General features: G+C 64.4%; 114 protein-coding genes and 2 pseudogenes (2 of these 116 running past the window's edge). 42 read left to right on the top strand and 74 right to left on the bottom strand.

What is annotated here, in order from left to right; genetic code table 11:
* From purF to AB7008_RS23380, 4 genes are all read left to right on the top strand, one after another.
* Nucleotides 1-695 carry the end of an amidophosphoribosyltransferase gene (gene purF, locus AB7008_RS23395; protein ID WP_014495832.1) on the top strand. Its footprint begins 811 nt before the window's first position, so 695 of the gene's 1,506 nt are visible here — the last part of the coding sequence; its start codon lies beyond the left edge, outside the window; its stop codon occupies nt 693-695.
* 138 nt (nt 696-833) lie between these two features.
* Nucleotides 834-1,574 (top strand): SDR family NAD(P)-dependent oxidoreductase, encoded by a 741-nt coding sequence (locus AB7008_RS23390; RefSeq protein ID WP_304494001.1) that lies wholly within the window; start codon nt 834-836, stop codon nt 1,572-1,574.
* A 78-nt stretch (nt 1,575-1,652) separates the two neighbouring features.
* Nucleotides 1,653-2,831: a hypothetical protein gene (locus AB7008_RS23385; RefSeq protein WP_441259590.1), complete on the top strand. Its 1,179-nt coding sequence runs from the start codon at nt 1,653-1,655 to the stop codon at nt 2,829-2,831.
* Nucleotides 2,832-2,997: 166 nt separating this feature from the next.
* Nucleotides 2,998-4,224 (top strand): ABC transporter substrate-binding protein, encoded by a 1,227-nt coding sequence (locus tag AB7008_RS23380; RefSeq protein WP_041957795.1) that lies wholly within the window; start codon nt 2,998-3,000, stop codon nt 4,222-4,224.
* Between the two features lie 105 nt (nt 4,225-4,329).
* Here the strand turns inward: AB7008_RS23380 and AB7008_RS23375 are convergent, their stop codons facing one another.
* The 8 genes from AB7008_RS23375 to AB7008_RS23340 all read right to left on the bottom strand — a co-directional run bounded on the left by AB7008_RS23375 (nt 4,330) and on the right by AB7008_RS23340 (nt 13,270).
* Entirely contained in the window at nt 4,330-5,586 is a 1,257-nt protein-coding gene (locus tag AB7008_RS23375; RefSeq protein WP_304493998.1) for a TCR/Tet family MFS transporter, read from the bottom strand.
* Nucleotides 5,583-6,968 carry a ribosome biogenesis GTPase Der gene (gene der / locus AB7008_RS23370; protein WP_028157592.1) on the bottom strand — a complete coding sequence of 462 codons (1,386 nt, stop codon included), beginning with the start codon at nt 6,966-6,968 and terminating at the stop codon, nt 5,583-5,585. The genes AB7008_RS23375 and der overlap by 4 nt, the downstream gene beginning before the upstream one ends.
* Nucleotides 6,969-7,017: 49 nt before the next feature.
* Nucleotides 7,018-7,566 carry a hypothetical protein gene (locus AB7008_RS23365; protein WP_304493997.1) on the bottom strand — a complete coding sequence of 183 codons (549 nt, stop codon included), beginning with the start codon at nt 7,564-7,566 and terminating at the stop codon, nt 7,018-7,020.
* Nucleotides 7,567-7,597: 31 nt separating this feature from the next.
* A complete protein-coding gene (locus tag AB7008_RS23360; protein WP_304493996.1) occupies nt 7,598-8,251 on the bottom strand; it encodes a tetratricopeptide repeat protein in 654 nt (217 codons plus the stop codon).
* Nucleotides 8,252-8,417: 166 nt separating this feature from the next.
* Nucleotides 8,418-10,010, bottom strand: a complete 1,593-nt coding sequence (locus AB7008_RS23355) for a class I adenylate-forming enzyme family protein (RefSeq protein WP_441261238.1) — start codon at nt 10,008-10,010, stop codon at nt 8,418-8,420.
* Between the two features lie 77 nt (nt 10,011-10,087).
* Complete coding sequence (locus tag AB7008_RS23350) at nt 10,088-10,672, bottom strand: NnrU family protein (RefSeq protein ID WP_441259589.1); 585 nt, start codon at nt 10,670-10,672, stop codon at nt 10,088-10,090.
* A gap of 167 nt (nt 10,673-10,839) precedes the next feature.
* Entirely contained in the window at nt 10,840-11,418 is a 579-nt protein-coding gene (locus AB7008_RS23345) for a hypothetical protein (RefSeq protein ID WP_028157597.1), read from the bottom strand.
* 232 nt (nt 11,419-11,650) lie between these two features.
* Nucleotides 11,651-13,270 (bottom strand): peptide chain release factor 3, encoded by a 1,620-nt coding sequence (locus AB7008_RS23340; RefSeq protein ID WP_212453508.1) that lies wholly within the window; start codon nt 13,268-13,270, stop codon nt 11,651-11,653.
* Nucleotides 13,271-13,428: 158 nt separating this feature from the next.
* On the opposite strand from AB7008_RS23340, the gene sugE reads away from it, so the two are divergent.
* On the top strand, nt 13,429-13,743 hold the full coding sequence (gene sugE, locus AB7008_RS23335) for a quaternary ammonium compound efflux SMR transporter SugE (protein WP_441259588.1): 315 nt from the start codon (nt 13,429-13,431) through the stop codon (nt 13,741-13,743).
* On the opposite strand, the gene AB7008_RS23330 is transcribed toward sugE, so the two are convergent.
* The 7 genes from AB7008_RS23330 to AB7008_RS23300 all read right to left on the bottom strand — a co-directional run bounded on the left by AB7008_RS23330 (nt 13,736) and on the right by AB7008_RS23300 (nt 20,288).
* Nucleotides 13,736-14,743 carry an inorganic phosphate transporter gene (locus AB7008_RS23330; RefSeq protein WP_008143644.1) on the bottom strand — a complete coding sequence of 336 codons (1,008 nt, stop codon included), beginning with the start codon at nt 14,741-14,743 and terminating at the stop codon, nt 13,736-13,738. The two genes, sugE and AB7008_RS23330, sit on opposite strands and share 8 nt — an antisense overlap.
* A 72-nt stretch (nt 14,744-14,815) precedes the next feature.
* Nucleotides 14,816-15,460: a DUF47 domain-containing protein gene (locus AB7008_RS23325; RefSeq protein ID WP_014495845.1), complete on the bottom strand. Its 645-nt coding sequence runs from the start codon at nt 15,458-15,460 to the stop codon at nt 14,816-14,818.
* A gap of 155 nt (nt 15,461-15,615) precedes the next feature.
* On the bottom strand, nt 15,616-16,584 hold the full coding sequence (locus AB7008_RS23320; RefSeq protein WP_014495846.1) for a branched-chain amino acid ABC transporter permease: 969 nt from the start codon (nt 16,582-16,584) through the stop codon (nt 15,616-15,618).
* Between the two features lies 1 nt (nt 16,585).
* Nucleotides 16,586-17,449, bottom strand: a complete 864-nt coding sequence (locus tag AB7008_RS23315) for a branched-chain amino acid ABC transporter permease (RefSeq protein WP_028149745.1) — start codon at nt 17,447-17,449, stop codon at nt 16,586-16,588.
* 72 nt (nt 17,450-17,521) lie between these two features.
* The gene (locus AB7008_RS23310; protein WP_028157601.1) at nt 17,522-18,745 is read right to left on the bottom strand and encodes an ABC transporter substrate-binding protein; all 1,224 of its coding nucleotides are present in this window, start codon (nt 18,743-18,745) and stop codon (nt 17,522-17,524) included.
* 48 nt (nt 18,746-18,793) lie between these two features.
* Nucleotides 18,794-19,540, bottom strand: coding sequence for an ABC transporter ATP-binding protein (locus AB7008_RS23305; RefSeq protein ID WP_014495849.1), 747 nt, complete (start codon nt 19,538-19,540; stop codon nt 18,794-18,796).
* Nucleotides 19,533-20,288, bottom strand: coding sequence for an ABC transporter ATP-binding protein (locus AB7008_RS23300; protein WP_014495850.1), 756 nt, complete (start codon nt 20,286-20,288; stop codon nt 19,533-19,535). The genes AB7008_RS23305 and AB7008_RS23300 overlap by 8 nt, the downstream gene beginning before the upstream one ends.
* A gap of 301 nt (nt 20,289-20,589) precedes the next feature.
* Between AB7008_RS23300 and AB7008_RS23295 the strand changes: the two genes are divergently transcribed.
* Complete coding sequence (locus AB7008_RS23295) at nt 20,590-21,282, top strand: PAS domain-containing protein (RefSeq protein WP_041957783.1); 693 nt, start codon at nt 20,590-20,592, stop codon at nt 21,280-21,282.
* Nucleotides 21,283-21,321: 39 nt separating this feature from the next.
* On the opposite strand, the gene AB7008_RS23290 is transcribed toward AB7008_RS23295, so the two are convergent.
* Nucleotides 21,322-21,675 carry an ArsC family reductase gene (locus AB7008_RS23290; RefSeq protein WP_212453482.1) on the bottom strand — a complete coding sequence of 118 codons (354 nt, stop codon included), beginning with the start codon at nt 21,673-21,675 and terminating at the stop codon, nt 21,322-21,324.
* A 104-nt stretch (nt 21,676-21,779) separates the two neighbouring features.
* Here AB7008_RS23290 and AB7008_RS23285 point away from each other — a divergent pair, with 104 nt between their 5' ends.
* From AB7008_RS23285 to AB7008_RS23275, 3 genes are all read left to right on the top strand, one after another.
* Nucleotides 21,780-22,151, top strand: a complete 372-nt coding sequence (locus AB7008_RS23285; RefSeq protein ID WP_441259587.1) for a tRNA-binding protein — start codon at nt 21,780-21,782, stop codon at nt 22,149-22,151.
* 213 nt (nt 22,152-22,364) lie between these two features.
* Complete coding sequence (locus tag AB7008_RS23280; protein WP_304493990.1) at nt 22,365-22,997, top strand: TetR/AcrR family transcriptional regulator; 633 nt, start codon at nt 22,365-22,367, stop codon at nt 22,995-22,997.
* Between the two features lie 3 nt (nt 22,998-23,000).
* Nucleotides 23,001-23,783 carry a sulfite exporter TauE/SafE family protein gene (locus AB7008_RS23275; protein WP_304493989.1) on the top strand — a complete coding sequence of 261 codons (783 nt, stop codon included), beginning with the start codon at nt 23,001-23,003 and terminating at the stop codon, nt 23,781-23,783.
* A gap of 2 nt (nt 23,784-23,785) precedes the next feature.
* Here the strand turns inward: AB7008_RS23275 and AB7008_RS23270 are convergent, their stop codons facing one another.
* From AB7008_RS23270 to AB7008_RS23220, 11 genes are all read right to left on the bottom strand, one after another.
* Nucleotides 23,786-24,490 (bottom strand): glutathione S-transferase family protein, encoded by a 705-nt coding sequence (locus AB7008_RS23270; protein WP_248882975.1) that lies wholly within the window; start codon nt 24,488-24,490, stop codon nt 23,786-23,788.
* 92 nt (nt 24,491-24,582) lie between these two features.
* The gene (locus AB7008_RS23265) at nt 24,583-24,726 is read right to left on the bottom strand and encodes a hypothetical protein (RefSeq protein WP_167541705.1); all 144 of its coding nucleotides are present in this window, start codon (nt 24,724-24,726) and stop codon (nt 24,583-24,585) included.
* Between the two features lie 118 nt (nt 24,727-24,844).
* Complete coding sequence (locus tag AB7008_RS23260; RefSeq protein ID WP_304493988.1) at nt 24,845-25,510, bottom strand: DUF429 domain-containing protein; 666 nt, start codon at nt 25,508-25,510, stop codon at nt 24,845-24,847.
* A 28-nt stretch (nt 25,511-25,538) separates the two neighbouring features.
* Nucleotides 25,539-25,886, bottom strand: a complete 348-nt coding sequence (locus AB7008_RS23255) for a carboxymuconolactone decarboxylase family protein (protein ID WP_304493987.1) — start codon at nt 25,884-25,886, stop codon at nt 25,539-25,541.
* A 3-nt stretch (nt 25,887-25,889) separates the two neighbouring features.
* Nucleotides 25,890-26,411 (bottom strand): RNA polymerase sigma factor, encoded by a 522-nt coding sequence (locus tag AB7008_RS23250; protein WP_304493986.1) that lies wholly within the window; start codon nt 26,409-26,411, stop codon nt 25,890-25,892.
* Entirely contained in the window at nt 26,408-26,617 is a 210-nt protein-coding gene (locus AB7008_RS23245; protein ID WP_304493985.1) for a YgaP family membrane protein, read from the bottom strand. The genes AB7008_RS23250 and AB7008_RS23245 overlap by 4 nt, the downstream gene beginning before the upstream one ends.
* A 95-nt stretch (nt 26,618-26,712) precedes the next feature.
* The gene (locus AB7008_RS23240) at nt 26,713-27,897 is read right to left on the bottom strand and encodes a serine hydrolase domain-containing protein (protein ID WP_304493984.1); all 1,185 of its coding nucleotides are present in this window, start codon (nt 27,895-27,897) and stop codon (nt 26,713-26,715) included.
* A gap of 73 nt (nt 27,898-27,970) precedes the next feature.
* Nucleotides 27,971-28,660, bottom strand: coding sequence for a GNAT family N-acetyltransferase (locus AB7008_RS23235; protein WP_304493983.1), 690 nt, complete (start codon nt 28,658-28,660; stop codon nt 27,971-27,973).
* Between the two features lie 4 nt (nt 28,661-28,664).
* Nucleotides 28,665-29,012 (bottom strand): Lin0512 family protein, encoded by a 348-nt coding sequence (locus AB7008_RS23230; RefSeq protein WP_014495864.1) that lies wholly within the window; start codon nt 29,010-29,012, stop codon nt 28,665-28,667.
* A 145-nt stretch (nt 29,013-29,157) separates the two neighbouring features.
* Nucleotides 29,158-30,825: an acetolactate synthase large subunit gene (locus tag AB7008_RS23225; protein WP_304493982.1), complete on the bottom strand. Its 1,668-nt coding sequence runs from the start codon at nt 30,823-30,825 to the stop codon at nt 29,158-29,160.
* Nucleotides 30,826-31,076: 251 nt separating this feature from the next.
* The gene (locus AB7008_RS23220; protein ID WP_304493981.1) at nt 31,077-31,970 is read right to left on the bottom strand and encodes a LysR family transcriptional regulator; all 894 of its coding nucleotides are present in this window, start codon (nt 31,968-31,970) and stop codon (nt 31,077-31,079) included.
* Between the two features lie 117 nt (nt 31,971-32,087).
* Here AB7008_RS23220 and AB7008_RS23215 point away from each other — a divergent pair, with 117 nt between their 5' ends.
* Complete coding sequence (locus AB7008_RS23215) at nt 32,088-32,315, top strand: tautomerase family protein (protein WP_014495867.1); 228 nt, start codon at nt 32,088-32,090, stop codon at nt 32,313-32,315.
* Here AB7008_RS23215 and AB7008_RS23210 read toward each other — a convergent pair.
* The 3 genes from AB7008_RS23210 to AB7008_RS23200 all read right to left on the bottom strand — a co-directional run bounded on the left by AB7008_RS23210 (nt 32,302) and on the right by AB7008_RS23200 (nt 34,267).
* The gene (locus tag AB7008_RS23210) at nt 32,302-32,946 is read right to left on the bottom strand and encodes an O-methyltransferase (protein ID WP_304493980.1); all 645 of its coding nucleotides are present in this window, start codon (nt 32,944-32,946) and stop codon (nt 32,302-32,304) included. The genes AB7008_RS23215 and AB7008_RS23210 overlap by 14 nt on opposite strands.
* A gap of 18 nt (nt 32,947-32,964) precedes the next feature.
* Nucleotides 32,965-33,591: a PadR family transcriptional regulator gene (locus AB7008_RS23205; protein ID WP_441259586.1), complete on the bottom strand. Its 627-nt coding sequence runs from the start codon at nt 33,589-33,591 to the stop codon at nt 32,965-32,967.
* Nucleotides 33,592-33,715: 124 nt separating this feature from the next.
* Nucleotides 33,716-34,267, bottom strand: a complete 552-nt coding sequence (locus tag AB7008_RS23200; RefSeq protein ID WP_304493978.1) for a carboxymuconolactone decarboxylase family protein — start codon at nt 34,265-34,267, stop codon at nt 33,716-33,718.
* A 69-nt stretch (nt 34,268-34,336) separates the two neighbouring features.
* On the opposite strand from AB7008_RS23200, the pseudogene AB7008_RS23195 reads away from it, so the two are divergent.
* Both AB7008_RS23195 and AB7008_RS23190 read left to right on the top strand, forming a co-directional pair.
* Nucleotides 34,337-34,707 (top strand): annotated as a pseudogene (locus tag AB7008_RS23195) (MmcQ/YjbR family DNA-binding protein).
* A gap of 82 nt (nt 34,708-34,789) precedes the next feature.
* Nucleotides 34,790-34,945, top strand: coding sequence for a hypothetical protein (locus tag AB7008_RS23190; protein WP_148312026.1), 156 nt, complete (start codon nt 34,790-34,792; stop codon nt 34,943-34,945).
* Between the two features lie 78 nt (nt 34,946-35,023).
* Here AB7008_RS23190 and AB7008_RS23185 read toward each other — a convergent pair whose 3' ends face one another.
* Nucleotides 35,024-35,494, bottom strand: coding sequence for a MarR family winged helix-turn-helix transcriptional regulator (locus AB7008_RS23185; RefSeq protein WP_248882956.1), 471 nt, complete (start codon nt 35,492-35,494; stop codon nt 35,024-35,026).
* Between the two features lie 147 nt (nt 35,495-35,641).
* Between AB7008_RS23185 and AB7008_RS23180 the strand changes: the two genes are divergently transcribed.
* From AB7008_RS23180 to AB7008_RS23170, 3 genes are read left to right on the top strand one after another with little or no spacing between them, the layout of a single operon-like run.
* A complete protein-coding gene (locus tag AB7008_RS23180; RefSeq protein WP_304493976.1) occupies nt 35,642-36,043 on the top strand; it encodes an Ohr family peroxiredoxin in 402 nt (133 codons plus the stop codon).
* A 31-nt stretch (nt 36,044-36,074) separates the two neighbouring features.
* On the top strand, nt 36,075-36,488 hold the full coding sequence (locus AB7008_RS23175) for a cupin domain-containing protein (protein ID WP_248882953.1): 414 nt from the start codon (nt 36,075-36,077) through the stop codon (nt 36,486-36,488).
* Nucleotides 36,489-36,540: 52 nt separating this feature from the next.
* Entirely contained in the window at nt 36,541-37,419 is an 879-nt protein-coding gene (locus tag AB7008_RS23170; RefSeq protein ID WP_304493975.1) for a bifunctional helix-turn-helix transcriptional regulator/GNAT family N-acetyltransferase, read from the top strand.
* 6 nt (nt 37,420-37,425) lie between these two features.
* Here the strand turns inward: AB7008_RS23170 and AB7008_RS23165 are convergent, their stop codons facing one another.
* Nucleotides 37,426-38,646, bottom strand: a complete 1,221-nt coding sequence (locus AB7008_RS23165; RefSeq protein ID WP_028157624.1) for an MFS transporter — start codon at nt 38,644-38,646, stop codon at nt 37,426-37,428.
* A 345-nt stretch (nt 38,647-38,991) separates the two neighbouring features.
* On the opposite strand from AB7008_RS23165, the gene AB7008_RS23160 reads away from it, so the two are divergent.
* A complete protein-coding gene (locus tag AB7008_RS23160; protein WP_441259585.1) occupies nt 38,992-39,453 on the top strand; it encodes a cupin domain-containing protein in 462 nt (153 codons plus the stop codon).
* Nucleotides 39,454-39,470: 17 nt separating this feature from the next.
* On the opposite strand, the gene AB7008_RS23155 is transcribed toward AB7008_RS23160, so the two are convergent.
* Together AB7008_RS23155 and AB7008_RS23150 are read right to left on the bottom strand one after the other, a co-directional pair.
* Nucleotides 39,471-40,049 (bottom strand): DUF308 domain-containing protein, encoded by a 579-nt coding sequence (locus tag AB7008_RS23155; RefSeq protein WP_441259584.1) that lies wholly within the window; start codon nt 40,047-40,049, stop codon nt 39,471-39,473.
* A 103-nt stretch (nt 40,050-40,152) separates the two neighbouring features.
* Entirely contained in the window at nt 40,153-40,737 is a 585-nt protein-coding gene (locus AB7008_RS23150) for a TetR/AcrR family transcriptional regulator (RefSeq protein WP_441259583.1), read from the bottom strand.
* A gap of 77 nt (nt 40,738-40,814) precedes the next feature.
* Between AB7008_RS23150 and AB7008_RS23145 the strand changes: the two genes are divergently transcribed.
* The 3 genes from AB7008_RS23145 (at nt 40,815) to clcA (ending at nt 43,312) form a co-directional block, all read left to right on the top strand.
* The gene (locus tag AB7008_RS23145; RefSeq protein ID WP_441259582.1) at nt 40,815-41,312 is read left to right on the top strand and encodes a peptide deformylase; all 498 of its coding nucleotides are present in this window, start codon (nt 40,815-40,817) and stop codon (nt 41,310-41,312) included.
* Between the two features lie 200 nt (nt 41,313-41,512).
* On the top strand, nt 41,513-41,761 hold the full coding sequence (locus AB7008_RS23140; RefSeq protein WP_374762682.1) for a hypothetical protein: 249 nt from the start codon (nt 41,513-41,515) through the stop codon (nt 41,759-41,761).
* Nucleotides 41,762-41,983: 222 nt separating this feature from the next.
* On the top strand, nt 41,984-43,312 hold the full coding sequence (gene clcA / locus AB7008_RS23135; RefSeq protein ID WP_441259581.1) for a H(+)/Cl(-) exchange transporter ClcA: 1,329 nt from the start codon (nt 41,984-41,986) through the stop codon (nt 43,310-43,312).
* A gap of 48 nt (nt 43,313-43,360) precedes the next feature.
* On the opposite strand, the gene AB7008_RS23130 is transcribed toward clcA, so the two are convergent.
* Genes AB7008_RS23130 through AB7008_RS23120 form a run of 3 tightly spaced genes read right to left on the bottom strand, consistent with a single transcriptional unit; the run spans nt 43,361 to nt 44,467 of the window.
* A complete protein-coding gene (locus AB7008_RS23130; protein ID WP_248882942.1) occupies nt 43,361-43,879 on the bottom strand; it encodes a hypothetical protein in 519 nt (172 codons plus the stop codon).
* A 12-nt stretch (nt 43,880-43,891) separates the two neighbouring features.
* Nucleotides 43,892-44,014: a hypothetical protein gene (locus tag AB7008_RS23125; protein WP_441259580.1), complete on the bottom strand. Its 123-nt coding sequence runs from the start codon at nt 44,012-44,014 to the stop codon at nt 43,892-43,894.
* Between the two features lie 27 nt (nt 44,015-44,041).
* A complete protein-coding gene (locus tag AB7008_RS23120; RefSeq protein ID WP_248882941.1) occupies nt 44,042-44,467 on the bottom strand; it encodes a hypothetical protein in 426 nt (141 codons plus the stop codon).
* 149 nt (nt 44,468-44,616) lie between these two features.
* On the opposite strand from AB7008_RS23120, the gene AB7008_RS23115 reads away from it, so the two are divergent.
* A complete protein-coding gene (locus tag AB7008_RS23115; protein WP_441259579.1) occupies nt 44,617-45,588 on the top strand; it encodes a LysR family transcriptional regulator in 972 nt (323 codons plus the stop codon).
* Nucleotides 45,589-45,700: 112 nt separating this feature from the next.
* On the opposite strand, the gene AB7008_RS23110 is transcribed toward AB7008_RS23115, so the two are convergent.
* The 8 genes from AB7008_RS23110 to AB7008_RS23075 all read right to left on the bottom strand — a co-directional run bounded on the left by AB7008_RS23110 (nt 45,701) and on the right by AB7008_RS23075 (nt 55,384).
* Nucleotides 45,701-46,063: an ArsR/SmtB family transcription factor gene (locus tag AB7008_RS23110; RefSeq protein ID WP_039149669.1), complete on the bottom strand. Its 363-nt coding sequence runs from the start codon at nt 46,061-46,063 to the stop codon at nt 45,701-45,703.
* Nucleotides 46,063-46,725 (bottom strand): SRPBCC family protein, encoded by a 663-nt coding sequence (locus AB7008_RS23105; RefSeq protein WP_264621044.1) that lies wholly within the window; start codon nt 46,723-46,725, stop codon nt 46,063-46,065. Before AB7008_RS23105 ends, AB7008_RS23110 begins: the two co-directional genes overlap by 1 nt.
* Nucleotides 46,726-46,865: 140 nt before the next feature.
* Nucleotides 46,866-47,744 (bottom strand): AraC family transcriptional regulator, encoded by an 879-nt coding sequence (locus tag AB7008_RS23100; protein WP_248882937.1) that lies wholly within the window; start codon nt 47,742-47,744, stop codon nt 46,866-46,868.
* A 125-nt stretch (nt 47,745-47,869) separates the two neighbouring features.
* Nucleotides 47,870-49,129, bottom strand: a complete 1,260-nt coding sequence (locus tag AB7008_RS23095) for a serine hydrolase domain-containing protein (RefSeq protein ID WP_441259578.1) — start codon at nt 49,127-49,129, stop codon at nt 47,870-47,872.
* Between the two features lie 104 nt (nt 49,130-49,233).
* A complete protein-coding gene (locus tag AB7008_RS23090) occupies nt 49,234-51,153 on the bottom strand; it encodes a Vps62-related protein (protein WP_441259577.1) in 1,920 nt (639 codons plus the stop codon).
* A gap of 310 nt (nt 51,154-51,463) precedes the next feature.
* Entirely contained in the window at nt 51,464-53,749 is a 2,286-nt protein-coding gene (locus AB7008_RS23085; RefSeq protein WP_441259576.1) for a hypothetical protein, read from the bottom strand.
* A gap of 102 nt (nt 53,750-53,851) precedes the next feature.
* On the bottom strand, nt 53,852-54,148 hold the full coding sequence (locus AB7008_RS23080) for a hypothetical protein (RefSeq protein WP_248882930.1): 297 nt from the start codon (nt 54,146-54,148) through the stop codon (nt 53,852-53,854).
* Between the two features lie 258 nt (nt 54,149-54,406).
* Entirely contained in the window at nt 54,407-55,384 is a 978-nt protein-coding gene (locus tag AB7008_RS23075) for an AraC family transcriptional regulator (protein ID WP_248882929.1), read from the bottom strand.
* A 216-nt stretch (nt 55,385-55,600) separates the two neighbouring features.
* Here AB7008_RS23075 and AB7008_RS23070 point away from each other — a divergent pair, with 216 nt between their 5' ends.
* On the top strand, nt 55,601-56,371 hold the full coding sequence (locus AB7008_RS23070; RefSeq protein WP_441259575.1) for an alpha/beta hydrolase: 771 nt from the start codon (nt 55,601-55,603) through the stop codon (nt 56,369-56,371).
* Nucleotides 56,372-56,442: 71 nt separating this feature from the next.
* Here the strand turns inward: AB7008_RS23070 and AB7008_RS23065 are convergent.
* From AB7008_RS23065 to guaA, 4 genes and pseudogenes are all read right to left on the bottom strand, one after another.
* Nucleotides 56,443-57,081: pseudogene (locus AB7008_RS23065) on the bottom strand (LysR substrate-binding domain-containing protein); the annotation flags it as partial.
* A 234-nt stretch (nt 57,082-57,315) separates the two neighbouring features.
* Entirely contained in the window at nt 57,316-57,816 is a 501-nt protein-coding gene (locus AB7008_RS23060; protein WP_441261237.1) for a DUF2290 domain-containing protein, read from the bottom strand.
* Nucleotides 57,817-58,004: 188 nt separating this feature from the next.
* Nucleotides 58,005-60,134, bottom strand: coding sequence for a DEAD/DEAH box helicase (locus AB7008_RS23055; RefSeq protein WP_441259574.1), 2,130 nt, complete (start codon nt 60,132-60,134; stop codon nt 58,005-58,007).
* Nucleotides 60,135-60,303: 169 nt separating this feature from the next.
* Nucleotides 60,304-61,902, bottom strand: a complete 1,599-nt coding sequence (gene guaA, locus AB7008_RS23050) for a glutamine-hydrolyzing GMP synthase (RefSeq protein ID WP_441259573.1) — start codon at nt 61,900-61,902, stop codon at nt 60,304-60,306.
* Between the two features lie 151 nt (nt 61,903-62,053).
* Between guaA and AB7008_RS23045 the strand changes: the two genes are divergently transcribed.
* Nucleotides 62,054-62,425: a nuclear transport factor 2 family protein gene (locus AB7008_RS23045; RefSeq protein WP_441259572.1), complete on the top strand. Its 372-nt coding sequence runs from the start codon at nt 62,054-62,056 to the stop codon at nt 62,423-62,425.
* Nucleotides 62,426-62,661: 236 nt separating this feature from the next.
* Here the strand turns inward: AB7008_RS23045 and AB7008_RS23040 are convergent, their stop codons facing one another.
* Entirely contained in the window at nt 62,662-63,114 is a 453-nt protein-coding gene (locus AB7008_RS23040; protein ID WP_441259571.1) for a winged helix-turn-helix transcriptional regulator, read from the bottom strand.
* 92 nt (nt 63,115-63,206) lie between these two features.
* On the opposite strand from AB7008_RS23040, the gene AB7008_RS23035 reads away from it, so the two are divergent.
* From AB7008_RS23035 to AB7008_RS23025, 3 genes are all read left to right on the top strand, one after another.
* A complete protein-coding gene (locus AB7008_RS23035; RefSeq protein ID WP_441259570.1) occupies nt 63,207-64,481 on the top strand; it encodes an MFS transporter in 1,275 nt (424 codons plus the stop codon).
* An 84-nt stretch (nt 64,482-64,565) separates the two neighbouring features.
* Nucleotides 64,566-64,898, top strand: a complete 333-nt coding sequence (locus tag AB7008_RS23030) for a DHCW motif cupin fold protein (protein ID WP_028157647.1) — start codon at nt 64,566-64,568, stop codon at nt 64,896-64,898.
* Nucleotides 64,899-65,164: 266 nt separating this feature from the next.
* A complete protein-coding gene (locus AB7008_RS23025; protein ID WP_008141931.1) occupies nt 65,165-65,374 on the top strand; it encodes a cold-shock protein in 210 nt (69 codons plus the stop codon).
* A 208-nt stretch (nt 65,375-65,582) separates the two neighbouring features.
* On the opposite strand, the gene AB7008_RS23020 is transcribed toward AB7008_RS23025, so the two are convergent.
* Together AB7008_RS23020 and AB7008_RS23015 are read right to left on the bottom strand one after the other, a co-directional pair.
* On the bottom strand, nt 65,583-66,884 hold the full coding sequence (locus AB7008_RS23020) for an RsmB/NOP family class I SAM-dependent RNA methyltransferase (RefSeq protein ID WP_028157648.1): 1,302 nt from the start codon (nt 66,882-66,884) through the stop codon (nt 65,583-65,585).
* 112 nt (nt 66,885-66,996) lie between these two features.
* The gene (locus tag AB7008_RS23015; RefSeq protein ID WP_304493954.1) at nt 66,997-67,371 is read right to left on the bottom strand and encodes an MAPEG family protein; all 375 of its coding nucleotides are present in this window, start codon (nt 67,369-67,371) and stop codon (nt 66,997-66,999) included.
* 171 nt (nt 67,372-67,542) lie between these two features.
* Here AB7008_RS23015 and AB7008_RS23010 point away from each other — a divergent pair, with 171 nt between their 5' ends.
* From AB7008_RS23010 to AB7008_RS23000, 3 genes are all read left to right on the top strand, one after another.
* Nucleotides 67,543-68,157: an acriflavin resistance protein gene (locus tag AB7008_RS23010; protein ID WP_304493953.1), complete on the top strand. Its 615-nt coding sequence runs from the start codon at nt 67,543-67,545 to the stop codon at nt 68,155-68,157.
* Between the two features lie 70 nt (nt 68,158-68,227).
* Nucleotides 68,228-69,070, top strand: a complete 843-nt coding sequence (locus tag AB7008_RS23005) for a metallophosphoesterase family protein (protein ID WP_304493952.1) — start codon at nt 68,228-68,230, stop codon at nt 69,068-69,070.
* 271 nt (nt 69,071-69,341) lie between these two features.
* Entirely contained in the window at nt 69,342-69,449 is a 108-nt protein-coding gene (locus AB7008_RS23000) for a hypothetical protein (protein ID WP_304493951.1), read from the top strand.
* A 9-nt stretch (nt 69,450-69,458) separates the two neighbouring features.
* On the opposite strand, the gene AB7008_RS22995 is transcribed toward AB7008_RS23000, so the two are convergent.
* From AB7008_RS22995 to guaB, 3 genes are all read right to left on the bottom strand, one after another.
* On the bottom strand, nt 69,459-69,755 hold the full coding sequence (locus AB7008_RS22995) for a hypothetical protein (protein ID WP_304493950.1): 297 nt from the start codon (nt 69,753-69,755) through the stop codon (nt 69,459-69,461).
* 160 nt (nt 69,756-69,915) lie between these two features.
* Complete coding sequence (locus AB7008_RS22990; protein WP_304493949.1) at nt 69,916-70,938, bottom strand: NADP-dependent oxidoreductase; 1,023 nt, start codon at nt 70,936-70,938, stop codon at nt 69,916-69,918.
* 266 nt (nt 70,939-71,204) lie between these two features.
* Nucleotides 71,205-72,698 carry an IMP dehydrogenase gene (guaB, locus tag AB7008_RS22985; RefSeq protein WP_028150953.1) on the bottom strand — a complete coding sequence of 498 codons (1,494 nt, stop codon included), beginning with the start codon at nt 72,696-72,698 and terminating at the stop codon, nt 71,205-71,207.
* Nucleotides 72,699-73,168: 470 nt separating this feature from the next.
* Here guaB and AB7008_RS22980 point away from each other — a divergent pair, with 470 nt between their 5' ends.
* From AB7008_RS22980 to AB7008_RS22970, 3 genes are all read left to right on the top strand, one after another.
* On the top strand, nt 73,169-74,659 hold the full coding sequence (locus AB7008_RS22980; RefSeq protein ID WP_028157663.1) for an MFS transporter: 1,491 nt from the start codon (nt 73,169-73,171) through the stop codon (nt 74,657-74,659).
* A gap of 91 nt (nt 74,660-74,750) precedes the next feature.
* Entirely contained in the window at nt 74,751-75,542 is a 792-nt protein-coding gene (locus AB7008_RS22975) for a VIT1/CCC1 transporter family protein (RefSeq protein ID WP_304493948.1), read from the top strand.
* Nucleotides 75,543-75,625: 83 nt separating this feature from the next.
* Nucleotides 75,626-76,480 (top strand): TorF family putative porin, encoded by an 855-nt coding sequence (locus AB7008_RS22970; protein WP_304493947.1) that lies wholly within the window; start codon nt 75,626-75,628, stop codon nt 76,478-76,480.
* A gap of 1 nt (nt 76,481) precedes the next feature.
* Here AB7008_RS22970 and AB7008_RS22965 read toward each other — a convergent pair whose 3' ends face one another.
* The 3 genes from AB7008_RS22965 to AB7008_RS22955 all read right to left on the bottom strand — a co-directional run bounded on the left by AB7008_RS22965 (nt 76,482) and on the right by AB7008_RS22955 (nt 80,222).
* Complete coding sequence (locus tag AB7008_RS22965; protein WP_441259569.1) at nt 76,482-78,296, bottom strand: hypothetical protein; 1,815 nt, start codon at nt 78,294-78,296, stop codon at nt 76,482-76,484.
* Between the two features lie 158 nt (nt 78,297-78,454).
* Nucleotides 78,455-79,147: an RlmE family RNA methyltransferase gene (locus tag AB7008_RS22960; RefSeq protein ID WP_441259568.1), complete on the bottom strand. Its 693-nt coding sequence runs from the start codon at nt 79,145-79,147 to the stop codon at nt 78,455-78,457.
* A 1-nt stretch (nt 79,148) separates the two neighbouring features.
* Nucleotides 79,149-80,222 (bottom strand): Ppx/GppA phosphatase family protein, encoded by a 1,074-nt coding sequence (locus tag AB7008_RS22955; RefSeq protein WP_304493943.1) that lies wholly within the window; start codon nt 80,220-80,222, stop codon nt 79,149-79,151.
* Nucleotides 80,223-80,435: 213 nt separating this feature from the next.
* Here AB7008_RS22955 and AB7008_RS22950 point away from each other — a divergent pair, with 213 nt between their 5' ends.
* Nucleotides 80,436-82,808 (top strand): xanthine dehydrogenase family protein molybdopterin-binding subunit, encoded by a 2,373-nt coding sequence (locus tag AB7008_RS22950; RefSeq protein ID WP_441259567.1) that lies wholly within the window; start codon nt 80,436-80,438, stop codon nt 82,806-82,808.
* Nucleotides 82,809-82,865: 57 nt separating this feature from the next.
* On the opposite strand, the gene AB7008_RS22945 is transcribed toward AB7008_RS22950, so the two are convergent.
* A complete protein-coding gene (locus AB7008_RS22945; RefSeq protein ID WP_304493941.1) occupies nt 82,866-84,305 on the bottom strand; it encodes a DUF5107 domain-containing protein in 1,440 nt (479 codons plus the stop codon).
* On the bottom strand, nt 84,306-85,106 hold the full coding sequence (locus AB7008_RS22940) for a hypothetical protein (protein ID WP_304493940.1): 801 nt from the start codon (nt 85,104-85,106) through the stop codon (nt 84,306-84,308).
* Between the two features lie 107 nt (nt 85,107-85,213).
* Here AB7008_RS22940 and AB7008_RS22935 point away from each other — a divergent pair, with 107 nt between their 5' ends.
* From AB7008_RS22935 to AB7008_RS22925, 3 genes are read left to right on the top strand one after another with little or no spacing between them, the layout of a single operon-like run.
* Nucleotides 85,214-85,717 (top strand): YaiI/YqxD family protein, encoded by a 504-nt coding sequence (locus AB7008_RS22935; protein WP_304493939.1) that lies wholly within the window; start codon nt 85,214-85,216, stop codon nt 85,715-85,717.
* 2 nt (nt 85,718-85,719) lie between these two features.
* The gene (locus AB7008_RS22930; protein ID WP_028157671.1) at nt 85,720-87,531 is read left to right on the top strand and encodes an ABC-F family ATP-binding cassette domain-containing protein; all 1,812 of its coding nucleotides are present in this window, start codon (nt 85,720-85,722) and stop codon (nt 87,529-87,531) included.
* Nucleotides 87,532-87,534: 3 nt separating this feature from the next.
* Complete coding sequence (locus AB7008_RS22925) at nt 87,535-88,614, top strand: D-TA family PLP-dependent enzyme (protein WP_304493937.1); 1,080 nt, start codon at nt 87,535-87,537, stop codon at nt 88,612-88,614.
* A gap of 137 nt (nt 88,615-88,751) precedes the next feature.
* On the opposite strand, the gene AB7008_RS22920 is transcribed toward AB7008_RS22925, so the two are convergent.
* From AB7008_RS22920 to AB7008_RS22885, 8 genes are all read right to left on the bottom strand, one after another.
* Complete coding sequence (locus AB7008_RS22920; RefSeq protein WP_441261236.1) at nt 88,752-89,972, bottom strand: NAD(P)/FAD-dependent oxidoreductase; 1,221 nt, start codon at nt 89,970-89,972, stop codon at nt 88,752-88,754.
* Nucleotides 89,969-90,886, bottom strand: a complete 918-nt coding sequence (locus AB7008_RS22915; protein WP_304493935.1) for an SDR family NAD(P)-dependent oxidoreductase — start codon at nt 90,884-90,886, stop codon at nt 89,969-89,971. The genes AB7008_RS22920 and AB7008_RS22915 overlap by 4 nt, the downstream gene beginning before the upstream one ends.
* Before the next feature lie 280 nt (nt 90,887-91,166).
* The gene (locus AB7008_RS22910; RefSeq protein WP_014495943.1) at nt 91,167-91,646 is read right to left on the bottom strand and encodes a MaoC family dehydratase; all 480 of its coding nucleotides are present in this window, start codon (nt 91,644-91,646) and stop codon (nt 91,167-91,169) included.
* Entirely contained in the window at nt 91,647-93,362 is a 1,716-nt protein-coding gene (locus tag AB7008_RS22905) for an AMP-binding protein (protein WP_304494629.1), read from the bottom strand. It lies immediately after the preceding gene.
* Nucleotides 93,362-94,258, bottom strand: a complete 897-nt coding sequence (gene mmsB, locus AB7008_RS22900) for a 3-hydroxyisobutyrate dehydrogenase (RefSeq protein ID WP_441261235.1) — start codon at nt 94,256-94,258, stop codon at nt 93,362-93,364. The genes AB7008_RS22905 and mmsB overlap by 1 nt, the downstream gene beginning before the upstream one ends.
* A 24-nt stretch (nt 94,259-94,282) precedes the next feature.
* Nucleotides 94,283-95,350, bottom strand: a complete 1,068-nt coding sequence (locus AB7008_RS22895) for an enoyl-CoA hydratase/isomerase family protein (RefSeq protein ID WP_441259566.1) — start codon at nt 95,348-95,350, stop codon at nt 94,283-94,285.
* Complete coding sequence (locus AB7008_RS22890; protein ID WP_304493931.1) at nt 95,347-96,492, bottom strand: isobutyryl-CoA dehydrogenase; 1,146 nt, start codon at nt 96,490-96,492, stop codon at nt 95,347-95,349. The genes AB7008_RS22895 and AB7008_RS22890 overlap by 4 nt, the downstream gene beginning before the upstream one ends.
* Nucleotides 96,493-96,610: 118 nt before the next feature.
* Nucleotides 96,611-98,107 carry a CoA-acylating methylmalonate-semialdehyde dehydrogenase gene (locus tag AB7008_RS22885; RefSeq protein WP_028153395.1) on the bottom strand — a complete coding sequence of 499 codons (1,497 nt, stop codon included), beginning with the start codon at nt 98,105-98,107 and terminating at the stop codon, nt 96,611-96,613.
* A gap of 101 nt (nt 98,108-98,208) precedes the next feature.
* Here AB7008_RS22885 and AB7008_RS22880 point away from each other — a divergent pair, with 101 nt between their 5' ends.
* Nucleotides 98,209-99,117, top strand: a complete 909-nt coding sequence (locus tag AB7008_RS22880) for a LysR family transcriptional regulator (protein ID WP_028157678.1) — start codon at nt 98,209-98,211, stop codon at nt 99,115-99,117.
* Nucleotides 99,118-99,226: 109 nt separating this feature from the next.
* Here the strand turns inward: AB7008_RS22880 and AB7008_RS22875 are convergent, their stop codons facing one another.
* Both AB7008_RS22875 and AB7008_RS22870 read right to left on the bottom strand, forming a co-directional pair.
* Nucleotides 99,227-99,847, bottom strand: coding sequence for a TetR/AcrR family transcriptional regulator (locus AB7008_RS22875; RefSeq protein WP_028153393.1), 621 nt, complete (start codon nt 99,845-99,847; stop codon nt 99,227-99,229).
* Between the two features lie 69 nt (nt 99,848-99,916).
* Complete coding sequence (locus tag AB7008_RS22870) at nt 99,917-100,447, bottom strand: PaaI family thioesterase (protein ID WP_304493929.1); 531 nt, start codon at nt 100,445-100,447, stop codon at nt 99,917-99,919.
* A 153-nt stretch (nt 100,448-100,600) separates the two neighbouring features.
* Between AB7008_RS22870 and AB7008_RS22865 the strand changes: the two genes are divergently transcribed.
* The 3 genes from AB7008_RS22865 to AB7008_RS22855 all read left to right on the top strand — a co-directional run bounded on the left by AB7008_RS22865 (nt 100,601) and on the right by AB7008_RS22855 (nt 104,230).
* Complete coding sequence (locus AB7008_RS22865; protein WP_441259565.1) at nt 100,601-101,371, top strand: enoyl-CoA hydratase; 771 nt, start codon at nt 100,601-100,603, stop codon at nt 101,369-101,371.
* A 253-nt stretch (nt 101,372-101,624) separates the two neighbouring features.
* Nucleotides 101,625-102,821 carry an acetyl-CoA C-acyltransferase gene (locus AB7008_RS22860; protein WP_304493927.1) on the top strand — a complete coding sequence of 399 codons (1,197 nt, stop codon included), beginning with the start codon at nt 101,625-101,627 and terminating at the stop codon, nt 102,819-102,821.
* Nucleotides 102,822-102,934: 113 nt separating this feature from the next.
* Entirely contained in the window at nt 102,935-104,230 is a 1,296-nt protein-coding gene (locus tag AB7008_RS22855) for an MFS transporter (protein ID WP_028157682.1), read from the top strand.
* Here AB7008_RS22855 and AB7008_RS22850 read toward each other — a convergent pair.
* The 3 genes from AB7008_RS22850 to AB7008_RS22840 form a co-directional block, all read right to left on the bottom strand.
* Nucleotides 104,227-105,630, bottom strand: a complete 1,404-nt coding sequence (locus AB7008_RS22850) for a carbohydrate porin (RefSeq protein ID WP_304493926.1) — start codon at nt 105,628-105,630, stop codon at nt 104,227-104,229. The genes AB7008_RS22855 and AB7008_RS22850 overlap by 4 nt on opposite strands.
* Before the next feature lie 21 nt (nt 105,631-105,651).
* Nucleotides 105,652-106,668: a transporter gene (locus AB7008_RS22845; RefSeq protein WP_028157684.1), complete on the bottom strand. Its 1,017-nt coding sequence runs from the start codon at nt 106,666-106,668 to the stop codon at nt 105,652-105,654.
* A gap of 115 nt (nt 106,669-106,783) precedes the next feature.
* Nucleotides 106,784-107,566, bottom strand: a complete 783-nt coding sequence (locus AB7008_RS22840; RefSeq protein ID WP_304493925.1) for an acetoacetate decarboxylase — start codon at nt 107,564-107,566, stop codon at nt 106,784-106,786.
* A gap of 222 nt (nt 107,567-107,788) precedes the next feature.
* Between AB7008_RS22840 and AB7008_RS22835 the strand changes: the two genes are divergently transcribed.
* From AB7008_RS22835 to AB7008_RS22825, 3 genes are all read left to right on the top strand, one after another.
* Entirely contained in the window at nt 107,789-108,964 is a 1,176-nt protein-coding gene (locus tag AB7008_RS22835) for a patatin-like phospholipase family protein (protein WP_304494630.1), read from the top strand.
* A gap of 325 nt (nt 108,965-109,289) precedes the next feature.
* Nucleotides 109,290-110,663 carry an aldehyde dehydrogenase family protein gene (locus AB7008_RS22830; RefSeq protein ID WP_304493923.1) on the top strand — a complete coding sequence of 458 codons (1,374 nt, stop codon included), beginning with the start codon at nt 109,290-109,292 and terminating at the stop codon, nt 110,661-110,663.
* A gap of 112 nt (nt 110,664-110,775) precedes the next feature.
* A complete protein-coding gene (locus AB7008_RS22825; RefSeq protein WP_212504632.1) occupies nt 110,776-111,576 on the top strand; it encodes a type 1 glutamine amidotransferase domain-containing protein in 801 nt (266 codons plus the stop codon).
* Between the two features lie 117 nt (nt 111,577-111,693).
* Here AB7008_RS22825 and AB7008_RS22820 read toward each other — a convergent pair whose 3' ends face one another.
* Nucleotides 111,694-112,194: the 3' portion of a TadE/TadG family type IV pilus assembly protein gene (locus tag AB7008_RS22820; RefSeq protein ID WP_028157690.1), read on the bottom strand. The gene runs 153 nt beyond the window's last position; 501 of the gene's 654 nt are visible here — the last part of the coding sequence; the start codon falls outside the window, past its right edge — the gene reads right to left on this strand; its stop codon occupies nt 111,694-111,696.

The raw sequence follows: 112,194 nt of genomic DNA, 5'->3' as shown, positions 1-112,194 counted from the left end.
ACATCTATTTCTCCCGTCCGGACTCCATCGTTCACGGCCGCTCGGTCTACGAAGTGCGCAAGGCCTTTGGTGCGCAGCTCGCGCGCGAGAGCCATGTGCCGATCGACGTCGTCGTCCCGGTGCCGGATTCCGGCGTGCCCGCCGCGGTCGGCTACAGCCAGCATTCCGGCGTGCCGTTCGAGCTCGGCATCATCCGCAACCACTATGTCGGCCGCACCTTCATCCAGCCGACCCAGGCGATCCGCGAGTCCGGCGTGCGCATGAAGCATTCGGCCAACCGCGCCGCGATCGAAGGCAAGCGCATCATCCTCATCGACGACTCGCTAGTGCGCGGCACCACCTCGAAGAAGATCGTGCGCATGATGCGCGATGCGGGTGCCAAGGAAGTGCATTTCCGCCTCGCCTCGCCGCCGATCCTCTATCCCGATTATTACGGCATCGACCTGCCGGATCGCGGCGGCCTCCTGGCCGCGACGCATTCGCTGGAGGAGATGCGCGAGATCATCGGCGCCGACTCGCTCGCCTTCCTGTCGATCGACGGCATGTATCGCGCCATGGGCGAGCCCGGCCGCGACCCCGCCAATCCGAAATTCTCGGATCATTGCTTCACCGGGGCGTATCCGACCCACCTCACCGACCAGACCCAGACCGAGCAGCAGCCGCGTCAATTGTCTCTCCTGGCGGAAGCGAGCTGACGGCACAGCCGTCATCCCGGGACGATGCGAAGCATCGAACCCGGGATCTCGAGATGCCGGGTTCGGTCCTGCGGACCGCCCCGGAATGACGGGGTGATGGGGGCTTGTCCCGGCCATCCACGCCTGTAAAACCCCGCCATGACAAATCCCCTCGCCAACCGCATCGCTCTCGTCACCGGCGCCTCGCGCGGCATCGGTTTTGCTACCGCCAAGGCGCTGGCCAAAGCCGGCGCGCATATCGTGGCGACCGCGCGCACGCAGGGCGGGCTGGAAGAGCTCGATGACGAGATCCGGAAAGACGGCGGCAGCGCCACGCTGGTGCCGCTCAATCTCACCGATTCCGACGGCATCGCGCGGCTTGGCGCCGGCCTGCACGAACGCTATGGCAAGCTCGACATCCTCGTCGGCAATGCCGGCGTGCTCGGCCCCTCCTCGCCGGTCGGCCACATCGAGCTGAAAGCCTTCACCGACGTGATGGCGGTCAACGTCTCCGCGAACTTCCAGCTGATCCGCTGCATGGAGCCGCTGCTGCGGCAGTCCGATGCCGGCCGCGCCGTGTTCATCACCTCGGGCGCCGCCAACAAGGCGACCGCCTATGTCAGCCCCTACGCCGCCTCCAAGGCCGCGCTGGAAACGCTGGTGCGCGCCTGGGCGCAGGAAACCGCGAACACGCCGCTCCGTGTCAACCTGTTCAACCCGGGCCCGATCCGCACCCGCATGCGCGCCACGTTGATGCCGGGCGAGGATCCGGCGACGCTGGAGACACCCGAGCAGGTCGCCGAATTCATCGTGCCGATGTGCGCGCCCGGCTGGACCGAAACCGGCAAGTTCTACGACTACAAGACCCGCACCCTGATGAGCTTCCGCTCGCCGGCCTGATTGACTCGCGTGCCTCCCCGCGATTGACTGCCCGCGCTCAAGCGGCAGCAAGCCGCAAGCCAAAAAAGGGAGGTTGCCATGGCGCCGTGGCATGATCGCGCAGGTCTTGGTCGTACAAGGCTTGGTCGTACAAGGCTCGGCCGTGCGCTCGTACGAGTCTCTCACGCCTTCTCCATCCTGATTGCAGCCACCGCGTTCGTGCTTCCAGGCACGGCGACTGCGGGCGACGTCCCGACCTTCGCGGTCGATGCCTCCTGGCCAAAACAGCTGCCGAACAACTGGATCCTCGGCCAGGTCGGCGGCATCACCGTCGACTGGCAGGGCCATATCTGGGTGATCCATCGCCCGCGCTCGCTCACCGATGACGAGAAAGGCGCGAGCCTCAGCCCGCCCCGCTCGAAGTGCTGCGTGTCGGCGCCTCCCGTCCTCGAATTCGACAGCGACGGCAATCTGCTGCGGTCGTGGGGCGGTCCTGGCGAAGGCTATGAATGGGTCGGCCGCGAGCACGGCATCGAGGTCGACGAGCGCGGCTTCGTCTGGGTCGGCGGCAACGCCGACAACGACAACGCCATCTTGAAGTTCACGCTCGACGGCAAGTTCGTCGCCCAGATCGGCAAGATCGCGCCGAGCCTCGGCAGCAACGACATCACGCAGCTCGGCAAGCCCGCCGAAACCGCGATCGACAAGGAGGCGAACGAAATCTACGTCGCCGACGGCTACGGCAACCGCCGCGTCATCGTGTTCGATGCGACGACGCTCGCCTACAAGCGGCACTGGGGTGCCTATGGCAACAAGCCCGATGACAACAAGCAGGCGGCGTATGATCCCAAGGCGCCCGTTTCCCAGCAATTCGGAAATCCCGTCCACTGCGTGAAGCTCGCCAATGACGGTCTCGTCTACGTCTGCGACCGCATCAACAACCGCATCCAGGTGTTCAGGAAGGACGGCACCTTCGCGAAGGAGTTCTTCTTCGAGAAGAACACACTTGGCAACGGTGCGGTGTGGGACGTCGCGATCTGGCCCGATCCGAAGCAGACCTATTTGCTCAGCGCCGATGGCGAGAACAACGAGATCAGGGTGATCAAGCGCGACGACGGCAGCGTGGTCGGCAGCTTCGGGCACAACGGCCGCAATGCCGGGCAATTCCACTGGGTGCATGCGATGGCGGTCGACGCCAAGGGTAACGTCTATACCGCCGAGGTCGATACCGGAAAGCGCATCCAGAAATTCAGGCTGACGTCGGACGCGCTCAAATAGCGTCTCAACACACTTTGCCCAAAAGTTAACCGACGGATGACGCTACGCCGCAGCGTCATCCGGCTTTAGGCGCATTGCCGCCGGCCGTGGGACACGGTAGAGCGATCAGCCGGAACAAGGCTCCGCAAGAGAGCCGTCCGCATATTGAAAATGGAGGAGACCTTTTATGACGACGACGCTCGCGCGCCGCTACGCGGCCCTTCTGGCCTGTGCCGCCTTCGGTTTTGCAACATCCGCTTACGCGCAGGACAAGACCGTCAAGATCGGCGTCTTGAATGACATGTCGAGCCTTTATGCCGATATCGGCGGCCCGAACTCAGTGGTCGCGATCAAGATGGCCGTCGAGGATTCCGGCCTGCTCAAGAAGGGCTGGAAGATCGACGTGCTGAGCGGCGATCACCAGAACAAGCCGGACGTCGGCGTCAATATCGCTCGGCAGTGGATCGATAACGAGAAGGTCGATGCGATCGCCGATACGCCGAACTCCGGCGTCGCGCTTGCGGTCAGCAACCTCGTCAAGGAAAAGAATTCGGTGCTGCTGAATTCCGGCGCCGCCTCTGCCGACTTGACCGGCAAGGCCTGCACGCCGAACACGATCTCCTATACGTACGACACCTACATGCTCGCCAACGGCACCGGCAAGGCGCTGACCAAGGCCGGCGGCGACACCTGGTTCTTTCTTACCGCGGATTATGCCTTCGGCCACGCGCTGGAACGCGACACCACGGCCGTCGTAACGGCGAACGGCGGCAAGGTGCTGGGCAGCGTCAAGCACCCGATCAACAGCTCGGACTTCTCGTCCTTCCTGCTGCAGGCGCAATCGTCCAAGGCCAAGGTGGTCGGCCTCGCCAATGCCGGCGGCGATACCACGAACTCGATCAAGCAGGCGGCCGAATTCGGCATCGTATCGGGCGGCCAGAAGCTCGCGGCGCTGCTGCTGTTCATCAACGACGTGCATTCGCTGGGGCTAAAGACCGCGCACGGCCTGACCTTCACCGAGTCCTTCTACTGGGACATGAACGAGCAGACCCGCGCCTGGTCGAAGCGCTTCGCCGCCCAGGCCAGCAAGAACGCGATGCCGTCGATGACCCAGGCCGGCAACTACGCGATGGTGCTGCACTATCTCAAGGCGATGGAAGCGCTCGGCGGCAACCCGCATGACGGCGCCAAGGTCGTCGCCAAGATGAAGGAGCTGCCGACCGACGATCCGCTGTTCGGCAATGGCCCGCTGCGCCAGGACGGACGCCGTCTCATCCCGGCCTATCTGTTCGAGGTGAAGAAGCCCGAGGAGTCGAAGGGTCCGTGGGACTACTACAAGCAGATCGCCACGATCGCGGCGGAAGACGCGGCCAAGCCGCTCAAGGACAGCGACTGTCCGCTGGTGAAGAAGTAAGACGGTCGACGCTGCCGTAGGGTGGGCAAAGGCGCGTAAGCGCCGTGCCCACCTTCTCTCCGCAAGTTGACGAAGCAGCGGTGGGCACGCTTCGCTTTGCCCACCCTACGAAACCGTCTTCGTGGCAGATCGCGTCCGCATCGCGATCGCGACACATGCGACCATCAAGACCGCCGCAAGCAGGAACGGCGCGCCGGGCAGATGCAACGGCGCGCTGGCGCCGATGAAATAGGAAAACGTCAGCGTGAACAGGAACGGTCCGACGAGCTGCGACACGCTCTGCACGCTCGCGGTCGCGCCCTGCAACTGGCCCTGCTGATCGGGCGCGACCAATCGCGTCATCAGCGATTGCATGGCCGCACTCGAGATGCCCCACAGCGACATCACGGGAATGCCGATCCAGAACAGCGGGCCGGTCGGCGCCGCGCCGAAGATCACGAAGCCGATCGCGCCACAGCACAGACCGAGCACCAGCGCATTCCGCTCGCCGAGCACGCGTACGATCGGGCCGATCGCGAGCCCCTGTACCACCATGGCGCAGATGCCGACCATCGCGAGCGTCAGACCCACGGTCTTGGAATCCCAGCCGTAGCGATAGGTCGCATAGAGCACGAAGGTCGAGGGCAGCACGACATGCGCGACTTGTGCGATGAAGTTGACGATGGATAACGCGGCCAGCGCCGCGTTGGACCGCAGCAAGTGCAGCGCTCCGACCGGATTGGCACTGGTCCAGCGGAACGGCGCTCGCCGCTCCGGCGCCAGCGATTCCGGCAGGACGAAGAGCCCATAGAGTGCATTGGCAAAGCTCAAAGCCGCCGACGCCCAGAACGGCAGCCGCGGATCGATATCGCCGAGCAGGCCGCCGAGCGCCGGGCCCAGGATGAAGCCGGCGCCGAAGGCAGCTCCAATCCTGCCGAAGACGGCCGCGCGCCGCTCCGGCGGCGTGATGTCGGCGATATAGGCAAAGGCGGTCGAAATGCTCGCCGAGGTGATGCCCGAGATCACGCGGCCGATGAACAACCAGAGCAGCGACGGCGCGAGCGCCATCAGCACATAGTCGGCGGCGAGCCCGAAATTCGACAGCAGCACCACCGGCCGCCGTCCGAAGCGATCCGACAGCGCGCCGAGCACGGGCGAGAACACGAACTGCATCAGCGCCCAGGCGGTGCCGAACAGGCCGAAGATGCGGGCCGCATGCGCGGTGTCGTTGTCGACGAAGCTCTCGATCAGCTTCGGCAGGATCGGCATGATTACGCCGAGCGCGAGCATGTCGAGCAGGATGGTGACGAAGATGAAGGCGACCGCGCCGCGCCGGACCGGCGCAGCGCCCTGCGCCGTCGCCTCGCCGGCATCGTTGCTCACGACGGCCGCTTGCGCTTGTGGGCGAAGGGGTTGGCCTTTTCGCGCAAGGTGATGCGCACCGGCGTACCCGGCAGCTCAAAGGTCTCGCGCATGGAATTGGTCAGATAGCGCAAATAGGACTGCGGCACCGCGTCCGCGCGCGAGCAGAACAGCACGAAGCTCGGCGGACGCGCCTTGTTCTGCGTGATGTAATTGAGCTTGAGCCGTCGGCCGGACACCGCCGGCGGCGGATTGGCCTGCACGGCCTGCTCGAACCAGCGATTGAGCGCGGAGGTCGGCACGCGCCTGTTCCAGACGGCGTAGGCGTCCTGGATCGCCTGCATCAGCCGATCGATGCCCTCGCCCATCAGACCTGATACGGCGACGATCGGAACGCCCTTGATCTGCGGCAGCCAATGGTCGGCATCGCGGCGCAGGCCCGAGATGGCGCCGCCGCCCTTGGTCTCCATCAAATCCCATTTGTTGACGGCGAGCACGACCGCGCGGCCCTCACGCTCGATCAGATCGGCGATGCGCAGGTCCTGCTCCTCGAAGCGGTTCTGCGTATCCATCATCATCACGACGACTTCGGCAAAGCGCACGGCGCGCAACGCGTCGGCGACCGAGAGCTTCTCCAGCTTTTCCTCGATGCGCGAGCGACGGCGCAGGCCCGCGGTATCGAACACGCGAAAATCGCGGCCGTTCCAGTTGATCTCGACCGCGATGGAATCGCGCGTGGTGCCGGCCTCCGGGCTCGTCAGCAGGCGCTCCTCGCCGAGCAGATGATTGATCAGCGTCGACTTGCCGGCATTGGGCCGACCGACGATGGCGACGCGGATCGGACGCGTCGCGGCCTCCTCCTCGGTCAGCGGCGGCTCGTCGTCCTCGGCTTCATCTTCGTCGACAGGCTCCGGCATCAACTCGCGGAGGGCGTCATACAGCTCGCCCATACCCTCGCCGTGCTCGGCCGAGATCTGGATGGGGTCGCCGAGGCCGAGCGCAAAGGCCTCCATCGCGCCGGCATCGCCGTGCTTGCCTTCGCTCTTGTTGGCGACCAGCAGCACCGGCTTGTCGGCCTTGCGGGCGAAATCGGCGAAGGCGCGATCGGTGGGCGTCAGGCCGATGCGGGCATCGATGACGAAGAACAGCGCGTCGGCCTGTGCGATCGCGGCCTCGGTCTGTTCCTGCATGCGCGCGGTCAGCGAGCCCTTGGCGCCCTCGTCAAGGCCGGCGGTGTCGATGATGGTGAATTCGAGGTCGCCAAGCCTGGCCTCGCCTTCGCGGCGATCGCGGGTGACGCCCGGCAGGTCATCGACGAGCGCGAGCTTCTGCCCAACCAGGCGGTTGAACAGCGTCGATTTGCCGACATTTGGCCGGCCGATAATGGCAATCGTGAAGGACATCGGTCATTCGTGCGCTGCGAAGGCCGCGCCTGTCAATGTAATGAAGTGATCAGCGCGAGAAGCTGCCGCTCGGCATCGGTGCCGGGAAAGCTCCCTGCGATTGCTGCTGGGTGGTCTGGGTCGGTTGCACCTGCTGGACGGGTTGATCCGGCGGCGGGGCGGTGGTGCGCTTGCGCACGATCTTCTGCTTGGGCGGCGGAGCGGCCGTGGGCGGCGCGGCCTCCGGCTGGGCCTCGCCGTCCACCTCGCCCGCCGGCGCCTCAGCGGGCGCGGCCGCGGCGCTGGCAGGCTGTTTGGTCTTCTTCGCCTTGGCACCCTTCGCCGGCTTGGCCTCGGGCGGCGGCTCGGCAGGCAGAGCCGCGACGGCCGGTGCGTTCGGATCCGGCTGCTGTGCCGCGCCCTTGTACATCTCCCGCGGCACGCCCTGCTCGAGACCTGGAACGCCCTCCGGGAAGACCGGCTTGCGGTCGCCCGGCAGCTTCTTCTTGGTGTCGAGGAAGTCGAGCATGTCGCTTGGATCGAAGCTGGAGCAGCCGCCCAGGATGCCCGTGAAGGCGATCAGGACGGCGGCTGCGATCAAGCGTGGCGTGCGGCGCATCTTGTGTCTCGTCTACGTCAAGGAGCCGTCGTCAGCTTTTGGCGACGGGCGGCAGCAGAGCCTGGAGCGCCTCGGCGCGTGAGCGCAAACCGGGCGGCGTTTCGCCGTCCTCGGCAATCGCGTCGAGCCATTTGCGGGCCGCGGTCATGTCGTTGTTGCGCCAGGCCGACAGCGCCAGCAACTCGCGGGCGCTATGGCGGAACGTGGATTTGGGCGCGGCGGAGGGCTCCAGCCGCTGCTGCATGTCGGCATAGGACGCGCTGTCGACCAGCAAGCCGGCGGCGCGGATCTTCGCCAGATCCTGCCACTCACCGCCGATGCTGCGATCGGCGGCAATGTCGTCAAACATCTTGGCGGCCGCCTTGGGATCGCGTGCCGCTGCTTCGGCCGCGGCACGCAGCCGCGCCAGGGTGCGATAACCCGAGGGAGCCTTGGCGGCGAGCGCGGTGAAGGCGGCCTCGGCCTCCGCGTGCTTGTCCTGGTCGGACAGCTCAGCGGCCTTCTCGAAGGCGGCGCCGGCCTCGGCGGCCTTCTTGCCCTCCAGATACTGGTAGCCGCGCCAGCCGCCGACGGCGGCCACGATCAGCACCATCAGGGCAATGAAGACAATCGAATACTTGTCCCACAGCTTCTTGAGCTGTTCGCGACGTACTTCCTCGTCGACTTCGTCAAATAATTCAGACACTTATGATAATCCCATGCCCGTCCGGGTGCGCGCGCCAATGCGTTCGCGTCAGGAATCCCGTCCCCACGTGGCGGCGGGGTACCCTAACGATATGGCGGTGGCAAGGCAAAGCGAGCCCAATCAAGGCGTTAACCACCCGGGATAGCCCGGTTACCGCCTACCCGGCTCAGGTTCCCAGGAGCTCCCGCAGCTGCCGCTTCAGAACCTTGCCGTTGGCATTGCGCGGCAGCGCCTCGGAGGTGATCGCCATGGTTTCGGGGACCTTGTAGTCGGACAACCTCTCCGCGCACCAGGCACGCAAGGCCTCGCTCGCCACCGGCGCGCGCGTCACCACCACGGCGTGGACGCGCTCACCCAGCACCGGGCAAGCCTTGGCAATGATCGCGCTCTCGACCACGGCGGGGTGGCCGGCCAGCACAGATTCGACCTCGGCCGAATAGATCTTCAGGCCGCCGCGATTGATCATGTCCTTCTGCCGGTCGAACACGCGGACAAACCCCTCCGCATCGACCGAGCCGAGATCGCCGGAATGCCAGAACCCGCCCGTGAAGCTTTCGGCCGTCGCCTTCGGGTTATTCCAGTAACCCTTGATGACGGAGGCGCTCTGGATCCAGAGCTCACCGATCTCGCCATGGGGCAGCTCGCGGCCATCAGCTCCCATCGCGACGATGTGGGCACCGGGACACGGCAGGCCGACACTGTCGATGTGGCTCGCGGTCAGCTCGCCCGGCATGATCGTCGAGGGCGACGTCGTCTCGGTCGAGCCGTAGCAGTTCGCGAGCTTCAGGCCGGGAATCGTCGCCTTGAGCTTCTCGATGGTCGCGACCGGCATCGGTGCGCCACCAAAGCCGCCGATGCGCCAGCTCGAGAGATCGTAGCTGTCGAAATCAGGCTGGAGCAGGCAGAGATTGTACATCGCCGGCACCATCACCGTGTAGGTGACGCGCTCGCGCGCGGCGAGCTTGAGATAATCGGCAGCCTTGAACTCCGGCATGATGATCAGCGCGCCGCCGCAGCGGATCATGGTCGTGATGTTGGCGACGACGCCGGTGACGTGGCCGAGCGGCACCGCCGCGATCGAGCGGTCCGCTTCCGTCAATTGCAGGCAGGAGACGAACACCATCGAGGAATGGACGATGTTGCAATGGGCGAGCATCGCCCCCTTCGGCTTGCCCGTCGTGCCCGAGGTGTAGAGGATCATCGCGGTATCCTCCTCGCCGATCTCGACCGGCGCCGGTGCCGGGACGTTGTCGGCGAGCACGGCGAAACGCGACAGGGCCTGATCGCTGTCGACGGCGATGCGGTGAATGACATCGGGGACATCAAGCGCATCGGGCAGCCGCCCGGCGAGCCCTGCTTCATGGATCAGGATCCTGGCGCCGCAATCGGCGAGGACATAGGCGATCTCGGGCTTCTGCTGGCGGGTGCCGAGCAGCACCGTCACCAGCCCCTCATGCGCGGCGGCAAACAGCAACAGCGGAAATTCGATGCGATTGCCGAGCAGGATCGCGACGCGATCGCCGCGCTGCAGGCCGAGCTTGCGAAAGCCCGCCGCGATCCGCGCGGCCTGCTCCACCGCCTGCCGCCAGCTCAACCGGACCTCGCCCGCGATCAGCGCTTCGCCGTCCGGATTGCGGGCGCAAGCGTCCGCGATCATCGCCCACAGGCTCGCCGGCCGGTCGCTGAAGGCCGGCACCGCCCGATCGCCAAAGCGCGCCTCGAAACGCATCGGAGGGATCTGAGATTGCGACCAGTCCATCGGAATGCCCTCGGCTCGTTGCTTTGTCACGTTCCGCGCATGACTGCGCGGAACAGTCTTGCGCTGATCGGCTGTCGTCAGACTCCCATGACGGGAACGCCGATCACAACCGGGTGGAATGCGAAAGCCAGCGCGAGATAGGCGACGACACCGACTGCAACGGCGATCAGATCATTGGCGACCCCACCCACCGGAATAGGCGGGGCGCCGCCATCGGTGCGATGCTTCAGCGAGATGCGGTCGTACACGGCCCAGCCCAGGAACGAGCCAAACAGGATGATGGAGCCGAGATCGCCATTGGCGAGCAGATGCGCGGCCGCCCACAATTTGATGCCCGCCAGCATCGGATGCTTCAGCGTCGCATAGATGCGCCCGCGCAAGTAGGACGCCACCACCAGAATGACCGCGGGCAGCATCAGCGCGACTGTAATGTGCTTGAATGCGACCGGCGGCTCCCAAACCGGGATCATTCCGGCCGTGCGATAATGGGCAAAACCCCAGATGATGAGCGCCAGTCCCGCAAGCGAGACCGCCGCATAAAGGATCTTGTAGGTCCCCTCGCCCAGCCTCGCGATCGCCTGCGCGCGCGCCTTGCGTTTCGTTGTGAAAACATGGGCCGCAAAAAACAGCATCAGCCCCAGGATCATGACCAGCAGACCCACGACATCCTCCCCTCAACCAGCGCCCCCGCCCATGGCGTATCATCGATTGGGCGCGGGTCGCAACTCTCGCGCCTCATGATCAGGCGTGAAGGCCCGGCTGCCGCAACAGCGCGGCCTTCATCCTGCGCGACGCGCGCAAGCGCGGTCCTCAGGATGCGGGGATAGAGCTATTTTCCAAGCTCGCGATTGTCGACATAGCGGATCGCGATCGGCCGTCCGGCCAGAGCGCCGCCGAGGCCGCTGGTGAATTTGAGCGGCAGGCAGGCTTTCAGCGATGAATTGATCGCGTTGAGATAGGTCGTTCGGGTATCGGCCGGAACGCCCGCGGTCGCATAAGTCAGCTGCGGCGGACCGATCATGCCGCCCGCCTTGTTGAAGCTGAAGCGCACCGCCATCTGCATGCCCGCGCGCGCATTGTCCGGTGGTGGCGACCAGCAGGTGCGCAGCTCGGCGAAGAGATCGCCGATCGTATCGAGATCGTGATCCGGCTTCCGGTATTTGGCGCGATCAGCCTCCGCCGGCACGCTTTCGATCGTGAGCTGGAGATTCTGGCCGTAGGGGTAATCGATCTCGGGAATGCAGGGGCCATGCTCGAGCGGGCTGCAATAGTACGGAGTGCAGGGCCGATGGTCGAGCACGCTGCACGGCTCATGCGAAAACGGGATCGGATTGATCTGACGGCGCTGCGCATCGGCGGCAACCGTCGATATCGCCAGCAGGAGGAAAACGAGGATGCCGCGCCACATGATGCGAGCTCACAATGCCACACGGACAAACGTGGCATTGCCAACGAATGCGTCAAGCCTGCGGCTGTTCACATGCTCGCGTTTGGCTCCGGTGTCGTCGCCCGGCTCGACCGGGCGACCCAGTACTCCGAGACGGCGGTGATGGAATCGAGAGGCTGCGGCGTACTGGATTCCCCGCCTTCGCGGGGAATGACAGCCGAGTGTGGCCACGCAGCAGCGCGCGGAGCGCCCCCTACCCCTTCTTCTTGACGTCCTTGACGTTCGTGAACTCGATGCCCTCAGCGCGCTCCCTGGCGTAACCGAGATAGAACTCGTTTCTTGCAAGATACACGGGATCGCCGTCGACATCGTCGGCGATGCTCGAGGTGTTGGCGGCGATGAAGGCGTCGAGCTTCTTGCGGTCCTCCGACGAGACCCAGCGCGCGAGCTGGAACTCGCTGACCTCGAACTCGACCGGCAGCGAATATTCAGCCTCAAGCCGTGCCTTCAGCACGTCGAGCTGCAGCGCGCCGACCACGCCGACCAGCGCCGGTGCGCCGTCGCGCGGGCGGAACACCTGCACCACGCCCTCTTCCGACATCTGCTGAAGCGCTTCCTTCAGCTTCTTCGCCTTCATCGCGTCGGTGAGACGCACGCGGCGGACGATTTCCGGCGCGAAGCTCGGCACGCCGACGAAGGTGAAATCCTCACCCTCGGTCAGGGTGTCGCCGATGCGCAGCGTGCCGTGATTGGGAATGCCGACGACGTCGCCGGCGAAGGCTTCGTCGGCGACCGAACGGTCCTGCGCGAAGAAGAATTGCGGGCTCGACAACGGCATGCTCTTGCCGGTGCGCACCAGCTTGGCCTTCATGCCGCGGCTGAGCTTGCCGGAGCACAGGCGCGCAAAGGCGATGCGGTCGCGGTGGTTCGGATCCATGTTCGCCTGGATCTTGAACACGAAGGCGCTCATGCGCGGATCGGTCGCCTCGACCTTGCGCTGGTCGCTCTCCTGCGCGCGCGGCTCGGGCGCGAACTTGCCGAGACCTTCCAGGAGGTCGCCGACGCCGAAATTGCGCAGCGCGCTGCCGAAATAGACCGGCGTCAGATGGCCCTCGCGAAAGGCGCCGAGCTCGAACGGTTTTGAAGCCTCGGTGACGAGCTCGAGCTCGTCCTTCACCGCTCCGACGTCGAGATTGGCGTTGAGCTTGGCGAGCTCCGCGATCTCGATCTGCTGGGCCGCGCCGGTCTTGGCGCCGCCGCCTTCGAGCAGGCGCACGCCGCCATTGGCGACGTCATAGGTGCCGAGGAAATCGCGGCCGCGGCCGACCGGCCAGGTCATCGGCGTGGTGTCGAGCGCCAGCGTCTTCTCGATCTCGTCGAGCAGCTCGAAGACGTCGCGGCTCTCGCGGTCCATCTTGTTGATGAAGGTGATGATCGGAATGTCGCGCAGGCGGCAGACCTCGAACAGCTTTCGGGTGCGCGCCTCGATGCCCTTGGCGGCGTCGATCACCATGACAGCGGAGTCGACCGCCGTGAGCGTACGGTAGGTGTCCTCCGAAAAGTCCTCATGGCCCGGCGTGTCCAGCAGATTGAACACAAGCCCCTCGAACTCGAAGGTCATGACCGAGGTCACGACCGAGATGCCGCGCTCGCGCTCGATCTTCATCCAGTCCGAACGGGTGTTGCGCCGCTCGCCCTTGGCCTTGACCTGGCCGGCGAGATTGATGGCGCCGCCGAACAGCAGCAGCTTCTCGGTCAGCGTGGTCTTGCCCGCGTCCGGGTGGGAGATGATCGCGAAGGTGCGCCGCCGCGCCACCTCGGTGGCAAGCGGGGAACGGGCCGGCGAGTCGGCTGATATGGCGATGTCGGACATGGCGGGAGCGTTTGGCAGGGAAAATGGGCCTGATCAAGCCTCATTTGGTAATTGCGGAGCCCCTCGGCCAGCCCCATATGCGTTCCCGGGGAGGACGGCCTCCCCCCTCATCAGCATATCCGCCGCGGGGACGACCCTGCCTTGAATGGAGGGTCGTCATGGCCTGGAGCATCCTGTTCGTCGCCGGTCTTCTCGAGATTACCTGGGCGATCGGCCTGAAATACACCGAGGGTTTTACCAGGCTTGTTCCGTCTGTCATCACGCTCGCGGCGATGGCCGGCAGCGTCATCCTGCTCGGACTTGCTCTCAAGACACTGCCCGTCGGAACCGCCTATGCGGTCTGGACCGGCATCGGCGCGGTCGGCACCGCCGCGCTTGGCATCTTCCTGTTCGGCGAGCCGGCCACCGCTTTCCGCCTCGCCAGCATCGGGCTGATCGTTGCCGGCATCGCCGGGCTGAAATTCGTCACCTGACGAAAATCTGGACCGCCCACCAGGTCAGCGCCGCGACAATGGCCGAGGCCGGGATCGTGATCACCCAGGCATAGACGATCGAGCTCGCGACGTTCCAGCGCACCGCCGAGACGCGGCGGGCCGCGCCGACGCCGACGATCGCGCCGGTGATGGTGTGGGTTGTCGAGACGGGAACGCCGAGGAAGGTCGCCATGAACAGGGTCGCGGCGCCGCCGGTCTCGGCGCAAAAGCCCTGCATCGGCGTCAGCTTGGTGATGCGCAGGCCCATGGTGCGGACGATGCGCCAGCCGCCCATCAGCGTGCCCAGCGCCATCGCGGCCTGGCAGGACAGCACCACCCAGAACGGCACCGAGAATTCACCGCCGAGATGTCCTTGCGAATAGAGCAGCACGGCGATGATGCCCATGGTCTTCTGGGCGTCATTGCCGCCATGGCCGAGCGAATAGAGCGAGGCGGAGGCGAACTGCAGGATCCGGAAGGCACGATCGACCGCGAACGGCGTCGAGCGCACCGAGAGCCAGGACACGATCGCGACCAGCATCATCGCGAGCAGGAAGCCGACCAGTGGCGACAGCACGATCGCCAGCACCGCCTTGGACAGACCGCTCCACACCGCCGCCGAGATCCCCGCCTTGGCCATGCCGCCGCCGACGAGACCGCCGATCAGAGCATGCGAGGAGGAGGATGGGATGCCGAGCCCCCAGGTCACCAGGTTCCAGACGATCGCACCGACGAGCGCCGCGAAGATCACCTGGGCGTCGACGACCGCGGGATCGATGATGCCGGTGCCGATGGTCTGGGCGACATGCAGCCCGAACACCATGAAGGCGATGAAATTGAAGAACGCGGCCCACAACACCGCGAATTGCGGCCGCAGCACGCGGGTCGAAACGATGGTCGCGATCGAATTGGCGGCGTCGTGCAGACCGTTCAGGAAGTCGAACAGCAGCGCGACGGCGATCAAGCCGACGAGGACAGGAAGTCCGAGCGCAGCATCCACGGCGCGACCCCTGCCCTAAGCTTTGCGCATGATCTGAGCGGAAAACCGCTGCACACTTTTCCGGATCATGCGCTAAACCTGCTCGATGACGATGCTGTTGATCTCGTTCGCGACGTCGTCGAAACGGTCGGCCACCTTTTCGAGATGGTCATAGATCTCGACGCCGACGATGAAATCCATCGCGCTGCCATCACGGTGCTTGAGAAACAGCTCCTTCAGCCCGATGTCATGGAGATCGTCGACCCGGCCCTCCAGCTTGCCCAGTTCTTCCGTGATCGCGGTCAGCATCGCGACGTTCGGGCCGATCGACTGCATCAGCGGCAACGCGCGCCCCACGAGATTGGCGCATTCGATCAGGAGCCCGCCAATCTCCCGCATCGGCGGCTCGAAGGTGCGGACCTCGAACAGCATCACGGCCTTGGCCGTCTGCTGCATCTGGTCGATGGCGTCGTCCATCGAGGTGATCAGGTTCTTGATGTCGCCGCGGTCGAACGGCGTGATGAAGGTGCGGCGCACCGCCGTCAGCACCTCACGGGTGATGTTGTCGGCGTCGTTCTCGAACTGGTTGACGCGCTGGCAGTAGACCGGCGTCTCCTCGCCCCCGTTGAGCATGCCCTGGAGCGCGATCGAGCCCTGGATCACGGTCTGTGCATGGCGGTCGAACAGGTCGAAGAACCGTTCTTCCTTGGGCAGGAAAGCGCGAAACCATCGCATCATGGGATAGGCTACCGGTTGGAAATGACCCGGCCCGAACTGGCCGTCACAAAACTGTCATAGACCATTTCCGCTCCACGCGCGTGTCATCTGACGCCCGCGGAGCCGGATCATCCACCGGTTTCGCGCACCAATGAAATTGGTGCGATATCAATGATTTAGAGCGATCGCCGCAAGTAATGGGCGATTTCGCCGATGACGCCGCGACGGAAGGTGAGCACGCAGATCACGAAGATCGAGCCCTGGATCACCGTCACCCACTGGCCGAAGCCGGCCAGATATTGCTGCATGGCGATGATCGCGAAGGCGCCGACCACGGGACCGAAAATGGTGCCGAGACCGCCGACCAGCGTCATCAGCACGACCTCGCCCGACATCGACCAGTGCACATCGGTGAGCGAGGCGTTCTGCGCCACGAAGACTTTCAGCGAACCGGCAAAGCCAGCCAGCGTGCCCGACAAGACGAACGCCAGGAACTTGTACTGGTCGGTCCGGTAGCCGAGCGAAATCGCGCGCGGCTCGTTCTCGCGGATCGCCTTCAGCACCTCGCCGAACGGCGAGTTGATGATGCGGTAGATCAGCAGGAAACCGGCGAGGAAGCCGACCAGCACGACATAATAAAGCACCGTCGGCTTCGAGAGATCGAACACGCCGAACATGCGCCCCTGCGGAATGCCCTGGATGCCGTCCTCACCATGGGTGAATGGCGCCTGGAGGTAGATGAAGTAAAGCAGCTGCGACAGCGCCAGCGTGATCATCGAGAAGTAGATGCCCTGGCGGCGGATCGAGATGTAGCCGGTGATGAGCGAGAGCCCGAAAGCCGCGACGATTCCGACGAGGATGCCGAGCTCCGGCGGCAGCGCCCACACTTTCAGCGCATGCGCGCTGCAGTAGCCCGCCGTGCCGAGGAACATCGCGTGGCCGAACGACAGCAAGCCGCCGTAGCCGATCAGGAGGTTGAACGCACAGGCGAGCAGCGCGAAGCACAGCGCCTGCATCACGAAGAACGGGTAGATGCCGCTGAATGGCACTGCGGCCAGCAGCAGTGCCATCACGACGAATACGATCATCTCGTCTCGAATGGCGCGCGGGGTCACCGGCAGCGTGTCGTCTGTCAAGGCTGTCATATCAGGCCGCCCTTCCCGTCAATCCCGTTGGCTTCACCAAGAGCACCAGCACCATCAGCACGAACACGACGGTGTTGGAGGCCTCGGGGTAGAAATACTTGGTCAGGCCCTCGATCACACCGAGCGCAAAGCCGGTGATGATGGAGCCCATGATCGATCCCATGCCGCCGATCACGACCACCGCGAACACGACGATGATGAGGTCGGCGCCCATCAACGGCCGCACCTGATTGATCGGTGCCGAAAGCACGCCGGCGAGCGCCGCAAGGCCGACGCCGAGACCGTAGGTCAGCGTGATCATGCGCGGCACGTTGATGCCGAAGGCGCGGACCAGTGTCGGATTCTCAGTGGCGGCGCGCAGGTAAGCACCGAGCCGCGTCTTCTCGATCAGGAACCAGGTGGCGATACATACCACCAGCGAGAAGATGACGACCCAGCCGCGATAGATCGGCAGGAACATGAAGCCGAGATTCATGCCGCCCTTGAGCTGGTCCGGAATGGCGTAAGGCAGACCGGAAGAGCCGAAATAGTTCTGGAACACGCCCTGCACGATCAGCGCGATGCCGAAGGTCAGGAGCAGACCGTAGAGGTGGTCGAGCCCCGTCAGCCATTGCAGCATGGTCCGTTCCAGGATCATGCCGAAGATGCCGACGATGATCGGCGCCAACAGTAGCGCCCACCAGTAATTGATGCCGCCGAGGTTCAACAGGAAATAGGCGACGAACGCGCCCATCATGTAGAGCGCGCCGTGGGCGAAATTGATGATGTTGAGCATGCCGAAGATCACGGCAAGCCCGAGACTGAGCAGCGCGTAGAACGAGCCGTTGATCAATCCCACCAGTAGCTGAGCGTAAAGAGCCTGCATCGATCCCGCACCCGGTCCCTTCGGCGTTGCCTGAGAGTCGCCCGCAGGCCTGATGGCCCGCGGGCGGTTATCTTACTTCTTCAAGAGCGCGCACTTGCTTTCGGACAGCGGCGTGAAAGCCTGGTCACCCGACACGGTGCCGACCAGCTTGTAGAAGTCCCACGGTCCCTTGGACTCCGAGGGCTTCTTCACCTCGAACAGGTAGGCATTGTGAATGGTGCGGCCGTTCGGCTGGATCTCGCCCTTGCCGAACAGGTCGTCCTCGGTCGGAATCGACTTCATCTTCTCGACGACCTTGACGCCGTCATGGGGATTGCCGCCGAGCGTTTCAAGCGTCTTGAGATAGTGACGTACGCCCGCATAGACGCCGGCCTGCACCATGGTGGGCGGCGCATTGTTCTTCATCTTCGCGGCGAAGCGCTTGGAGAACGCCCGGGTCTGGTCGTTCATGTCCCAGTAGAAGGTCTCCGTGAAGTTGAGGCCCTGCGCGGTCTCAAGCCCGATCGCCTTGACGTCGGTGAGGAACAGCAGCAGCGCCGCGAGCTTCTGGCCGCCCTTGACGATGCCGAACTCGGCCGCCTGCTTGATCGAATTGGTGGTGTCGCCGCCGGCATTGGCAAGGCCGATGATCTTGGCCTTGGAAGCCTGCGCCTGAAGCAGGAAGGACGAGAAATCCGGCGTGTTGAGCGGATGCTTGACGCCGCCGACGACCTTGCCGCCGTTGGCGGTGACCACGGCCGTGGTATCGCGCTCGAGCGCCGCGCCGAAGGCGTAGTCCGCGGTCAGGAAGAACCAGCTGTCGCCGCCGGCCTTCACCAGAGCCTGGCCCGTGGTGTGGGCCAGCATGTAGGTGTCGTAGGTCCAGTGCACGGTGTTGGGCGAGCACTGCGCGTTGGTGAGGTCCGAAGTCGCCGCGCCCGAGTTGATGTAGACGCCGTTCTTCTCCTTGATGACGTTGTTGACGGCAAGCGCCACGCCGGAATTCGGCACGTCGACGATGACGTCGACCTTGTCGACGTCGAACCACTGACGCGCGATCGCGGTGCCGATGTCGGGCTTGTTCTGGTGATCGCCGGAGATGATGTCGATCTTCCAGCCCTTCGCGGCAAGGCCGGAATCTTCAACGGCCATCTGGGCGGCGAGCGTCGAGCCGGGACCGCCGAGGTCGGCGTAGAGGCCGGACTGATCGGACAGCGCCCCGATCTTGACGGTCTTGTCCTGCGCGAAGGCTACGCCGGCGGTGGTCACGGCCAACGCCGTGCCGAGCAGAAACGATGCAATCGACTTTGTCTTCATGCTACTTCCCTTGTGAATTTTCTGTTGGCCGTTTGACGCTTGGCCGTTCTAGACGCCGAGATAGGTGTGGAGCTTGTCCATGTTGGCGGCAAGCTCCGAATTGGAAAATCCGTCAATGATCTTGCCGTGCTCGACCACGTAATAGCGGTCAGCGACGGTGGATGCGAACCGGAAGTTCTGCTCGACCAGGAGAATGGTAAAACCCTCCTTCTTGAGCCGCGCAATAGTGTGGCCGATCTGCTGGATGATGACAGGCGCAAGACCTTCGGTCGGCTCGTCCAGCATCAGGAAGCTCGCGCCGGTGCGCAGGATGCGCGCGATCGCGAGCATCTGCTGCTCACCGCCGGACAGCTTGGTGCCCTGGCTGTTGAGACGTTCCTTCAGATTCGGAAACAGATCGAAGATCTGCTCGAGCGGCAATCCGCCCGGGCGAACCACCGGCGGCAGCAACAAATTCTCCCGCACATCGAGACTGGAGAAAATGCCGCGTTCCTCCGGGCAGAACGCGATGCCCATCCGCGCGATCTTGTCGGAGGTCGCGCGGATGATGTCCTGATTGTTGAACTTCACCGAGCCGGTCCGCTTGCCGATGATGCCCATGATCGACTTCAGCGTGGTCGTCTTGCCGGCGCCGTTGCGGCCGAGCAGCGTGACGACCTCGCCCGCGTTCACGTCGAAATTGATCCCGTGCAGGATGTGGGACTCGCCGTACCATGCTTCCAGGTTGCGGACCTGGAGGATGTTGCCGCCGGTTGCGGCTTTTGCGGGAGCGTCCGCGGTTGCAGTCTCAGGCATGACCGGCTCCCAGATAGGCTTCCTTGACGCGCTCGTCCTTGGTGAGTTCGCTGTAGTGGCCTTGCGCCAGCACCTGCCCACGGGTCAGCACGGTGATGATGTCGGAGAGATTGGCGACGACGCTCAGATTATGCTCGACCATCAGGATTGTATATTTCGCCGAGATGCGCTTGATCAGCGCCGCGATCTTGTCGATGTCCTCGTGGCCCATGCCCGCCATCGGCTCGTCCAGCAGCATCATCTCCGGGTCGAGCGCGAGCGTGGTTGCGATCTCCAGTGCGCGCTTGCGTCCATAGGGCATCTCGACCGCGGGCGTATTGGCAAACTCGCTGAGGCCGACATCGTTCAACAGTTCACGCGCGCGATCGTTGAAGCGGTTGAGCACGGACTTGGAGCGCCAGAAATCGAAGGAACTGCCGTGCTGGCGTTGAAGCGCGACACGAACGTTCTCAAGCGCGGTGAGATGCGGAAATACCGCCGAGATCTGGAATGATCGCACCAGTCCCAGGCGCGCCACATCGGCCGGCGCCATCGCGGTGATGTCCTGGCCCTTGTACAGAATCTTGCCGGCGGACGGTTTGAGGAACTTGGTCAAAAGATTGAAGCACGTCGTCTTGCCCGCCCCGTTCGGGCCGATCAACGCGTGAATGCTCCCACGGCGAACCTTGAGCGCAACGTCGCGGACGGCGAAGAAGCCCGCGAACTCCTTGGTCAAGCCTTCCGTTTCGAGAATGAACTCATCGGCCAAACAGATTTCCCCCTGCCCGCACAATACGCGTGGCTGTCCTTGGTTACTTCGGCTTTCCGGGGGCCTTGGAGCCTGTCCCGGAACGTCGCCTCCGGGCGCGGAATATGCCGGAGGTGACGGGGGTTAGGCAAGGTGGAAAGCTGAGCAGATCAGGTCTCCGGCCGGGAGACTTATGCTCCCTTAGTCGGACGCGTTTGATGTCGCCTGCCCGGCCTCCCGGTTCGCACGGCACCGGTCATCAAGCCGTCGTTAACGGTCTTTCATCCCGCGCGCCAGCCTTCATAGAAAATTTTCCCGCCGCATGGATCATGCGCGGGTTTTATGCGTCGGGAATATTGTCTTGGAAATTGCCTTGGATTTTGCAAGCGCCGCTCCTTCTGTCGTCAAGTCGATCAGGCAGCGTGATCTTCTGAACACGTGGCTGCGACTTTATGCGCGCGGGCAGACGGTGCCGGCGATCTGGGAGTATCAGCCCGCGCGGCTCGAGGAAGAGCTGTCCGATCTCATCTATTATACGGTGGACATTTCCGCGCCGGCGCCGCGCCTCACCATCCAGAGCGAAGGCACGCGCGTCTCGCGCGCTTATGGACATACCGGCAAGGGTGTTCTGCTCGACGACTATATCGGGCCGCGCCTCGCACCCTTCGTGATGCCGATCTATCATGAATGCGTGGCACGCGGCCTTCCGGTCTACAGCGTGGCCGACGTCGACGACATCTACGGCCGCGTGGTTGCCTATGAACGGCTGCTGCTGCCGTTCCAGACCGACGGCAAGGTCTGTCACGTCATCGCCTCGCTCAAGACATTCTGCGAGGACGGCAGCTTCGAGATCAAGAATTTGATGCGCGGAAATGACGCGCTGCCGCGCCCGAAACTGCGCGCGGTGATCGACCGCGATCTCTTCCATCGCGCTCCCGGCCGGATCGCTGCGGCCGACGTCGTCGAGTTCGCCGATCAGCCCGGCGTCACCACCGAGATCGTCGAGCTGAATTAGAGGCCAGCGCGATCTGGCGCCGACCTACTTGACCTTGACCTACTTGGCCTTGACTTCCTTGGCATAGATATCAGGCTTGAAGCCGACCAGAAGCTTGCCGCCGACTTCGAGCACCGGCCGCTTGATCATCGATGGTTGCGCTAGCATCAGCGCCAGCGCCTTCTTCTCGGTGAGGCCTTCCTTGTCGGAATCCGGCAGCTTCTTGAAGGTCGTGCCGGCGCGATTGAGCAGCGTCTCCCAGCCGGCCTTGTCGCTCCACTGCTTCAGCTTGTCCTTCTCGACGCCCACGGCCTTGTAGTCGTGGAACTCGTAGGCGACGCCATGGGTGTCGAGCCAGGCGCGCGCCTTCTTCATGGTGTCGCAGTTCTTGATGCCGTAGATGATGTTGGGCAAGACCTTCCTCGCGCATGCGTCGTTGGGTGACTGCAGCGTTGTACGAAACTCCGGTTCGCGCGACAACATTGCGAACGAACCTCGCTCTCCGAACGGATGCATCAATGCACGTCACGCACGATCCCGCCGCGACCGCGTCGCCAACCATCGACTTCAACACCTTCCTGGCGGTCGACATCCGCGTCGGCACCATCGTCGATGCAAAACCGTTCCCGGAGGCGCGCAAGCCGGCCTGGCGGCTGTGGATCGACTTCGGTCCCGCGATCGGCGTGCGCAAGAGCTCGGCCCAGATCACCGAAAATCATCCGCTCGAGACGCTGGTGGGGCAGCAGGTCGCGGCCGTCGTCAACTTCCCGCCGCGCCAGATCGGCCCGGTCGTCTCGGAGGTGTTGACGCTCGGCTTCCCCGATGCCGAGGGTAAGGTCGTGCTGATGCAGCCGAGCAAGCCTGTGCCGAACGGCGGACGGCTGTTCTAGCCGCGCGATTGCCGGCCGGGCCGCCGTCACCTCCACCATACCCCCGCGGCGGCTTGATCCTCCTGTTTCCGGACCGTCTGGACTTGACCAAGATCGCCTTTGATAATAAAAAAGACTGATCGATCGTTTTTTTATTAATGCCCGGCTTTGTAGGAGCCGTATCAGGCAAGCGATCAAAACGACCGATCTGTCAGTTATTTATGGACGGCCGAAATGCCCAAGATCAGCGACAAGCAACGCGAAGGAAGGCGGCAGCAGATCCTCGAAGCGGCGCTCGCCTGCTTCGCCGAGCAAGGCTTTCACCAGACCGGCATGGCCGACATCGTCAAACGGTCGGGCTTGAGCCACGGTGCGGTCTATCTCTACTTCCAGAGCAAGGACGATTTGATCGAGGCGCTCGCCGACGACCGGCATCGTCGCGAGGCCGTGCTCAACTCGGTTGCGCAGGGATCGGGCGATCCGATCGAAGGACTCCACGCGCTGATCCGCGTCTACGCGCAATGGCTCACCGATCCCGCCGGCGAAGCGCGGCGTCGCGTCGGCATCCATGGCTGGGCGGAGGCCCTGCGCAACCGCCGCGTCCGCACCAGCGTCGTCGAAGGCATCGACATGCCGCGTGCGCTGATCGTGGCGCTGGTCGAGCGCGGCCAGCATGACGGCCTGATCAAGCGCGACCTCGGCGCCGATGCGATCGCGCGCGTGCTCATCGCGATCTTTCAGGGCTTCGTGCTGCAGAAATGCTGGGGCGAGGATTTTGACATCGAGGCCTGCATGAAGGCCGCCGGCGGCGTGATCGAGGGATTTCGCACGACCAGGCCTGACATCAAGCGACGGACCAGGACGTAAGCGATGTCCTGGATTCACGATCTCCTCGCAGGCATCGGCGTCGGTCTCGTCGGCGGGCTGACATCGGGCTTCATGGGAACGAGCCCGGGCGGCGGGCTTGTCATCTTCACCGTGCTGCTGCTCGGCGCGGAGCAGCATGTCGCCCAGGGGACGTCGCTGATCACGCAGGTCCCGCCCACTGGCCTCGCCGGCGTACGCCGCTACTGGCAGAGCGGCAATCGCAGCCCGCTGCAATGGATCGCCTGGATCGGCCTCGGATTTCTCGTCGGCGGTGCGAGCGGCGGTTACGCCGCGGCGGCGGTCTCCGACTCGGTGCTGCAATGGACCTACGTCGTCTATCTCGTCGCGCTGATCGCCCTTCTGATCCTGCGCCGCGACCGCAAGGACGGCAGCCACGCGGCCGCTGACCGAGACGAACTGCCTTGGCTCCCCCTGCTCCTCATCGGCGCGCTTGCCGGGTTCTCCTCCGGCTTCATGGGCATCGGCGGCGGGCTCGCGATCACCGTCGGCCTCGCCGCGGGCCTACGCGTCCCGCAGCATCAGGCGCAACTCGTCAGCCTCATCTTCTCGGTCATCCCGACCAACATTCCGGCGGCCTGGATCTACTGGAGCAAGGGGCTCATGGTCGGCTGGCCGGCCGTCGTCGGGATTCTCGCCGGCCTCTGGATCGGCACCGATCTCGGCGCACGCGCGGCCAATGGCGTCAGCAAAGCGGTGCTGCACCGGGTCATGATCGCCCTCATCTCGGTGATGGCGCTCTACATGACGCATAAGGCGCTGACCTGATTCTACGGCCGCTTCGGAATGTTCAGGCCGCGCTGCACGGCAGGACGCGCCAGCCCCCGTTCGAGCCAGGCACCGACCGACTTGAACTGGCTGAATTCGACGAGATCGCCGGCACCGTAGAAGCCGATGAGATTGCGCACCCAGCCGAGCATGGAGATGTCGGCGATGGTGTAGTCGTCATCCATGAACCACTGCCGGCCGGAAAGATGCGTCTCCATCACGCCGAGCAGACGCTTGGACTCGCCCACGTAACGTTCGAGCGGCCGCTTGTCCTCGAAATCCTTGCCGGCGAATTTGTGGAAGAAGCCGACCTGGCCGAACATCGGCCCGATGCCGCCCATCTGGAAATGCAACCACTGGATGGCCTGGTAGCGGCGCGCGGCATCCTCCGGCAGAAGCTTGCCGGTCTTCTCGGCGAGGTATTGCAGGATCGCGCCGGACTCGAACAGCGGCAGCGGCCGGCCGCCCGGACCGTTGGGATCGAGGATCGCCGGGATCTTGCCGTTCGGATTGAGCGAGAGGAATTCCGGCGTCTTCTGGTCGTCCTTGCCGAAGTCGACGAGATGGACCTCGTAAGGCAGACCGATCTCTTCCAGCATGATCGACACCTTGACGCCGTTCGGCGTCGGTAGCGAATAGAGCTGAAGCAAATCCGGATGCCTGGCAGGCCAGCGCTTGGTGATGGGAAAGGCGGACAGATCAGGCATCGGAACCCCGGCTTTGTTCGTGAGATGCCGCCTAATCTAGGCGAGCCATCGAACGGCGCAAGGCCGAGCAGTGATCATGCATCGAAGCCGGACTACAAGGGCCGTAGCAGATGCCTCGCTGCGTACGCGATATCGCGCTGAGCGCGTTGCTCGATGAAGAGCTGCCCGGTGACGAGCAGCGCTCCGGTGAAAACGAGCGCGAGCACCGCGGTCGCGAACTGACTGGCATCCTTCATCGCACGAGCTTCTCCGTCATCGGTTCGAACGGGGAACGCGAGCCCACCATCGACAGTTCCTGCACGCCTCAAATAAATTGCCACTTTATCCCGAATCGAGACGCACCTCGCCGCAACCTCAATAATTAATCTCCATCCGCAGTCCGCGCGGATCGACCTCTTCGCCGCCGACACGCTGTGTGCTGTCGCGAGCTGCGACCGCGCAGGCACAGGCATCGATGAGATCGTCGCGGCCGATGCCGGTGCCATGACGCTGCGTCAGCCATGTCTCCAGGCGCGTGAAGCCGCGTTGCGCCAGCAGCGCGATGCGCCGCTCACGACCTTGCGCCGACGTCTTGTTCGGGAGACGGACTCGCCCTGCCAGATTCCAGAAAATCAATTCCGGATGCGCTTCGCCAATCGTCGCCTGCCGCGCCGGCGTCATGATCTCGTCGACGTCCCTGATCTTGTCCCTGATGTTCCAGAGCTGCGCCGACACGCCCCTGCCCTTGCCTTCCTGCTCCCAATAGTGGCGATTCGCCGCCGCCATGTCGGGAAATGTCCAGAGGTCACGGCGCGCACCGAGAAACACGGCAGGGCCGACCAGCTCGCGTGCGCGCAAGTCGCAGGCTCGATAGCCGCTTGGCTTCAATCCGATCGGCATGTCGATCATCGCGCGCGCATGCGGCATCGCAAGCAAGCGCGTCAGGCCCGGCGAATAATCAAAGCCATGATCGCCGCCCTCGTCGATCCAGGCGGCGACCCAGCCGAAGCGGAATCCATCGAGACCGAGATAGTTTGGCAAATCATGCGTCCCGACGTCGACAAGACATCTATGTTTCTTCCTTGTCTCGATGCCGTTCAAACAAGCGCTGGGCCAGCAGCGCATGGCCGAGCGTACCACCGGCGCGCACGGCCGCGGCAATCAATGCCGCTTCGGCGACTTCCTCTCGCGTCGCGCCGGCCTTCGCTGCCTGCGCCGTATGCACGTCCAGGCAATAGGCGCATTGCGTGGTGAGTGCCACCGCGAGCGAGATCAGCTCGCGGTATTTCGGCGGGATCAAACCGTCCTTGCGCTCGACCGCGTGGTTGAACGCAAGGAATGCATTGGCCTCGACCGGCGCGAGCGCCACGAACGCCGGGACAGACTTCAGATCGTCAGGCGTTTGATAATCGGTCATGTCTCACCTCGTCAGATATTCGCGCATCAGGGCGCGGGCGCGATGCAGGCGCGCCTTCACGGTCTGCCTGGACGCACCGAGGGCGGCGGCGATTTCGTCGATGGTCATCTCCTTGACGTCCCGCATCAACGCGACATCGCGATAATGCGCGGGCAACGCTTCCAACGCAGCCGCCACATCAAGCCGCAGATCGGCTTCGGACCGCGACAGCAGCAGTGCCTCCGCTTCGCCGTCGTCGATCGATGGGACGAGGCCCGCCTTGCGCGCGAGCCGCAGACATTCGCGGCGGACCACGCTGAACAGCCACGCGGAAAAAGCGACCAGCGAGCGGATCGTGCCGACACGGCGGAACAGGATCCACAGCGCTTCCTGGGTTGCATCCTCGGCATCCGCCGAGTTGCGGCAGGTGGCCCGTGCGTAGCGGCGGATATCCGGCTGCGCCGTCTCGAGCAGAGACGCGATCGCCTGGGGATCGCCGAGCCGGGCCGCCTCGAACAGGTCTAGCGAGATCGCCGCCGCACTCACGACACGCCTCCCCGTCCGATCCCGGCCATCGCGCACATCGGGCAATAGCCGACGAGCCCCGTCAGTGCGAAGCCTGCGCCCCCTAGCGCCACCAGCCACGCCGCGACGTCGGCGAGATGCACGAATGCGGCAATCGCAACCGCAATTCCGAGCGCAACCCGCACCGCCTGATGCAGACCGCCGATATTCTTCCTGTAGAATGCCATCACATCCTCCGAAATGAGCCGAAGCAAAATGCCTCGACCATCAAGAGGACGCGAAGACCCAAAAGGATTCGCAGGGGCGTGAACTTTTTTCGCGATCAGCCCCCGACCGCCTGGTAGGCCAGGCGCTTGAACTCGAAGAAGAACGGGTTCCAGAAGCCCATATGGCGCTGCGCCATCAGCACGCCGGCGGTGTTGGCCTGCGGACAAATCCACCAATGGGTGCCGGCAAGCCCACCCCACTGGAATTCGCCGGTCGAATTCGGGGGATCAAAGGGCATCGGCGCGAAAGTGACGGCGCCGCCGAGGCCGAAGCCCTTGCCGGGGATCGGCCCGAGATTGGCAAATCGGATGGTCTGGCCCGCGGGCAACTGGTTCGTCATCATCTGCCGCAGCGTGTCGGGCTTCAGCAGCGCATCCGAACCGGGGAGCAGCGCGCGTACCAGCGCGAGCATGTCGGGCAAGGTCGAGACCAGACCGCCGCCGCCCGAGAGCCGCGGAAACGGCCGCCGATAGGCCTGCGGATAAGGCAGATTGTCGGCCCGCGTCAGGCCCGGCTTCATCGGATCCAGCACGTCGGCGCCGGTGTAGAGCGCAACCAGCCTGCCCTGCTGCGCCTCGGGCACTGAGAAACCCGTATCGACCATGCCGAGGCGATCGAAGATGCGCGCCTTGAGGAAGGTGTCGAGCGGAAGGTCGGAGACGACCTCCACGACGCGGCCCAGCACGTCGGTCGCCAACGAATATTCCCAGCCCGTGCCGGGGTGATAGGACAGCGGCAGATCGGCGAGCTTGTCGATCATGTCGGTCAGCGGCGTGAGCGGATTGAGCACGCGCGCCTCGTTATAGCCTTTGAACAGCACCGTGCCGGGATCGAAGATGCCGTAGCTGAGGCCCGAGCTGTGGGTCAGCAGCTGGCGAATCGTGATCGGGCTCTTCGCCGGCTCGACATCGGCAAGGCTCGAGGCGCCCTGCTTCAGCACCTTGCGATTGCCGAGTTGCGGCAAGAATTTCTCGACGGGGTCATCAAGCCCGATGCGGCCCTCCTCGACCAGCAGCATGATCGAGCACGTCACGAAGATCTTGGTGTTGGAGAACGCGCGAAAAATGTGGTCGGGCCGGAGCGCCGTTTTTGCCTCGCGATCGGCGAAGCCGACGCATTGCTGATCGACGACATCGCGCCCCCGCAGCACCGCCCAGGACACGCCTGGAATGATCTCCTGATCGACGTAGCGCTGCATCGCCGTCCGCGCGGCGGAAAAATCAGGTGTTCTGGCGTCCATGTGTTTCCCCCAAATTATGGTTGGGATGGATATAGCGCGCTTTCGCGGGAAATGAAGACCGTTCGATCGGCCCTCAAATCTTCATCAGCGCCGTGACGTGCAGCCGGCGACGGATCTCCATGCCCTGCCGTTCGTACAGCGCAATCGCCGAGGCGTTATGAGAAAACACGTGCAGGAACGGAATTTCGCCGCGCGCCTCGATCCGGCGCGCGACCGCCGCGAGCAGCGCCTGCGCGTAGCCGCGCCCGCGATAGTCCGGATGCACGCAGACGGCCGTCATCTCGACGAATTTTCCCGGCTTCATCCGCTCGCCCGTCATCGCAACCAATTCTCCACCAACGCGGATGCCGAGGAACGTGCCGAGCTCATGCGTGCGCAACGCGAACGGACCGGGTTTGGTCAGCTCCGTCAGCGCCATCATGGCGGCGACGTCGGCCGCGCCGAGCGTGACGATTTCGGCATCGCGAAGCGGACTGTCGGCCGGCGAGCCGATCATCTGCTCGCCGGTCTCGGAGAGCACGACCTTGAAGCCGGCGGGAACGTCGACCGGCTCCGGCGTGAACAACGCGGCGACCTGCGAACCCACCAGGAGATCACCGAGCGCGGCGAAGCTTGCCTCGGACATGTCGACCATGTCGGCAAACGGCGTCATGTCCACGGGATAGCGCCGCGCGCGCGGGCCGCCCTCCGCCAAGTGCTTCTGGCTCGTCGTCAGCGCGCTCCAGATCGGACGATCCAGCAACGCCAAATCGCTGTCGGACACCGGCCTAGTCCTTGTCGAAGCTGACGATCACCGCCGCATTGGCGATCAGGATGGGATCGTTGGCCACTTCCGTAGCCGAGGGAATCTCCAGCCCGCCCTTAACCGCAGTTACGGTCACCGTGCCGTAAGGCAGCTCCTTCGCAACGGCCTCCTTGTCAACCGCCTCAGGGTTGGGCACCGCAATCGTGACATCGACGAACATGTCGTTCGCGGTCTTCCCGATCATCCGGAAGAAACCAAGGCTCGAATGCCTGATGGCATCCGACACCGCACGCTTGGCCGCCTTGGTGGCGTCCCTGCCGTGGACGTCGACGCCCATGCCCATCTCGGTGATACAGCGAACGCGAGTCATGTCTTATTCCTGTCGTTGGTTGGGTAATTGAGAGTGTCGGGGATCGGGGTGCGCGGCACAAGTACGGTTGCTTCTCTCGTGTCCCGGACGCGCTGCAGCGCTCTTGGCGTTGCTACGCAGCGTCCGGGGCACGAGATCGCAGTTCTCACGCCTTCGACTTCTCATGCGCCCGCAGCTCGTCGACCAGCACGCGCACATTCTCCGAATAGTCGATCGGGATCACGACCAGATGCACGCCGCCCTCCTTGAAGGCCGCATCGAGCGTCGGGCCGAAGCTGTCGATGCTCTCGATGCGATGTCCCTTGGCGCCGTAGGCCTTCGCGTAAAGGACAAAATCGGGATTGCCAAAGGTCATGCCGTAATCGGCAAAGTGATCGACGGCCTGCTTCCAGCGGATCATGCCGTAGGCGTTGTCCTCGAGCACCAGCACGACCAAATTGAGCTTGAGGCGGACAGCGGTCTCCATCTCCTGGCTGTTCATCATGAAGCCGCCGTCGCCGGCGACCGCGAGCACGCGGCGCTCGGGATAGAGCATCGCGGCCATCATGGCCGACGGCAGGCCGGCGCCCATCGTCGCCAGCGCATTGTCGAGCAGCAGCGTGTTGGCGACGCGGGTTCGGTAGTTGCGCGCGAACCAGATCTTGTACATGCCGTTGTCGAGCGCGACGATGCCATTCTCCGGGATCACCTGGCGAATGTCGTGCACGATGCGCTGCGGTGTCGGCGGCCAGCGCGCCTCGGTGGCGCGGTCGGCGATGTGCGTGAGGATCTCCTCGCGCAGCGGCAACAGCGCCGCCGCCTGCGGTAGCTTGCCTTCGAGCCGGTCGGCGAGCAGCTCAAGGCTCGGGCCGACGTCGCCGACGACCTCGGCATCGGGGAAATAGACCAGCTCGACGCTGGCCGGCGTGTAGCTGACGTGAATGACCTTCGGTCCCGACGGCCCCATGATGAAGGGCGGCTTCTCGATCGGGTCATGGCCGATCGCCACGATCAAATCGGCCGCATCGATCGCGTCGTGGACGTAGTCGCGCTCGGATAGCGCCGCCGTGCCCATGTAGAGATTGGTGCCGCCGGGCACCGTGCCCTTCCCCATCTGTGTCGTGAAAAACGGAATGCCGGTTCGGCGCACGAAGCTGGCGATGCCGTGGGTCGAGCGCGGCCGGCTGGTCGCAGCCCCCATCATCACCAATGGACGCCTTGCGGCGAGGATCATCTCGGCCGCGCGGTCGAGCGCGGCGCGATGGGCGACCGGAATTTCAATCGGATGGACCGGGATCACGGGGACGGCGGCCGGCACCTCGTCGCCCGCGATGTCCTCGGGCAGTTCGAGATGCACCGGCCCCGGCCGTTCCTCCATCGCCACGCGAAAGGCATCGCGCACCACGGTCGGAATGCTGGAGGCGCTGATGATCTGCCGAGAGAGCTTGGTCAGCGGCTTCATGGTCGCAACCACGTCCACGATCTGGAAGCGCGCCTGCCGGCTGCTCATGATCGGCTTCTGGCCGGTGATCAAAATCATCGGCATCGCGCCGAGATGGGCATAGGCGGCGCCCGTGGACAGGTTGAGCGCGCCCGGGCCGAGCGTCGAGAGACACACTCCCGGCTTGCCGGTCAGCCGACCGTGCGTGGCGGCCATGAAGGCCGCGGCCTGCTCGTGACGGGTCAGGACCAGCTCGATTTTGGAGGTGCGCAGCGATTCGACCAGGTCGAGATTTTCCTCTCCAGGGATACCGAAGATGCGATCGACGCCCTCGTTCTCCAGCGCCGCGACAAACAGGTCCGATCCCTTTGCCTTGCGTTCCTGCCCGCTCATGTCGCCTCCGCTCGCTGTGCGTCCCGTGGCCGGGAGCGGTCACATGGTAGCGGCTCGTGGCGCAGGCACAACTCACAAAGAGGCGGGCGATTGTTCCAGCATCGTCAATACGATCGCAGCAAAGCAATCCAGAATCTTTCCGCGGACAATTCTGGATTGCTCCGCCGCGCTCGCAACGACGCCGTTTGCGAATTCCGGCAAAGCGGATTGACCGACTGTTCGGGCGTTTTTGCCTGTCGGACTACGAAGCTCTACAGCTTCGCCTCGGCAAAGATGCCTGATATCCAGTCGAGGAAGACGCGCAGGCGGAGCGCGAGCTGTCGATTTTGCGGATACAGCGCGGAGAGCGGCGTCGGCGACGGCGGATAGCTGGCCAGCACCTCGACCAGCGCACCGCTGGCGAGATCCGCCGCGAAGCGATAGCGGGGCGCCTGCGTGAGGCCGAAGCCGAGCCGCGCGAGATCGGCCATGGTGTCGGAATTGTTGACGCGAACCCGGCTTGGCAGCACGACATTGCGCAGCCCGCCGGCGACGGAAAACTCCAGCGGCAGCACATCGCCGGTGCGCGAGGAGATGAACGCGACCATCTGATGCCCGTCGAGCGTATCAGGCGTCGCGGGCATGCCGTGGCTGGCGAGATAAGCCGGACTCGCCACCGTGATTTCCTCGACCGTGCCGAGGCGCCTCAAAATCATCCCGCTGTCCTCGGGCTCGCCCGACCGGATCGCGCAATCGATGCCCTCGCGCACGAGATCGACCAGCCGGTCGCCCTGCCCGATCTGCAAGTCGAGCTGCGGATGGCGCGCCAGGAATTCCGGCAGGTGCGGCAAGATGAAAGTGCGGGTCAGCAAAGGATGCGCGTCGATGCGCAGCAAGCCACGCGGTCGCGCATCGCGCATCGTGGTTTCGGCTTCCTCGACCTCCGCGAGGATGGCGACGCAGCGACGGTAATAGTCCTCGCCGTCGAGCGTCGGCGTGACATGCCGTGTCGTCCGTTCGAGCAGGCGTGCGCCGAGACGTGCCTCGAGCCCCCGCAAAACCTCGCTCGCCGTCGATCGCGGAATGCCGAGATCGGCAGCCGCAGCCGTAAAACTTTGCCGTTCGACGAGGCGGACGAACAGGCGCATGGCGTCAAATCGGTCCATGGCCGATTGTTCACCACAGCCGACAAGTGATGACAAGTTTTTCGCGATTATCCGGTCGCGGCGATCGGGCATTCTCGAACAGGAGCAACCACACGCCATTACACGGAGCGACCCATCATGCCCTTCGCCAATATCAAGATCCCCCAGGCCGCCTTATCGCGGGCGCAGAAGGCGGAGATCGTGCACAACCTCACCGCGCTGTTCGCGCACTATTTCGGCGAAGCGGCGCGGACGCACACCATGGTGCTGATCGAGGAAGTACCTGATGGCGGTTACGGCCGCGCCGACGAGGTGTTCGTGGTTCCCGACGCCTATCGCGCAAGCGACGCTGCTACCTCACCTTGAGGCTGAGCTCGGTGCCGCCCTTGAGCGGCAGCGTCATCGACACGAAGCCGTTGTCGGGATCACGGATGAAGGCGAGATAGTCGGGCTCGGCATTGTCGTTCATGACGTAGCCGCCGACGCGCAGCTGCGGCGCGACGATCCCGATCACCTCGCGCGCCAGCGAGGGACCGCTCTCACCCGGCCAACCGTCGATCAGGACGAAATCGACGGGGCCGCCGAGATCGCGCAAGGTTTTTCGCGCATCGCCCTCGCGGATCTCGGCGTAGTCGGCAAGGCCGGCCTCGGCGAGATTGCGTTTGGCGGTCTCGACCTTGGCCGGCACGATCTCCGAGCCGATCACGGTGCCGCCGCCATTGTCGCGGATAGCGGCCGCGAAATAGAGCGTGGACATGCCGACCGAGGTGGCGAACTCGGCCACGCGCGTGGCACGCAGGCCACGGCACAGCAGATAGATCAGTTCGCCCTGCTCGGAATGAAGCGAAAAGCCCTGCTCGGCATAGGCGTGAGGATCACGGCTGTTGAAGGAGCCGCGCGGCCCTCCACCTGATGGACGCTGCCGCGCGCCTTGGAGGCGCGCGAGGACGGCGTTGACGCGTGGGTCTTGAATCGGGTTGTGGGGCCGATCACTCATGTGTTGCTTCGCTCTCAGTTATTTACCGAGGATTTCCGCTGCGGCACGATCCAGGATCGCCGCGATGCGGCGCGCCTCGGCGGAGTCGCTGCCATGCCTGGAACGCAGCGCGCGCTTGAGGTTGTGGCGGGCACGGTGCAATTCGTCGGAGGCGTCGGCATCGAGATCGCTGACGCCGGCAAAGGCCTCGCGCACCTCGTCCATGCGGCGACCGATCCGCGACAGCGCTTGCAGGATTGCATCCGCAGTGGCGCGGTTCTCGGCGAGATGCGCCTCGCCCTGCGGCGTGACGCTGTAGAGCTTTCGGCCGCCGTCCTGCTCGACGCTGCTGTGGCCGACCTCTTCGAGATAGGTCAGCGCCGGATAAATCACGCCCGGGCTCGGCGTGTAGAAGCCGTCGGACCGCTCCTCGATGATCTTGATCAGCTCGTACCCATGAGCCGGCTTTTCGGCGAGCAACGCCAGGATCACGAGCTGGAGATCCTGCGAGGACAGCCGCCTGGCCCCGGGGAAATCGCCGCCCGGGCCACGCCCGAAGAAGCCATGCCCGCCGCGGCCGAAGCGTCGCCCGCCGCCATGCCGGCCCATGACGAAATGGGCGAAATGCCCGAAGTGGAAGTCTCTGTGGTCTCGTCCGTGGTGCATATCGTACGTCCTTTTGTAAAACATATCTTACGATATAGTTTGCGATAGAATGCCCGCAACCCACAAGTCTGTGATCGCGCCTTGGTGCTGGTCCCGGCTCGGGACCAGCACCGCCGGCGGCCGATTACTCCGCGGCTTCGCTGTGGGGAACGCCCCGCTCGACCTCGAGCTGGAGGATGTCGTTGAAGCGGTTGAAGGCACCGCAGAGCGCGATGCGCCAGGTCAGCTCGACGAGCTGGGCTTCCGAGAAATGCGCGCGCAGGCGGACGAATATCTCGTCGCGGGTCTTGTTCCAGTTGTTGGTGACGGCGATGGAATATTCGACGACGAGCTTGTCGAGCTCATCGAGCTCGGGATGGTCCTTGTAATCGACGAGGCGCGCCGCGCCCTCCTCCGACACGCCTTGCACCGCCAGCTTCGGCGCGTGGTGCGAGACACAATAGTCGCATTTGTTGAGCAGCGAGACCGTGACCAGCGCGAGCTCCAGATGGCGCTTCGAGACGTTGCCTTCTTCAGCAAGATCGACCAGCAGCGACCACATATGCTTGAAGATCGGCAGGCGGTGGGCCATGACACCAGCCTGGTTCTCGAACGCGCCGTAGGTCGTCATCTTGTCCCACAACGGCCTCAGCGTCTCCGGCAGATCGTCCCTGGTCTTGATCGAAACGCGCGACATGGCAATTCATCCCTGGTTGGAAGACACATGTTGCCATAACAACGGGTCTTTCGCCTCAAGTGCGAGCGCATGACACCCAAGACATTCGAAGCCCGCTGCCTGCGCCTGCCCGCGGCCACCAAGGTGGTGCAGTGGGACGGCACCTCCGTGTTCAAGGTCGGCGGCAAGATGTTCGCGCTCGGCGGCGGCTTTGCCGCGGGCTCCGGCGGCTACATGTTCAAGGTTTCGGACATGGCCTTTGCGATGCTGATCGACATGGCGTGGCACGACCGGCGCCCTACCTGGCGCGCGCCAAATGGGTGCAGCTCGCCAGCAACAACGCACTTCCCGATGCGGAACTCACCGCCTATCTGGCGCAGGCCCATGCCCTGATCGTCGCAAAGCTCACGCGCAAATCACGCAAGGCGCTCGGGCTGGACCGAGTACTCTCCACAACGTGATGCGCTGATCATCTTACTCCCATTGGACTTGTGCTGCACCGCACCTAGCTCGAAGCAAAGCCCATTCGAGATGGAGTGCTCCATGAGCAAACCCAACACCACTGCAGCCCAAACTTATCGCTATGAACTCGTGCATGATGATGATGACGCCGACTTTGTCGCTTACCAGCGTCGTCGCGAAGACGGGTTCTGGCAGACTTTTGCGACTTGGATGATTCCGCGCACGGCCTGCAACTAGAGCCGCGCGCTTTTCCTTCGTGCCTGTATCTGAGTCGGACGCCGCCTCCGACTTTCCCAGCGGGAAGGCGCTGCCCGCTCAGCGCTTCTTCTCTCCGGCCGACTGGGTCGCGCGCAGCAGATTGTCTCGCAAGCGGCTCACCGTCTTCTGCACCACCGGAAATTCGTCGCCGAGGCCAGTCGCCTCGATCACGGACCCGCCGAGATCCTGTTCGATCAGCTTTCGGCCGGCCGGCGTCAGGCTCACCCGCACCTGCCGCTCGTCGGCGGGATCGCGGTGGCGCTTGATATAACCGATCTGCTCGAGCTTCTTCAGAATCGGGGTCAGCGTGTTGGATTCCAGGAACAGCTTGTCGCCGAGCGCGCTGACGGTCTGCTCGTCCTCGTCCGACAGCGCCACCATGGCGATGTACTGGGTGTAGGTCAGCCCGACCTTGTCCAGCAGGGGCTTGTAGGCGCGGCCGAACGCCAGATTGGCTGAATAGACGGCAAAGCACAGGAAATTCGACAGTTTTCGGCCTTTGCCGGCGGCTTTGGCGGGACGGGACACGTGAAACTCCGCAATTCGTGATCTCCGGATCAATATAAATCGCATTCGATTAAATCGGAAGAGCTTGACCAGACGGAGTGACGGGTTTATTTCGGCGGTTATCCGATTAGATCGGACACGATCTAAATCGAACCGAAAGGATCCGCCATGACCACCGCTGCAAAGCTTCTCTTCACCGGCAAGACCCACGTGACCTCCGGCCCCGACGGCGCCGCGCACGCGAACGACGGCTCTCTCGATATCAAACTGGCCCAGCCGCACCCGGCCGCCGAGAACCTGTTCGCCGCCGCCTGGTCTGCCTGCTATCTCGGCGCGCTCGGCCTCGCCGCCGCCCAGCGCAAGGTCAAGCTGCCGAACGAGCCGTCGGTCGACACCACGATCGACCTGAGCAATGCGAACGGCGCCTTCTTCCTGCGGGCTCGTCTCGACGTCAGCGTTCCCGGTGTCGATCGCGCGGTCGCCCAGGAGTTGGTCGAGGCGGCGCACGGCATCTGCCCCTACTCCAAGGCTGTCCACGGCAACATCGAGGTGACCACCACCCTCGCCTGACCCGCCATCAAGCCAACATCAGGAGCCGACCATGAGCCCCTATCCATTACGAACCCTACGCATGCTTGCGAGCGCCGCCGTGCTCGCCACCAACCTCCTTACCTTGCCGGCAGCAGCCCAGCCGGCCGGCGTCACGCGCACCGACCTCCAGCGCCATGATCTCAGTGCGCCCGGTCGCGAGGCGGTCCAGGTCCGTGTCGACCTCGCGCCCGGAGTTGCGTTCGGCCGGCACACGCATCCAGGCGAGGAGATTATCTATGTGCTGACGGGCGCCATCGAATACGACGTCGACGGCAAGCCCCCGGTGACGCTCAAGGCAGGCGACGTGCTGTTCATTCCAGCGGGAGCGGTTCATGCGGCAAAGAACGTCGGCACGGACACCGCGAGCGAGCTTGCGACCTATATCGTCGCCAAGGACAAGCCGCTGCTGACGCTGGTGAAGTGAGACCGGCTGTCTCGATTGACCCGAACACAATATCTGACTAAAGTCAGGTATCATGCTTGATCCCGTCTCCCGCGTCCGCCGCTTCAATCGCGCCGTGACTTCCGCCGTCGGCGCGCTCGACACCTCGTTCCTCGGGCGCGGCCGGCCGCTCGGGGTGGCGCGCGTGCTCAATGCGATCGGACATGGGCGCTCGGACGTGGCGGAGATCCGCGACTATCTCGGGCTCGATTCCGGATTGATGAGCCGGCTGCTCCGCAGCCTCGAGGACGAAGGGCTGGTCGAGACCACGACGCATGAGGACGATGCGCGCCGCCGTGTCGCGACGTTGACGCGTGCGGGCCGGCGCGAGTTCGCGGCCTACGAGGCGCTGTCGAATACGCAGGCCGAAGGCTTCCTGGTGCAACACTCGCAGCGCGAGGCGCTGCTGGCGGCGATGGACCTGATCGCCTCGGCATTGACGCGCGAGCGCGTCGCGCTGGAGGAGATGGATCCACGGAGCGAAGCAGCACGTTATTGCCTGCGCGAGTACTATTCCGAGCTCGGCCGCCGCTTCAAGCAGGGTTTTGACGTCTCGCTGTCGCGCGATCCTGACGCCAGGGACATGCGCCGGCCGCGCGGCACCTTCATCGTTGCGATGTCCGACACGCTGCCGATCGGCTGCGTCGGATTGAAGGGAACGGATCACGGCTATGCCGAGATCAAGCGTCTCTGGGTTGCCCCCGCGGCGCGCGGATTGCGGCTCGGCCGGCGCCTGATGGACGCCGCCGAGAACGCCGCACGCGACCTCGGCATCACGCTGCTGCGGCTTGACACCAACAGCGCGCTCGCCGAAGCCGGCCAGCTCTACCGCACCACGGGCTGGCGCGAGATCCCCCGCTTCAACGATGATCCCTACCCGGATCTCTTTTTCGAAAAGCACATCCCGTCATAGACGTCGTCACGCCGCCGCTGCCGCGGCCTCGCCTTGCGGCTTCGCGAATGGCCTGAAATTCATCGCCATCAGGAAGGCGCCGAGGCCCATCGCCCAGGAGGCGATATAGAGCCAGGCGTAGCTGGAGAACGCGTCGTAGATCAGGCCGCCGGCGAGCGGGCCGGTCGCCATGCCGAGGCTGCCGGCCATCGCCGTGCCGCCGATCACCGTGCCCATCATGCGCAGCGGAAAGTTTTCGCGCACCAGCACGGCATAGAGCGGCATGGTGCCGGCATAGATGAAGCCGAAGACGGCGCCGACCGCGTAGAACGTCGCGAGTTGCTGCGCGAAGACATAAGCGAGCGCGCCGAACGCCTGCAACAGCAGCCCCGTGACCAGCACCCGCTTGGCGCCGAAACGATCGCCGAGCAGCCCGAAGGCGATACGGCCGCCCATGCCGGCAAAGCCCTCGATGCTGTAGATCGTCACCGCCGCGATCAGCGGGATGCCGCAGCTCACGGCATAGCTGACGGTGTGGATGATCGGGCCGGAATGGGTGGCGCAGCAGAAGAAGTTGGTGGCGAGCAGGATCATGAATTGCGGCGAGCGCAGCGCCTCGCCCAGCGACATCTCCTCCTGCGGCGCGCTCTCGCCGACAGGCGCGGCGACGGCATGCGCGAGCGCGGGCGGGCGTCGTACCAGGAACGAGACCGGGATCATGATGGCGCCGACCACCAGCGCCACGATCTGCATCGAGGTGCGCCAGTCGTGGCCGGAGACGAGCCAGGCCGCGAGCGGCGCCATCGTCATCGGGGCCATGCCCATGCCCGCCGACACCAGCGACACGGCCAGGCTGCGATGGGTGTCGAACCAGCCAGTGACGGTCGCCATCATCGGCGCGAAGATCGCCGCGCAGGAGGCGCCGACGAGAAGGCCGAACATGACCTGGAACGCCAGCAGCGAGGTCGCGTGGCTCGCGGCGAACAGGCTGAGCGACAGCACCGTCGACCCCGTCAGCACCACCGGCAGCGGTCCGAACCGGTCGGTCGCCGTGCCCCAGGCCATGCTGGTGAAGGCCATCGCCAGGAAGCCGATCGTCATCGCGCTGGAAATGCCGGTCACCGACCAGCCGGTGTCCTTGGCGATCGGCTGTAAGAACACCGGGAGCGAAAACATGCCGCCGATCGCGACGCAGCCGAGCAAGCCGCCGGCGGCGACGATCACCCAGCGATAGGAGGAAGCGTTCATTGGGGTCTCCCGTCAGGTCTGTCTGGGTGGAAGACGAATGGGAACGCCGGAGACCGACAGGCTCGCGTCATTTTTCGTAGCAGGCTTTTGCGGCCCGCCAAGAAAAATGTCGAAAACAACCCCATGCACAGTAGCCGGCCCCCGCGGGATCAATGACTTACGGGGCGGCCAAATTGCATGATCTGGAACTCGCGATGCCAGGCCGCAATTTGACACGTCGGGCAAAACACTGGCATCCTGTCATCATCCCGAAAGCCTCATTGCATCACGTACGAACGGCCGCCGATCGTGGCGCCGGTCACCGGTCCGCTACGCGCGACGCGCTGATTTGAACGGAAAGTTCACATGCCCAAGATCGACATCGCCGCTGTCCCGGCGCGCAAGGGCTCCGGCTATCCCCCGCCCTTCGCCGGCCCTTGCGCCGATCGCATCCGCAAGCGGCTCGGCAATGCCGGTGGCCTCTCCGATTTCGGCGTCAACCTGATGCAGCTGCCGCCGGGCAATTGGTCGAGCCAGCGGCACTGGCATTCGCACGAGGACGAGTTCGTCTACGTGCTCGCGGGCGAAGTGGTCCTGATCGAGGACAATGGCGAAACCGTGCTGCGCGCCGGCGACTGTGCAGCCTTCCCGAAAGGCAGCGGCAACGGCCATCACATGATCAACCGCTCGGATGCGATGGCCGTCTATCTCGAGGTCGGCTCGCGCTCGCCCGACGATCTCACGACGTGCTCCGACATCGACATGATGAGCGCCAACTCCGACGGCCGTTTCGTGCACAAGGACGGCACGCCATATCCGCCCGAATGAACGGCAACGGCGACGCCTCACATGGCTACGCCACGCCGCCACTCGGTCACGGTCAGCCATACCGCCGAGACCAGGAAGTAGACCGCACCGACGGCGGCGTAGCCCGCGACATTCGCGATCGTCGGAGACATCGGCGTCGTGGCCTGAAAGATGAAGAAACCGCCGGCCAGAGCCGACTGGCCACCGCTAAGCACCATGGCCCACTGCGCGCCAAAACTTCTCCAGCGACGGATCGCGGTTCCGAGCTGGAGCAATCCGGACAGGATCGCCCATGCTCCGAACACGGCAAGCACGAGGTTCATGCTCATCCGCAAGGCGACGAGGACCGCGACGGTGGTCACCAGGCTGACCAGAACGTTCAGCGCCTGCGTGCGATTTTGAGCGAGCCCGCCACTGCGCAAGGCGTCGACGAAGTTTGCCGCCGCATCCCATGCCGGATAGAGCACGAGCAAGGCTCCGGCGATCGCCGCGGATGACGGCCCGACGGCAAAGGCGGCAACGACCCAGGCGACGGAGAACGCCGCCCGGATGAAGTAGTAGACCTTCAGCCATTGCTCGCGATCGGCCCGAACGAGATCCAATTGATGATGCGTCACTGCACTCTCTCCTATACCTACTAGTTGGTAGCTCTCACGCGCAACAAATCGCGCCCGCCCCCAGCGTGCCTACGGGCGCGTCGTTGTCGTCTCGTCGAAATGTTCAGTGTCTGGCGGACAATCGATCCAGCAGCGGGGCGGTGATCACACCGAACATCTTTGGATCGCCATAGGCTCGCGCCGACAGCATCGCGCCGTGAACGGTCGCCATGAAGCCTTCCGCCTCGATCTTAGCTGCGCTGGAGAGATGCAGCTGCCCCTTCCGCTTGCCGCGCTCCATCACCGAGGTCAGCCACGACGCCAGCGAACGGAAATGCGCGCGGACTTCAAGCGCCACCTCCTCCGGCAGGATCGGAAGCTCGCAGGCAAGCAGCGCACACACGCAGAAGGGAGCCGTCGCATCATTGATGCACGCCTCCCAGTACCCGACATAGCTTTTGAGCTGGTCGCGGGGGTCTGCGACATTACGTTCGAGCGCGGACAGTCCCGCCTCGGCTTCCGCGCGATAGCGCGACACGAGGGTTCGGACCAGATCGACCTTGCTGGCGAAATGGTGGTGGATGCTCGGCTTGCGGATGCCCACGACATCGGCCACGTCTGCGTAGCTGAAGCCGTTATAGCCGCCCGCGATGATCAGGGCGCGGGCGCAGGCCAGGATGTCGTCGGCCGTCGAGGAAACGTTGGTCATAGCGGTTAGCTACCTTCCAGTTGGTAGGCAGTCAAGAACGGGATGCTTCAACCATCCGTGAGTGGTAGGGAGCCTTCATGACCATTCGTCCCCTCCTCCGCTATCCCGACCGCCGGCTCGCGACGCTGGCCCATCCCGTCACCGCATTCGACAGCGCCTTGCGCGAGCTTGCAGCGGATCTGCTCGACACCATGCGCGCCGCGCCCGGGATCGGCATCACGGCGCCGCATATCGGCGTGCCCTTGCGCGTCGTCGTGCTCGAGCTCGACGCCAAGGCGGGGCCGCAGACCTACGTCAATCCGGAGGTCGAGTGGGCCTCGCCCGAGATGATCCTGCACAAGGAGGGCAGCGTCTCGATGCCTGGGGTCAATGACGAGGTGCAGCGCCACGCACGGGTGCGGATCAGTTATCAGGACATCGACGGCAACATGCAGACCGAGGAGTCCGACGGCTTGCGCGCCGTCTGCCATCAGCACGAGATCGACCAGCTCGACGGCATGTTCTGGATTCAGCGGCTGTCGCGCCTGAAGCGGGAGCGGCTGGTGAAGAAGTATGAGAAGATGTCGCGGGATTGAGCGCACCGCCCGTGCTGGCTCCCCGACAGCCGGGGTTGTGTCCGCGTGCCGCAATTCGGCGATGCTCATGGATTTCGATAGAGGTCGGCACTGGGTCTCGGCATAGAGAGTGAGATTTCAGAGAGAACTCCCGCCATTGCTCGGCGATCGTCTTGCAGCCTTCGCAGCGTTGGAAAGGTATCACTATGAGGAAGACGTTGTTGGCTCTCGCTGCCGTCGCGACTTTGGTCGTTTCAGCAGCCTCGCCCGCTTATGCTGGTCCGCGCTATGATTACGGCCCCGGCGGCAATCCGTATCCGCGCACTTATCCCGGACCGGGCGGCTATCCGTACTGGTCGGGCTATGTCGATGCCCCGGTTGGAGAGCCGATCCCGCCCTGCCACTGGATAACCCAGCGGTTCTGGGACGGGCATGGCTGGCGCGAGCGCCGCGTGCGCATCTGCGGCTGATCAGGTCGCGGCTGTTTCAGTTGTCTGTTTTTGGCCCGTGGCTGACCTCTGCTCAGAGGGCTACAATGTCTGCTTATCGTTGGGACGTGCGGTGAGGTCCCCTGGCATATCGGTCGGAGAGGCAGTTGTTCGGTCAAGTTGGAAGCATTCTTTTCCGGGACATTCGCCAGTGATTTTGGCAAAGATGACCCATTGCGAAGGCCTCGGGATCATCGACCAGCCGTGGACCATAACCCTAACGACGACCGGCAAGCCGCTGACGAACGTCGCAGCCTGTTGGGGCTCGCGGCGATGGCTCTCATCATAGGAGCGGCGACTGGATGTGTTGGGGCGATCTTCCGGCTTTTGCTCGCGCATGCCGATCGTCTTCGCGATGCGATGATCGCCTGGGCCCATGGCCACGCAATCTGGGGGTTCTTGACTGTCGTCGGCGCGTGCGGTGTCGCGACCCTGGTTGCCGCGTGGATGGTGCGGCAATTCTCGCCCCACGCTTCGGGCAGCGGCATTCCGCATGTCGAAGCTGTTCTGCGCGAAGAGATCCCGCCAGCTCCGTTTCGCTTGGTGCCAGTGAAATTCTTCGGCGGAATACTGGCGATCGGCTCCGGGCTGGCGCTGGGCCGTGAGGGGCCGACCGTCCAGATGGGCGCCGGTATCGCGGTTTTCGCTGCGCGCGTCTGCCGGTTGTCTTGGGCGGACTCGCGAGTGCTTCTGGCGGCCGGCGCCGGCGCCGGCCTTGCAACGGCCTTCAATGCGCCGATTGCCGGGCTCGTGTTCGTGCTGGAGGAACTGGTGCAGAAGTTCGAACACCGTGTTGCCATCGCCGCCCTTGCAGCACTGGCGACGGCGATCCCGGTCGCAAGGCTGCTTCTCGGTGACGCGCCCGACTTTCACATCGGGCCGCTGAGCTATCCCAGCGCTGAGTCCGCCCCGCTGTTCCTTACTCTTGGTGGCATCGCAGGCCTGCTGGCCGTCGCATACAATCGCACCCTGCTCGCGACCATCGCAGTTCGCGACCGATTTGGAGGGCTACCGATCGAGCTACGCGCCGGATTGATCGGCGCAAGCGTCGGCATGCTGGCCTGGTTCGCGCCCGAACTGGTCGGTGGCGGAGATCAGATCACGCAGCGGGCGCTGATCGGCCACGAGAGTGTGGGGATCCTGGGGGGCGCATTCCTAATCCGCTTCGGACTCGGCGCTCTCTCATACGCTGCTGGCACGCCCGGCGGCCTGTTCGCACCCTTACTCGTGCTGGGAGCCCAGTCTGGGTTGCTGTTCGGGGCGGCTTGCCGTCTTGCATTCCCGGCGCTCTCTATCCAGCCGGAAGCATTTGCTTTGGTGGGCATGGCCGCTCTCTTCACCGGCGTTGTGCGTGCGCCGGTGACCGGCATCGTTCTCGTCGCTGAAATGACCGGTAACGTGACGATGCTGCTGCCGATGCTGGGAGCTTGCTTCATGGCGATGCTGCTGCCCACGCTGCTGGGTAATGCGCCGATTTACGATTCCCTGCGTGAGCATACGCTGCGCTTGGAGCGGCAAATCAGACAGAGATGAGATCGGTGTCACCCACCCCAACGACGCCGATGCGTTGCAACGTTCGTCTCAGCCCGCGCCGGCCAGCGCCGCGGCATCGGCGCCGAGCCGAGGGCGTGCCAGAAAATAGAATGCGGAGACGTGCGTGATCATCAGCAGCGGCACGTAGACGATCGGGATCGCGTAGGTTGAGCCAAGCCACTCCGCATGCGCGGGAAGGCCGACCTGGATGGCGTCATAGTAGTCGACGACGAGGTCGACCGTGCCCGCGAGATTGAAGGCGACGACGAACAGCCAGAAGAGCGCGCGTATCCTCACCGTGAGAAGCGCCAGCATGGCCAGCACCCCGGTCGCGAAGTCGCCCCAGGCGGCGAACACCGCGAAGCCAGCCGGCAGGTCCGGGCTCACGACGCCGGGAAGGATGAAGACGAGCCCGAAGAAGCGGAAGCTGTGCAGAGTTGCGATGGCACGGTGCGCGTCGCGCCCGTCCATCGACCTGAGCCGGGGCCAGACATACGTGCGGAAGCAGAGCAGCCACGCGACATAACCGAGGACAAGATGTATCCGGAAGAGCGTTTCTATCGTCATTTTGGCCTCTAATCAGAACGCGACCAGCGCGTAGAGCAACCAGGTCCACAGTGCCGTGAATGGGACGGTCCAAAGCAGGCCATGCCAGGCCCGAAGCGGCGGGACGATCGCAGTGGGAGCAGCGTCGGTGGTCATCGGCCGTCCTCCATCCGGGTCTCGCCCTTATTGCCGACGCTCGGGATTGGCCATCAGCAAGCGGAGCGGCAAAAGCGGACCGATTGCGATGTACTCGTGGTCCATCAGATCTTGCCTGGCCAATGGGAGGTCTTCCATGATCGCGTGTGCCCCGGCGATATCCCTGGCATCGACGAAGAGGACAACTCCGCGCCCATCGCCACGCGAATACCACTCGCGAATTTTCCCATCGAGATAGAGCTGCACGGTTTGCCGGATTTCAGCCGGCATGACGGCCATGACCTGCTCGCGCGTGACGCCCGCCTTCACGGTCAGGATGACCATGACCCCGGTGGTCGTCGGCGACATGGCTTGTGAGATGGCTTGTGTTTGGGCAACGGATGGATCGGTCATGGAAGTCGCTCCCATCAGGGTTAGGGTGAGCATGACGACAAATTTACGGATGACTTTCATCGGTCTCGTTTCCCGGAGCACGGCGGTCCCCTTTGTTCTCTGAGATCGCGTCGACGTCGCAGTGTCCGACATCAGCGATGCTTCCGATCTGCGAGCGAGACATACGATCGATTGGCGCGAGCGACTATTCGGGATAATGTTGATGGGCTATGAAGCAGAACTTCACAGTCAGACAAGGCGCGCTCGATGGCGTGGAAGCGTTCCTGCGCGTCGCCCGGTACCGCAGTTTCCGCCGGGCGGCCGCGGAGCTCGGGGTCACGCCATCGGCCATCAGCCAGGCGGTCCGTGCGCTCGAGGCGCGTGTCGGCGCAGCTCTGTTCATACGCACGACACGCAGTGTCGGCCTGACCGAGGCCGGCGCGCGGTTCCTCTCGCGCGCAAAGCCCGCTTTCGAGGAACTCGTCGCCGCAAGCGAGGTTGCGCGCGATCTTGGACAGCGGCCGACTGGACTGTTGCGCCTCACCGTGCCGCGCGCGGTGGTACCGATCCTGCTGGAGCCGCTGATCGCATCCTTCTGCCAGGCCTATCCCGAGGTCGAGGTGGAGATCGCCGCCGGCGAGGAATTGGTCGACCTCGCGGCCAAGGGGTTTGATGCCGGCGTCCGGATGGGCCAGTTCGTCGCCACCGACATGGTCGCGGTCCGGCTGACGCCCCCTTTCCCGTTCGTGGTCGTCGGCAGCCCCGACTATCTACGCCGGCACCGACAGCCCGAGCGTATCGACGACCTGCGCCAGCACGCATGCCTGCGCATTCGCCGCAGCAACGGATCGATCGCGCCCTGGTCTCTTGTCGATGGCAACAAGACGGTCGAAGCGATCGTCTCGGGGCCGCTAATTGCCCACGACTTTCCCACCATGCTCGGCGCCGCCGTGGAAGGCATGGGACTTGCGCAAGTGCCCGCACCGATCGCCACCAGCCTGGTGAAGACGGGAAAGCTCGTACAGGTCCTGAAGTCTTTCGCACCAATGGCGCCGGGCGTGTTTCTCTACTATCCGAGCCGCCATCAAACGATGCCGAAACTGAGAGCCTTCATCGATCACGTGAAGGCCGGCCCGGCCGCTGCCGGCAAAACGCGCGTTCACGTCGATGACAAGCATAGGCGCGGGACGAAAATGCGCTGATATGGAAAGCGCGGAACGGTGAATCTGCTGGCCTCGCGCATCGCGATGGCGCTGGGGAGATGAGCGCGCAGGATAGGTAGAGCGAAGCGAAACCCATCCTACATCATGGAGCTCAGGCCCTCTTCCCGCTCCGTTTGGTCATCGGTGCGTGACGGCGCTCCCGCTTGCCGCGCGCGATCTCCGTCGCCAGCGCGTCCAGCTTCGGCTCCCAGAAATTCCTGAACTGACCGATCCACGCATCCACCGACCGAAGCCCCGCACCGTCGACCGAATAGAGCCGTCTTTGCGCCTCCGCCCGAACCGTCGCAAAGCCGCTCTCGCGCAGCACCTTGAGATGCTGCGACACGGCCGCCTGCGTAATCCCGAACTCGGCCCCGATCACTTCAACGACCTCACCGGACGCCATCTCCCCCGGGGCGAGCAGCTCGAGGATGCGACGGCGCACGGGATCGGCGAGGACCTCGAAGACGTGCATCAGCTTCCTGTGCCCGGATGCGCGACGTCAGGCGGCATCTCGCCGCGATAGAAGGCGATGGTGCGGTCGGAGCGCTGCTTCGCCGTATCAGGATCGACCCCGCTCGCGACATGCGCCTTGCACCAATATTCACCGCTTGTCGTCATGAATTCCTTGCCGGCAGGAGAGCCCATCCAAGCCTCGGCCGTCTCGTGGTCGACCGATGCGCCGGTCGCAACATATCGCTCCAGTCCCGCGATGGCGAGATCCCAACCGATACCCACAGCACCAGGACCGAACTGATTCCAATGGTCTTCGATGATTGCGGTGTGCTCCAGCGTCAGACGCGCCTGATCCCGTTCTGCTGCCAGCTTAACGTCGATCCAGCTCATCCCGCCGCCGAATTCCCACGTCGCTGCAAAATGCGTCGGCGGCGTACATGCCGTGATGGTGCCGCCCGCGTTCCCCTTCAGCTGGTACCTTCCGCCCAGCTGGAGGTCTCCCTCGACCGGCAGGAACCAGCGCGGAATGCGTTGCCGGCTGGTCACGGCGTCCCAGAGATCGTCGACGCTGGTCTCGTAAAGCCGCGTCAGCGTCACCGTGCTGGCTGCTTTTCCATCCTTCTCGAAATTCTTCACCGAACGCGTGACAAGCCCCAAGACCCTGGCGACGTCGATTTCCATTGCATCCCTCCGCATCGTTTCGCGCAACGGCGTATATCGTCTTTCACTAATATAAGTCAATTCTTATATTCGTGCGACCGCAGGACCGTGGAACGCGCGATATTGAATGATGCCGGTTCGCCCGCCGTCGGAGGGCGGCGCTATTTCAGCGGCAGAAACACGTCCGCAACCGTCTCATGCTCCGGCACCTCCGGGAAGAAGCTCAGCCGCTGGCAATAGATCGGGAAGTCGCGTGCTTCCTCGCCGCTGGCCGGAAGCCAGTCGCGATAAAGGTAGAGCGCGGCGGGCTCCAGATTGTCGGTGTAGCCGACGACCCGCAGCACCGCGCAGCGTCCGCCAGGGATCTCGCCGGCCTTGATCTCCTCGCCGTTCGCCTCGATCGGCTGGTCGGTCCCGACACAGAGGTCCGTGCTGTAAGCGGCGGGCGAGGAAGGACGCCGTTCGGACCGCCAGACATTGAAGGTCGGACTTGTCCTGGGGTGCAGGCCGGCTTTCTTGCGCCAAGCGATGAACCGCCGGATGGTGTCGCCGAGCGTCGCCGGGTCGCCCCGATGCTCCATGATCGCCACCTTCGTGGAGGGCACGTCGCGTATCGTCACGTCGTCAGTGGTAAAAGTCTTCATGAGCTTGCTCCTCGCGTTGTCGAGAGGCCCGAAGGCGACAAGCCACGGCTCCCAGTCGGGAGAGTTGCGGAACGACGACGGCGATTGCCCGAACCGTTGCCGAAAGGCGCGGGCAAAGGCGTCCGGTGCGTCGTAACCGGCGTCCATCGCGATGTCGGTGACGCCAAGGGCGTTACTGTAGGCCAGCAGATAGGAAGCGCGCTTCATACGGGCCAGCTGGACATAGCGATGCACGGACAACCCGAAGGTCGCCGTGAACTGCCGGTGGAAATGAAATTTCGAGAAGGCAGCAACACTGCTCAGCGTTTCCAGGTCCAGATCGCTGTCGAGATGCCGGTCGATATGGTCCAGCACCCGCCGCATCCGGTCCTGATAGTTTTGCAGCGCCGCCTTCATCGTCCCTCCTCCGTGGCGGCTTCAGATAGCCGCTGAAGGGGATCATTTGCTCGACCGATCTTGCGGTTTGGCATGGGAGCGTAGGATGGGTTTCGCTTCGCTCTACCCATCCTAAATAGGGCGCCCTACCCGCCCGCCATCAGCTGCTTCGCCAGCGCCATATAGGCCGGCAGCGTCACGGGGTCGTTGGCGGCGTTGCCCGCGACGGGGTGCGATGCGTAGCGCGCGATCACCATCTCGGCCTTGGGATCGACGTAGATGCCCTGGCCATGAACGCCGCGCGCCATATAGGCGCCGTGGGCGTTGTGCGTGACCCACCATTGGTTGCGATAGGACGCGCCGGGCAGCGTGGTGTAGCCGGCCGGCTTGAACTTCTCGGGATCGCCGCCGCGCGCGATGTCCTCGACCACCTGTGACGGGACGATCTGGTGGCCGTTGAAGCGGCCATGATTGCGCATGGTCTCGCCGAAGCGGGCGAGATCGCGCAAGCTGGTCGAGAGGCCGCCACCGCCGCTCTCGGTGCCGATGCGATCGACGTGATAATGCGCGTCCTCCTCCGCCCCCATCGGCGTCCAGATGCGCTCGGAGAGAAGGTCGGACAACGTCATGCCGCTAGCGCGCCGGCAGATCCAGGCGAGCACGTCGGTGTTGACGGTCTTGTAGGCAAAGGCCTTGCCGTGCTCGCCCTGCTTCTTCTGCGCGACGAGGAAATCGAAGATATTGGTCGCACCGTCATAGCCAGGCGGAATCGGCGCCATGCCGTTGGCGCGCCGCAAGCCCCACACGTGGGAGTTCTTGTCGGTATAGACTTCGGTGTATTCGAGCCCCGTGGTCATATCCATGACCTCGTGCACGCGGGCGTCGCCGAACGCGCTGGCCTTCAGCTCCGGCACATAGTCCGTGACCTGCGCCTGCGGATCGATCTTGCCCTCGGTAACGAGAATGCCGGCAAGCACGCCCGTGAACGACTTCGTCACCGACATCGCGATATGCGGCTTGTGCGGCTTCAGCGCGCCGAAATAGCGCTCATAGATCAGCTTGCCCCGATGCAACACGGCGATGCCGTCGGTATAAGTCTCCTCCAGCATCTTCGTAAACGTCATGGGCCGGCCGTCCAGGGTGGTCGAGGCGACCGCGCCGATGTCGTGGTCTTCCCGCGGCAACACGGACGCGGGCGCTGCCCCGCGCCAGACATTCACCGTCGGCACCAGCTGACGAACGTTGCTCCAGGCCCAGCGCAATTCGGGGAAATTGCGGAACGAGCCGTTCTGGAAGGTGATGGTGCGGTCGGGAGATGGCGGGAAGCCCGTCATCCAGCCGAGCGCTTCGGGGTCGGTCTCGGTGGCGGTCGCGGGCTGTTGGTTGGGGGCGGTTGCGGCGGACATGAACACGAACTCCGGAGGCGACGATGTAGTCGGCGTATCATGGGACAGCGCCGTCTACATCCCGCGTTTGCGCCGGGGGGCTGTGCAGTGATCCCGCCGCGCTTTTACTCGAAGGTCGCGCTGTTCCAGTACACCGTCGGTGACGACTTGCCGGGATGCACGACAAGAAAGCCGCCCTGCCAGGGGACCACGCTGGGCGTCCGCTGGGTGAACGCGCCGGCGATGGTGCCTGAATCGCTCCAGTCCGCGCCATCGCTGGTGACCGAGTAGCGCACCTTCTTGTTGCTGTCGGCATAGAAGCAATAGAGCGTCCCGTTCGGCCCTCCGGCGAGCGCGCCGCTGGTGTCCGAACAGAGCGACATGCTCGGCAGCAGATTGGGGCCTGTCCAGTTCGAACCGTCGGACGACACATAGGCGCCGAGCACCGTCGGCATCCCCTTTTCGAGACCCGCGATCGGCGCCACGATCACCAGCACGCCCCCGCAGCTCTCTACCGCAGGCGCCACCAGCGCACCGCCTGCGATCGTTGCAGGCACCGGGCCGTTCTCGCCGGGGAGCATCACGCTTTGCGGAGACCCGAAGTGCACCCAGTCGGTCGTGCTGAGATACTGGATCGTCCCGTCGGCGCCGCCCCAGGCAATATACCAGGCGCCGTTGAACTGGCCGATGCTGGCCCCGGTCGTGGCCGGCGGTGCGGGCCAGAGCCCCGCTGCGCTCCACGGCCCTCCGGACGCCCCAGAGGACGAGATGAAGGCGAGAAGGCTGGTCTTGCCCAGACCGAGCAGCGCCAGTCCGCCCGAGGGCGTCGCGCAGGCGGCCAGTCCGCCGAACGGGGCCATGGTAGGCGACTTCGCACTGGACCATTTGCCCTGTTCGAAGCTCCACGCACTCATCATCGGTGGCAAGGGATTCCCCATTCCGATGCAGAGGATTTGCGATCCCGGCATCGTCGCCAGCGTCACCGGAACGAGACTGACGCTCGAAGCGATCGGCGCGTCGGTGCCGAACGGCAGGAAGGTCGGCGTCACGGCCCAGGAGCCCTTCTGCGATGGTCCCGTTGGGCCGGTCAGATCGCCCTTCGCGATCGGCAGGATCACTTCCGAGAGCCAGGCCTGCAGCGTCGTCGAGCCTGCGACGTACTGCACGGCCTCCTCGACCAGCACATTCAGTTGCATGCCGTTGGCGGCGGCGGCGACCAATGAGCCGATCTCTGCGTCGGTCAGCGTGGGCTCGATCGGCTGTCCCCAGCGGCCCTTAAAGGCGAGCCAGGGTGGCGGGGTCACGGGCGTGGGAAGGATCGCCTGCGCATCGTTCTGGATCACGACCGGCGGATTGGGCGTGACCAGATTGACGGTCGGACCGCCGCCGCGCGCGTAGTCGGCCACCGCGAAGCGCACGTCCCACACATCGACGCCGCCGATCTCGTAGGTGCTGTTGCTCGCGGCCGGATAGTTGGCATGCGACCCGCTCGCGACATAGACGTTCGGGTGCGTACCGCTGAGCGACAGGAAGCCGTCGTTCGGCGAGCACCATTGTCCGCCCGAATGCTGCGAGAAGAACACGCCGACGACCTGCTGGTCGATGTTGACGCGCACCGTGACGCATTCCCAGTCGCCCCAATGGATCGAGAGCGGCATCAGCGCCTGACCGGTACTGCCGGTCCAGCCGGTGACCTCGAAGGTCTCCTGCCCGTTATAGGGATAGAACAGCCAGTACTGCAGATCGACCATGTCGGTGCGGTCGTCGACCGGCAGGACGTGAACATAGCTGGTGGCGCTGGGGAGATATCCCTTCATCAGCGAGGCCCATATCGCCTGCGGCGCGACCAGATAGTCGTTGGGGCTGCTCTGCTCGGCCGTCCCCCAATTCCACTGACCGGGACCGGAATAGATGCCGCCAGCGGCCTGGTAGCCGACCTGGCCGATGTACCAGTCGGTCGACGACGGCAGATTGACCTCGTCCTTGTCGAGATGAAGGATCGGCGCGAAGTTCGAGACGAGTTCGGCAAGCGTAGGCCAGGCCATGATTTGCTCCCTGCTGGTCGTGGATCGACTCTCGGATCGATGGTCGGGAGCTTCACTCAACCGATATTGGACGCGAACCAGACCCCGCCTTCGTGCGCGACAGTCTACGCTAATGCACGCTTAAAGCGAGTTCACATCTTGCTGAAATTTAGCGCAGATCGAACCAGCGCGGCAAAGATGAAGAATTTCATATCGAAGTCTGCGATCATCCCGCCGGTGGAAGGTGACGGCGCGCAAGGCCCACGACGTCGTCGCAGGTGCGGCCGTCGCCTTTGACACCGACGGTCTTCACCGAACTGTCACGAAACGTTCAACCCTTCCGCCCCCTACGCTTCTTCGCCTTCGCTGCGCGCTTGCGTCCTGGCGCTGCCGCTCGCCCCGGTCCGCGCTCCGCGCGGCCGCCTGTCTCAGCGGACAGTTCGGGACGCAGCCTGGCGAGCTTGGCGCGGTCCGGCAGCATGTCGGCAAAGCCGTCGATCGCGCGCGGCGCGGTCGTATCGTCGCCGGCCGCAGCCGTTGCGGCGCGCGCACCGGCTGACGCTGCGGTCTGGCTGAGTGCCTGCAACCGCCGGCACGCTTCACCGAGGTGATAGGCATCGCCGCCGAGCGCCACCCATTTGCCGACCTCGGGATGCAGCACGAGATTGGCCGAATGGTTGTCGCTCGCGCTGGTCGGATAGTCGACGAACACGTCGACCCCCGACTGCACGCCCACCATCACGCCCTGCGCCGACCATGACACCGCGACGTCGACTCGGTAGCGGCCCGGCTTCTCGAAGGCGAAGCCCGCCGTGCTCCAGAACACCTTCGCTGACGCCGTGACGCTCTTGCCGGGCTCGAGCTCCGCCAGCTTCGCGTGCTCGCACAGGATCACGAAAGGCCTGACCGGACGCTCGTGCCCCTCGCCGTCGGTGACGGTGATCGATGCAAACAGGGCCTCGATGCTGACGTCGTTCGGCGCGCGCAGCGACACGCCGCTGGTGTTCGTCATCGTCCAGGTCAGATCCAGCGGCTGGCCGAGCGCGACGCGGTCGGTCGTGGCCGTCACCGTCAGCGCCAGCTCGGAAGGTTCGAAATCGTGCCGGTCGGCGGCTTGCGGCGCACCGGTCGGGAACCAGCTTGCGAACGGCCATCCGCCCGGACGAATGACCGGGTCCGGCATGTGGTTGAGGTGATGACGGACGTTGGTGTTGTGCGCGAGCTTGATCTGGTCCGGGAACACCCCGGGCTCGCCGGTCGCGGGACCGCCGAGCACGTCCGCGACGCTCGGCGTCGTGGTCATGATCGAGTTGTCGGCCGCCGTCTCCTGCTCCTGGTGGATCTGGTTCAGCGTATGCGTCAGCTCGTGGGTCGCGCTGCGCAGGAACGCACGCGGCACGTCGCGCTGCTTCTTGTTGGCGGCGAGACCGAAGTTCGAGGAGTCCGAGACGGGATAGCCGTCATCGGAGAAGCTGGCGCAGCCTTCGCGGGGTACGCCGATCTGATCGTACATGATGCCGCGCGAGCATCCGAGTTTTGCGGGCACCACGATCATGTGCACGCGCCATTCGGTGTCCAGATTGGTCGCGGGATTGCGCACGGTCGTCATCAACGCGTGCAGATCCGCCGAGCTCCAGCAATTGGTCGCCACCACGCCTGATGGCACCGGTACGTTGAGCTGGTCCTGCACCACCGACAGCTGCCAGCCGGTCTTGGCGAAGACCGTATCGAAGAACTCGGTGCCGCCGGCACCGTCAGGCACCGGTGCAGGCCGCACGGCGCCGACCAGCGTGTCGATCTCCAGCGTCGCGCGGCGGAAGAATTTCGACACCCAGGCGAGCGTGATGCTGCCCTTGTCCACGCCGCCCTCGAACAGCCGGCCCTGGTAGAACGGGCCGCCGGTCAGGGAGAACGGAAACGGCGCCGGCACCTTTGAAAGCTTCATCGTCACGGTGCGTGACGGCGAAGCCGGGAACGTGCCCTTGAACTGGCCGGCCGGCGGCTGCGTGTAATTGAACTGCTCGGCGACAATCGTCAGCTCGCACTTCTTCGGCAGCGGGACCGCGACCGGCGCGGACACGCTGGTCACCCTGAGATAGGAATGATAGCGCGCGCGCGGGAAGATGGGGATCCGCGGCCGGCGGATCGGGAATGGAATCAGGGGTTCATCGAGCGCACTGAGCGAACCGGCCAGGCTCGTCAGTCCCGAGTCCGCCGCCGCTTCGTCTTCATCCGCGTCGCCCACCGGCACCACGGGCCCGACCGGCGGGATCGGACCGATCACCGGCCGGCGCGAGTAGAGATCACCGCTGACGATCAGATGGTCGGCGCCGCCGTCGGGCGCCGAGCGATCGACGCGCAGCGTGCCTTCGAAGGTCACGAAGCCGGCGGTCGGCCTGAAGTTGATCTGATAGCAGCCTTCGCGGAAGTCGAGCCTGCAGAGCCTGAACGGCGGAAAGGGCTGCAGACCGGTTGCGGCCGGCTGATCGCCGGACTCATCGTCGCTGAAGCTGATCTGGCGCGACAGTGGGACCTGCGGCTTCATGGCGGGCTCGACCGATGCCGCGGTCATCTTGGAAAGGCTGCCACTCGATTCATGCTCTGAGCAATTGCACATGTCGTCTTCTCCTCGTTGAAAGGTGGAGGCGATCGACGTGAGCATCGGGCTCGTTCGCGGGTACGGCCGCGTTATCTGAAGTCAGCTGTGGCGTGCGCAGTCCTACGCGCGCCGATAGGTCACGACACAGCCCTCTGAATCCGTAAACTCAAATCGGTCGGCCTTGAGTGAAATGCGATAGGTCACAAGTTCATCAGTCGCCGTCCCGACGACGAGTGTGTTGGAATCCTCGAGACGGTAGATTCCCGCGTCCCACCACACCATGCCCTGCCCTGGTCCGCGCATGCCGCGGTAGGTGCCGGTCGAGAATGTGAGAGTGGCGGGATACTTGTCCGCACACGCTGCCGACGTGGATTTGGTCCACGTACCAACCATGCTCTGTTCGAGTTTGTCAGCCATAGTGTCTCCATAGCTCTCATCGGCCGAGCGGCCGATTGGAGGCTATTTCAACATGCCGTTCTGGCGTGTGCAGCTCATTTGAGGCTGATGCGATGGCGGGTGTGTCAAATCGACTAAATTCACCACGTTCAATCACAACAGGTACTCTATCGCAGCATTGACGCAAGCGTGCGTGTGAGATGCTTCACACCGAAGGTGCGACAATTGAGCACCGGCGACGAGAGCGAGATGAGGCGCGACGGAGAAACCGACGCACGTTCAATCGGAGACTTTCACTTCCGAGCTGTGCACTTCCGAACCGTGCGGTTGACCTTGGCTTCCATCGAGGCGCTGAGCGGCCCGGTAGCGGCCGGGCGACATGCCATGATGTCGATGAAACAGTTTTGAAAACGCCGCCGCTGTCTCGTAGCCGACCTGGCTCGCGATCCGTGCGATGGGCTCGTCGCTGGTTTCGAGCAGGAACGCCGCCTCCGCCATCCGGCGTTCGATCACATAACGATGCATGGACTGGCCGACCAGCTTGGTGAAGCGGGCCGAAAATACCGAGCGGCCGAGCCCCACGCGATGGCCGAGATCGCTCAGCGTCCAGGGCCGCTCCGGGTTTTCGTGGATCAGTTTGAGCGCAGGTCCGATATGCGGGTCCGATATGGCCCCGAGCCAACCGCCCTGTCCGGGACTGAGGGACGCGATCCAGCTACGGAGCGCCTCGACGAAGAGCACTTCCGTCAGTCGTGAGAGCGCGACGCGCTGGCCGGGACGCTCCTGCGCGGACTCGCTGACCATGCGGCGCAGGATGGCTTCGAGCCAGCCGCCGTCCGCGGTCGGCTTCAGCAGAAGCACGGGCGGAAGCAGCTCCAACACGCTGCCAAACATCGGCCGTGACACGGTGAAATTGCCGCAGATCATGGTCGAGAGCGGCTTTGTGCGACTGCCGTGACGAATGACGCCAAACCGCGACGATGCTCGATCGATATCCATGATCCGCAAAGGCTTGGCCCGGCGATCCGAATAAAACACATGGGGCTCGCCGCGTGTGATGACGACGAAATCGCCCTCGGTCATCTGGATTTCCTGTCCCTGTTCGAGCTTGAGGGTCGCCGAGCCCCGGCTGAGATAGTGAAACAGCGCGTAGGGGCGCGCCGGCAGCTCCAAATTCCAGGGATGGCCGAGCTCGAAGTGGAACAGCAGCGTCCCACCGAGGCGAACGCGATCGAGCACTTGGGCGAGGATGTCCATGCGCCGAAGTTAGTCGGGTGGACGATCGGACACAACATCCGGACGGTTGATCCCTATCGACCGAAAAGCCCGCGAACTAGGTCATGTCGCGGCGGGCCGACATCACGTGCGGCAACCATTTCGCCAACGGCGGGTGGAAGAAACCGCGACCTCGCTGGAAACGCCTGTCCATTCCCCCGGACCTCATTCCGTCCGCCATATCAACAGGAACAATCAATGCGAAATATTCTCCTCTCAGCCGCCACTGTACTCCTGGCCGGAACGACATTGGTCGGCTCCGCCAATTCCGCCGAACTGCCGAAGGGAGCAGCCCACAACATCGTGCTCGTGCACGGCGCTTTCGTGGACCAGACGAGCTGGCAGCCCGTTGCCGATATTCTCACGAAGAAGGGCTACCGTGTCACGCTCGTGGAAAATCCGCTCACCTCGCTCGCCGCCGACGTCGATGCCACCAAGCAGGCGCTCGCGAAGCAGGACGGCAAAACCGTTCTGGTCGGCCATTCATGGGGCGGCGTGGTGATCACGCAAGCCGGCAACGATCCCAAGGTCTCGGCGCTGGTCTATGTCTCCGCGTTCGCGCCGGAGGTCGGGGAATCCCTGGCGTCGCTGGCCAAGGCCGGCCCGCCGACCGAAGGCGGCAATGCGATCCATCCTGACGCGAAGGGCAATCTGTACGTCGACCCCAAGGTGTTTCCCTCGGCCGTTGCGGCTGACCTTCCTCCGGAGATCGCCGCGCACCTCGCCAACTCGCAGCTTCCGCTGAATCACGTTGCGTTCGAGGCTCCCGTGAGCATTGCGGCGTGGCGGGACAAGCCGACGTTCTATGTCATCACCACGAAGGACAAGGTGATCGCGCCCGAGGCCCAAAAGTTGTTCGCAGCCAGGATGAAGGCTCAGACGACGGACGTCGCCGGCAGCCATGCCTCGCTCGTCGTCCATGCGAAAGAGGTCGCTGAGGTCATCGAAAAGGCCGCGCTCGCGAAGTGACGAACCTGCTCCCGGCGCCCTGGTGTCGGGAGCAACTTACGTTCACCCGGAATCTCGCGCCAGGCTGCGCGTCAGTCGCGCGATAGGGACAGCCCAGCGAGCAGCGGCGCGTACACGGCGAGCCTGCGGGATACGAACTCGGTGAAGAGCCGCACGCGCTTCGTCTTGCGTGTCTCCCCCTGCGTGAGAAGCCAGAGCGTTCCGTACATGTGCAGGTCGATGCCCGGCACCCTCACCAGCAGGGGGTCGGCATCTCCGACGAAGCACGGCAGTGTCGTGATCCCGACCCCCTGCCTGACAGCAACGAGCTGCGCCTCGGCGTCCGTGGTCCTGAACGGAACCCCCGTGGTGCGAACCTCGCGGGCCCAGTCCGGGATTCCATGAATGCTGATGACGATCCATCGCATGGAATCAGGCGCGGCCGCGCGCGACGCGGTCAGGCGTTCGCGGGACATATAGACGCCGCCGAACACATCCGGTCCCTTCACGCCGTGAAGATTGAGCGGCAGGGTTTTGCGGTCGTAGACGACGCGGATCGCGACGTCGGCCTCCCGGTTGGTGAGATTTGCGAGCTCGCCGGACGACACGATTTCCATCTCGATATCAGGATGCAGGCGCGCGAACTCGGCGAAATCAGGCATGAGCAGGTGTGTCGCAAGCGGCGGTGCCAGCGTCACCCGCAGAAGCCCGCGCACGCTCTGGTCGCGGCCGCGTCTGGGGCCAGCTCATCTTCCAGGATTTGTTCCAGAAGGAGCAGTAATCGATCGACGCCCGTGTGATTTGGCGTGGGAAGTAAAATGCCAAAACGTCGAATTGCGGTGATAGTGCATTCAGCTCGCAAGCCGTCTTTGGGGAGCAATAGTTAAATGCACTGTCACCATAATCCCAACAGAATTTGGCAAACCACGCAAAAGCGCGCCTGGCCCAATACGGCAAACGCGCAGTTACGCGTTAGGCCATGTGAGGTGAATACGACCACGATCGTGTTCAGACAAGCACTCGACGTCATGCTCGGAAAGGATTGCGTCCGCGATGCTCTGCTCCTCGATCACGTGCGGGTAAAAATTCTCCAAGACAAATCGCATAAATTGGTCGAAGCGCATCGGAGAGCGTACTGGAATACGACAAGTTTGCTCGTTGATCGTAATGTGAGATGCTGGATGGAAGTCAGCCGCCGCCTCCGGCGCATAGTCGAATCGGATTGGTGACCTGAGCGCTATGCTGCGCTCCAAATCCGACATATAGACCTCTCTTATCAGGTCCGAGAGACTTACCTCAAGCTGGTCGAGCAACGACACGTCGACTGAGAACGGACACGGAAGATAGAGGAGTCTATGGCGATCTATTGCGCCTCCCTCGAAGGTATATGAAACTTGGACGATTGCTCCATCTCGCATCAAGAATGAGTACTCTTTACGCTCCAGTAGCGCCAAGTAGTCGAGGATGCGTGGCGGGTCATCAAGTATCAGAGAAGCGTCTTCTTTCGTCGCGCAGCCAGATGAGCGAGGAACGCGTTTGCGATAACTGCCTGCTCACATGCATGCGGGCGTCTAGCGCAAATTCCCTGCCTAGCAGATCAAAGCCAAACTGAGTGATCCGGCGTGCAAGCGCGGCGACGCTCATGACCCTTTGCCTACCGGTCCGTTTCGAGACCTAGCTTATCGCGGATGCTTTTCGGGAGAGCATCGACAGGGACTTCACCAGCTTCAACAGCCCTGAGCACATCCTCGATAGCGGTAAACTTACCTTGCCACTGTCTCTTCTCGTGTTCCGGCATGTCTCGGTGCACGCGCGCCATCTTTTCGATCTGCTCCTGAGAGGGATAATCGAAATCCAATTCGTAGCTGTGGCCCCTGACTAATTCACACTCAGCGGCAAGGCCCGCCATGCCCTCGCCGACGCCGAAAATTCGAACCCAACAACGCGATCGAGTAATCGCTGTAAATAAAATGTTCCGCTTTCGGCTCAGTTCAAAACCGCCGTGGCAATATTCAGAGTTTACGATGTAGACCATCGCCGCTTCATTACCCTTGGCACGGTGAATATGGGTGATCGCGACGGAACCTCGTTGAAACACCTCATCTCGACTTGTTGTGACGCCAACCAAATGTGAGGCCAACTCCGCTCTTGCCAATGCAGACATCACTCGTGCACCCACCTTTTTAGACGTATAGGTGTTCGGAAGGACGATCAAAATATCGCTGTGATCGAGTTCGTCGTGTTGCAGGTTTTGCCTGATGGCGAGTGCAAGGGCTTCGTACTGCTCCTCCTCCGTGCCGAATACCCGAGCTTGGACAGCATCAGCGGGATCGAGGAGTTGAGGGAAGTACGCCGGGTAAGATTCGGGCCTTCTCTGGAGGCGGACACGATGTCCGAGCTCAAGTTGACCGCCCGTGACCTCGTACCCGATGCGAGGCCAAATCGACGCCTCATCGAACATCTGGATGAGCCCCTGCGGTCTATAGATACCAAAGCCTAGGGCGTGAGCCGTCGCGAGCGCCCAAGGGGTATTCCTATAACAAACGGGAAGAACGATATCTTCCCTGGGTTTATTGGCTTCGTTCCGCAAGCGGACAAGCGGCTCGCCAGCCGCATCTGAACCAAAAAGAACCTCTTCGGAACGCATCTCATAATCGCCGAGATTCTGAAGGTCATCGTAAGCCCACATGATGCGATGTGGACGTGGCACAACGCTGTAGAGCATGCGATAGAAGGCGGTGGGTTGGTCCTGGGCTTCATCAACAAGCACGGCATCAAACACTGCCGGTTTGTCGACTTGCGCAGCAATTGCCTTGTTCAATTCCACACATACACCCTCGAACGAACGGCTGCCGTAGCGCTCGTTGGCTGTGCGCCAATCCACCGGAACAATGCCGTAGTGAGAACAGACGGTCGAGTAGACGCCCGACTCTCGAGTGCTTCCCCAAGCATGCATAACCAGAAGCCGATTCCAGTCTGGATCGTCCTCGATCTGGTCATAAGTGAAACGCCTGATTAAATCGCGAAACTGCTGGTAGAGCGCGCGCGACGAGAAGGTCACTGCAATACGCCATTCTGGATGGCGCACGTGAAGGTAAGCGGCCTTCAGAGCCAAGACGACAGTTTTACCGGATCCCGCAAGCCCTCTAATTCTCTGTGGTCCGTTGGCATATTCGATCGCCCCCTTGTTTTGCCAATTATCCAAGTTGGCGATCTCTCGCTCAATTCGCTTCAAAATTGCTCCACGGGAATCGGCGCGAACTACGTGCTCTCGTTTGTTCGGAGGACGCAGCGTCGACACTCGTTGGACAGCGGCTTTCAGTGGGCGAAGTACATCACTCGGAACTCCTCCAAAGCGCTTCATAACTTGGGGCAATCCCGCGGGCGGCGTCGCTACTACCTCTCCGTCCTCGAAAGGTTCAGCTAACCCCGTGTGATAAGTTACCACTCCTACCTCCACTGCAAGCGAGCGTCCGCGACGCAAGCTCGCATGGGTGTTCAGCTTGTTATAGATCGACGCATAAATCTGGTTTTGCCGGTCAGCGATTTCAGACTTTTCTGCGTCAGTCGGGCGACCGCCTTCTATTTTTGAGGACAGATCGAAGGCAATAAGGCCGTGGGATTCGCTGACAAGGAGGGCATCCACAAACACCTTCCCATCCGCAGTCGAGAGAACCGGATACCCCAAATATAGGTTACCGGACACGCCAAGATTGGTGAGTTCTGTCTGGAGCGATTGTGCCGGGATTGTCCCAGCGTTTTCACCGAATACAATGTCTAGCAATCTCGGCTCCGTCACACTGCAGCCTCGTGGTAATATCTACCGCACGACAGTGGGTCCCGTTACAGTTGTGTTCAGTTCTATTGTACCGTGAATGCTTTCGCGTTCTAGCCTGATCTCCGAGAGGAGCGAAGTCCGCGGCAAGTGCACGCCCCGCCGAAAGCAACGCCCCCTACTCCCACTCAATCGTCCCAGGCGGCTTGCTGGTCACGTCGTACACTACCCGGTTCACGCCCTTCACCTCGTTGATGATGCGCGTGGCGGTCTCGCCCAAAAACTTCATGTCGAACTGGTAGAAGTCCGCGGTCATGCCGTCGGTCGAGGTGACGGCGCGCAGGCCCACGACGTAGTCGTAGGTGCGGCCGTCGCCCATGACGCCCACCGTCTTCACGGGGAGCAGCACGGCAAAGGCCTGCCAGATGTCGTCGTAGAGGCCGTGCTTGCGGATCTGGTCGATGTAGACGGCGTCGGCCTTGCGCAGGATGTCGAGCTTGTCCTTCGTGATGTCGCCAGGGCAGCGGATGGCGAGGCCGGGGCCCGGGAACGGGTGGCGGCCGACGAAGATTTCGGGCAGGCCGAGCTCACGGCCGAGCTTGCGCACCTCGTCCTTGAACAGCTCGCGCAGGGGCTCGACGAGCTTCATGTTCATGCGCTCGGGGAGGCCGCCGACATTGTGGTGCGACTTGATCGTCACCGAGGGGCCGCCGGTGAAGGAGACGCTCTCGATCACATCAGGATAGAGCGTGCCTTGGGCCAGGAAGTCGGCGCCGCCGATCTTCTTGGCCTCCGCCTCGAACACCTCGATGAAGAGGCGGCCGATGGTCTTGCGCTTGGTTTCGGGATCGGTGACGCCTTCGAGCTCGCCCAAAAACTGCTTCGAGGCGTCCACGTGCACGAGCGGGATGTTGTAGTGGTGGCGGAACAGATCGACCACGGTCTTGGCTTCATCGAGGCGCAGCATGCCATGATCGACGAACACACAGGTGAGCTGGTCGCCGATGGCTTCATGGATCAGCACGGCCGCGACGGCGGAATCGACGCCGCCGGAGAGGCCGCAGAGCACCTTGCCCTTGCCGACCTGGGCGCGGATCTTCGCGATCTCCTCCTCGCGGAAGGCGCGCATGGTCCAGTCGCCGGAGAGGCCCGCGATCTTGCGCACGAAATTACGGATCAGTTTTGCGCCGTCGGGCGTGTGCACCACTTCGGGGTGGAACATCAACCCGTAGTACTTGCGCGTCTCGTCCTGGATGATCGCGAACGGCGCGTTCGGCGAGGTGCCGGCCACCGAGAAGCCCGGCGGCATCTTGGTGATGCGGTCGCCATGGCTCATCCAGACCTGGTTCTTGCCGCCCGGCGACCAGACGTCCTCGAACAGCTTGCTCGGCGCCTTGACCTCGACATCGGCGCGGCCGAATTCGCGGTGATGGCCGCCCTCGACGGTGCCCCCTAACTGCTCCGCCATGGTCATCTGGCCGTAGCAGATGCCGAGCACCGGCACGCCGGAGGCGAAGATCAGCTGCGGGGCGCGGGGTGAGCCCGCCTCATGCACCGACTCAGGCCCGCCGGAGAGGATCACCGCTTTCGGCTTCATCTCCTTGAAGGCTTCTTCGGCCTTGTTGAAGGGCACGATCTCGCAATAGACGCCGTCCTCGCGGACGCGACGCGCGATCAGCTGCGTCACCTGGCTGCCGAAGTCGACGATGAGAATCTTGTCGTGCGCCGAGGCCACCGAGGGCGTCGACGCGGAGCGGTCGTTCTGTGCTGCTGTCATGGCCAGCAAATACGCGACCGTGCCCCTGCCCGCAACCGCGCGATGCGCACGCCCACATTCTTCTTTGGGCATGGACAAACGGATATAGGTAAGTATTATTGACCTAATTAGCCCCGCACGTCAAACAGAGGCCAATCAGGGAGAGAACGCCGTGTCACAGCACCATCAGCCATCAACGCTCGCCGCGCTCGGCCGGACCTGGGTCGAGGCCTGGAACACGCGCGATCTCGAGCGCGTGCTCACGCTCTACGACGAGGACACCGAGATGACCTCGGACCGCATCCCCGCGATGGGGTTCGATGCCAGCGGCACCGTGCGCGGCAAGGACGCCTTGCGGGCGTATTGGGGCAAGGCGCTCGCCCTGCTGCCGGAGCTGCATTTTACGCTGATCGACCTGTTCGTCAGCCCGGATAGCGTGGTGGTGTTTTACGAGAACGAGCGGGGGAAGCGGATTTGCGAATATCTGCGGGTGAATGATACGGGGCTGATCGTGCAGGGTTCGGCGAACCATTTGGCGCATTGACTTTGGCGCGACGCTTTCACCCTCTCCCCGTCAACCTGAAGCGCGAGTGGCGCGATGCGAAAGCATCGCGCCGGGAGCCTCGAAGGATGCACGGCCGAAATGCAGCCGGGCCGTCGCCCTTCGAGGGCCGCTGAAGAAGCGGCCACCTCAGGGTGACGGTCGGATAGTTGGGCGTGCTGCACCTAAGCTCGGCAATGACGGCGGAGAGCGCGTGCGCCGACAACGGCCCCGCGCCGTCAGCGCTTGCGTGCGCCGACCTTCCGCACCTTCGTATCCGACCATGTCAGCGGCCGGCCGGTGCGTGAGGGCAGCACCAGTTGCCCGACCGGTTGGCCCGCCTGGTCCACCAGGTCGGAATGCGCTTCGCCGCGCGCATAGAGGTGCGCCTCGCCCCATTGGCGCAAGGAGACGACGACCGGAAACAGGTCGCGGCCCTTTCGCGTCAGGGCATATTCCTGATAGGCGCTGCCGTCCGAGGCGGGAACCAGCTCGAGTACGCCGAGCTGCACCAGCTTGCGCAGGCGCGCGCTGAGCATGCCCTTGGCAATGCCGAGATTGGTCTGGAAATCGCCGAACCGGCGCAGCCCGTCGAACGCGTCGCGCACGATCAGCAGCGACCACCAGTCGCCGATCGCGTCCAGCGCCCGCCCCACCGGGCATTCAACCTTGGCAAAACCGGTCCGCTTCATGGCGCCTCCCAACTGGTCCTAAAATAAGACTGGACAGCGTCGCGCGCAACTGGTCCTTTTATAGAACCAGATCGAATGCACCGGAGATGACGATGACGAACGAGGACGTGCGGGCAGACTCGGGACAGGACCTTGCGGTCGCCGGCCTAGGCAAAGCCGGCGAGATCGCCGGGCGCGGACTGTCACGCCCGATGGCGCTGCTGTTCGCGCTGACCTGCGGCCTGAGCGTCGCCAACATCTATTTCGCCCAGCCGCTGCTCGATGCGATGGCGCAGGATTTCGGCATCGCGCCTGCCGCGATCGGCATGGTCATGACCATCACGCAAGTCGGCTACGCGTTCGGCCTGATCCTGATCGTGCCGCTCGGCGATCTCTGGGACCGCCGGCGCCTGATCGTCGGCCAGACCACGCTGTCGGCCGTTGCCCTCCTCATTGTCGCCACGGCCTCGCATGCCGCGGTTCTGCTCGCGGGCATGGCGCTGGTCGGCGTGCTCGCCGTCGTCATTCAGGTGCTGGTCGCCCTTGCCGCCACGGTGGCACGCCCGGCCGAGCGCGGCGGAGCCATCGGCACGGTGACGAGCGGCGTCGTGGCCGGGGTCCTGCTCGCACGCTTCGCCTCGGGCACGCTCGCCGATATCGGCGGCTGGCGCCTGGTGTATCTGGTCTCGGCCGGCCTGATGCTCGCCATGGCGGCGCTGCTGCTGCGCGTGCTGCCGCACGGCCGGCGGACGGCGTTGACCGGGGCCGCCTATCTGGCGCTGCTCCGCTCGACCGCCGCGCTGTTCGCCGAGGAGCGGATCGTGCGCGAGCGCGCCCTGTTCGCGTTCCTGATCTTCGCCAATCTCAACGTGTTCTGGAACGCGATCGTGCTGCCGCTTTCCGCGCCTCCGATCGCATTGTCCCACACATCGATCGGGGCGCTCGGGATCGCGGGCGTGGCCGGCGCACTCGCCGCCCGCAACGCCGGCCGCCTCGCCGACCTCGGCTGGGGCCAGCGCACCACCGGGCTCTCGCTCTTGCTGATGCTGGCGGCCTGGGCCCCGATGGCCTGCCTGCAAACCTCGCTCTGGCTCCTCATTGCCGGCGTGATCATGCTCGATTTTGCCATCCAGGCCGTGCACGTGACCAGCCAGAGCCTGATGGTCGCGGCGCGCCCCGATGCCGCGAGCCGCCTCGTCGGCGGCTACATGGTGTTCTACTCGATCGGAAGCGCCACCGGCGCGATCGCATCGACGATCGTGTATGCCGCGGCCGGCTGGAGCGGCGTCTGCATACTCGGCGCCGGAATCAGCGCCGCTGCGCTGCTGGTCTGGGTCATCACCGCCAGCAGGATCGAAGCCCCGGCCGGCTGTGCGGCGACGCGCTAGCGCCTCACCGGAATCTGGAATGAAGACTTGCGCGGATTCGTGCGCTAGCACTGCGCCCGCCGGCCCTGAGACAGGATTCCCACGATGAAGCTCCCGACCTCCCCCTTCACCGTTACCGACTGGAGCAAGGTCGAGGCCACCACGCATCCCGGCGAGACCGGCCAAGCGCTGTGGCGGACGCTCAATATCGGCGATCTCCGGGTGCGGATGGTCGAGTATTCGCCCGGCTATCTCGCCGACCATTGGTGCGACCGCGGCCACGTGCTCTACGTGCTCGAGGGCGAGCTCGACTCGGAGCTGCGCGACGGGCGGAAATTCAAGCTCACCGCGGGAATGAGCTACCAGGTCTCGGACTTCGGCGACGCCGCGCACCGGTCCTCGACGGCCACCGGCGCGACGCTCTTCATCGTCGACTGAAGCGCGCCGCGGCCCCTATTTGCACCGCAAAATAGCAAAGCCGCGCGACATGCCGGGCCACGGGTACTGCCTTGAAGTAGCCCCAAATTCTCGCTATATTGTGATCATCGATACTTGGCCGAACGACTGGGCCGCTTCGCTTCGTTGCACACGGGCGCGCACGCTTCAGATGTCTTCTCCAAACATCGACTGAACAGGATCATGGGCGCAATTCCGCGTACCGGTCCACGTGCGTATCCTCTTTTAACTAACTAAAGGAAATTCCCATGGCTATGGGCACCGTGAAGTGGTTCAACACCCAAAAGGGTTATGGTTTCATCCAGCCGGACGACGGCCAGAAGGACGTGTTCGTGCACATCAGCGCCGTCGAGCGCGCCGGCCTCTCCTCCCTCAACGAGGGTCAGAAGGTCTCGTTCGACATCGTCGCCGACCGCCGCAGCGGCAAGTCGTCGGCTGACAATCTCCGCGTCGGCTAACGCCCACGCACCGTTCTGACCACGGACGTACCGGCAGAACGTCGAGTTAGAAAGCCCCGCGTGCTTCGGTTCGCGGGGTTTTTGTTTGCCCCCTTGTCATTCCGGGGCTCGCGTAGCGGGAGCCCGGAATCTATGGAATCGCGGAGACGGCCGCGCGAAGGATTCCGGGCTCGCCCTGCGGGCGCCCCGGAATGACGGCGGAGCAAGATCAGCCGCTCTTCTTCAACACCGAGACGAAGAACCCGTCCGTCCCCGTCCGCCGCGGCGTCATCAGCCAGCCTTCGTCCGACTGCAGCGCGGCCTTTGCAAAATCCTCCGCCTTGTCCCAGAGCACGCTCGCGGTCTGCTCGGGCGGCACGATCGCGAATTCGGGATGGCGGGCGGTGAACGCCCTCACCTGCTCGCCATTCTCCTCCGCCAGCACCGAGCAGGTGATGTAGGCGATGCGGCCGCCGGCCTTGACCAGCGGCACTGCGCGCTCCAGCACCCCGGCCTGGTCGCGCAGGCGGATCTCCAGCGCGCCGGGGCGCATGCGCCATTTGGCATCGGGATTGCGGCGCCAGGTGCCGGTTCCCGTGCAGGGCGCGTCGATCACGACGAGGTCGGCGGTGCCGCTGATGTCGGCCAGCGGATCGGCTTCGCCCTTGGGCGTGCGGACATCGGCATTGTGGACGCCGGCGCGCGACAGGCGCTCGTGGATCGGGGCAAGCTGGCGCTTGTCGCTGTCGGTGGCGATCAGCCGCCCCTTGCCCTGCATCAGGGCCGCGAGCGCCAGCGTCTTGCCGCCGGCGCCGGCGCAGAGATCGATCACCTGCTCGCCGGGTTTTGCCGCGGTGAAGCTGGCCGCCAGCTGCGATCCCTCATCCTGAACTTCAACGGCGCCCTTGATGAAATCCTCTTCCGCCTGGAGGCCGGGATTGCGCGCATCGGCCGAAAGCTCGATGCGCAGGCCGTTTGCGGACCATGGCGTCGGTTCCGCATGAAGATGAGCAAGCCCGCGCAGTACCTTGTCGCGATTGGATTTTAGCGTGTTGACGCGCAAATCCAGCGGCGCCCGGCTCGCCATCGCGGCCGCCTCCGCGGCGCGCTCCTCGCCGAACACCTTTGCAAAATACGGGTCGAGCCAGTCCGGATAGTCGCCGGCGACCGCAGCCGGAGCGTCCTTGAGGGAACGCGAGGCCAGCGCGGCCTGCTCGGCCTCGGTCAGGGGCGCCGGCGCAAACCGGCTGCCGTCGAACAGCGCGCCCATGGTGGCCGCGTCCATGTTGCGCTCGAGGCGGAGCATGCCGATCAGCCGGGCGCGCGCGGTATCGGCATCCATCAGAAAGGCGCTCGAGGCATAGCGGCGCAGCACGTCCCAGACCAGGCCGGCGATGGCGGCGCGGTCGCCGGAGCCGGCGAAGCGGTGCGCAGTGCCCCACTCCTTCAGCGCCTTGGCCGCGGGCACGCGGTCCTTCTCGATGGTGTCGATCAGTTCGATGGCTGCGGACAGCCGGGCAGCGGGAGTCATTTGAATCTTTCAGATCAGGATTGGCTATTTTTTGCTTTGCGCATGATCTTGTCGGAAAACCGGTATCCACTTTGCGCTAACGCGGCCCTCCGGGTCCGGATCATGCGCGCGCCTAGAGCAACAACAGCATCTTCAGCGCGAAGTAGATCCACATCGCGAGCAGCACAAGCACGCCCGCGAGCCAGATCGTGGAGCGCCGGCCGAGATCGTTGGAGGAGACGAACACGCCGGCATGGGCAAAGCGCGTCACCACGAACACCCAGGACATCAGCACGATGAAGAGATCGGCATGGCGCAAGGGCAGCGCCAGCGCGATCAGCGCGTAGAACAGCACCGGCAATTCGAACTGGTCGCCCGGGGCAATGTCGCGGCTCTTGGTCTCGCCGGAAACCGGCGAGCGCCGGCGGGCCAGCGCCATTCCGATCAGGAGTGCGAAGGTGAGACCGACCTGCACGAAGACAGGCAGCAAAACCATTTGGATGGACATCGGAACTTTCCCGTAGCGCGGAACACCGCGGACCGTCATTAGCCGCGACTGCTGGCGCTGACAATCAACGAGTTGAACCGACGTTCCAGATCCCGCGACCAAATGCCGATAGTTAAAGCGATTTCGGCCCCTCTGAGGGGGCGCAAGGCGAGCTAGCGCCAAGAGACTGACATGAACACCCTCTCCAGCCTTTTGACCGAATCCGGGGACGGCCGGCTCGGCGTCCTGATGTCGGCACTAGCGGGAATCGCGGCCGCGCTCGCGGTGGCGCTGGCGATGACGGTGTACTTCCGCCTGAGCTACCGCAGCTGGCGCGACGTCGTCAGGCATGGCCTCGCCACTCTGGCCGCGCTCGCCCTGTTCGCCTTTGCCGCCTACGACATGCGCCACGCCGCGCTGGCCTATCTCGGCCTCAATCCCTCCAAGCCGGCGGTCGAGTTCGAGATCCGGATGCCCAGGGAAACGCTGACGGCGGCGTCCGACAGCCAGATCGAGCTGCACACCGCCCGCAACCAGACGCTGGCGCTGGTCGACGGCGTGCGCGAGCTCGGTGATGGCCGCTCCGTGCTGCGCGGCGCGGTGGCGCTCAACCACCGCACCGCCGACCGCGTGCTGGTCGTAAACCTGCCCAGCAAGGGCACGTTCGAATTCCGCCTCCGCCTGCCCGCCGAGCCGCACCGGTCCGAGCAGTTCGGGCCCTGGCACCTCGCCGACCGCATCGCCTCGCCGGCAACCGGCAGCGTCGCGCCGCAGGACGCCTACACGATCCGCTATCGCGTGCTTTAAACTTTGTTTCACTGCTAAGCATGCGCGCGCCGTCATCGTTCCGACGTGCGACAACGCGTATGCTGACCCCATGTCCGAATTTCGCCTGACGCAGATTTCCGACACCCATCTCGGCCGGCGCTTCCCCGGCCTGATCGCAAATTTCGATCGCGTCAGCGAGCACATCGACGCTGATAGGCCCGACCTCGTCGTCAACACCGGCGACGTCTCTTTCGACGGGCCGACAAGTCGCGGCGATGTAGAATTCGCCAAGAGCCGGCACGCCGCCCTGCCCGTCGCCTGCCGCTACCTCCCCGGCAATCACGACATCGGCGACAATCCGACCGCGATCGGGCCTGCGCCCAAGCCGCCGGTTGAGGAAAAGCACCGCCAACAATTCCGCGACATCATCGGCGAGGACCATTGGTCGTTCGAAGCGGCCGGCTGGCACTTTATCGGCCTGAACTCGCTGGTGATGAATTCCGGGCTCGCCTTCGAGGCCGAGCAGTTCGACTGGTTGTCCCGGGAAATGGCGCGCATCAACGGCAGGCCGGTCGCGCTGTTCGTGCACAAGCCGATGTTTCTCAACCTGCCCGACGACCCCGAGACGCCGGAGACCTCGATCCGCTACGTGCCCCAGCCGGCACGCGCGCGCCTGATCGAGATGTTCTCGACCGTGGACCTGCGCCTCATCGCCAGCGGGCACGTGCACCAGCGGCGCGACTTCACCTACCGCCACACCCGCCACGTCTGGGCGCCGTCGGCCGGCTTCAAGATCAACGACGCGCGCCAGGACCGGATCGCGATCAAGGAAGTCGGGCTCGTCGAATACCGCTTCCGGCCAAGCAGTTTTGAAGTTCGTCACGTCAGGGCCGCGGGCCAAATCGATGTCGATATCGAGGAGCTGCTCGCCCAGATGGGCGGCGGGCACTAGCCCAATTCACGGGCAGAACACCTTACCAAAATACCTCAACGCACCGAATTCGCGCTGGAGTTGGCCAGAACACCCCTAATGACAACGGAGGGTTTCGAGGTGCTGGTCGGGCAGACCTCCTACTCCTATGCCAAGGAAGTCGCGATGATCCAGTCGCTGCGCGGCATCCGCCCCGCAGCGGTGATGTTTACCGGCGTGATCGAGCTCGAGGAGAGACGTCGCCGATCAGATCACGCCCGGTCTCACCACCATCTCGTTCGATGCGGCGGCCGTGGGACTGATCGCGGGCGAACTGCTACTGGCGCGGCTATCAGGCACGCCGCACGCCGAACAGCGGCTCGCCGTCGAACTGTTCCTGGTCGAGCGCGGCAGCGTCTGAGCTTGCGGATCAGGCGATGGTCTTGAGGTCCTGCTGGATCGCAGCCAGCAGCGATTGCAGTGCATCGCTGTTCACCGGCCTCGCCTCCGCCTTCGCAGGCTGGACCTTGTCAGGCTGCGCAGTTTTGCCCGGACGCTTCGGGAATGGCGGTGGTGGCGCCGGCATCGCGGCTGGCGCGAATTCGCCCTCCTCGTCGACGTGGACGAACTTGCCATGGATGACGTCGCCTCGACGGCCCATGACGAACAGGGTCGCCCAATAGCCGGCAGCCAGAAGGATTACGCTGAAAATACCAATCTCTAACATCGCAGCACCTAAAATATGCGCGATGATTCAATGCCTTCGCTCAGCCGTCAATGAACCGACGGTCACACCTGCGGCTTTTGCGGGCAGGTGTGGCCGATCGGTCACTCTTTGTTAACCACCGATGTCCGGGGTGTGACGCCTTTGCAACTAGGCCTTGCAGCTAAACCTTGTCCGGTCCCACCCGCACCAGCTGCTTGCCGAAATTGGCGCCCTTCAGGAGCCCCATGAAGGCGCCGGGCGCGCTGTCCAGGCCCTCGGTGACGAACTCCTTGTACTTGACCTTGCCGTCGCGGACCCAGGTGGACATGTCGCGCAGGAAGTCGCCATGGCGGTTGGCGAAGTCGGAGACGATGAAGCCGCGGAAGGTGAGCCGCTTGGTCAGGGTCGCGCGCATCATCGCTGCCGCCCATTTCGGCGGCTTGGCCTCGGTGTCGTTGTAATGGGCGATCAGGCCGCACACCGGCACGCGCGCGAACGGATTGAGCAGCGGGAAGACCGCCTCGAACACGGCGCCACCGACATTCTCGAAATAGACGTCGATGCCTTTCGGGCAGGCAAACTTCAGCTTCGCGGCGAAATCGGTTTCGCGGTGATCGAGGCAGGCATCAAAGCCGAGCTCCTTCACCACGTAGTCGCACTTGTCCTTGCCGCCGGCGATGCCGACCGCACGCGCGCCCTTGATCTTCGCGATCTGGCCAACGGCCGAGCCGACCGCACCGGAGGCACCGGCGACGACGACGGTCTCGCCTTCCTGCGGCTTGCCGATGTCGAGCAGGCCCGTATAGGCGGTCATGCCGGGCATGCCGAGCACGCCGATGGAGGTCGAGATCGGACCGAGCTTCGGATCGACCTTGATCAAGCCCTTGCCGTTGGAGATCGCGTGCGACTGCCATCCGGTACGGGCTCGCACGATGTCACCCTTGGCGAAATCAGGATTGTTGGAGGCCGCGACCTCGCTGACCGCCTCGCCCTCCATCACGCCGCCGACCGGCACAGGTGCTGCGTAGGACGGACCGTCACTCATGCGTCCGCGCATATAGGGATCGAGCGAGAGCCAGATCGTGCGCAGCAGGACTTCACCCGCGCCGGGCGCCGGGACGGCGAATTCCTCGATGCGGAAATCGGACGGCTTTGGCTCGCCGACGGGACGCGCGGCGAGAACGATGCGTTTGGCTTGGGACATGGCTTCCTCCGGATCTTGTTTCGACCCGGACGGAAGCGGAGGGAGCGATGCGCGTCAATACAAAAGCGGTGGCGTAGATGGTCGCGGAGACATGCATCACTCTCGTGTCCCGGACGCGCTGCAACGTGTAACGTTGCTGCGCAGAGCCGGGACCCATGCGATTTGCGCACTCTGCAATATGGGCCCCGGCTCTGCAGCGCATCACCGAAGTGGTGCTGCGCTGCGTCCGGGGCACGAGAGCGGAGCTGAAGCCGCGAACCGAGCGCCTAACCCGCGCCCGGATAGTTCGGGCTCTCGCGCGTGATCGTGACGTCGTGGACGTGGCTTTCGCGCAGGCCCGCGCCGGTGATGCGGACGAACTGGGCCTTGTCGTGCAGGTCCTTCATGTCCTTTGCGCCGACATAACCCATCGCGGCGCGCAAGCCGCCGGCGAGCTGGTGCATGACATTGCCGACCGGGCCCTTGTAGGGCACCTGGCCCTCGATGCCTTCAGGCACGAGCTTGAGCGTGTCCTTGATGTCCTGCTGGAAATAGCGATCGGCAGATCCCCGCGCCATCGCGCCGACCGAGCCCATGCCGCGATAGGCCTTGTAGGAACGGCCCTGCCACAAGAACACTTCGCCGGGGGTCTCGTCGGTGCCGGCGAGCAGCGAGCCGACCATGGCGATGTCGGCACCGGCGGCGAGCGCTTTCGCAAGGTCGCCGGAGAACTTGATGCCGCCGTCGGCAATGACGGGAATGTCGGACTTCTTTGCAGCTTCCACCGCATCCATGATCGCGGTGAGCTGGGGAACGCCGACGCCGGCGACGATGCGCGTGGTGCAGATCGAGCCCGGGCCGATGCCGACCTTGATGCAGTCCGCACCCGCATCGATCAGGGCCTGCGCGCCCTCGGTGGTGGCGACGTTGCCGGCAACGACCTGGACGGAGTTGGACAGGCGCTTGATGCGGTTGACCGCATGCAGCACGTGGCGGGAATGGCCGTGCGCGGTGTCGACGACGACGAGATCGACGCCGGCATCGATCAGCCGCTCGGTGCGCTCGAAGCCGGTGTCGCCGACGGTGGTGGCGGCGGCGACGCGGAGGCGACCCTGCGCATCCTTGCAGGCGAGCGGATGGGCGACCGCCTTCTCCATGTCCTTCACGGTGATCAGGCCGACGCAGCGATATTGCTCGTCGACCACGAGCAGCTTCTCGATGCGATGTTGGTGCAGCATCCGCCGCGCCTCGTCCTGGCTGACATTCTCGCGGACCGTGACGAGGCCGTCATGCGTCATCAGTTCGGAGACTTTTTGCCGGCGGTCGGTGGCAAACCGCACGTCGCGGTTGGTGAGGATGCCGACCAGCTTGCCGGGCGTATTCTTGCTCGCGCCGGTGACGACGGGAATGCCGGAGATGCCGTGGTCGCTCATCAGCTTGAGCGCATCATCGAGCGTGGCCTCGGGGCTGATGGTGAGCGGGTTCACCACCATGCCCGACTCGTAGCGCTTGACCTGCCGGACCTGGGCGGCCTGCCCCTCGGGATCGAAATTGCGGTGGATGACGCCGAGGCCGCCGGCCTGCGCCATGGCGATCGCCATGCGGGCCTCGGTGACCGTGTCCATGGCGGAGGCCATGATCGGGATGTTGAGCGGAATGGCGCGGGTGACGCGGGAGCGGATGTCGACCTCGCCCGGCATGACGTCCGACAGGCCCGGCTTCAACAGCACGTCGTCGAACGTAAAGGCTTCGCGAATGCCTTGAAGTTGCACCGTGGCCATCTGCCAACTCCTTCCTGCGGCCCTGCCGCAAATAGCTATGGATGAGCGCCGCCCTCGGCGTGCCTTGCGGCATCGCCGGAGAATCGGAGCCCATCGGTGGGGTTGACGCGGGTCGATAGCACGGCCACGCGACGAATCAAAGTAAATCGGACCGCTGGCCAGCCATGCACAGGCTTTTTAAGTAAATTCGGCGTGGATGGCCGGGCGGCAGGCCCTCCTCGGCACTCCCCGGCGCGACGAAGTCGCGAGCCCGGAATCCATCCCCCAAGCGGTCTCTGGGCCCAATGGATTCCGGGCTCGCGAAGGGGCGCGCCGTGGAATGACGAGGGAGCGCGTGCAACCGCCGGCGAGGGTCACACCGTTGTTACGCAGGATTTAGGTGCTATGCGTTGATCCGCAATGGTCCCGGCCGGGCGGCGGTGATAAGCCGCAACTCCACCCTTCCTTCTGATTTTCATTACCAATCCGTCATGGTCGACAAGCAACGCGTCATCCCGCTGATCGTGGCCACCGCTCTCTTCATGGAGAACATGGATTCGACGGTGATCGCCACCTCGCTGCCGGCGATCGCGGCCGACATCGGCACGAGCCCGCTGACGCTCAAGCTTGCCATCACCTCCTATCTGCTGTCGCTCGCGGTGTTCATCCCGGCGAGTGGCTGGACTGCGGACCGGTTCGGCGCGCGCATGGTATTCGCGATCGCGGTCGGCGTGTTCATGGTCGGCTCGGTCGGCTGCGCACTCTCGACCTCCGTCACCGATTTCGTATTCGCGCGCATCCTTCAGGGCATGGGCGGGGCGATGATGACGCCGGTCGGACGCCTCGTACTGCTGCGCTCGGTCGACAAGAGCGCGCTGGTCAACGCGATGGCCTGGGTGACGGTCCCTGCCCTCATCGGGCCCGTGATCGGCCCGCCGCTCGGCGGCTTCATCACGACCTATGCGTCATGGCACTGGATCTTCCTGATCAACATTCCGATCGGGCTGCTCGGCATCTTCATGGCCTTGCGCTTCATCGATCCGATCAAGAGCGAGACGCGGGAACCGTTCGATCTCTACGGCATGGTGCTCGCGGGCGTCGGCCTCGCAGGCATCGCGTTCGGTCTGTCCGTCGCCGGGCTGAACCTTCTGCCTTGGAGCACGGTCGCGGCCCTGGTCGTGGGCGGAGCGATCTCGATGACATTGTATGTCCTGCATGCGCGGCGGACCGGTTCGCCGGTGCTGGACTTTTCGCTGCTGCAGCTGCCGACGCTGCGCGCGGCCGTTTTCGGCGGCTTCATGTTCCGGCTCGGCATCGGCGCGCTGCCGTTCCTGCTGCCGCTGTTGATGCAGATCGGCTTCGGGCTGTCGCCGTTCCATTCCGGCCTCGTCACCTTCGCCTCCTCGCTCGGCGCCATGGGCATGAAGACGCTGGCCGCGCGCATCATCCGCACGTTCGGCTTCCGCAACTTGATGACGGTGAACGCGGTCGTCAGCGCGTTCTTCCTCGGCGTCTGCGCGCTGTTCACGGTGACGACGCCGCTGCTCATCATCATGGTGATCCTGGTGGTCGGCGGCTTCTTCCGCTCGCTGGAGTTCACCGCGATCAACACGGTGGCCTATGCCGACGTCGAGACCGCGCAGATGAGCCGCGCCACCACGCTGGTCAGCGTCAACCAGCAGCTCGCCGTCTCCGCCGGCGTCGCGGTCGGCGCGGCCTGCGTGGAAACGACGATGTGGTTCAACCATGTCAGCGAGATCGACGCCACCGTGTTTGCGCCGGCCTTCGTCGTGATCGCGCTGACCTCGGCGGCGTCGAGCTGGTTCTTCTGGCAGATGCCCGCCGATGCCGGCCACGAGATATCTGGCCGCAAGGCGGTCGAGATCGCCAGCCGCAAGGGTGCCGCAAAGAGCGCGGCGACCGCCGCCGTCAAGACGGCGACGGAGGATACGCAGGACGTGCGGGACCAAAGGCTCGGCTAAGGCGCGACGAAGCGGGGCACAAGCGGCCGCCGCGCGGCGCGTCGGCCCAGTTCACTCATGCCCGGGCGCCTTGACATAACTCAAAGAGCGAATGCCGGACCTGAGCCTCGATGACACCTGCTCGGGCGTGGGTCGGGCTCGGCCCAGGAGCCGAGACGATGCATTCGCCCGCGTGCGCAGCCAAGATCGTCAGCAAACGGTGGTCGAAGACCAAGCCATGGCCTTGTTGGGACCGGATACTCCGTTCGGGAGCATACTTGATCCGATGGAACGGATCTCGGAGACTCTGTTCGGACTGATCATGGCCCTTACCTTCATCTGCTCGCTTGGTGTCGCGACCGGGACCAATATCAATGTTCAAACCATGCTCATCGGCGCACTCGGCTGCAATCTCGCCTGGGGCATCGTCGACGGCGGTCTTTATCTGCTGGCGCGCATCAATGACCGGGGAGACAAGCTTCTGACCCTCCGCGCGATACGGAAGGCGCCGGATCCCGAAGCAGCGCGCCGCGTCATTGCCGACGCGCTGCCGCCGGAATTGTCGGCCATGCTGCCCGTAGAGCAGTTGGAATCGATGCGGAAACGGTTGCAGCAATTGCCTGAGCCGCCTCCCGGTCCAGGGCTGACGAAGCGCGACTGGATCGGAGCGCTCGGCCTTTGCCTGCTGAGCTTCCTGTCGACCTTCCCGGTGGTCATCCCGTTCCTGTTCCTGAGCGATGCCAGACTGGCGCTGCGCGTCTCCTACGCCGTCGCCATCGTGATGCTGTTCTGTTGCGGTTACGTGTTCGGGATTCGTAGCGGGCTGCGGCCTTCGGTGGCGGGACTTGCGATGGTGGCTGTCGGTAGTACGCTGGTTGGCATCGCGGTCGCTCTGGGAGGATGATCGACTTGCGGCGACACGAAACATCGTTTCGGGGTGCAAGCGGCGCCTCATTTGCCGCGCTGGCCGGACTGTGGCTTGCACCCATGACCGGCGGTTTGGCGCTGGCCCAATCCCCGGCCGGGGCGCTCGGCCTCGGCAACCGCGGTTGGTCGGCGGCCGACACCACCCACGCAACGCCTGCCAACGAGCTCGAATTCAGCGCCCGCGCGGGGATTGCATCCGACTACATCTATCGCGGGACCACGCTGTCCGATCATGGCCCCGCGGCCGGCGCCGCCTTCGAGACGAGATGGGGCCCGCTCTACGCCGGTACAACGGTCGCCACCGTCAAGCTGCCGACCCAACCGGCCGCCGAGCTCACCTTCGCCGCCGGCATGCGCCCGCAGATCGCCACGATCGATTTTGATCTTGGGGCGACCTATTTCGCCTATCCCGGTGAAAGACTTCCCGGCGAGACCAACGGCATCAATTATTGGGAGATCGTTGCCCGCGGCGATCGACGCATCGGCGACCAGTTCCGCGTCGCCGGCGGTTACGCCTATTCTCCGAACGTCTCGAACACCGGCGCCTGGAGCCAATATGTGGCGGCCGGAGTCGGCTTCGACGTGCCGGAGCGGTTTCTGCTGCAGAACCTGACCGTGTCGTTCACCACCGCCGCCGGCTATTCCTGGTTTGGCAACCAGACCCCCCAACTCGGCGGCTTCCCGCTGCCTGCCTATCTCAACTGGCAGGCCGGCGTGACGTTCACGCACAAGGCGCTCAACCTCGACCTGCGCTACTACGACACCAATCTGTCGAAGGAAAACTGCTTCGTCTTTACAGGCGATCCAAATGCGCGGCCAGGCGGCCGCGCCAATCCGATCACCAACCCGGACGGCCTGGTCTCGAACTGGTGCGGCGCGACATTCGTCGCCAAGGTCTGGTTTGCGTTCAACTAATTTAGGGAACCACCGTCGGCGGCAATATGCGGTAGAGCACGACACCCAGCCCCAGCGCGTCGCCCGTCAGGACGAGCTTTCCGCCATTGATCGTTCGCTGCAGCAATATCCTCTGCAGGTTGGGATCGGGGTGGGCCGGATCGGAATAGAACTTGGCCAGGTTGCTGGTATTCGCATCGATCAGGTAGCGCTCAATCGTCACGGTCGAGCCGTCGCTGAACGGCAGGTTATCGACCTCAAGCGAAATCCCCTCCGGCGTCTCGGTCGAAGTGTTGTTGCCGAAGACACGTGTCGGATCATAGTTGTAGACCATGATGTTCGCGATCGAGTTAGCGCCGTCCCAGGTCGCGAACGCATTGAGGTGGGAGCCCGCCCCGCTGGTGAGAGCGGCTTGCACGCGCTGGCCCGACATCTTGTTGTACATCTTGAAGAGGTTTGCGACCGGCTTCGGGTAGTAGTCGGCCGGGTTATCTCCGTGCGGCACCTTGTGCAGCAGGCTGGCCTGGCCGAGGAAAGGTGTGATGTTCGGATCCCCCTGGCCGTCGCCGATAATGAGGTAAGACCCCATCGATATCTTCTTCTTCACGGCTTCTGACAGGAACGCCGCCGTCCAGGCCGCCCCCTTGTGCGAATAATTGACGTCGGTCGCCTCGTAGGCCGTCGGGCCCCATTCCGACAGGAACAGCTTCACGTCGGGCATGTTGGCATTGTTCATCTTCAAGGCGGCCAGCTTGGCCTTGGCCTTGTCGACCAGATTGTCGAAGAACGCGAAACCGCCGGTGCCGTCTGTCGAGCCGTAATAGTGGAACGAAAAACGATCGAGCCGCGCGTTGAATTTTGCCAAGTAAGTGTCTGCCAGCGGATTGAAGGTCTGGTCGAGGAAGACTTCCTCCAGCGTCGGAAGATGCTCCGCCGGATAATAGTTGAAGCTCAGTCCGACCAGGGCCGGCCCGGCCATTTCCAGCGTCTTGCCGTTATAGCTCTGGTTGGCGGCGAGTTCGTTTCTGATGTTCACGATCGCCTGCGAGAAGACCTTCTGAACCGGCAGGAGCTGCCTGGGCAGACGGCGCGCATCGAGCTGGTAGGGGTAAGACAAAGTCGGGTCTTGGGCATTGGACATCATGTGGGATTGCAGCGGGGGCCACTGATTGAGGACATACTTGGCCGGGTCCATCCACCACAGCCAACGGCCCCATGACCCCAATGGCTTGAGCGTATAGGCGGATGGATTGGTGTCGCTCCAGTTCTCGGGGGCTGTATCGGCGATATCAGCCTCGTTGCTGACCTCGAAGATGACGGATGACGCCCCGCCGTCGAACGATTTCTTCGCGATATAGCGCACGAGAGCGTTGGCGTATTTCTGGAAGAGTGCCGGAGCCGGTCCGTTCGCATCCCAACTCTCGCCAGGTCCATATTGCACCAGGCGCGGCGGCATGAAGGCCGCGACCGCCACGTGAGGCGAGAGCCCGCGACCCAGGGCCCACTCAAGATGCCAGCCCAGAGGCTGGCAGTCGCCCGGATGGAAAACGCCGTCCTTGGTGTAGCCGAACACGTCCCCGGTCTGATCGACATCGCAATAGACATCGCTGAGCAGCAGGCGCGTCCGTTTCATGCCGGTATCGGTGATGATCTGGTTGAACTGGTCGAGAGCCTGCTCGGACGGACTGTTCGCGCTCTGGTAGATCTTCTTGAGATCGCCGAGATCGTCGTTGCCGCTGAGACCGATATTGTAAGGCGTCTGCGTGCTGACAACGATCGACGTGTCTGCACGGGACGTCGTTGCCGAAGCAAGGCCGAGCGACGCCAACGTCAGCAAGCAGACCGAGGCAAGGGAAAGGCGATGCTTGCAAACGCGCAAGCGTTGTCGAGTTAGGCACTGCATGGATTGATCTCACTCGCTTAAATTGCAAGTGACAGATCTATCAGCCCAAGATGTTATCGATGTGAATGTTATGTTGATGTGAGCGTGACACGTCAGTCCGGGATCGGCTGCCCGCCGCGAAACCCCGTCGCCAACACATAGCGCTCCGACGAATCCTGTCGGCTCGCAGCCGGCTTCACATGCCGCACCGTCGCGAAATCGCGCTTGAGCTGGGCGAGCAGATCGGCGTCGGCGCCGCTCTGGAACGTCTTGGCCAGGAATGCCCCGCCCGGTTTCAGCACGTCGCAGGCAAATGCGGCCGCCGTCTCGATCAGGCCGACGATGCGGAGCTGGTCGGTCTTGCGGTGGCCGGTGGTGTTGGCGGCCATGTCGGACATCACGATGTCGGCGCCGCCCCCGAGCATCGCAGTGAGCTTCGCGGGTGCGTCGTTGTCCATGAAGTCGAGCTGCGCGAAGTCGACGCCGGCGATCTCGGGCATGTCCAACAGGTCGATCGCGACGACCTTGCCCTTGCCGTCGACCGAGCCGACGCGCTTGGCGGCGATCTGGCTCCAGCCGCCCGGCGCAGCGCCGAGATCGACCACGGCCATGCCGTGTTTGAGCAGGCGGTATTTGCCGTCGATCTCGAGCAGCTTGAACGCGGCCCGCGAACGATAGCCGAGCGCCTTCGCCTTGACGACATAGGGATCGTTGAGCTGCCGCTCCAGCCACAGCTTCGACGACAATTTGCGCTTGCCGCCGGTCTTGACCTGGACGTGCAAGCGGCCGGTGGTGTCCTTGGCCATCTCACCAGCTCCTGAGCGCGCCGTCCTCGCGCATCATCTCGACCAGCATGCCTTCGCGCAGGCCCCGGTCGGCGACGCGCAGGCGCGGCAGCGGAAAGGCGCGGCGGATAGCATCGAGGATGGCGCAGCCGGCCAGCACGAGATCGGCGCGCTCGACGCTGATGCAGCTGTTGTTGGCGCGCTCTTCGTAGCTCATGCCGAGCAGCTTGCTGATGGTCGCGGTGATGTCGGAATCGTTCATCCAGATGCTGTCGATGCGGCGGCGGTCGTAGCGCGCGAGGTTGAGATGGATGCCGGCAAGCGTCGTCACCGTGCCTGAGGTGCCGAGCAGGTGCATATCAACGAGATCGCGACCGTGCGCTTCGGCGAACGGCGCGACGTGGTTGGCGACCTCCTGCTCCATCGCGGCATAGATTTCCGGCGTGACGTCGCGGCCGCCGAATTGCTCGGCCAGCGTCACGACGCCCAGCGGGATCGACATCCAGGCCTTGATGCGGGGCTCCGGATTTTGCGGATCGCGCTCGATCCGCACCAGCTCGGTCGAGCCGCCGCCGATGTCGAACAGGATCGCGCCCCTGCCCCGGGGGTCGACCAGCGGCGCGCAGCCGAGCACGGCAAGCGAGGCCTCGGTCTCGCGGTCGATCACCTCGAGCTCGATGCCGGTCTCGGCCGCGACGCGGCTGCGGAAACCTTCCGCATTCGAGGCGGCCCGGCAGGCTTCGGTCGCGATCAGCCGCAGCCGCTTGGCTTTGCGCAGATTGATCTTGTCGCGGCAGATGCTGAGCGCGGCCACGGCGCGCTCGATCGCGGCCTCGCTGATGCAGCCGGTCGCCGAGACGCCCTCGCCGAGCCGGATGATGCGCGAGAAGGAATCGACCACGCGAAAGCCGTCGCTGGTCGGACAAGCGATCAGGAGCCTGCAATTGTTGGTGCCGAGGTCCAGCGCCGCATAGACGCCGGTTCCCGGCGATTGCGCGGCGACGGCCGGTTCGGGGGCTAACGCCACCGCCGCCATCGACCCCTCCAGCCCACCGTGCGGCGCATGGCCGTCGCGGAGCCGCGTGTGGTCATTCATACAAATTGTCTTTCCGCGGCCCGATGGGGCCGTTCTGGAATTGCTTTTTCGCCTGAAACATTAGCAGCGCGGCAAGCCTGCGCAACAACGCATCACATGGGACCATGCCCATTCGTGCGTTGTCGTGAACGGGACCGTGGGCTATTTTTGGAGGGTCCGGTCCCCCAGGCGCCCCCCCAAAACGCGCGATTGCCGGCTTTTCAGGTTAATTCCATGCAAGAACACACCAAATCGTCCACGCTCGAAAACGCTATTGCACTGCAAAAATACGGCGTCGGGCAGCCGGTCCGCCGCAAGGAAGACGATACGCTGGTGCGCGGCAAGGGCCGCTACACCGACGATTTCAACCTGCCCGGCCTGGCCCACGCCGTGGTCGTCCGCTCCACCCATGCCCATGGGCTCATCCGCGGCATCGGTACCGACGCCGCCAGGGCGATGCCGGGCGTGCTGGGGGTGTGGACCGGCAAGGACCTTGATGCCGCCGGCTATGGCCCCTTCACCTGTGGCCTACCGCTGAAGAGCCGCGACGGCTCCCCCCTGCTCCAGACCAACCGGCAGCCGCTGGCGACCGACAAGGTCCGTTTCGTCGGCGATCCGGTCGCCTTCGTGGTCGCCGACACGCTGGCGCAGGCGCGCGACGCCGCCGAAGCTGTCGAGCTCGATATCGAGCCGCTGCCGGCGGTGACCGATCCCGAGGAAGCCGCCAGGCCCGGTGCCCCGCTGCTCTATGACCACATCCCCAACAATGTCGCGCTCGACTACCACTATGGCGACATCGACAAGGTGAACGCGGCCTTCGCCAGTGCAGCCCATGTCACCAAGGTCGACATCGAGAACACCCGTGTCGCGGTCGTCTCGATGGAGCCGCGCGTGGGGCTCGCCTCCTACGACAAGGAGACCGAGCGCTACACCATCCAGATGCCGACGCAGGGCGTCGCGGGCAACCGTGCCAACCTCGCCAAGAACCTGAAGGTGCCGAACGAGAAGGTCCGGGTCCTCACCGCCAATGTCGGCGGCTCCTTCGGCATGAAGAACGTCAATTACCCCGAATACATGTGCATCCTGTACGCGGCCAAGGAGCTCGGTCGCCCGGTGAAGTGGCTGGACGAACGCTCCACCAGCTTCCTCTCCGACAGCCACGGCCGTGCACAGAAAATCCATGCCGAGCTGGCGCTCGACGCCGAAGGACATTTCCTCGCGGCAAAGCTTGAAGGCTACGGTAATCTCGGTGCCTACATCACCGGCGTCGCGCCGGGGCCGCTCTCGCTCAACACCGGCAAGAACTTTTCGAGCGTCTACCGCACGCCGCTGATGGCCGTCGACATCAAGACGGTGCTCACCAACACCACGCTGATGGGCGCCTATCGCGGCGCCGGCCGGCCCGAGGCGAACTACTACATGGAGCGGCTGATCGACCGCGCCGCCGACGAGATGGGCATCAACCGGCTGACCTTGCGCAAGCGCAACTTCATCAAGTCGAACCAGATGCCGTTCCCGGCCTCCTCCGGCGTCACCTATGACAGCGGCGACTTCCAGGCGGTGTTCAACAAGGCGCTCGAAATCTCCGACCACGAGAACTTCGCCAAGCGCAAGAAGGAGAGCAGGAAGGCCGGCAAGCTGCGCGGCATCGCCGTCGGCTCCTATCTCGAGGTCACCGCGCCGCCGAGCCCCGAACTCGGCAAGATCGTGTTCGATGCTGACGGCAGCGTGCAGCTGATCACCGGTACGCTCGATTACGGCCAGGGCCATGCCACGCCGTTCGCGCAGGTGGTGTGCGAGCAGCTCGGCGTCCCCTTCGACAGCGTCAAGCTGGTACAGGGCGACAGCGACATCGTCCACACCGGCAACGGCACCGGCGGTTCGCGCTCGATCACGGCGAGCGGCATGGCGATCGTGGGCGCCGCCAAGCTCGTGATCGAGAAGGGCAAGCGCGCCGCCGCGCACATGCTGGAGGCCTCAGAGGCCGACATCGAGTTCGCCGACGGCAGCTTCACCATCGCCGGCACCGATCGCAGCATCGACATCATGGAGCTCGCCAGGAAGCTGCATGACGGCAAGGTGCCGGACGGCGTGCCCGACAGCCTCGACGTCGACCATACCAGCGAGCCGGTGCCCTCGGCGTTCCCGAACGGCTGCCACGTCGCCGAGGTCGAGATCGACCCTGATACCGGCGTGGTGCAGATCGTGCGCTACAGCGCGGTCAACGATTTCGGCACGGTGATCAACCCGTTGCTGGTCGCGGGCCAGCTTCATGGTGGCGTCGTCCAGGGCATCGGCCAGGCGCTGATGGAGCATGTCCGCTACGACGAGAGCGGCCAGCCGATCACGGGCTCGCTGATGGACTACGCGCTGCCGCGCGCCGAGGACGTTCCGAACATGACGGTCGGCGATCACCCGGTGCCGGCCACGACCAATCCGCTCGGCAGCAAGGGCTGCGGCGAAGCCGGCTGCGCCGGTAGCCTGTCGACGGTGGTGAACGCGGTGCTCGACGCCCTCTCCGACTACGGCATCAAGCACATCGACATGCCGTTGACCCCGGAGCGGGTGTGGCGTGCGATCCAGGATGCGAAGGGCAAGGCGGCGTAAGGGGGAGTTCCGCGATCGTGATAACGCCGCGGGCTTCGACCGGCATTCCGAAAGAGATCACTTGATCGCCGTTTCGGCGGCGATCAACTCCTTTCCCTCCGTCGTCGTGATCGTTAGCCGTATCTTTTCCCCGCTGCGGCCGTCGGCAATCGCTGCCGAAATGCGATTTCCGTTGTTCGGATCGGCGCTCACGACCCCGCTGAACAGAGCCGTGTCACCCTGTTTCAACGTGACAAGCAACGGGATGGCCGGTTCGACGCTGAAGAACTCGAGAACGGCGCGAGACGCCTCGGCCGAGAAATTGATCAGGATTTTCTCGTTTGCATGCGTCACGTTGCTCATGCCGAGGGTCGGGCTGTAGGTTTCCGGAATCGACACCTCGCTGCGTGCGGGAAAGTCTGCGCTGTGGAAAAACTGATCCGACACGCCCGCCCATAATTCGACATACGGCCGCCACTCGTTCGGATCCTTCCGGGCATCGGTTTCGCCGGTGAACGACGGAAACCCCCATGTCCACATTTTCAAGCCCCGCGTCAGGGTATTGTCCGCAATGCGAATGATCCCTTCTGCATTGTCATGGTTGATGACGCCCCAGAAATTCCCGCCCTGCATATCTGGTGCAGCATAGGCGATGCCCATCGTTGGCCAGTTCTTGAAGTAACGCAGGTTTTCGAAGCGCCGCCTGCCCGCACCCGCGCTCTCGTCGCCGTCTGCCAGATTGGCCGACCACGCGGGCGTCGTGTAAGTTCGGATCGGCGCGATGATTTCGGCGCCGCCCGTTGCCCTGGGATTTTTCGGCTCCGATCCCGGAGCGAGCGTCGTGCACGTCCAGTACTCGTATTGGACAGCCTCGTCGTTCGGATTCTTCAGCACCACGCGCGCATCGAGTGCGGCACGATCGGCCTTCAGCGTGACGTAGTAGTTCGCCTCGATGCCGGTCGCGCCCCTGAACTTGCTCGGCCGCGAGGAATAGTCGAAGTCGTCCCGGAACGACATCACGACCGTGACTTCGTCGGCGCCCTCCTTCACCACCCGGAAAGCCCACGGCTTCAGCCACGTCTTGCCGTGCTCGGCATCCGGGAACGTGGGAAAGATTCCGCCGTACACCATCAGCCAGTCGTAGTAGAAATTTCCGGCCTTCATGCCGTAGGGCACTCCGACTTCTGTCCGATAGAGCTGCTCGTGGCCGGTCGGCTTGTAGACCATGGAAAGGATACGCCCTCCGAATTCGGGCACGAGCGTTACCCTCAGATATCGATTCTCGAGCACGTAGGATTTGAAACTGCGTTCGACGATCACGCTCTTGTCGAGCGACCCGCTGACAAAGCCATTCTCCGCATCGACGGCGAACTTGACGGTGCTCCACGTCGTCGTCTGCTCGCTGAGCGACACGCTATCGGACACCGGTCCGGCATGGACGACGCAAGGCGCATGGAGCGACAAAAGGAGTGCTATTCCAAAACAAACGAGGGCACGCAAGGAGACCTCAACCGGCATTCAGGCCGCCGCCTGCTCGCGCGGCTGGTAGATCGCAGTATGCTGGCAGTGCGCCAGCGGCGTCGTGCCGTTGGCGACGACCAGCGCGTCGAGCTCGACGAAGCGGTGACCCTTCTTCTCGTAGTTCGCGGTGACTTTTGCCCGCGCGGTGATCTCGTCGCCGGCGCGCGCGGCCGACAGCAGCTGCATGCGGCTGCCGACATGGATCCACGGGCCGAGAATGGTGTTGTCGACGAGGACGCGGTTCATCACGCGCTGGATCAGGCCGGGATGGCCGAGCCCCTCGCGCGCGAAGATCGGATCGGTTTCCCTGATGTCGGCGAGATAATCGGTCGCGTCCGTCCCGGCCCAGCGGCGCGGCATCGTGCCCAGCCATTTGCCGGTCTCGAAAGTCGCCGGACCGACCGGCTTGCGCTCGGCCACGGCGGGGACCGCGACATAGCCGCCCAGCGAGACCGTGGGCACAGCCGCCGGCAACGACGCCGTTCCGGTCGCGCACAGCTCGGTGCGGCTGAACACCTCGATCGTGAGCAGGCCATTGTGCTCGGTCGCATCGACATCGGCGGTCTCGCCGTCATAGACCGGCTTGATGAAGCGGGCCTCGACCAGACCGCGCGTGAGGAAATCGCGGCCCCAGCGGGCCACCGGCACGTGCATCATGTAGGCGAAGACGTCGACGCCGGGGACCAGCCCGCCGGAAAAGCCGAAGCGGCGCGCCACCGTGTCGTCATGCATCTTGTTTTCGGACTGTTTGGCGGTGTTGTAGGCCTCGACGCGGTAGGTTTCGAGCCGGTTCGGCATGGCGGGCCTTTCCCTGAATTCTTGTTGTTTCGGGGGCGATCGTAGGCCCCCGGGAACACCGGTCAATCCCCTCGCCTTTGCGGCCCGAATGGGCTACCACGCGGCGAATGACTGACACCCCCACCCGCATCTATGTCGACGCCGACGCCTGCCCGGTGAAGGACGAGATCTACCGCGTCGCGCTCCGGCACGGCGTGCCCGTGAGCGTGGTTGCCGGCAATTTTATTCGCGTGCCCCAGGATCCGCTCATTGAGCGGATTGCAGCGGGCGCCGGCATGGATGCCGCCGACGACTGGATCGCGGAGCGGGCCAAGCCGGGCGACGTCGTCGTGACATCAGACATTCCGCTGGCAAGCCGCTGCGTGAAAGCGGGCGCCGACGTGATCGCACCGAACGGCAAGCCGTTCACGGAAGAGTCGATCGGGATGACGCTGGCGGTGCGCAATCTGATGACGGATCTGCGCTCGGCCGGCGAGGTCACCGGCGGGCCGCGCTCGTTCGCGCCGCGCGACCGCTCCGCGTTCCTCTCCGCGCTCGACCAGACGCTGCGCCGGATCCAGCGCCGCCGCGCCGACCAGGCCGCGACGAGCCAGAATGTGAATCAAGGCTAGTCATGGCGCCGCCCCTGATCCAACTCAAGGACATCAAGCTCACCTTTGGCGGCACGCCGCTGCTGAGCGGCGTCGAGCTCAACGTCGCGCCGAGCGAGCGCGTCTGCCTGATCGGCCGCAACGGCTCGGGCAAGTCGACGCTGCTGAAGATCGCGGCCGGCCTCGTCGAGCCCGACGGCGGCACGCGCTTCGTGCAGCCGGGCGCCACGGTTCGCTATCTGCCGCAGGAGCCGGATTTCGGCGATCACAAGACCACGCTCGCCTATGTCGAGGCGGGCCTGGCGCCCGGCGACGATCCGTACCAGGCGCGCTACCTCGTGGAGCAGCTCGGGCTTACCGGCAACGAGAACCCGGCCAACGTCTCCGGCGGCGAGGCCCGCCGTGCCGCGCTGGCTCGCGTGCTGGCGCCCTCGCCCGACATATTGCTGCTGGACGAGCCGACCAACCATCTGGACCTCTCCACCATCGAATGGCTGGAAAAGGAGCTCGACAGCCGCCGCAGCGCGCTGGTGCTGATCAGCCATGACCGCCGCTTCCTCACCAATCTCTCGCGCTCGACGGCGTGGCTCGACCGCGGCAAGATCAAGCAGATCGATCGTGGCTTTGCCTCGTTCGAGAGCTGGCGCGACGAAGTGCTCGCCGAGGAGGAGCGCGACCAGCACAAGCTCGACCGCAAGATCGTCGACGAGGAGCACTGGCTGCGCCACGGCGTCTCCGGCCGCCGCAAGCGCAACGTCAAGCGGCTCGGCAATCTGCATGCGCTGCGCGACCAGCGGCGCAATTATCGCGGCACGGCGGGCACCGCCAGTCTGGCCGCGGCGGAAGCCGAGCAATCCGGCAAGCTGGTGATCGAGGCCAAGGGCGTCACCAAGGCGTTTGGCGACCGTGTGATCGTCGATAATTTCTCCACCCGCATCCAGCGCGGCGACCGGCTCGGCATCGTCGGACCGAACGGCGCCGGCAAGACCACGCTGGTCAACCTGCTGACCGGCGGCGCGGAGCCTGATTCCGGCATCGTGCGGCTCGGCGCCAATCTTGAGACGGCCACGCTCGACCAGCACCGCGAAAGCCTCGATCCCAAGTCGACGCTGGCCGAGGCGCTAACCGGCGGCCGTGGCGACCAGATCATGGTCGGCGGCAAACCGAAGCATGTGGTCGGCTATATGAAGGACTTCCTGTTCGCCCAGGAGCAGCGCGGCACGCCCGTCGAGGTGCTTTCGGGCGGCGAGCGCGGCCGGCTGATGCTGGCCCGCGCGCTGGCAAAACCCTCGAACCTGCTGGTGCTGGACGAGCCGACCAACGATCTCGACCTCGAGACGCTCGACGTGCTCGAGGACATGCTCGGCGACTACGAGGGCACGGTGATCCTGATCAGCCACGACCGCGACTTCCTCGACCGCGTCGTCACGTCAGTGATCGCACCGGAAGGCAACGGCAAGTGGACCGAATATGCCGGCGGCTACAGCGACATGCTGGCGCAGCGCGGTGCCGACCTCAAGCGAGAGACCACGAAGGCGCAAGCCCCCGTGGAGAAGAAAGAGGAGCGGCTGGCTGCTCCGCCTGTCACGGCAAAACGGCGGCTGAGCTTCAACGAGAAGCACGCGCTGGAAACGCTGCCGAAGAAGATCGAGACCCTGCACGCCGACATTGCCAAGCTGCAGCGCTTCCTCGATGATCCCAATCTCTACACCAAAGACCGCAAGAAATTCGACGACACCTCCGCCGCCATCGCCAAGGCGCACGACGAATTGTCAGCCGCCGAAGAGCGCTGGCTCGAACTGGAAATGCTCCGCGAAGAGATTGAACAGGCATAACTTATGACCACTCCCCTCGCCGCAAAAATCGCCCGTGAATATGGCACTCCCTGCGCCGTCATCGACATGGACCGGGTCGAGCGCAACATCGCGCGGATCCAGAAGGCCTGCGACGATGCGGGTGTCGCCAACCGTCCGCACATCAAGACGCACAAGAACCCGACGATCGCCAAGCTGCAGGTCGCGGCGGGCGCCAAGGGCATCACCTGCCAGAAGCTCGGCGAGGCTGAGATCATGGCCAATGCCGGCATCGACGACATCCTGATCAGCTACAATCTGCTCGGCGAAGAGAAGATGGCACGCCTGGGCGCGCTGCAGGCGAAGGCGAACATGACGGTCGCCGCCGACAATTCGACGGTCGTCGCCGGCCTGCCCAAGGCAGCCGCAGCCTCGGGTCGTCCGCTTTCGGTCGTGGTCGAATGCGACACGGGGCGCAAGCGCGCGGGCGTCGAGACCCCGGCTGAGGCGATTGCGCTGGCCCGCGAGATCGCCGGGTCCAAGGGGCTCGAATTCGCCGGCTTCATGCTGTACCCGACCGAGACCGGTTGGACTGAGGCGCAGAAATTCTACGACGAGGCGCTGGCCGGCGTGCGCGCGCACGGGCTCGATGCAAAGATCGTTTCGACTGGCGGCACGCCGAACCTCGTCAACATCGGCAAGCTCAAGGGCGGCACCGAGCATCGCTTCGGCACCTATATCTACAACGACCGCATGCAGGTCGCCGCCGGCGTCGCCACCTGGGACGACTGCGCGCTGCACATCTATTCGACGGTCGTCAGCCGAGCCGCGCCCGAGCGCGGCATTCTGGACGCCGGCTCGAAGACGCTGACGACGGACACCGGCGGCCTCGACGGCCACGGCCTGATCCTGGAGCACCCCGAGGCCAAAATTGCGCGCTTCGCCGAGGAACACGGCTTCCTCGACCTCTCGCGCAGCAACACGCGCCCCAATGTCGGCGACGTCGTCCGCATCGTGCCCAATCATGTCTGCGTCGTCGTCAACATGATGGACGAGGTCGTGATGGTGCGCGGCGAGGAGATCATCGGCACGCTGCCCGTGGCGGCGCGCGGAAAGCTGCGGTAGGCGGAGTACCCGCGCATCCTTCGAGGCTCCCGGCGCGATGCCTTGCATCGCGCCATTCGCACCTCAGGATGACGCTCTCTCGTAGCCGTCACCCTGAGGTGCCGAAGCGCAGCGGAGGCTTCGAAGGCGGCGGCGTTCTATGAACGATTTAGCCACTCCAGCGCACCCCTGCCCGCAGCAGCACCCGTCGCAAACGACGCCTGCAACAGATAGCCGCCGGTCGGCGCCTCCCAGTCCAGCATCTCGCCGGCGGCGAAGACGCCGGGCAGCTTGCGCAGCATGAAGTGATCATCGAGCTCGTCGAAGGTCACCCCGCCCGCCGTCGAGATGGCGCGCTCGATCGGGGCAACGCCGGTGAGCTGAACCGGAATGGCGTTGATCAGCTTCGCAAGCTCCGCCGGCGAGAACAACGCCAGCGGCCGGCCGGATGCGATGGCGGCCTCCTGCATCAGGCCGATGCCGACCGGCGACAGCTGCGCCGCCTTGCGCAGGAAATTCGCCAGCGATTGCTTGCCGCGCGTGCCTGATAGCCGCGTGGTCAGCGAGGCCTCGTCGAGCTCGGGCCGCAATGCGATCGTCAACGTCGCCTGCCCGAGACCCAGCACCGCCTCGCGCAACTCGGCCGACAACGCGTAGATGGCGCCACCTTCGATGCCGCTGCGCGTGATCATGGCTTCGCCGCGGACCGTATGCGCCCCGATCGTCAGCGCCACGCCCTTGAGCGGCTGGCCCTCGAAACGGTCACGGAACACATCGGACCATGCGACCGTGAAACCGGAATTGGCCGGCCGCAGCTTCGAGATCGCAATACCTTTTGCGGCAAGGATATCGACCCAGCCGCCATCCGATCCCAGTCGCGGCCAGCTTGCGCCGCCGAGCGCGAGGACGGTGGCCTTGGCTTCGATCGGCCGTTGCCCATCGTTGGTGCGAAATAGCAACCGTCCCTCACCGTCCCATCCGGTCCAGCGATGACGAAACGCGAACCGTACGCCGGCGGCATCGAGGCGCCGCAGCCAGGCGCGCAGCAAGGGCGAGGCCTTGAACGCCTTTGGAAACACACGCCCGCTGCTGCCGACGAAGGTCGGCTCTCCTAGCGCCGCGCTCCAGGTGCGGAGCGCATCGGGCGAGAACGCCGCGATCGCCGCTTGCAGCATCGGCGCCGCCTCGCGGTAACGCGGCATGAAATCCGGCAGCGGCTCGCTATGGGTGAGATTGAGCCCGCCACGGCCGGCCATCAGGAATTTGCGACCGGCGGACGGCATCGCATCATAGACAGTGACGCGGGCGCCACCCTGCGCCAGCGCCTCCGCCGCCATCAGCCCGGCGGGACCGGCACCGATGACGGCGACGTCAGTCAGAGCTTGATCCCCGCCCGTGCCGCGGCCTGCGCCACGTATTTCTGCGTCTGCTCGAACGCGCCCTGCAGCGCCTTCGCCTTCGACATGTCGCTGATCTCGGCGAAATGCGCGGCGACCGCGTCCGGCGTCCATTCGGATTCCGGCAGGTTGATGCCTTCGCTCTCCAAAATCTTGATCACGGCGAAGGAGCCGGCGCCGGCGCCCATGATGGTGCGGGTGGGCGCGTCCTCGCTCAGCATGTATTCGACAGCGGGCGTGATCGCGTTCGGCTTCATCAGTTGCAGCGCCTGCGGCGGCAGCAGCTCTTCCGTCATGCGGGTCGCCGCGGTCGGCGAGATGATGTTGACGCGGATGTTGTTCTTGCGGCCTTCTTCCGCCAGCACGTTCATCAGGCCGACCATGCCCGACTTGGCCGCGCCGTAATTGGCCTGGCCGAAATTGCCGTAGAGGCCGGAGGACGAGGTCGTCAGCACGATGCGGCCGTAATTGCGGTCGCGCATGCCGGCCCAGGCCGCCTTGCAGCAATAGAAGGTGCCGACGAGATGCACGTCGAGCACCTTCTGGAAATCGGCGGCCTCCATCTTGCCGAACGACTTGTCGCGCAGGATGCCGGCATTGGCGCACATCAGGTCGACGCTGCCCCACTCCTTGGTGGCGCGCTCGACCATGGCGGTGACCTGCTCGAAATTGGAGACGTCGGCGCGGTCGGCCATCGCGGTGCCGCCGGCTTTGCGGATCTCCTCGACGACGGCTTCGGCCGGCGACAACGAGCCGCCGCTGCCGTCACGCGCGCCGCCGAAATCGTTGACGACGACTTTTGCGCCGCGGCTGGCCAGCCCCAGCGCATGCGCGCGTCCGAGGCCATTACCCGCGCCGGTGACGATGGCGACACGTCCGTCGAACCTGATTGCCATTGTGAGTCCTTGTGCTTTCTTCCCTTCTCCCCTTGTCGGAGAAGGTGGCATAGGCGGCCCACGGCCGCCGTACCTAAAATAGACGCCGACGCGTAGCGTCGGCTACGGCGCCGGATGAGAGGTATCTCTCGGCAGCCGAGCTCGTGGAGAGATCCCCCTCACCCGGCTTCGCGTTCCGCGAAGCCACCCTCTCCCACAGGGGGAGAGGGTAACAGCGCTCCGCACGAGATTTGGACAGCTTTTGAGCAGCGATGGGTTGCCGGGTCAAGCCCGACTGCGCCTACGCGAAATAGATCAACCCCAGCCAGTCGGCGACCAGCGCCGGCTTGTCCTCGCCCTCGATCTCCACCGTGACGTTGGTGCGGGACTGCAACTCGTTGGGCTTGCGCAGTTTGGCTTCGGCCAGCACGAAGCGGCCGCGGACGCGCTTGCCCGAGCGCACCGGCGAGATGAAGCGCAGCTTGTCGAAACCGTAATTGACGCCCATCGTGGTGCCGGCGATGACAGGCATCACCTCGTAGGACATGATCGACAGCAGCGACATCGTCAGGAAGCCGTGGGCGATGGTGGTGCCGAAGGCGGTCTCTTTCTTCGCGCGCTCCGGATCGACATGGATGAACTGGTGATCCTCGATCACGTCGGCATAGGTGTCGATGCGGGGCTGATCGACCAGGTGCCACGACGACACGCCGATCTCTTTGCCGACCATGGCCTGATAGGCTTCGAGGGAAATCGGCGGCTTCTTCCAGACTTCGTTCACTTAGGTCTCGCTCCGTGTTTTCGGCAGTTCCGGAAAATCCTCTTCCCGGAATTCGCGACCGCGCAGGGGATCGTTGCGGTCGTCGTCGCGCTCCAGCCGCCTGAGCTGCACGCGGCGGATCTTGCCCGAGATCGTCTTCGGCAGCTCGGTGACGATTTCAAGGCGCCGGATGCGCTTGAACGGTGCAAGGCGCGTATGCAGATGCCTGAAGATGGACAGCGCGGTCTCGGGCGAGCGCTCCGCACCTGATGTCAGCAGCACAAAGGCCTTGGGGATCGCGAGCCGGATCGGGTCCGGGCTCGGCACCACCGCGGCTTCCGCGACGAGCTCATGCTCGAGCAGCACGCTCTCCAGCTCGAACGGGCTGATGCGGTAGTCGGAGGATTTGAACACGTCGTCGGAACGGCCAACGAAGGTGAGATAGCCATCCTCGTCCGCGAACACGACGTCGCCACTGCGGTAGAGCGCGCCTTCCGCACCCGACAGCTTGCCGTCGTCGCCCTGATAACCCTGCATCAGGCCGGCTGGACGGTCAGCCCCCAGCACCAGCGCGACCTCGCCCTCCTTCGCAGGATGGCCGTCGGCGTCACTGACCTGCACGCGATAGCCCGGCAGCGGCCGGCCCATCGAGCCGACCTTGATCTTTTGCCCCGGCGAGTTGCCGGCCAGTGCGGTGGTCTCGGTCTGGCCGTAGCCATCGCGGATGGTCAGGCCCCAGGCCGCCTGCACCTGGTCGATCACTTCCGGATTGAGCGGCTCGCCGGCGCCGCAGACCTCGCGCAAGCTCACCTTGAACGACGCAAGGTTTTCCTGGATGAACAACCGCCATACCGTCGGCGGCGCGCACAGCGTGGTGACGCCGCAGCGGCCGATGGTGGCGAGCAGACCCTTGGCATCGAAGCGCGGCTGATTGACCACAAACACGGTCGCACCCGCATTCCACGGCGCGAAAAAGCAGCTCCAGGCGTGCTTGGCCCAGCCGGGCGATGAGATGTTGAGATGGACGTCGCCGGGCTTCAGCCCGATCCAGTACATCGTGGAGAGATGGCCGACGGGATAGCTGCGCTGGCTGTGGCGCACGAGCTTTGGTTTTGCCGTGGTGCCCGAGGTGAAATAGAGCAGCATCGGGTCGTCGGCGTTGGTCGGACCGTCAGCCGCAAAGCTCTCCGAAGCCTCCGCCGCCTCGTCATAGGCAAGCCAGCCATCGGAGGCCGCACCGACGACGATGCGGACGATATTCTCAGCACCGAGACTTGCGAATTTCGCAACCTGGTCTTGCGCCGCGACCACCGCCTTCGCCTTGCCGCGATCGAGCCTGTCGCGCAGCTCGTCCGCGGTGAGCAGCGTGGTGGCGGGAATCACGACGACGCCGAGCTTCATCGCCGCCAGCATCGTCTCCCACAGCGGAACCACGTTGCCGAGCAGCAGCAGCAGGTGGTCGCCGCGCTTCAGGCCCTGCGCGCGCAGGAAGTTGGCGACCTGGTTCGAGCGCTGCGAGAGCGCCGCGAAAGACAGCTTGGTTTGCTTGTCCTGCGCGGCATCGACGATCCAGAGCGCGGGCCGGTCCTTGGCGTCCGCATCCTTCGCGAGCTCGTCGAACCAGTCGAGCGCCCAATTGAAGGGAACCGGATCGGGCCAGCGGAAGTCCTTGACCGCTGTCTCGTAATCCGTGCGGTGTTTTAGCAGAAACGCGCGCGCGTCCCGAAATGTCGTCATTAGGCTTTCCCGGCTAGCCCCCTAACGTGCTTGATAATTCCGGAAAAATCCACCCCGCCCTGCCCGGCGGCATCGAAGGACTGATAGATCTCCTGCGCATGCTTGCCGAGCGGCGTGGCCGCGCCCGCGGCCTTCGCGGCGTCCTGCGCCAGCGTCAGATCCTTCACCATCAGCGCCGAGGCAAAGCCCGGCTTGTAATCGTTATTGGCGGGCGAAGTCGGCACCGGGCCCGGCACCGGGCAATAAGTCGTCAGCGACCAGCACTGGCCCGACGAGGTCGAGGCGACGTCGAACAGCGCCTGATGCGAGAGCCCGAGCTTCTCTGCCAACGCAAAGGCCTCGCTCACCGCGATCATGGAGATGCCGAGGATCATGTTGTTGCAGATCTTGGCCGCCTGACCTGCGCCGGCGCCGCCGCAATGCACGATCTTCTTGCCCATCTTCTCCAGCACCGGCTTTGCCGCCGCAAACGCGCTCTCCTCGCCGCCGCACATGAAGGTGAGCGTCGCGCCCTTGGCACCACCCGTGCCGCCGGATACCGGCGCATCGACCGAGAGCACGCCGTGCTTGTCCGCCAGCGCATGCGCCTGACGCGCGCTCTCGACGTCGATGGTGGAGCTGTCGATGATCAGCGCGCCCTTGGCCATGGCGGGAACAACCTCGCCCCAGACGCCGAGCACGTGCTTGCCGGCCGGCAGCATGGTGACGACGACATCGGCGCCCTTCACCGCACCCGACGCACTCTCGGCGATGGCGGCGCCGTCGGCCTTGGCCTGGTTGCGGGAGGCCTCCACGAGATCGAACGCCATCACCTTGTGGCCGGCCTTGACCAGATTGGCCGCCATCGGGCCGCCCATGTTGCCGAGACCGATGAATGCGATCGTGGCCATATCGATATCCTCCGCTAGACGTTTCGTTGATTAGTTGAACTTCAGTTCGTCGGCGCCGATCTCGGCGAGATACGGCGCAAGCATTTGCGGTGTCACATCCTCGATCCGCGGCGGCGACCAGGTCGGATTGCGGTCCTTGTCGATCACGGCGGCGCGCACGCCTTCGCGGAAATCATCGCTGCGGAAGACCTCCAGCGCGGCGCGATACTCGCGCACCAGGCACTCTTCCAGGCTCGATGCCGTGCGCGCGAGCCGCAGCAGCTTCAACGTCACCACCATGCCGCGCGGCGATTTCTCGCCGAGCGTCTTCAACGTGGCCAGCGCGAACTCGGAGCCGTCGCGCTTGAGTGCAGCGACGATGTCCTCCATGCGGTCGAAGCCGAACAGCGCGTCGATAACAGGCTCTTTCGCGGCGACCGGTCCCGCGGTCTCACCGGTTGCAAAACCGTTGATGAGCTTGCTGACATCGGCCGCGGTCGCGCCCTGACCAACCTTGGTCAGCGCGTTGCGCAGCTCCGGCCATTTGGCGGCAGGCACCACGACATCGGCAAACCTCGCATGGATCGCGTCCGGCCCGTTCATGGTCTGGCCGGTCAGGCCGAAATACGTGCCGATCTCCCCCGGCGAGCGCGACAACAGAAAGGTGCCGCCGACATCCGGGAAGAAGCCGAGCCCGACCTCGGGCATCGCGAGCCTGGTACGATCAGTGACGACGCGGTGGCTGGCATGGGCGGAGAGCCCGACGCCACCGCCCATCACGATGCCGTCCATGAACGCGACATAGGGTTTCGGGAATCTCTTGATCCGGGCGTTGAGGATGTATTCCTCACGCCACAGGATCTTGCCGAGATCACCGTTGACCTTGGAGCTTTCCCAGAGCGTGCGGATGTCGCCGCCGGCGCACAGGCCGCGCACGCCGGCCCCCTCCAGCAGGATCACGGCGACGGCGGGATCGGCCTCGAAGCGGTCGAGCGCCTTTTCGATGTCGCGAAACATCTCCAGCGTCACGGCATTGATCGCCTTGGGGCGGTTAAGCCGGATCACGCCGGCCGCGCCCTCGACGCGGGCGACCAGATCGCCCTCCTCCACTGAACTCATCGCGCGCCCTCGATCAATTTGCGCGCCACGATGAGCCGCATGATTTCATTGGTGCCTTCGAGGATCTGATGCACGCGCAGATCGCGCACGATCTTCTCGATGCCGTATTCGCTGAGATAGCCGTAGCCGCCATGGAGCTGGAGCGCGTGGTTGGCGACCTCGAAGCCGACATCGGTGCCGAAGCGCTTTGCCATCGCGCACAGCATGGTGGCATCGGGGTCCTTGCGGTCGAGCGCGGCGGCGGCGCGCCACAGGAAGGTGCGCGCGGCCTCGAGCTCGATCGCCATGTCGGCGAGCCGGAATTGCAATGCCTGGAATTCGTCGAGACGTTTTCCAAAAGCCTTGCGCTCCTTCATGTAGGCGCGCGCCTTGTCGAGCGCGGTCTGCGCGCCGCCAAGCGAGCATGCGGTGATGTTGAGGCGGCCGCCGTCGAGGCCGGCCATCGCGATCTTGAAGCCGATGCCCTCCTCGCCCAGCCGGTTCGCGACCGGCACGCGCGCGTTCTCGAACATCACGGCGCGGGTCGGCTGCGCATTCCAGCCCATCTTGCGCTCATTGGCGCCGTAGGAGACGCCGGGCGTGTTGCCGTCGATCACGAGGGTCGAGACGCCGCCGGCGCCGTCCCCGCCAGTACGGACCATGGCGACCAGAAGATCCGTGCCGCCGGCGCCGGAGATGAACTGCTTCTGGCCGTTGAGGACGTAATGGTCGCCGTCGCGCACGGCACGGGTGCGCAGCGCTGCCGCATCGGAGCCGGCGCCGGGCTCGGTCAGGCAGTAGCTCGCGATCAGCTCCATCGAGCAGAGTTTCGGCAACCATTTGTGGCGCTGGGTGCCGCTGCCGAAGGCATCGATCATCCAGGACGCCATGTTGTGGATGGAGATGAAGGCCGAGGTGGTCGGACAGCCCGTCGCCAGCGCCTCGAAGATCAGCGCCGCGTCGAACCGCGTCATCGCGGAACCACCGACATCCTCGCGGATGTAGATGCCGCCCATGCCGAGGGTCGCCGCCTCGCGCATCACGTCGACGGGGAAATGCTTCTCCTCGTCCCAGCGCAACGCGTGCGGCGCGATCTTCTCGGCCGCAAACGCCAACGCCATGTCGCGAACCGCGACCTGATCCTCGTTCAGAGCGAACTGCATGCCGGGCTGCTCATTTTTCTCTCGTCATTGCGAGCGAAGCGAGGCAATCCAGACTGTCTCCGCGGAAAGATGCTGGATTGCTTCGTCGCTACGCTCCTCGCAATGACGGCCGAGGAGATCACTTCATCAGCGGGATCGAGAACTCCGCACCTTCCTTGACGCCGGATGGCCAGCGCGAGGTCACCGTCTTGGTCTTGGTGTAGAAGCGGACCGAGTCCGGGCCGTGCTGGTTGAGATCGCCGAAGCCCGACTTCTTCCAGCCGCCGAAGGTGTAATAGGCGATCGGCACCGGGATCGGCACGTTGACGCCGACCATGCCGACATTGACCTTGGCCGCGAAGTCGCGCGCGGCATCGCCGTCGCGGGTGAAGATGGCGACGCCGTTGCCGTAGTCATGATCCGACGGCAGCGCCAGCGCTTCCTTGTAGTCGTGCGCGCGCACGACCGAGAGCACGGGCCCAAAGATCTCTTCCTTGTAGATCCGCATGTCCTTGGTGACGTTGTCGAACAGCGAACCGCCGAGATAGAAGCCCTTCTCGTAGCCTTGCATCTTGAAGCCGCGGCCGTCGACGGCGAGCGTAGCGCCTTCCTTGATGCCGATGTCGATGTAGCTCTTGACCTTCTCGACCGCCTCGCGCGTGACCAGCGGACCGTAGTCCGCCGACGGATCGATCGAGGTGCCGATCTTGAGTGACTCGACGCGCGGGATCAGCTTTTCCATCAGCCGGTCGGCGGTGGACTTGCCGACGGGAACGGCGACGGACACGGCCATGCAGCGCTCGCCGGCCGAGCCGTAGCCGGCGCCGATCAGCGCGTCGACCGCCTGGTCCATATCCGCGTCGGGCATGATGATAGCGTGGTTCTTGGCGCCGCCAAAACACTGGCAGCGCTTGCCGGTCTGGGCTGCGCGCTCGTAGATGTATTGCGCGATCGGCGTCGAGCCGACGAAGCCGATGGCCTTGATGTCGGGATCGTCCAGGATGGCGTCGACCGCTTCCTTGTCGCCGTTGACGACGTTGAGGATGCCTGCCGGCAGGCCCGCCTCGATCATCAGTTCGGCGAGCAGCATCGGCACGCCGGGGTCGCGCTCGGACGGCTTCAGGATGAAGGCGTTGCCGCAGGCGATGGCGGGAGCGAACTTCCACATCGGGATCATCGCCGGGAAATTGAACGGCGTGATGCCGGCGACGACGCCGAGCGGCTGGCGCATGGAATAGATGTCGATGCCGGGGCCGGCGCCTTCGGTGTATTCGCCCTTCATCAGATGCGGGATGCCGCAGGCGAACTCCGCGACTTCGAGGCCGCGCTGAATGTCGCCCTTGGCGTCCGGCACGGTCTTGCCATGCTCACGCGCGAGCAGCTCGGCGAGCTTGTCGTAATCGCGCTGCACCAGCTCGACGAATTTCATCATGACGCGGGCCCGGCGCTGCGGGTTGGTCGCGGCCCATTCCGGCTGCGCGGCACGGGCGTTCTCCACGGCGGCGCGGACCTCGGCCTTGGACGCCAGCGCCACCTTGGCCTGGACGTCACCGGTCATCGGCTCGAATACGTCCGCCGTCCGGCCTGAGGTGCCCTTGACCTCCTTGCCACCGATGAAATGTCCGATTGAACGCATGGAATGATCTCCTGAGGTCGAGCGTGAACGCTTTGACAAATCCTATCGACCTGCATTTTATAGGATTCAAGTCTGAGATAATGCACCATAGATGTGCGAAAATGCTGGATCAAGGTAGCATCGACTGGGACGACTTCCGCTTCGTGCTGGCCATCGTGCGGGGCGGCTCGGTTTCGGCTGCGGCCAAACAGCTCGGAGTGGACCACGCCACCGTGATCCGTCGCGTCGACCGGCTGGAGAGACACCTCTCGGCGAAGCTGTTTGACCGGCGCAAGACCGGCTATCTCCTCACCGAGGCCGGCCAGCGCGTCGCCGACAGCGCGGAAGCCATGGAATCGACCATCGTCGCCAACCAGGAACAGGTCGGCGGCTCGGTGGCGCGGCTGACCGGCACGGTGCGGATCGGCGCGCCCGACGGGTTCGGCACCGCCTTCCTGGCGCCGCGGCTGGCGCCCTTCGCGGACCGCTATCCCGACCTCGATCTGCAACTTGTGGCCACCGCGCGGCTGTTCAGTCTCTCCAAGCGCGAAGCGGATATCGCGATCAGCCTGACCATGCCGAAGGAAGGCCGCATCGTCGGCCGCAAGCTCCTGGACTACCGCCTCGGGCTTTATGCGGCGCCGGCCTATCTCGACCGTTTCCCGAAGATCACCTCGCGACAGGATCTGCCGCAGCATCGCTTCGTCGGCTATATCGAGGAGCTCCTGTTCACGCCCGAGCTCGATTACCTCCCGCAGGTATCGCCGCGGATTTCGGCGCGCTTCCGCAGCGCCAATCTGATCGCGCAGCTCAATTCGACGCTCGCGGGCTTCGGCATCGCCGTGCTCCCGCATTTCATGGCGAGCGATTATCCGCAGCTGGTGGCGGTGCTGCCGGAGGAGATATCGATCACGCGGACGTTCTGGATGCTGATGCACGCAGACAGCAAGGACCTCGCGCGGATCCGCGCGGTGGCCGATTACATCGGTGAGATCGTGGAGCGCGAGCGGGCGTTGTTTGCGGGGCGGTAAGGACGGTCTCGTAGGGTGGGCAAGGCGAAAGCGTGCCCACCATGTCTCTTGCAGGCGTGGAGAGATGGTGGGCACGGCGCAAGAGCGCCTTTGCCCACCCTACCGCATCTCAGTTCTGCTTCGCCTTCTTCGCCGCCGTCACCTTCGGCTCGCGCTTCGCGCCATCGAGCGCGCTATCCTTGCCGGCCTTCAGCACCTCGTCCGACAGTTCGCTGGATCCTGCAATGCGCGCCAGCAGCATGGTGCCGGCCATCGTGGCCAGCGTCGCGATGGCCTGCTTGCGCGCGGCCTTGCGCGGCAGGTTTGGGATGAAATCGGTCATCATCTCGACCATCTCGTCGAGCTTTCCGGCAAAGGCCTTGCGCGTCTTCGGGCTCTCGCGGGCGATCTCGGCGCCGAGCGCGGGAATCGAGCAGCCGTGGCCGGGATTGTCCCGGTGCAACGCCGAAAGATAGGTCTCGACGATCTGGGTCAGTTGCTTTTCGGGCGCGACCTGATCGGACTGCTTGCGCCAGTGCTCCATCGAACGGTCCATGGCGTAGGCAAAGGCCTCGATCACCAGCGCCTCGCGCGAGTCGAAATGCGCGTAGAACCCGCCATGGGTCAGGCCCGCCTCCTTCATGAGGTCGGCGACGCCGATGCCGTGGGCGCCTTTTTCGCGCAGCCGCACGGAAGCCTTCTTCACGATTCGGTCGTGGGTTTCCTGCTTGTGTTCCCGGGAATAGCGCATGCGGGTCTCATTGAATGTCGGAGATCATCTCATAACACAGAAATGGACCAGGCGGTGCATTAATTCATGTTAAGTTGTCGCGCCGATCATGGAAAAGGTTGCAGTTGCATGGACTGCGAGCGCACCCTTGCCGTCGCGGACAAAGCCCTCGGTGTAGCTGGTCTGGCGTCCCAGCTTGATGATCTTGCCTTCGGCCGAGATCAGCCCGGAACGGACTGACAGCGGACGCAGGAAGGTCATTTTCAGGTCGAGGGTCACGGACGATTGCCCGGCCTCCAGCCGCGTCGAGATGGCGCAGCCCATGGCGGTATCGATCAGCGCCGCGGCGGTCGCGCCGTGCAGCAGGCCGATGGTATTTTCGAGATCCTCGCGTGGCTCCAGTTCCATCACGATCCGGCCCGGTTCGACCACCGCCATGGTGAAACCGATCAATTTTGCGAACGGCGGCGGCGGCAACCGGCCGTCGCGGATTCCCAGCATCGCGTCCATGCCCGAAAGCCCCATCGCTGCTTTTGCAACCGGCGCAGGCGCCTGCCAGTCCACCACGCGCTCACGCCGCTGCGCGGGCGAAAACAGGTCGAGTTGATCGTTACAGGTCATGGCGGCCTCTTTGTATGATGAATGTCATACTATGTCACGAACTTCACGATGGCAACTCCGTCCCCCACCCGCTTGACAAGCTGGGCGTTTCGGCACCGAAGTGATCCCGACCCGCGCGCCTCGCGCATGTCCACGAAACTCCGAGATGCCCCGATGGAAATGCTCAACAATCACTGCGGCGTGACGCGCGATGCGCGCGGCGTCGTTCATGTCGCGATCTGCAACGCCGGCCCGCTCAACATTCTGGGCTCGCCCGTCACCGATGCTGTGCGCGAAGGCCTGCAGACCCTCGCGACCGACCGCAGCATCCGCGTCGTGGTGCTGCGCGGCCAGAGCGAGAAGAGCATGATCGGCGGCGCCGACATCAAGGAGATGGCCAAGCTCGACCAGAAGTCAGCCGAAGCCTTCATCAGCCGCCTGCGCGATCTCTGCGAGGCCGTGCGCCAATTCCCGGCCCCTGTGATCGCGCGGATGCCGGGCTGGTGCCTCGGCGGCGGCCTCGAAGTCGCGGCCGCCTGCGATTTCAGGATCGCTGCACGCGATGCGCATTTCGGCATGCCGGAGGTCCGCGTCGGCATCCCCTCGGTGATCCACGCCGCCCTGCTTCCGCGCCTGATCGGCTGGGCCCGCGCGCGCTGGCTGGTGATGACGGCGGAGAACATCGACGCGCCGACCGCGCTGGCCTGGGGACTGGTGGACAAGGTCGCGCCGGAGGGCGAATTGGATGCCGAGGTCGAACATCTCGTGAAGGCGCTGCTCGAATGCGGCCCCGAGGCGCTGCGCTCGCAAAAGGCGCTGCTGCGGCAATGGGAGGAACTGCCGCTGACGGAGTCGGTGAATCTCAGCGTCAAGGTGTTCGGCGAGTCGTTCCTGACGGACGAGCCGACGCGGTTGATGCAGGCGTTCGTGAACAGGAAGCGGTAGGCGCTGGACGGGGTGCCGTGATCGTTTCAGCATGATGCTGTCATCGCCCGCCTTGTGCGCAATTGCGCACTAGGCGGGGCATGACACCGTCATTGGGGAAGCGCCTTCGTTTCCTTGGTCGCAGCCCCTCCTCCAATCGAACGACCAAATCTCATCCGAACCACGACAATTTCTCATGCCGGCCGCGGTTGCATTTTTTGCGCCGCATCATATGATGATCATAATCTTTTCCGCCATCGCTGGGAGTTTCATCATGGCCGAAGCCGCCGATCCCGTCGTCATCGTCTCCGCCGCCCGCACCCCGCTCGGCCGCTTCATGGGCGAATTGTCGCCGCTGGCCGCTCACAAGCTCGGATCGCATGTGATTGGGGCTGCGCTGGAGCGCGCGAAACTCGCGCCCGAGAAAATCGACGAGGTCTTCATGGGCTGCGTGCTGCCGGCCGGACAAGGCCAGGCGCCGGCTCGCCAGGCGGCACGTAGCGCCGGCCTGCCCGACGCCACGGGCGCGACCACGGTCAACAAGGTCTGCGGCTCCGGCATGAAGGCGACCATGCTGGCGCACGACATCATCCGCGCCGGCTCGGCCGAGATCGTCGTCTCCGGCGGCATGGAGAGCATGAGCAACGCGCCCTATCTCCTCGCCAAGGCGCGCGGGGGCTACCGCGCCGGTCATGATCGCATCATCGACCACATGATGATGGACGGGCTGGAGGATGCCTACGAGACCGGCCGCTCCATGGGCGATTTCGGCGAAGCCACCGCGGAAGCCTATCAGTTCACGCGCAAGGACCAGGATGCCTACGCGATGGAGACGCTGAGCCGCGCGCGCAAGGCGGTCGAGGGCGGCGCGTTCAAGGCCGAGATCGCGCCGATCACGCTGACCGAGAAAGCCGGCCCGCGCATCATCGCCAATGACGAGCATCCGCTGAAGGTCGACCCGGCCAAAATCCCCGGACTGAAGCCGGCGTTCCGCGCCAACGGCACCATCACGCCCGCCGCCTCCTCCGCCAATGCCGACGGCGCCGCCGCGCTGGTGCTGACGAAGCGCTCGCTCGCGGATCGCAACGGCCTGCCGGCAATGGCCGAGATCAAGGGCCACGCCACCCACAGCCAGGAGCCGCAATGGTTCACGACGGCGCCGATCCCGGCGATCCGCAAGCTCCTCGACAAGGTCGGCTGGAGCGCCGGCGACGTCGATCTGTTCGAGATCAACGAGGCCTTCGCCGTGGTGGCGATGGCGGCGCAGCGCGACCTCGGCATCCCCCGCGACAAGCTGAACATCAACGGCGGCGCCTGTGCGCTCGGCCACCCCATCGGTGCGACCGGCGCGCGGCTGATCGTGACGCTGCTGCACGCGCTCGAGGCGCAGAATCTCAAGCGCGGCGTCGCGGCACTCTGCATTGGCGGCGGTGAAGCCACGGCCATCGCCGTGGAGCGTCTGACGCAGTGACCAAGACACGTCCGAAAATGAGGGAACTCTGTCATTTTCGACAGACACGTCCCGTGCCATTCTGCAAGCTCGTGCAGGTGTCTCAAAGCCTGCCCATCAAACATTGAGGCCCAATGATCTCGAACTGGCTCGCGGCAGCACTCGGCCGCCGCAATATCCACTACGGCTGGGTGATGGTCGGCGTGACCTTCCTCACCGCGCTGATCAGCGCCGGCACGGTTGGTGCGCCCGGCGTGTTCATCGTCCCGCTTCAGCACGAGTTCGGCTGGAGCACGGCGCAGATCTCCTCCGCGCTGTCGATCCGCTTCATCCTGTTCGGGCTGATGGCGCCGTTCGCGGCCGCCCTGCTCAATCGCTACGGCCTGCGCAACGTCACGCTGACTGCACAGCTCATCGTGGTCTCGGCGCTGGTCCTTTCGCTCGGCATGACGCAGGTCTGGCAGCTCGTGTTGCTGTGGGGCGTCGTGATCGGCATCGGCACCGGCATGACCGCGCTGGTGCTGGGCGCCACCATAGCGACGCGCTGGTTCGCCGCGCGGCGCGGCCTCGTCGTCGGCATCATGACTGCGAGCGTCGCCACCGGCCAGCTGGTATTCCTGCCGCTGCTCGCAAGCCTGACCGAGCGTTACGGCTGGCGGCTCGCGCTCGGCTTCGTCTGCATCGCGCTCGGCGTCTCCGCCGTGGCGGTTCTCCTCGCGATGCGCGACCGGCCGAGCGACGTGGGCCTGCGCCCGTTCGGCGACGAAGGCACCGAGCCCCTGCCGGCCCCGCCGGTCAGCCATGGCTCGATCACGGGCGTGGCGCTCGGCACGCTGCGCGACGCCTCGAAGTCGCGCGCGTTCTGGATCCTGTTTGCGACCTTCTTCGTCTGCGGCGCGTCGACCAACGGTCTCGTCCAGGTTCACCTGATCCCGATGTGCCTCGATTTCGGCATCCCGCAGGTGCAGGCCGCAAGCCTGCTCGCCGCGATGGGCATCTTCGACTTCTTCGGCACCATCATGTCGGGCTGGCTGTCGGACCGCTACGACAACCGCTACCTCCTGTTCTGGTACTACGGCCTGCGCGGGCTGTCGCTGATCTTCCTGCCCTTCAGCGACTTCTCGTTCTACGGGCTGTCGATCTTCGCGATGTTCTACGGGCTCGACTGGATCGCCACGGTGCCGCCGACGGTGCGGCTTACCGCGCAGAAGTTCGGACCCGAGCGCGCCAACCTAGTGTTCGGCTGGATCTTTGCCGGCCATCAGCTCGGCGCAGGCACCGCGGCGTTCGGTGCCGGTTTCTCGCGGACGGTCTATGAGAGCTACCTGCCCGCGTTCTTCATCGCCGGCGCGCTCTGCGTGTTCGCCTCGCTGATCGTGCTGGCGCTGTCGCGGCAACCGAAGGCCGAGCCGAAGCCCGCGATGGCCTAGTACCTGATCGTGGTGGTGACGCCGAAGACTGCGGCGTCACCGATCCGCGACACGCCGGTCGGATCGTTCGGATTGGGGATGCCGCCAGAGGGGCGGAACACGTATTGGAAGTAAGGCGCGATCAGCCAGCCCGGCTTGATATGCGCCTCGTAGATCATCTCGATCAGCATCTCGTTGCTGCGCACCGGGCTCTGGATGCCGGTGAAAGCCTGCGTATCAATGTCAAGATTGCGCGCGGTGTTCGAAATCCGCATATAGGCCATCGCCACGCCGAAGCGATCGAGCGGACGGCCTGGCGTGAAGCCGACGAAGCCGATGCCGCCGTCCACATAGAGGTCGATCAGATTGCGGTCCGGCGGGCTGTAGGCGATGCGGCCGAACGCGGTGACGCCCGGGATCGAGGCTGACGTGCTGTTGTCTTTCACCTCCGGCGGGCGATAGAGCACCTGCTCGATGACGGCGAAGATACCGTAATTGCCGCGAAGTCTTGCAGGCATACCGCTTCCGCCGGCATCGGCGATCGACAGCCCCTCCGCCGTAAAACGCTGGCTGTCGAACGAGCCATAATGCTTCCAGGCGCCCGGCGTGAAATTGCCGGCGAGCGGCCGGCCGCCGATATCGATGTCGTAGTTGAAGCGGACCTGCCCGATCACCCATGGCGGATCGTTGACGCGGAACGCCAAGCCATGATGGTCGCGCAGCTGCGGATCCGCCTCGCCCGGGCCTGACGGATCGCCGTTGAACACCGCACCGAACGCGGTGATGTTCTCGGTCAGCGCCGCCTTGATGCGGATGCCGGGCACCGCGATCGGCGGTGCCGGGCCCCCGGCGGGAAGATTGCTCGCCTTGATCGCGGGCCAGCCGAAAGTGCCGTTGATGAAGAGGTCGTCGGTCTGGCTGTCGAAGAACTCGACGTCGGCGGCCTGCTGGCCGGCCCTGATGTTCAGGCGGTCGCCGAAGAAGCTCTGCTCGAAATAGGCGTTGTAGAGCCGCTGGTCCGGCAGTGCCTCGATCTCGCTGATGGTGGCGAGGTTTATCACATAGTTGCGGGAGAGCCCCTGGCCGTAGATCACGAAGCCATTGGCGTAGAACCGGCCGCCGGTCCAGCCGACGAGCTTGTCGAGATCGGCATCGACCGAGAGATCGAGGCGGCCGAAATGGATGGCGCCACGCTTCACGCCGCCGGAGACGTTGGCGATGTTGTCGGCGATATAGGTGGCACCGAAATTCAGGCCCTTGTTGGCGAGCCCGTCATGCCATTCGTTGAACCATTTTAGCGCCAGCCATTCGGCCGCGCTTTCGTCCTTGGCGCCGGCGAGCGCGCTCGTGCTCGCCACCGTTGCGGCCAGCACGATCGCGGCCGCGTTTCGCAGCAGAAATCTGTGGGACGTCCCGATCACGGCTGATACCGGCTGCGTACGCTACCTGAAGATACCCGTGCGCCGCATGAACAGATAGGCCGCCCCTACGGACGAGGCCATCAACAGCGCCGCCCAGAGAAATCCGCTCTCGACGTCGGTGAGCGGCAGGCCCTTGGTGTTCATGCCGAAGATGCCGGTGATCAGGGTCGGCGGCAGCAGCAGCGAGGTCACGATGGAGAGCGTGTGGAGGTGGTGGTTGCTCTCTTCCTCGTTCTTGAAGCGCAGCTCCTCCTCGAGGAGGCGGCTGCGTTCGCGGAGCTCGACGATGTCGTGATCGAGCCCGTCCAGCCGCTGCGCCAGCTTGCCGGCGTGAATGCGCAAGGCCGGCGCCAGATGATCGGTGTTCTTCTGATCGAGGCGATGGAACAGCACGCGCAGGCCGGTGAGCTGGCGATGCAGCCTGACGCAGGTCCGGCGCAGCCGGCCGAGATTGCGGCGCATCTCCGGCTTGGCGTCGTCGGCCAAAATCCGTTCCTCGATGTCGTCGATCTCCTGGCCGAGCTTGTCCGCCATCCGGTCCAGCGTGTCGGCGACCTCGTCGACGATCTTTTCCAGGAGATGGGCGACGTTGTCGACGCGGTAGCCGCCTTCGAGCACGCGGCGCGTGGCATCGGCCGAGCACAGCGCCTGATGCCGGCCGCTGACGAGAAGATGCTCGGTCATGGCGAAACGCAGGAACGCGGTCTCTTCGGTCGCGCTGTCGATGTCGCGCACGAGATCGGAGAAGACGCCGTAGACGCAGTGGTCGATGACGTGAAGCTGCTGGAAAGTGTCGTTGGACAGCAGGAGGTCGCGCGCGAGCGGCGGCAGCTGTGACGCCGCGATCCAGGGCCGTGCGCGCGCATCGGTCAGGTTGAAATGCAACCAGAGCCGACCGTCATGGCTGAACTCGATCGGCTGGTCGATCGGCAGCGCCTCGGCGCTGCCGTCGCCGTGCAGCCGGAACGCCCAGACCAGGCCGGGAATGGCGGGCACGGAATCCGATATCGCGCTGACAAGCTTCGCCGGCTCAGCCATGGCCAACCCCAACCGTCAACAAACGCCCCGTTTCCGGAAGATGGCTGACGGCATCCTCCGGACCTCTCGCGGGTACTCAATTACGGCTTTGTTACAGTTTGATGATGATGCAGCCCTACTCCGCGGCCAGCCCCGTCGCGGCCACCGCCTCGACCTCCTTGACGTAGTCGTGCACGACGCGGCCGAACGGCAGCGTGAGATCGGCGATGTAGTGGTGCGCGCCCAGGCAGCGGAGAACCGGGAAATCCGCAACCGGCGCGTTGACGTGCGGCACCAGATGCAGCCGGCCGGGCCCCATCCAGGAGCCCTTCGGCACGATGTCGATGAGGTTGATCGCGACGAGCTGACAGACTTCGAGACGGCCGTCGACGCCCGGGATCATCTTCAGATTAATCTGCGTCTTCGACAGCGTCGTACGGGTGCGATCGCCGTTGCCGGCCATGCTCTCGTGCTTGTAGCCCATCGTGCCCATGGCGACGAGCTGGCCGGCATACTCCAGCGTGCCCGTCAGCGTGTCCTTGACGATCTCGAGCTTGGGATGGGCGTATTTCTTGGGAAAGCCCCAGATCTCGCGGCCCGCCGCGATCGGCGGATCATCATCCAGATACATCTGCGAGACGAAATTGACCTCCTCGCCGTTGAGGCGCGCGGGGATGACGAGGCCGGATTCGGTGTAGCTGCCGAAGCCGGAGGAGTCCGGCATCTTGATCCATTCGTAATGCACGATCGGCTGGTCGATCGGCTCCAACGGCTCGGGCAGGCCGGCGCGGATCAGCTCCGGATCGGTCTCGTAGGTGATGACGAGGAATTCGCGGTTGACGAAGCGATAGGGCCCGGCCGGATAGCTCGGCCCCGCCGCCGGCATGGACGGAAGTCTCAGCACGTCTTCCCTGCGCATCCTGATCTCCTGTGTGTGATGTCCGCCCGGCGGCGTCAGGCCTGGACCCCAAAATTGCTAGCCGCCGTCATTGACTGCGATGTGAAGGATTTCCGTCAGGCGCACGACCTCCCGCCATTCCCGCTGCGGTCGGCCTGCATGCAGACGATGCATCGGCGCTGAAATTGTCATCACGCCGTCACTGCCGGACGCAATCGTTTGGTCCACGCTAGGAGGCACGCCATGGACGCCCGCACGTCGCAACCGGCTCATCAGACGCATCAGCCTCCCGCACGGGGCTGGCGCCCCGAACGCTGCGACCGCGTCGCGCTGGTGCTGCAAGGTGGCGGCGCGCTCGGCGCCTACCAGGCCGGCGTCTATCAGGCGCTGCACGAGGCCGGCATCGAGCCCGACTGGGTCTGCGGTGTCTCGATCGGTGCAATCAATTCCGCCATCATCGCCGGCAACAAGCCCGAGAAGCGGCTGGAAGCGCTCCGCATCTTCTGGGAGCGCATCACCAACCGCAAGATCTGGCATTACACGCCCGACGGCGACATCTTCCGCCAGTGGCGCAATCTCACCAGCGCGTGGATGACGTCGGCGATGGGTCAGCCTGGCTTCTTCACCCCGCACCAGGTCAATCCCTGGTTCAGCCCGGTCGGCGCGCGCACCGCCACCAGCTATTACGATACGATGCCGCTGAAGGAGAGCCTGCTGGAGCTCGTCGACTTCGACCTCATCAACGAGAAGAAGGTCCGTTTCGCGGTCGGCGCGGTCAACGTGCTCTCGGGTAACTTCATCTATTTCGACAACTCCCATGACGAGATCGAGCCGGAGCACATCATGGCTTCCGGCGCCCTGCCCCCGGCGCTGCCGATGGTGCGGATCGGCACCGATCATTTCTGGGACGGCGGCATCGTCTCCAACACGCCGCTCCAGCATCTGCTCGACCAGGAGGACGCGCTCAACTCGCTGGTGTTCCAGGTCGACCTGTTCAGCGCGCGGGGCGTGCTGCCGCGCTCGATCCAGGACGTGATGGCCCGCCACAAGGACATCATGTATTCCTCGCGCACGCGCCACAACACCGACGTCTACCGCCGCACCCACAACCTCAAGATTCTGCTCTACAAGGCGCTGGCGAAAATCCCGGACGAGCAGCTCTCCGACGAGGATCGCCAGCTCAAGACGAGCCTGCGCCGCATGCCCGAGATCGCGATCCTGCACCTGATCTACCAGCAGAAGGCCTATGAGGGCGACGCCAAGGACCATGAGTTCTCGGGCACCTCGATGCGCGAACACTGGACGAGCGGCTACGAGGACACCAAGCGCACGCTGAAGCGCCGCGACTGGATCAAGATGCCGGACGAAGGCATGGGCCTCGTGGTGCACGACGTGCACCGGGAGACGGAGAGCGCGTAACGGCGCTCTTCAGACAGGCCGCTCCAGACAAAAACTGCGAAAACAACCCCATGCACAGTAGCCGGGGCGTGTTAGATCAACGACTTACGTTTTCCCGAAGCCATTTGACTCGTCGGGCAAAACAGGGGCATGATGGCATCATTGCCAAATCGCACGACCAATCTGCTCCGTGCCAATCCGTGAATTGCGGAACTTCGGTTCCACTTCATTCCGGGCATACGTTTTTACTACAATTAACCGCAGGTCTCTCGGCACATCGCTAGACTGTTGATGCGCGACGATGCTTCCAGGCCACGCAACAACAGAACACAGCGTGGGGTGAATCATGATCAAAGTTGTACAGGCATTCGACCGAACCGAAATCACCGAGCTCGCCAGTGACGACGCCGCCGCGCTGGAGGCAAAGTTCGAGACCGCGCGAAAGCTGTTCGCGGACCGAAAGGCCTGGCTGAAGCCGCATCAGCGGATCGCCATTCTCAACAGGCTCGCCGATCTGGTCTCGGCGAAGCGGCAGGATTTTGGTATCCTGATCGCGCGCGAAGGCGGCAAGCCGCTCACGGATGCGTTGATCGAGACGGATCGGGCGATCGACGGCATCCGCTCGGCAGCGGATTTTTTGCGGACCCGCGGCGGGGTCGAGGTCCCGATGGGCCTGACACCCGCAAGCGATGGCCGGCGGGCATGGACCATCAAGGAACCCATCGGCATTGTCGCGGCGATCTCGGCCTTCAACCATCCCCTCAACCTGATCGTTCACCAGGTCGCACCGGCGATCGCGACGGGCTGCCCTGTCATCGTCAAGCCGGCTGGCACAACGCCCCTGTGCTGCGTCGAGCTCGTGAAACTCGTCCACGAAGCCGGCATGCCCGAAGGCTGGGTACAGACGTTCCTCCCGGAGGATCACGGCCTGCCTGAAAAATTCGCGACCGACCCGCGCGTCGCCTTCCTGAGCTTCATCGGCTCGGCGCGCGTTGGCTGGCATCTGCGATCGGTCATCACCCCCGGTGCGCGCTGCGCCCTCGAGCACGGCGGTGTCGCGCCCCTCATCGTCGACCGCAGCGCCGACCTCGAAAAGATCATCGAGCCGATCGCCAAGGGCGGTTATTACCACGCGGGGCAAGTCTGCGTGTCGGTCCAGCGCATCTATGTGCATTCCGCGCTTCAGAAGGAGTTCGTCGACCGCTTCGCGGCCAGGGTCGAGGTCCTGAAGGTGGGAGACCCGACGCTCCCCGAAACAGAGGTGGGACCGCTGATTACGCCGCAGGAGGTTGCGCGTGTCGAAGGCTGGATCAATGAGGCGGTTTCGGCCGGGACACGACAGATCGGGGGCGGCCGGTTGAGCGAGACCACGCTCAAGCCATCGATCCTGATCTCGCCGCCGCGCGATGCCAAGGTTTCCACGCTGGAGGTGTTCGGGCCGGTGACCTGCGTCTATCCGTTCGATCGCATCGACGACGCGATCGCGGAAGCCAACTCGCTTCCGGTCTCATTCCAGTCCGCCATCTTCACGCGCGACCTCGCGGTCGCGCTCGATGCGGCGGAGCGCCTCGACGCGGCGGCGGTGATGATCAACGACCACACCGCCTTCCGCACCGACTGGATGCCTTTCGCGGGCCGCCGCGTATCCGGCCATGGCGTCGGCGGCATTCCCTACACGATGCACGAGATGACGGCGGAGAAAATGATCGTGTTCAGGTAATCGCCGAACCAGCGCAGGCTCGGTGGAGCAGGACGAAGAAGTGGCCCGGACAGCCCTTGCCGCGATCGAGGGTGCCGCCGGCCAGTCATGAACCCAACAGTCAGGAGATCACATGTCCAAGGGAAAAGTGCTCGTTGTCGGCTCCAATGCCACCCGTATCGAAATCCAGGGCGGCGGCACCGGACCGACTGGCCAATACCTCAATGAAACCGTCGTGCCGGCGATGGCCGTGGTCGATGCCGGCTACGAGGTGGTACTGGCGACGCCGAACGGCAAGCAACCGTACATCGATCCGGCCTCCGATCATGCGGCCCATTTCGGCGGCGACGAGAAGGCCTACCGGCGGGGACGCGACTTCTTCGACAAGGACCCGGCGATGACCAACGTCCATACGTTGCGCGCGATCGTGGACGGAGGACTGGATCAATATGCCGCCGTTTTCGTTCCCGGTGGGCAGGGTCCGGTCGTCGACCTCATGCAGGACGCGGAGCTCGGCAAGATCCTGCGATATTTTCACGAACGGAAGAAGCCGACGGCCCTGCTCTGCCACGGACCGATCGCGACGCTGGCCGCCCTGCCCGACGCCAAGGCCTATCGCGCCGCGCTGATCGCCGGCGACAAGGCCAAGGTCGCGGAGCTCGGAAAGGGCTGGCAATATGCGGGCTACAAGATGACGGTATTCACCGCCTCGGAAGAGATACCGATCGAGGAGCAGTTCCTGCACGGCAAGATCTACTTCACCATGCCGGACGCGCTGGGAGCTGCGGGTGCCGAGGTCAGCAGAAGCGCCGTCGACTTCGAGCCTTACGTCGTCGAGGACCGCGAGCTGATCACCGGCCAGAATCCGCGGTCCGACCATCCTATCGCGGCAAAGCTGATCGCAGCGCTCGACCGCGCCACTGTGGCGGCGTAAGCGTTTACCCCAATGTCATCCCGGCCTGGTGCGCAATTGCGCACAGGGGCCGGGAGGAAATCGGGACAGAAGCCTGCTTCAGCAGCATCCGGCTTCTTTCGACCGCGTTCCGCGAAACTAACAGGTCTTCTGCTGCAAGTGCTGCACGCAGGTGCAGGTCTTCGCCGCCGGATATTTCACGTCGTAATAGGGAAAACTCGACGTGGCGGGGGTGTTCGTCGAGCAGCGGGGGAACAGGTAATAGCTGTCGGACAGCTTCACCGTGCCGGCGATCGTGAAGCCGAGGTTGGGCGCGTAGTCGTAGGACACCTCGCTCAGGATGAGCGAGATGTTGGCATTGCTGGTACCGCCCGGCGCGGTAAAGGACGACAAGGTCATCTGCTGACCGGCGGCCCTCGCCCCCGACGTACTGGTCGACTTGCTCCATTGCACCGTCGCGTTGCCATTGCTGTCGGTCGAGACCTCGGAGACCGTGATCGTCATCAGCGAGGTGCTGCCGTTCTTGATGGGATAGGGAGCCATGATGGAGCTCGCCGCAGCGAGAATGCCGTCCATCTGGGTCGACGTGACGGCCGTGTTCTGCGAGATCATGTCGGCAACGCTGTGCGCGGTCGCGCT

Source organism: Bradyrhizobium sp. 521_C7_N1_3 (assembly GCF_052075975.1).
Lineage (GTDB): Bacteria > Pseudomonadota > Alphaproteobacteria > Rhizobiales > Xanthobacteraceae > Bradyrhizobium > Bradyrhizobium japonicum.
This window is presented reverse-complemented; position numbering and strand designations above follow the sequence as displayed.

Bases quoted from the DNA above. Each gene is read 5' to 3' on its own strand.
- AB7008_RS23390 (WP_304494001.1), top strand. From the start codon at position 834: ATGACAAATCCCCTCGCCAACCGCATCGCTCTCGTCACCGGCGCCTCG.
- AB7008_RS23385 (WP_441259590.1), top strand. From the start codon at position 1,653: ATGGCGCCGTGGCATGATCGCGCAGGTCTTGGTCGTACAAGGCTTGGT.
- AB7008_RS23380 (WP_041957795.1), top strand. From the start codon at position 2,998: ATGACGACGACGCTCGCGCGCCGCTACGCGGCCCTTCTGGCCTGTGCC.
- der (WP_028157592.1), bottom strand. From the start codon at position 6,968: ATGTCCTTCACGATTGCCATTATCGGCCGGCCAAATGTCGGCAAATCG.
- AB7008_RS23365 (WP_304493997.1), bottom strand. From the start codon at position 7,566: ATGCGCCGCACGCCACGCTTGATCGCAGCCGCCGTCCTGATCGCCTTC.
- AB7008_RS23355 (WP_441261238.1), bottom strand. From the start codon at position 10,010: ATGGACTGGTCGCAATCTCAGATCCCTCCGATGCGTTTCGAGGCGCGC.
- AB7008_RS23345 (WP_028157597.1), bottom strand. From the start codon at position 11,418: ATGTGGCGCGGCATCCTCGTTTTCCTCCTGCTGGCGATATCGACGGTT.
- AB7008_RS23340 (WP_212453508.1), bottom strand. From the start codon at position 13,270: ATGTCCGACATCGCCATATCAGCCGACTCGCCGGCCCGTTCCCCGCTT.
- sugE (WP_441259588.1), top strand. From the start codon at position 13,429: ATGGCCTGGAGCATCCTGTTCGTCGCCGGTCTTCTCGAGATTACCTGG.
- AB7008_RS23325 (WP_014495845.1), bottom strand. From the start codon at position 15,460: ATGATGCGATGGTTTCGCGCTTTCCTGCCCAAGGAAGAACGGTTCTTC.
- AB7008_RS23320 (WP_014495846.1), bottom strand. From the start codon at position 16,584: ATGACAGCCTTGACAGACGACACGCTGCCGGTGACCCCGCGCGCCATT.
- AB7008_RS23315 (WP_028149745.1), bottom strand. From the start codon at position 17,449: ATGCAGGCTCTTTACGCTCAGCTACTGGTGGGATTGATCAACGGCTCG.
- AB7008_RS23310 (WP_028157601.1), bottom strand. From the start codon at position 18,745: ATGAAGACAAAGTCGATTGCATCGTTTCTGCTCGGCACGGCGTTGGCC.
- AB7008_RS23305 (WP_014495849.1), bottom strand. From the start codon at position 19,540: ATGCCTGAGACTGCAACCGCGGACGCTCCCGCAAAAGCCGCAACCGGC.
- AB7008_RS23295 (WP_041957783.1), top strand. From the start codon at position 20,590: ATGGATCATGCGCGGGTTTTATGCGTCGGGAATATTGTCTTGGAAATT.
- AB7008_RS23285 (WP_441259587.1), top strand. From the start codon at position 21,780: ATGCACGTCACGCACGATCCCGCCGCGACCGCGTCGCCAACCATCGAC.
- AB7008_RS23280 (WP_304493990.1), top strand. From the start codon at position 22,365: ATGCCCAAGATCAGCGACAAGCAACGCGAAGGAAGGCGGCAGCAGATC.
- AB7008_RS23275 (WP_304493989.1), top strand. From the start codon at position 23,001: ATGTCCTGGATTCACGATCTCCTCGCAGGCATCGGCGTCGGTCTCGTC.
- AB7008_RS23270 (WP_248882975.1), bottom strand. From the start codon at position 24,490: ATGCCTGATCTGTCCGCCTTTCCCATCACCAAGCGCTGGCCTGCCAGG.
- AB7008_RS23265 (WP_167541705.1), bottom strand. From the start codon at position 24,726: ATGAAGGATGCCAGTCAGTTCGCGACCGCGGTGCTCGCGCTCGTTTTC.
- AB7008_RS23255 (WP_304493987.1), bottom strand. From the start codon at position 25,886: ATGACCGATTATCAAACGCCTGACGATCTGAAGTCTGTCCCGGCGTTC.
- AB7008_RS23245 (WP_304493985.1), bottom strand. From the start codon at position 26,617: ATGGCATTCTACAGGAAGAATATCGGCGGTCTGCATCAGGCGGTGCGG.
- AB7008_RS23240 (WP_304493984.1), bottom strand. From the start codon at position 27,897: ATGGACGCCAGAACACCTGATTTTTCCGCCGCGCGGACGGCGATGCAG.
- AB7008_RS23230 (WP_014495864.1), bottom strand. From the start codon at position 29,012: ATGACTCGCGTTCGCTGTATCACCGAGATGGGCATGGGCGTCGACGTC.
- AB7008_RS23225 (WP_304493982.1), bottom strand. From the start codon at position 30,825: ATGAGCGGGCAGGAACGCAAGGCAAAGGGATCGGACCTGTTTGTCGCG.
- AB7008_RS23220 (WP_304493981.1), bottom strand. From the start codon at position 31,970: ATGGACCGATTTGACGCCATGCGCCTGTTCGTCCGCCTCGTCGAACGG.
- AB7008_RS23215 (WP_014495867.1), top strand. From the start codon at position 32,088: ATGCCCTTCGCCAATATCAAGATCCCCCAGGCCGCCTTATCGCGGGCG.
- AB7008_RS23210 (WP_304493980.1), bottom strand. From the start codon at position 32,946: ATGAGTGATCGGCCCCACAACCCGATTCAAGACCCACGCGTCAACGCC.
- AB7008_RS23205 (WP_441259586.1), bottom strand. From the start codon at position 33,591: ATGCACCACGGACGAGACCACAGAGACTTCCACTTCGGGCATTTCGCC.
- AB7008_RS23200 (WP_304493978.1), bottom strand. From the start codon at position 34,267: ATGTCGCGCGTTTCGATCAAGACCAGGGACGATCTGCCGGAGACGCTG.
- AB7008_RS23190 (WP_148312026.1), top strand. From the start codon at position 34,790: ATGAGCAAACCCAACACCACTGCAGCCCAAACTTATCGCTATGAACTC.
- AB7008_RS23180 (WP_304493976.1), top strand. From the start codon at position 35,642: ATGACCACCGCTGCAAAGCTTCTCTTCACCGGCAAGACCCACGTGACC.
- AB7008_RS23175 (WP_248882953.1), top strand. From the start codon at position 36,075: ATGAGCCCCTATCCATTACGAACCCTACGCATGCTTGCGAGCGCCGCC.
- AB7008_RS23170 (WP_304493975.1), top strand. From the start codon at position 36,541: ATGCTTGATCCCGTCTCCCGCGTCCGCCGCTTCAATCGCGCCGTGACT.
- AB7008_RS23165 (WP_028157624.1), bottom strand. From the start codon at position 38,646: ATGAACGCTTCCTCCTATCGCTGGGTGATCGTCGCCGCCGGCGGCTTG.
- AB7008_RS23160 (WP_441259585.1), top strand. From the start codon at position 38,992: ATGCCCAAGATCGACATCGCCGCTGTCCCGGCGCGCAAGGGCTCCGGC.
- AB7008_RS23150 (WP_441259583.1), bottom strand. From the start codon at position 40,737: ATGACCAACGTTTCCTCGACGGCCGACGACATCCTGGCCTGCGCCCGC.
- AB7008_RS23145 (WP_441259582.1), top strand. From the start codon at position 40,815: ATGACCATTCGTCCCCTCCTCCGCTATCCCGACCGCCGGCTCGCGACG.
- AB7008_RS23130 (WP_248882942.1), bottom strand. From the start codon at position 43,879: ATGACGATAGAAACGCTCTTCCGGATACATCTTGTCCTCGGTTATGTC.
- AB7008_RS23125 (WP_441259580.1), bottom strand. From the start codon at position 44,014: ATGACCACCGACGCTGCTCCCACTGCGATCGTCCCGCCGCTTCGGGCC.
- AB7008_RS23120 (WP_248882941.1), bottom strand. From the start codon at position 44,467: ATGAAAGTCATCCGTAAATTTGTCGTCATGCTCACCCTAACCCTGATG.
- AB7008_RS23115 (WP_441259579.1), top strand. From the start codon at position 44,617: ATGAAGCAGAACTTCACAGTCAGACAAGGCGCGCTCGATGGCGTGGAA.
- AB7008_RS23110 (WP_039149669.1), bottom strand. From the start codon at position 46,063: ATGCACGTCTTCGAGGTCCTCGCCGATCCCGTGCGCCGTCGCATCCTC.
- AB7008_RS23105 (WP_264621044.1), bottom strand. From the start codon at position 46,725: ATGGAAATCGACGTCGCCAGGGTCTTGGGGCTTGTCACGCGTTCGGTG.
- AB7008_RS23100 (WP_248882937.1), bottom strand. From the start codon at position 47,744: ATGAAGGCGGCGCTGCAAAACTATCAGGACCGGATGCGGCGGGTGCTG.
- AB7008_RS23095 (WP_441259578.1), bottom strand. From the start codon at position 49,129: ATGTCCGCCGCAACCGCCCCCAACCAACAGCCCGCGACCGCCACCGAG.
- AB7008_RS23090 (WP_441259577.1), bottom strand. From the start codon at position 51,153: ATGGCCTGGCCTACGCTTGCCGAACTCGTCTCGAACTTCGCGCCGATC.
- AB7008_RS23085 (WP_441259576.1), bottom strand. From the start codon at position 53,749: ATGTGCAATTGCTCAGAGCATGAATCGAGTGGCAGCCTTTCCAAGATG.
- AB7008_RS23080 (WP_248882930.1), bottom strand. From the start codon at position 54,148: ATGGCTGACAAACTCGAACAGAGCATGGTTGGTACGTGGACCAAATCC.
- AB7008_RS23075 (WP_248882929.1), bottom strand. From the start codon at position 55,384: ATGGACATCCTCGCCCAAGTGCTCGATCGCGTTCGCCTCGGTGGGACG.
- AB7008_RS23070 (WP_441259575.1), top strand. From the start codon at position 55,601: ATGCGAAATATTCTCCTCTCAGCCGCCACTGTACTCCTGGCCGGAACG.
- guaA (WP_441259573.1), bottom strand. From the start codon at position 61,902: ATGACAGCAGCACAGAACGACCGCTCCGCGTCGACGCCCTCGGTGGCC.
- AB7008_RS23040 (WP_441259571.1), bottom strand. From the start codon at position 63,114: ATGAAGCGGACCGGTTTTGCCAAGGTTGAATGCCCGGTGGGGCGGGCG.
- AB7008_RS23035 (WP_441259570.1), top strand. From the start codon at position 63,207: ATGACGAACGAGGACGTGCGGGCAGACTCGGGACAGGACCTTGCGGTC.
- AB7008_RS23030 (WP_028157647.1), top strand. From the start codon at position 64,566: ATGAAGCTCCCGACCTCCCCCTTCACCGTTACCGACTGGAGCAAGGTC.
- AB7008_RS23025 (WP_008141931.1), top strand. From the start codon at position 65,165: ATGGCTATGGGCACCGTGAAGTGGTTCAACACCCAAAAGGGTTATGGT.
- AB7008_RS23020 (WP_028157648.1), bottom strand. From the start codon at position 66,884: ATGACTCCCGCTGCCCGGCTGTCCGCAGCCATCGAACTGATCGACACC.
- AB7008_RS23015 (WP_304493954.1), bottom strand. From the start codon at position 67,371: ATGTCCATCCAAATGGTTTTGCTGCCTGTCTTCGTGCAGGTCGGTCTC.
- AB7008_RS23010 (WP_304493953.1), top strand. From the start codon at position 67,543: ATGAACACCCTCTCCAGCCTTTTGACCGAATCCGGGGACGGCCGGCTC.
- AB7008_RS23005 (WP_304493952.1), top strand. From the start codon at position 68,228: ATGTCCGAATTTCGCCTGACGCAGATTTCCGACACCCATCTCGGCCGG.
- AB7008_RS22995 (WP_304493950.1), bottom strand. From the start codon at position 69,755: ATGTTAGAGATTGGTATTTTCAGCGTAATCCTTCTGGCTGCCGGCTAT.
- AB7008_RS22990 (WP_304493949.1), bottom strand. From the start codon at position 70,938: ATGTCCCAAGCCAAACGCATCGTTCTCGCCGCGCGTCCCGTCGGCGAG.
- guaB (WP_028150953.1), bottom strand. From the start codon at position 72,698: ATGGCCACGGTGCAACTTCAAGGCATTCGCGAAGCCTTTACGTTCGAC.
- AB7008_RS22980 (WP_028157663.1), top strand. From the start codon at position 73,169: ATGGTCGACAAGCAACGCGTCATCCCGCTGATCGTGGCCACCGCTCTC.
- AB7008_RS22975 (WP_304493948.1), top strand. From the start codon at position 74,751: ATGCCGGACCTGAGCCTCGATGACACCTGCTCGGGCGTGGGTCGGGCT.
- AB7008_RS22970 (WP_304493947.1), top strand. From the start codon at position 75,626: ATGACCGGCGGTTTGGCGCTGGCCCAATCCCCGGCCGGGGCGCTCGGC.
- AB7008_RS22960 (WP_441259568.1), bottom strand. From the start codon at position 79,147: ATGGCCAAGGACACCACCGGCCGCTTGCACGTCCAGGTCAAGACCGGC.
- AB7008_RS22955 (WP_304493943.1), bottom strand. From the start codon at position 80,222: ATGAATGACCACACGCGGCTCCGCGACGGCCATGCGCCGCACGGTGGG.
- AB7008_RS22950 (WP_441259567.1), top strand. From the start codon at position 80,436: ATGCAAGAACACACCAAATCGTCCACGCTCGAAAACGCTATTGCACTG.
- AB7008_RS22945 (WP_304493941.1), bottom strand. From the start codon at position 84,305: ATGCCGGTTGAGGTCTCCTTGCGTGCCCTCGTTTGTTTTGGAATAGCA.
- AB7008_RS22940 (WP_304493940.1), bottom strand. From the start codon at position 85,106: ATGCCGAACCGGCTCGAAACCTACCGCGTCGAGGCCTACAACACCGCC.
- AB7008_RS22935 (WP_304493939.1), top strand. From the start codon at position 85,214: ATGACTGACACCCCCACCCGCATCTATGTCGACGCCGACGCCTGCCCG.
- AB7008_RS22930 (WP_028157671.1), top strand. From the start codon at position 85,720: ATGGCGCCGCCCCTGATCCAACTCAAGGACATCAAGCTCACCTTTGGC.
- AB7008_RS22925 (WP_304493937.1), top strand. From the start codon at position 87,535: ATGACCACTCCCCTCGCCGCAAAAATCGCCCGTGAATATGGCACTCCC.
- AB7008_RS22915 (WP_304493935.1), bottom strand. From the start codon at position 90,886: ATGGCAATCAGGTTCGACGGACGTGTCGCCATCGTCACCGGCGCGGGT.
- AB7008_RS22905 (WP_304494629.1), bottom strand. From the start codon at position 93,362: ATGACGACATTTCGGGACGCGCGCGCGTTTCTGCTAAAACACCGCACG.
- AB7008_RS22895 (WP_441259566.1), bottom strand. From the start codon at position 95,350: ATGAGTTCAGTGGAGGAGGGCGATCTGGTCGCCCGCGTCGAGGGCGCG.
- AB7008_RS22890 (WP_304493931.1), bottom strand. From the start codon at position 96,492: ATGCAGTTCGCTCTGAACGAGGATCAGGTCGCGGTTCGCGACATGGCG.
- AB7008_RS22885 (WP_028153395.1), bottom strand. From the start codon at position 98,107: ATGCGTTCAATCGGACATTTCATCGGTGGCAAGGAGGTCAAGGGCACC.
- AB7008_RS22880 (WP_028157678.1), top strand. From the start codon at position 98,209: ATGCTGGATCAAGGTAGCATCGACTGGGACGACTTCCGCTTCGTGCTG.
- AB7008_RS22875 (WP_028153393.1), bottom strand. From the start codon at position 99,847: ATGCGCTATTCCCGGGAACACAAGCAGGAAACCCACGACCGAATCGTG.
- AB7008_RS22870 (WP_304493929.1), bottom strand. From the start codon at position 100,447: ATGACCTGTAACGATCAACTCGACCTGTTTTCGCCCGCGCAGCGGCGT.
- AB7008_RS22865 (WP_441259565.1), top strand. From the start codon at position 100,601: ATGGAAATGCTCAACAATCACTGCGGCGTGACGCGCGATGCGCGCGGC.
- AB7008_RS22860 (WP_304493927.1), top strand. From the start codon at position 101,625: ATGGCCGAAGCCGCCGATCCCGTCGTCATCGTCTCCGCCGCCCGCACC.
- AB7008_RS22855 (WP_028157682.1), top strand. From the start codon at position 102,935: ATGATCTCGAACTGGCTCGCGGCAGCACTCGGCCGCCGCAATATCCAC.
- AB7008_RS22845 (WP_028157684.1), bottom strand. From the start codon at position 106,668: ATGGCTGAGCCGGCGAAGCTTGTCAGCGCGATATCGGATTCCGTGCCC.
- AB7008_RS22840 (WP_304493925.1), bottom strand. From the start codon at position 107,566: ATGCGCAGGGAAGACGTGCTGAGACTTCCGTCCATGCCGGCGGCGGGG.
- AB7008_RS22835 (WP_304494630.1), top strand. From the start codon at position 107,789: ATGGACGCCCGCACGTCGCAACCGGCTCATCAGACGCATCAGCCTCCC.
- AB7008_RS22830 (WP_304493923.1), top strand. From the start codon at position 109,290: ATGATCAAAGTTGTACAGGCATTCGACCGAACCGAAATCACCGAGCTC.
- AB7008_RS22825 (WP_212504632.1), top strand. From the start codon at position 110,776: ATGTCCAAGGGAAAAGTGCTCGTTGTCGGCTCCAATGCCACCCGTATC.